Origin of the sequence: Acinetobacter sp. EKM10A (genome assembly GCF_011075215.1) — a bacterium.
In the GTDB taxonomy this organism is placed as follows: domain Bacteria; phylum Pseudomonadota; class Gammaproteobacteria; order Pseudomonadales; family Moraxellaceae; genus Acinetobacter; species Acinetobacter baumannii.
Genome location: NZ_JAALLK010000002.1, coordinates 57,672 through 173,014, shown reverse-complemented (window position 1 = coordinate 173,014; position 115,343 = coordinate 57,672). Strand labels below are relative to the sequence as shown.

At 37.6% G+C, this 115,343-nt stretch carries 114 protein-coding genes and 3 pseudogenes (2 of these 117 cut by a window edge); 50 read left to right on the top strand and 67 right to left on the bottom strand.

Annotation, left to right across the window (positions count from 1 at the left end; translation table 11 throughout):
• Positions 1-1,110: the 3' portion of an acyl-CoA dehydrogenase family protein gene (locus G9371_RS03675; protein WP_029424358.1), read on the top strand. 96 nt of this gene lie to the left of the window's left edge; only the last 1,110 of its 1,206 coding nucleotides appear in the window; its start codon lies off the left edge, out of view; the stop codon is at positions 1,108-1,110.
• A 119-nt stretch (positions 1,111-1,229) separates the two neighbouring features.
• On the opposite strand, the gene G9371_RS03670 is transcribed toward G9371_RS03675, so the two are convergent.
• Positions 1,230-2,453 carry an alkane 1-monooxygenase gene (locus G9371_RS03670; protein WP_029424359.1) on the bottom strand — a complete coding sequence of 408 codons (1,224 nt, stop codon included), beginning with the start codon at positions 2,451-2,453 and terminating at the stop codon, positions 1,230-1,232.
• Positions 2,454-2,642: 189 nt separating this feature from the next.
• Between G9371_RS03670 and G9371_RS03665 the strand changes: the two genes are divergently transcribed.
• The gene (locus G9371_RS03665) at positions 2,643-3,590 is read left to right on the top strand and encodes an AraC family transcriptional regulator (protein ID WP_000339569.1); all 948 of its coding nucleotides are present in this window, start codon (positions 2,643-2,645) and stop codon (positions 3,588-3,590) included.
• Between the two features lie 39 nt (positions 3,591-3,629).
• Here the strand turns inward: G9371_RS03665 and G9371_RS03660 are convergent, their stop codons facing one another.
• The 3 genes from G9371_RS03660 to G9371_RS03650 all read right to left on the bottom strand — a co-directional run bounded on the left by G9371_RS03660 (position 3,630) and on the right by G9371_RS03650 (position 6,524).
• The gene (locus tag G9371_RS03660; protein ID WP_000443421.1) at positions 3,630-5,495 is read right to left on the bottom strand and encodes a SurA N-terminal domain-containing protein; all 1,866 of its coding nucleotides are present in this window, start codon (positions 5,493-5,495) and stop codon (positions 3,630-3,632) included.
• A 131-nt stretch (positions 5,496-5,626) separates the two neighbouring features.
• The gene (locus tag G9371_RS03655; RefSeq protein WP_001043034.1) at positions 5,627-5,899 is read right to left on the bottom strand and encodes an HU family DNA-binding protein; all 273 of its coding nucleotides are present in this window, start codon (positions 5,897-5,899) and stop codon (positions 5,627-5,629) included.
• A gap of 169 nt (positions 5,900-6,068) precedes the next feature.
• Positions 6,069-6,524, bottom strand: a complete 456-nt coding sequence (locus G9371_RS03650) for a phasin family protein (RefSeq protein WP_000368000.1) — start codon at positions 6,522-6,524, stop codon at positions 6,069-6,071.
• A gap of 210 nt (positions 6,525-6,734) precedes the next feature.
• Here G9371_RS03650 and G9371_RS03645 point away from each other — a divergent pair, with 210 nt between their 5' ends.
• From G9371_RS03645 to fdx, 8 genes are all read left to right on the top strand, one after another.
• Entirely contained in the window at positions 6,735-7,382 is a 648-nt protein-coding gene (locus G9371_RS03645; RefSeq protein ID WP_029424360.1) for a hypothetical protein, read from the top strand.
• A 110-nt stretch (positions 7,383-7,492) separates the two neighbouring features.
• A complete protein-coding gene (locus tag G9371_RS03640; RefSeq protein ID WP_001241480.1) occupies positions 7,493-7,966 on the top strand; it encodes an Rrf2 family transcriptional regulator in 474 nt (157 codons plus the stop codon).
• 1 nt (position 7,967) lies between these two features.
• Positions 7,968-9,185 carry an IscS subfamily cysteine desulfurase gene (locus tag G9371_RS03635; protein ID WP_000828390.1) on the top strand — a complete coding sequence of 406 codons (1,218 nt, stop codon included), beginning with the start codon at positions 7,968-7,970 and terminating at the stop codon, positions 9,183-9,185.
• Positions 9,186-9,251: 66 nt separating this feature from the next.
• Complete coding sequence (iscU, locus tag G9371_RS03630) at positions 9,252-9,638, top strand: Fe-S cluster assembly scaffold IscU (RefSeq protein WP_000331712.1); 387 nt, start codon at positions 9,252-9,254, stop codon at positions 9,636-9,638.
• Between the two features lie 30 nt (positions 9,639-9,668).
• Positions 9,669-9,989 carry an iron-sulfur cluster assembly protein IscA gene (gene iscA / locus G9371_RS03625; RefSeq protein ID WP_000581597.1) on the top strand — a complete coding sequence of 107 codons (321 nt, stop codon included), beginning with the start codon at positions 9,669-9,671 and terminating at the stop codon, positions 9,987-9,989.
• 84 nt (positions 9,990-10,073) lie between these two features.
• A complete protein-coding gene (gene hscB, locus G9371_RS03620) occupies positions 10,074-10,592 on the top strand; it encodes a Fe-S protein assembly co-chaperone HscB (RefSeq protein WP_001015254.1) in 519 nt (172 codons plus the stop codon).
• Between the two features lie 38 nt (positions 10,593-10,630).
• A complete protein-coding gene (gene hscA / locus G9371_RS03615; protein WP_029424361.1) occupies positions 10,631-12,490 on the top strand; it encodes a Fe-S protein assembly chaperone HscA in 1,860 nt (619 codons plus the stop codon).
• An 18-nt stretch (positions 12,491-12,508) separates the two neighbouring features.
• Positions 12,509-12,847, top strand: coding sequence for an ISC system 2Fe-2S type ferredoxin (fdx, locus tag G9371_RS03610; RefSeq protein WP_001137383.1), 339 nt, complete (start codon positions 12,509-12,511; stop codon positions 12,845-12,847).
• A 46-nt stretch (positions 12,848-12,893) separates the two neighbouring features.
• Here fdx and G9371_RS03605 read toward each other — a convergent pair whose 3' ends face one another.
• The 8 genes from G9371_RS03605 to G9371_RS03570 all read right to left on the bottom strand — a co-directional run bounded on the left by G9371_RS03605 (position 12,894) and on the right by G9371_RS03570 (position 22,164).
• Positions 12,894-14,363: an adenylate/guanylate cyclase domain-containing protein gene (locus G9371_RS03605; RefSeq protein WP_001175670.1), complete on the bottom strand. Its 1,470-nt coding sequence runs from the start codon at positions 14,361-14,363 to the stop codon at positions 12,894-12,896.
• A gap of 52 nt (positions 14,364-14,415) precedes the next feature.
• Positions 14,416-14,850, bottom strand: a complete 435-nt coding sequence (locus G9371_RS03600; RefSeq protein WP_000492048.1) for an HIT domain-containing protein — start codon at positions 14,848-14,850, stop codon at positions 14,416-14,418.
• Positions 14,851-15,050: 200 nt separating this feature from the next.
• Positions 15,051-18,512: a transcription-repair coupling factor gene (gene mfd / locus G9371_RS03595; protein ID WP_029424363.1), complete on the bottom strand. Its 3,462-nt coding sequence runs from the start codon at positions 18,510-18,512 to the stop codon at positions 15,051-15,053.
• A gap of 134 nt (positions 18,513-18,646) precedes the next feature.
• The gene (locus tag G9371_RS03590; RefSeq protein ID WP_029424364.1) at positions 18,647-19,003 is read right to left on the bottom strand and encodes a hypothetical protein; all 357 of its coding nucleotides are present in this window, start codon (positions 19,001-19,003) and stop codon (positions 18,647-18,649) included.
• Positions 19,004-19,082: 79 nt separating this feature from the next.
• Positions 19,083-20,015 carry a Dyp-type peroxidase gene (locus G9371_RS03585; RefSeq protein ID WP_001222570.1) on the bottom strand — a complete coding sequence of 311 codons (933 nt, stop codon included), beginning with the start codon at positions 20,013-20,015 and terminating at the stop codon, positions 19,083-19,085.
• A 161-nt stretch (positions 20,016-20,176) separates the two neighbouring features.
• A complete protein-coding gene (locus G9371_RS03580) occupies positions 20,177-20,959 on the bottom strand; it encodes a glutathione S-transferase N-terminal domain-containing protein (protein WP_085916949.1) in 783 nt (260 codons plus the stop codon).
• A gap of 20 nt (positions 20,960-20,979) precedes the next feature.
• Positions 20,980-21,486, bottom strand: a complete 507-nt coding sequence (gene rraA, locus G9371_RS03575; protein ID WP_000108826.1) for a ribonuclease E activity regulator RraA — start codon at positions 21,484-21,486, stop codon at positions 20,980-20,982.
• Positions 21,487-21,498: 12 nt separating this feature from the next.
• Positions 21,499-22,164, bottom strand: a complete 666-nt coding sequence (locus G9371_RS03570) for an NAD(P)H-binding protein (RefSeq protein ID WP_029424365.1) — start codon at positions 22,162-22,164, stop codon at positions 21,499-21,501.
• 212 nt (positions 22,165-22,376) lie between these two features.
• Here G9371_RS03570 and rpsT point away from each other — a divergent pair, with 212 nt between their 5' ends.
• Complete coding sequence (gene rpsT / locus G9371_RS03565) at positions 22,377-22,643, top strand: 30S ribosomal protein S20 (RefSeq protein WP_000013652.1); 267 nt, start codon at positions 22,377-22,379, stop codon at positions 22,641-22,643.
• A gap of 56 nt (positions 22,644-22,699) precedes the next feature.
• Here rpsT and G9371_RS03560 read toward each other — a convergent pair whose 3' ends face one another.
• Both G9371_RS03560 and G9371_RS03555 read right to left on the bottom strand, forming a co-directional pair.
• Positions 22,700-23,434, bottom strand: coding sequence for a histidine phosphatase family protein (locus G9371_RS03560; RefSeq protein WP_029424366.1), 735 nt, complete (start codon positions 23,432-23,434; stop codon positions 22,700-22,702).
• Between the two features lie 57 nt (positions 23,435-23,491).
• The gene (locus G9371_RS03555) at positions 23,492-24,349 is read right to left on the bottom strand and encodes a 3'(2'),5'-bisphosphate nucleotidase CysQ (protein ID WP_000471057.1); all 858 of its coding nucleotides are present in this window, start codon (positions 24,347-24,349) and stop codon (positions 23,492-23,494) included.
• A gap of 309 nt (positions 24,350-24,658) precedes the next feature.
• Here G9371_RS03555 and G9371_RS03550 point away from each other — a divergent pair, with 309 nt between their 5' ends.
• Positions 24,659-25,027: a hypothetical protein gene (locus G9371_RS03550; RefSeq protein ID WP_000979740.1), complete on the top strand. Its 369-nt coding sequence runs from the start codon at positions 24,659-24,661 to the stop codon at positions 25,025-25,027.
• Between the two features lie 53 nt (positions 25,028-25,080).
• On the opposite strand, the gene G9371_RS03545 is transcribed toward G9371_RS03550, so the two are convergent.
• From G9371_RS03545 to G9371_RS03515, 7 genes are all read right to left on the bottom strand, one after another.
• Positions 25,081-25,740, bottom strand: coding sequence for an SOS response-associated peptidase family protein (locus G9371_RS03545; RefSeq protein ID WP_032009292.1), 660 nt, complete (start codon positions 25,738-25,740; stop codon positions 25,081-25,083).
• A 107-nt stretch (positions 25,741-25,847) separates the two neighbouring features.
• Positions 25,848-27,578: an ABC transporter ATP-binding protein gene (locus G9371_RS03540; protein WP_029424368.1), complete on the bottom strand. Its 1,731-nt coding sequence runs from the start codon at positions 27,576-27,578 to the stop codon at positions 25,848-25,850.
• A 12-nt stretch (positions 27,579-27,590) separates the two neighbouring features.
• The gene (locus tag G9371_RS03535; protein WP_000953840.1) at positions 27,591-28,733 is read right to left on the bottom strand and encodes an ABC transporter permease; all 1,143 of its coding nucleotides are present in this window, start codon (positions 28,731-28,733) and stop codon (positions 27,591-27,593) included.
• A gap of 7 nt (positions 28,734-28,740) precedes the next feature.
• Positions 28,741-29,679 (bottom strand): ABC transporter permease, encoded by a 939-nt coding sequence (locus tag G9371_RS03530; protein WP_000881926.1) that lies wholly within the window; start codon positions 29,677-29,679, stop codon positions 28,741-28,743.
• Between the two features lie 12 nt (positions 29,680-29,691).
• The gene (locus G9371_RS03525; protein WP_086221530.1) at positions 29,692-31,725 is read right to left on the bottom strand and encodes a M3 family metallopeptidase; all 2,034 of its coding nucleotides are present in this window, start codon (positions 31,723-31,725) and stop codon (positions 29,692-29,694) included.
• Positions 31,726-33,549: an ABC transporter substrate-binding protein gene (locus tag G9371_RS03520; protein WP_086221531.1), complete on the bottom strand. Its 1,824-nt coding sequence runs from the start codon at positions 33,547-33,549 to the stop codon at positions 31,726-31,728. It abuts the gene before it with no gap.
• A 15-nt stretch (positions 33,550-33,564) separates the two neighbouring features.
• Positions 33,565-35,355: an ABC transporter substrate-binding protein gene (locus tag G9371_RS03515; protein ID WP_086221532.1), complete on the bottom strand. Its 1,791-nt coding sequence runs from the start codon at positions 35,353-35,355 to the stop codon at positions 33,565-33,567.
• Between the two features lie 163 nt (positions 35,356-35,518).
• Here G9371_RS03515 and G9371_RS19415 point away from each other — a divergent pair.
• The 6 genes and pseudogenes from G9371_RS19415 to G9371_RS03490 all read left to right on the top strand — a co-directional run.
• A pseudogene (locus G9371_RS19415) lies at positions 35,519-35,611 on the top strand (hypothetical protein); the annotation flags it as partial.
• Between the two features lie 520 nt (positions 35,612-36,131).
• Positions 36,132-38,846, top strand: coding sequence for a TonB-dependent receptor (locus G9371_RS03510; RefSeq protein WP_029424371.1), 2,715 nt, complete (start codon positions 36,132-36,134; stop codon positions 38,844-38,846).
• A 109-nt stretch (positions 38,847-38,955) separates the two neighbouring features.
• Complete coding sequence (locus G9371_RS03505; protein WP_000525879.1) at positions 38,956-39,672, top strand: energy transducer TonB; 717 nt, start codon at positions 38,956-38,958, stop codon at positions 39,670-39,672.
• A gap of 40 nt (positions 39,673-39,712) precedes the next feature.
• Positions 39,713-40,594: a MotA/TolQ/ExbB proton channel family protein gene (locus G9371_RS03500; RefSeq protein ID WP_077932481.1), complete on the top strand. Its 882-nt coding sequence runs from the start codon at positions 39,713-39,715 to the stop codon at positions 40,592-40,594.
• 15 nt (positions 40,595-40,609) lie between these two features.
• Positions 40,610-41,032 carry an ExbD/TolR family protein gene (locus G9371_RS03495; RefSeq protein WP_000525864.1) on the top strand — a complete coding sequence of 141 codons (423 nt, stop codon included), beginning with the start codon at positions 40,610-40,612 and terminating at the stop codon, positions 41,030-41,032.
• Positions 41,033-41,051: 19 nt separating this feature from the next.
• Positions 41,052-41,465 carry an ExbD/TolR family protein gene (locus G9371_RS03490; protein WP_000525670.1) on the top strand — a complete coding sequence of 138 codons (414 nt, stop codon included), beginning with the start codon at positions 41,052-41,054 and terminating at the stop codon, positions 41,463-41,465.
• Between the two features lie 69 nt (positions 41,466-41,534).
• On the opposite strand, the pseudogene G9371_RS03485 reads toward G9371_RS03490, so the two are convergent.
• The 4 genes and pseudogenes from G9371_RS03485 to G9371_RS03470 form a co-directional block, all read right to left on the bottom strand.
• Positions 41,535-41,666, bottom strand: a pseudogene (locus G9371_RS03485) (GNAT family N-acetyltransferase); the annotation flags it as partial.
• Positions 41,667-41,768: 102 nt separating this feature from the next.
• On the bottom strand, positions 41,769-43,934 hold the full coding sequence (locus tag G9371_RS03480) for a malate synthase G (protein WP_029424373.1): 2,166 nt from the start codon (positions 43,932-43,934) through the stop codon (positions 41,769-41,771).
• Between the two features lie 369 nt (positions 43,935-44,303).
• The gene (zapE, locus tag G9371_RS03475) at positions 44,304-45,446 is read right to left on the bottom strand and encodes a cell division protein ZapE (RefSeq protein ID WP_000933387.1); all 1,143 of its coding nucleotides are present in this window, start codon (positions 45,444-45,446) and stop codon (positions 44,304-44,306) included.
• Positions 45,447-45,529: 83 nt separating this feature from the next.
• On the bottom strand, positions 45,530-46,549 hold the full coding sequence (locus tag G9371_RS03470; RefSeq protein WP_000830352.1) for a helix-turn-helix domain-containing protein: 1,020 nt from the start codon (positions 46,547-46,549) through the stop codon (positions 45,530-45,532).
• A gap of 121 nt (positions 46,550-46,670) precedes the next feature.
• On the opposite strand from G9371_RS03470, the gene G9371_RS03465 reads away from it, so the two are divergent.
• Positions 46,671-48,218, top strand: coding sequence for a flavin-containing monooxygenase (locus G9371_RS03465; RefSeq protein ID WP_086221533.1), 1,548 nt, complete (start codon positions 46,671-46,673; stop codon positions 48,216-48,218).
• A 49-nt stretch (positions 48,219-48,267) separates the two neighbouring features.
• Positions 48,268-49,179: a lysine exporter LysO family protein gene (locus G9371_RS03460; protein ID WP_001190745.1), complete on the top strand. Its 912-nt coding sequence runs from the start codon at positions 48,268-48,270 to the stop codon at positions 49,177-49,179.
• On the opposite strand, the gene pyrF is transcribed toward G9371_RS03460, so the two are convergent.
• The 28 genes and pseudogenes from pyrF to G9371_RS03320 all read right to left on the bottom strand — a co-directional run bounded on the left by pyrF (position 49,176) and on the right by G9371_RS03320 (position 71,220).
• On the bottom strand, positions 49,176-49,874 hold the full coding sequence (gene pyrF, locus G9371_RS03455) for an orotidine-5'-phosphate decarboxylase (RefSeq protein WP_029424375.1): 699 nt from the start codon (positions 49,872-49,874) through the stop codon (positions 49,176-49,178). The genes G9371_RS03460 and pyrF overlap by 4 nt on opposite strands.
• A 165-nt stretch (positions 49,875-50,039) precedes the next feature.
• Positions 50,040-50,405 carry a lipopolysaccharide assembly protein LapA domain-containing protein gene (locus G9371_RS03450; RefSeq protein ID WP_001269278.1) on the bottom strand — a complete coding sequence of 122 codons (366 nt, stop codon included), beginning with the start codon at positions 50,403-50,405 and terminating at the stop codon, positions 50,040-50,042.
• 24 nt (positions 50,406-50,429) lie between these two features.
• Positions 50,430-50,732, bottom strand: coding sequence for an integration host factor subunit beta (locus tag G9371_RS03445; RefSeq protein ID WP_000205997.1), 303 nt, complete (start codon positions 50,730-50,732; stop codon positions 50,430-50,432).
• Positions 50,733-50,888: 156 nt separating this feature from the next.
• Complete coding sequence (rpsA, locus tag G9371_RS03440; RefSeq protein WP_000140309.1) at positions 50,889-52,562, bottom strand: 30S ribosomal protein S1; 1,674 nt, start codon at positions 52,560-52,562, stop codon at positions 50,889-50,891.
• A 104-nt stretch (positions 52,563-52,666) separates the two neighbouring features.
• On the bottom strand, positions 52,667-53,353 hold the full coding sequence (gene cmk, locus G9371_RS03435) for a (d)CMP kinase (RefSeq protein ID WP_000218018.1): 687 nt from the start codon (positions 53,351-53,353) through the stop codon (positions 52,667-52,669).
• A 7-nt stretch (positions 53,354-53,360) separates the two neighbouring features.
• Complete coding sequence (locus G9371_RS03430; RefSeq protein ID WP_001246675.1) at positions 53,361-53,804, bottom strand: SRPBCC family protein; 444 nt, start codon at positions 53,802-53,804, stop codon at positions 53,361-53,363.
• 69 nt (positions 53,805-53,873) lie between these two features.
• A pseudogene (gene tadA / locus G9371_RS03425) lies at positions 53,874-54,378 on the bottom strand (tRNA adenosine(34) deaminase TadA).
• 6 nt (positions 54,379-54,384) lie between these two features.
• Positions 54,385-55,509, bottom strand: a complete 1,125-nt coding sequence (locus tag G9371_RS03420) for an enoyl-CoA hydratase/isomerase family protein (RefSeq protein WP_001983908.1) — start codon at positions 55,507-55,509, stop codon at positions 54,385-54,387.
• Entirely contained in the window at positions 55,506-56,219 is a 714-nt protein-coding gene (gene ung, locus G9371_RS03415) for a uracil-DNA glycosylase (protein ID WP_029424376.1), read from the bottom strand. Before ung ends, G9371_RS03420 begins: the two co-directional genes overlap by 4 nt.
• A 50-nt stretch (positions 56,220-56,269) precedes the next feature.
• On the bottom strand, positions 56,270-56,866 hold the full coding sequence (locus tag G9371_RS03410) for a 6-pyruvoyl trahydropterin synthase family protein (protein ID WP_000908453.1): 597 nt from the start codon (positions 56,864-56,866) through the stop codon (positions 56,270-56,272).
• 230 nt (positions 56,867-57,096) lie between these two features.
• Positions 57,097-58,056 (bottom strand): type II secretion system minor pseudopilin GspK, encoded by a 960-nt coding sequence (gene gspK, locus G9371_RS03405; RefSeq protein WP_029424377.1) that lies wholly within the window; start codon positions 58,054-58,056, stop codon positions 57,097-57,099.
• Positions 58,056-58,757, bottom strand: a complete 702-nt coding sequence (gene gspJ / locus G9371_RS03400) for a type II secretion system minor pseudopilin GspJ (RefSeq protein WP_000594589.1) — start codon at positions 58,755-58,757, stop codon at positions 58,056-58,058. The genes gspK and gspJ overlap by 1 nt, the downstream gene beginning before the upstream one ends.
• Complete coding sequence (gene gspI / locus G9371_RS03395) at positions 58,757-59,137, bottom strand: type II secretion system minor pseudopilin GspI (protein WP_000836911.1); 381 nt, start codon at positions 59,135-59,137, stop codon at positions 58,757-58,759. Before gspI ends, gspJ begins: the two co-directional genes overlap by 1 nt.
• The gene (locus G9371_RS03390; protein WP_005128793.1) at positions 59,127-59,681 is read right to left on the bottom strand and encodes a type II secretion system protein; all 555 of its coding nucleotides are present in this window, start codon (positions 59,679-59,681) and stop codon (positions 59,127-59,129) included. Before G9371_RS03390 ends, gspI begins: the two co-directional genes overlap by 11 nt.
• Before the next feature lie 9 nt (positions 59,682-59,690).
• Complete coding sequence (locus G9371_RS03385) at positions 59,691-60,299, bottom strand: TetR/AcrR family transcriptional regulator (protein ID WP_000375838.1); 609 nt, start codon at positions 60,297-60,299, stop codon at positions 59,691-59,693.
• 37 nt (positions 60,300-60,336) lie between these two features.
• Positions 60,337-61,110 (bottom strand): TatD family hydrolase, encoded by a 774-nt coding sequence (locus G9371_RS03380; RefSeq protein WP_000497295.1) that lies wholly within the window; start codon positions 61,108-61,110, stop codon positions 60,337-60,339.
• Between the two features lie 17 nt (positions 61,111-61,127).
• Positions 61,128-61,469, bottom strand: a complete 342-nt coding sequence (locus tag G9371_RS03375; RefSeq protein ID WP_001183024.1) for a PilZ domain-containing protein — start codon at positions 61,467-61,469, stop codon at positions 61,128-61,130.
• Between the two features lie 11 nt (positions 61,470-61,480).
• Positions 61,481-62,461 (bottom strand): DNA polymerase III subunit delta', encoded by a 981-nt coding sequence (locus G9371_RS03370; protein ID WP_001075409.1) that lies wholly within the window; start codon positions 62,459-62,461, stop codon positions 61,481-61,483.
• Between the two features lie 11 nt (positions 62,462-62,472).
• Complete coding sequence (kdsB, locus tag G9371_RS03365) at positions 62,473-63,234, bottom strand: 3-deoxy-manno-octulosonate cytidylyltransferase (RefSeq protein ID WP_000680696.1); 762 nt, start codon at positions 63,232-63,234, stop codon at positions 62,473-62,475.
• A 9-nt stretch (positions 63,235-63,243) separates the two neighbouring features.
• Entirely contained in the window at positions 63,244-64,254 is a 1,011-nt protein-coding gene (gene lpxK, locus G9371_RS03360; protein ID WP_000050463.1) for a tetraacyldisaccharide 4'-kinase, read from the bottom strand.
• A gap of 2 nt (positions 64,255-64,256) precedes the next feature.
• Complete coding sequence (gene msbA, locus G9371_RS03355) at positions 64,257-65,984, bottom strand: lipid A export permease/ATP-binding protein MsbA (protein WP_001070729.1); 1,728 nt, start codon at positions 65,982-65,984, stop codon at positions 64,257-64,259.
• Positions 65,981-66,409, bottom strand: coding sequence for an ExbD/TolR family protein (locus G9371_RS03350; RefSeq protein WP_000669683.1), 429 nt, complete (start codon positions 66,407-66,409; stop codon positions 65,981-65,983). The genes msbA and G9371_RS03350 overlap by 4 nt, the downstream gene beginning before the upstream one ends.
• Positions 66,410-66,424: 15 nt before the next feature.
• Entirely contained in the window at positions 66,425-67,060 is a 636-nt protein-coding gene (locus G9371_RS03345; RefSeq protein ID WP_029424378.1) for a MotA/TolQ/ExbB proton channel family protein, read from the bottom strand.
• Between the two features lie 49 nt (positions 67,061-67,109).
• Positions 67,110-67,997 (bottom strand): ParB/RepB/Spo0J family partition protein, encoded by an 888-nt coding sequence (locus G9371_RS03340; protein ID WP_000023429.1) that lies wholly within the window; start codon positions 67,995-67,997, stop codon positions 67,110-67,112.
• Complete coding sequence (locus tag G9371_RS03335; protein ID WP_000057212.1) at positions 67,994-68,776, bottom strand: ParA family protein; 783 nt, start codon at positions 68,774-68,776, stop codon at positions 67,994-67,996. Before G9371_RS03335 ends, G9371_RS03340 begins: the two co-directional genes overlap by 4 nt.
• 21 nt (positions 68,777-68,797) lie before the next feature.
• Positions 68,798-69,430: a 16S rRNA (guanine(527)-N(7))-methyltransferase RsmG gene (gene rsmG / locus G9371_RS03330; protein WP_000553193.1), complete on the bottom strand. Its 633-nt coding sequence runs from the start codon at positions 69,428-69,430 to the stop codon at positions 68,798-68,800.
• 87 nt (positions 69,431-69,517) lie between these two features.
• The gene (gene murU, locus G9371_RS03325; protein ID WP_000646457.1) at positions 69,518-70,207 is read right to left on the bottom strand and encodes an N-acetylmuramate alpha-1-phosphate uridylyltransferase MurU; all 690 of its coding nucleotides are present in this window, start codon (positions 70,205-70,207) and stop codon (positions 69,518-69,520) included.
• Positions 70,207-71,220 (bottom strand): aminoglycoside phosphotransferase family protein, encoded by a 1,014-nt coding sequence (locus tag G9371_RS03320; protein WP_001096101.1) that lies wholly within the window; start codon positions 71,218-71,220, stop codon positions 70,207-70,209. Before G9371_RS03320 ends, murU begins: the two co-directional genes overlap by 1 nt.
• 120 nt (positions 71,221-71,340) lie before the next feature.
• Here G9371_RS03320 and G9371_RS03315 point away from each other — a divergent pair, with 120 nt between their 5' ends.
• Entirely contained in the window at positions 71,341-73,794 is a 2,454-nt protein-coding gene (locus G9371_RS03315; RefSeq protein ID WP_029424379.1) for an LPS-assembly protein LptD, read from the top strand.
• Positions 73,794-75,104, top strand: a complete 1,311-nt coding sequence (locus G9371_RS03310) for a peptidylprolyl isomerase (RefSeq protein ID WP_000850091.1) — start codon at positions 73,794-73,796, stop codon at positions 75,102-75,104. The genes G9371_RS03315 and G9371_RS03310 overlap by 1 nt, the downstream gene beginning before the upstream one ends.
• Positions 75,105-75,222: 118 nt before the next feature.
• Here the strand turns inward: G9371_RS03310 and fba are convergent, their stop codons facing one another.
• From fba to G9371_RS03295, 3 genes are all read right to left on the bottom strand, one after another.
• A complete protein-coding gene (gene fba / locus G9371_RS03305; RefSeq protein ID WP_029424380.1) occupies positions 75,223-76,260 on the bottom strand; it encodes a class II fructose-bisphosphate aldolase in 1,038 nt (345 codons plus the stop codon).
• Between the two features lie 121 nt (positions 76,261-76,381).
• Positions 76,382-76,624: a hypothetical protein gene (locus G9371_RS03300; protein ID WP_001049824.1), complete on the bottom strand. Its 243-nt coding sequence runs from the start codon at positions 76,622-76,624 to the stop codon at positions 76,382-76,384.
• A gap of 124 nt (positions 76,625-76,748) precedes the next feature.
• Complete coding sequence (locus G9371_RS03295) at positions 76,749-77,936, bottom strand: phosphoglycerate kinase (RefSeq protein WP_001011093.1); 1,188 nt, start codon at positions 77,934-77,936, stop codon at positions 76,749-76,751.
• A gap of 138 nt (positions 77,937-78,074) precedes the next feature.
• On the opposite strand from G9371_RS03295, the gene G9371_RS03290 reads away from it, so the two are divergent.
• From G9371_RS03290 to putP, 14 genes are all read left to right on the top strand, one after another.
• Complete coding sequence (locus tag G9371_RS03290; protein WP_000022187.1) at positions 78,075-78,458, top strand: DUF2237 family protein; 384 nt, start codon at positions 78,075-78,077, stop codon at positions 78,456-78,458.
• Positions 78,458-79,051 carry a Maf family protein gene (locus G9371_RS03285; protein WP_029424381.1) on the top strand — a complete coding sequence of 198 codons (594 nt, stop codon included), beginning with the start codon at positions 78,458-78,460 and terminating at the stop codon, positions 79,049-79,051. Before G9371_RS03290 ends, G9371_RS03285 begins: the two co-directional genes overlap by 1 nt.
• Before the next feature lie 30 nt (positions 79,052-79,081).
• Positions 79,082-80,245, top strand: coding sequence for a cupin domain-containing protein (locus G9371_RS03280; RefSeq protein WP_029424382.1), 1,164 nt, complete (start codon positions 79,082-79,084; stop codon positions 80,243-80,245).
• A 342-nt stretch (positions 80,246-80,587) separates the two neighbouring features.
• Positions 80,588-81,154: a TetR/AcrR family transcriptional regulator gene (locus G9371_RS03275; protein WP_000037059.1), complete on the top strand. Its 567-nt coding sequence runs from the start codon at positions 80,588-80,590 to the stop codon at positions 81,152-81,154.
• A gap of 474 nt (positions 81,155-81,628) precedes the next feature.
• Positions 81,629-81,937 carry an ArsR/SmtB family transcription factor gene (locus tag G9371_RS03270; RefSeq protein ID WP_000651464.1) on the top strand — a complete coding sequence of 103 codons (309 nt, stop codon included), beginning with the start codon at positions 81,629-81,631 and terminating at the stop codon, positions 81,935-81,937.
• A gap of 422 nt (positions 81,938-82,359) precedes the next feature.
• The gene (sstT, locus tag G9371_RS03265) at positions 82,360-83,562 is read left to right on the top strand and encodes a serine/threonine transporter SstT (RefSeq protein ID WP_000889008.1); all 1,203 of its coding nucleotides are present in this window, start codon (positions 82,360-82,362) and stop codon (positions 83,560-83,562) included.
• A 5-nt stretch (positions 83,563-83,567) separates the two neighbouring features.
• Positions 83,568-84,248, top strand: coding sequence for a YoaK family protein (locus tag G9371_RS03260; RefSeq protein WP_001116532.1), 681 nt, complete (start codon positions 83,568-83,570; stop codon positions 84,246-84,248).
• A gap of 3 nt (positions 84,249-84,251) precedes the next feature.
• Positions 84,252-84,788 carry a DUF2058 domain-containing protein gene (locus tag G9371_RS03255; RefSeq protein WP_029424383.1) on the top strand — a complete coding sequence of 179 codons (537 nt, stop codon included), beginning with the start codon at positions 84,252-84,254 and terminating at the stop codon, positions 84,786-84,788.
• 374 nt (positions 84,789-85,162) lie between these two features.
• Positions 85,163-87,010 (top strand): ABC transporter ATP-binding protein, encoded by a 1,848-nt coding sequence (locus G9371_RS03250; RefSeq protein WP_000922245.1) that lies wholly within the window; start codon positions 85,163-85,165, stop codon positions 87,008-87,010.
• Positions 87,010-87,450, top strand: a complete 441-nt coding sequence (locus tag G9371_RS03245) for a MaoC family dehydratase (protein WP_000966086.1) — start codon at positions 87,010-87,012, stop codon at positions 87,448-87,450. The genes G9371_RS03250 and G9371_RS03245 overlap by 1 nt, the downstream gene beginning before the upstream one ends.
• 108 nt (positions 87,451-87,558) lie before the next feature.
• Positions 87,559-88,584 (top strand): AraC family transcriptional regulator, encoded by a 1,026-nt coding sequence (locus tag G9371_RS03240; protein WP_000705524.1) that lies wholly within the window; start codon positions 87,559-87,561, stop codon positions 88,582-88,584.
• Positions 88,585-88,622: 38 nt separating this feature from the next.
• Positions 88,623-88,997: a glycine cleavage system protein GcvH gene (gcvH, locus tag G9371_RS03235; RefSeq protein ID WP_001016343.1), complete on the top strand. Its 375-nt coding sequence runs from the start codon at positions 88,623-88,625 to the stop codon at positions 88,995-88,997.
• Between the two features lie 93 nt (positions 88,998-89,090).
• Entirely contained in the window at positions 89,091-89,798 is a 708-nt protein-coding gene (locus G9371_RS03230) for an SIR2 family NAD-dependent protein deacylase (RefSeq protein WP_086221536.1), read from the top strand.
• Between the two features lie 406 nt (positions 89,799-90,204).
• Complete coding sequence (gene putP, locus G9371_RS03225) at positions 90,205-91,695, top strand: sodium/proline symporter PutP (protein WP_000119795.1); 1,491 nt, start codon at positions 90,205-90,207, stop codon at positions 91,693-91,695.
• Between the two features lie 32 nt (positions 91,696-91,727).
• On the opposite strand, the gene G9371_RS03220 is transcribed toward putP, so the two are convergent.
• The gene (locus G9371_RS03220) at positions 91,728-92,216 is read right to left on the bottom strand and encodes an Lrp/AsnC ligand binding domain-containing protein (RefSeq protein ID WP_001014233.1); all 489 of its coding nucleotides are present in this window, start codon (positions 92,214-92,216) and stop codon (positions 91,728-91,730) included.
• A 124-nt stretch (positions 92,217-92,340) separates the two neighbouring features.
• Here G9371_RS03220 and putA point away from each other — a divergent pair, with 124 nt between their 5' ends.
• From putA to G9371_RS03200, 4 genes are all read left to right on the top strand, one after another.
• Positions 92,341-96,093: a trifunctional transcriptional regulator/proline dehydrogenase/L-glutamate gamma-semialdehyde dehydrogenase gene (gene putA / locus G9371_RS03215; RefSeq protein ID WP_029424385.1), complete on the top strand. Its 3,753-nt coding sequence runs from the start codon at positions 92,341-92,343 to the stop codon at positions 96,091-96,093.
• Positions 96,094-96,198: 105 nt separating this feature from the next.
• Complete coding sequence (locus tag G9371_RS03210; protein WP_029424386.1) at positions 96,199-96,672, top strand: GrpB family protein; 474 nt, start codon at positions 96,199-96,201, stop codon at positions 96,670-96,672.
• A gap of 103 nt (positions 96,673-96,775) precedes the next feature.
• The gene (gene trmA, locus G9371_RS03205) at positions 96,776-97,861 is read left to right on the top strand and encodes a tRNA (uridine(54)-C5)-methyltransferase TrmA (protein ID WP_000204681.1); all 1,086 of its coding nucleotides are present in this window, start codon (positions 96,776-96,778) and stop codon (positions 97,859-97,861) included.
• Between the two features lie 248 nt (positions 97,862-98,109).
• On the top strand, positions 98,110-98,340 hold the full coding sequence (locus G9371_RS03200) for a hypothetical protein (RefSeq protein ID WP_000011679.1): 231 nt from the start codon (positions 98,110-98,112) through the stop codon (positions 98,338-98,340).
• 35 nt (positions 98,341-98,375) lie between these two features.
• Here the strand turns inward: G9371_RS03200 and G9371_RS03195 are convergent, their stop codons facing one another.
• Positions 98,376-99,122 carry a phosphodiester glycosidase family protein gene (locus G9371_RS03195; protein ID WP_002056122.1) on the bottom strand — a complete coding sequence of 249 codons (747 nt, stop codon included), beginning with the start codon at positions 99,120-99,122 and terminating at the stop codon, positions 98,376-98,378.
• Positions 99,123-99,309: 187 nt separating this feature from the next.
• On the opposite strand from G9371_RS03195, the gene G9371_RS03190 reads away from it, so the two are divergent.
• Positions 99,310-99,900, top strand: a complete 591-nt coding sequence (locus tag G9371_RS03190; protein WP_029424387.1) for a lecithin retinol acyltransferase family protein — start codon at positions 99,310-99,312, stop codon at positions 99,898-99,900.
• Between the two features lie 44 nt (positions 99,901-99,944).
• Here the strand turns inward: G9371_RS03190 and G9371_RS03185 are convergent, their stop codons facing one another.
• Positions 99,945-100,535 carry a YceI family protein gene (locus tag G9371_RS03185; protein WP_000550331.1) on the bottom strand — a complete coding sequence of 197 codons (591 nt, stop codon included), beginning with the start codon at positions 100,533-100,535 and terminating at the stop codon, positions 99,945-99,947.
• A gap of 214 nt (positions 100,536-100,749) precedes the next feature.
• Here G9371_RS03185 and G9371_RS03180 point away from each other — a divergent pair, with 214 nt between their 5' ends.
• Positions 100,750-101,157: an OsmC family protein gene (locus G9371_RS03180; RefSeq protein ID WP_000248284.1), complete on the top strand. Its 408-nt coding sequence runs from the start codon at positions 100,750-100,752 to the stop codon at positions 101,155-101,157.
• Positions 101,158-101,211: 54 nt separating this feature from the next.
• On the opposite strand, the gene tkt is transcribed toward G9371_RS03180, so the two are convergent.
• Positions 101,212-103,200 (bottom strand): transketolase, encoded by a 1,989-nt coding sequence (gene tkt, locus G9371_RS03175; RefSeq protein ID WP_029424388.1) that lies wholly within the window; start codon positions 103,198-103,200, stop codon positions 101,212-101,214.
• Positions 103,201-103,724: 524 nt separating this feature from the next.
• Between tkt and metK the strand changes: the two genes are divergently transcribed.
• Entirely contained in the window at positions 103,725-104,891 is a 1,167-nt protein-coding gene (metK, locus tag G9371_RS03170; RefSeq protein WP_001209544.1) for a methionine adenosyltransferase, read from the top strand.
• Between the two features lie 123 nt (positions 104,892-105,014).
• Here metK and G9371_RS19090 read toward each other — a convergent pair whose 3' ends face one another.
• Positions 105,015-105,263 carry a hypothetical protein gene (locus G9371_RS19090; protein WP_000966850.1) on the bottom strand — a complete coding sequence of 83 codons (249 nt, stop codon included), beginning with the start codon at positions 105,261-105,263 and terminating at the stop codon, positions 105,015-105,017.
• A gap of 258 nt (positions 105,264-105,521) precedes the next feature.
• Here G9371_RS19090 and G9371_RS03160 point away from each other — a divergent pair, with 258 nt between their 5' ends.
• A complete protein-coding gene (locus G9371_RS03160; RefSeq protein ID WP_000192619.1) occupies positions 105,522-105,707 on the top strand; it encodes a hypothetical protein in 186 nt (61 codons plus the stop codon).
• A gap of 63 nt (positions 105,708-105,770) precedes the next feature.
• Here the strand turns inward: G9371_RS03160 and G9371_RS03155 are convergent, their stop codons facing one another.
• Entirely contained in the window at positions 105,771-106,331 is a 561-nt protein-coding gene (locus G9371_RS03155; protein ID WP_001050729.1) for an FxsA family protein, read from the bottom strand.
• A gap of 398 nt (positions 106,332-106,729) precedes the next feature.
• Between G9371_RS03155 and G9371_RS03150 the strand changes: the two genes are divergently transcribed.
• Positions 106,730-107,554, top strand: coding sequence for an OXA-51 family carbapenem-hydrolyzing class D beta-lactamase OXA-94 (locus tag G9371_RS03150; protein ID WP_029424390.1), 825 nt, complete (start codon positions 106,730-106,732; stop codon positions 107,552-107,554).
• A gap of 69 nt (positions 107,555-107,623) precedes the next feature.
• Here G9371_RS03150 and G9371_RS03145 read toward each other — a convergent pair whose 3' ends face one another.
• Positions 107,624-108,169 carry a GNAT family N-acetyltransferase gene (locus G9371_RS03145; RefSeq protein ID WP_029424391.1) on the bottom strand — a complete coding sequence of 182 codons (546 nt, stop codon included), beginning with the start codon at positions 108,167-108,169 and terminating at the stop codon, positions 107,624-107,626.
• Positions 108,166-108,759 carry a helix-turn-helix domain-containing protein gene (locus G9371_RS03140; protein ID WP_000340963.1) on the bottom strand — a complete coding sequence of 198 codons (594 nt, stop codon included), beginning with the start codon at positions 108,757-108,759 and terminating at the stop codon, positions 108,166-108,168. The genes G9371_RS03145 and G9371_RS03140 overlap by 4 nt, the downstream gene beginning before the upstream one ends.
• A 229-nt stretch (positions 108,760-108,988) precedes the next feature.
• On the opposite strand from G9371_RS03140, the gene ruvC reads away from it, so the two are divergent.
• On the top strand, positions 108,989-109,534 hold the full coding sequence (ruvC, locus tag G9371_RS03135; protein ID WP_001128330.1) for a crossover junction endodeoxyribonuclease RuvC: 546 nt from the start codon (positions 108,989-108,991) through the stop codon (positions 109,532-109,534).
• An 11-nt stretch (positions 109,535-109,545) separates the two neighbouring features.
• Here the strand turns inward: ruvC and G9371_RS03130 are convergent, their stop codons facing one another.
• Positions 109,546-111,006, bottom strand: coding sequence for a bifunctional ADP-dependent NAD(P)H-hydrate dehydratase/NAD(P)H-hydrate epimerase (locus tag G9371_RS03130; protein ID WP_029424392.1), 1,461 nt, complete (start codon positions 111,004-111,006; stop codon positions 109,546-109,548).
• Between the two features lie 28 nt (positions 111,007-111,034).
• Here G9371_RS03130 and queG point away from each other — a divergent pair, with 28 nt between their 5' ends.
• Positions 111,035-112,123, top strand: a complete 1,089-nt coding sequence (queG, locus tag G9371_RS03125; protein ID WP_000204462.1) for a tRNA epoxyqueuosine(34) reductase QueG — start codon at positions 111,035-111,037, stop codon at positions 112,121-112,123.
• A gap of 99 nt (positions 112,124-112,222) precedes the next feature.
• Positions 112,223-113,212, top strand: a complete 990-nt coding sequence (gene bioB, locus G9371_RS03120; RefSeq protein ID WP_000175360.1) for a biotin synthase BioB — start codon at positions 112,223-112,225, stop codon at positions 113,210-113,212.
• Positions 113,213-113,257: 45 nt separating this feature from the next.
• On the opposite strand, the gene G9371_RS03115 is transcribed toward bioB, so the two are convergent.
• Together G9371_RS03115 and G9371_RS03110 are read right to left on the bottom strand one after the other, a co-directional pair.
• Positions 113,258-113,470 carry a hypothetical protein gene (locus G9371_RS03115; protein ID WP_000030990.1) on the bottom strand — a complete coding sequence of 71 codons (213 nt, stop codon included), beginning with the start codon at positions 113,468-113,470 and terminating at the stop codon, positions 113,258-113,260.
• Positions 113,471-113,533: 63 nt separating this feature from the next.
• A complete protein-coding gene (locus G9371_RS03110) occupies positions 113,534-113,884 on the bottom strand; it encodes a hypothetical protein (RefSeq protein WP_001061891.1) in 351 nt (116 codons plus the stop codon).
• A gap of 446 nt (positions 113,885-114,330) precedes the next feature.
• On the opposite strand from G9371_RS03110, the gene G9371_RS03105 reads away from it, so the two are divergent.
• Positions 114,331-114,867, top strand: a complete 537-nt coding sequence (locus G9371_RS03105; protein WP_000713428.1) for a fimbrial protein — start codon at positions 114,331-114,333, stop codon at positions 114,865-114,867.
• Between the two features lie 70 nt (positions 114,868-114,937).
• Positions 114,938-115,343, top strand: the 5' portion of a protein-coding gene (locus G9371_RS03100; protein ID WP_000898891.1) for a molecular chaperone. Its footprint extends 335 nt past the window's final position; 406 of the gene's 741 nt are visible here — the first part of the coding sequence; it begins with the start codon at positions 114,938-114,940; the stop codon falls past the right edge of the window.

Genomic DNA, 115,343 nt, shown 5'->3' with positions numbered 1-115,343 from the left:
AAAGCAGAACATGCTTATCCGAAAGAGCTGGATATGCTTGCTTCACTCATTGATGGCATGAATGAAGGTGGTGAAGGAATTAATGCAGGGGCTGCCGGTGCAGGAAAACGTGGTGAAACTGATAATGAAGGAATCCGTAATGGAACCAACATGTCAACAGCGTTAGGCATCATTGAAATGTGTTATGGCGATACTGGGCTATTACTCAGCATGCCACGTCAAGGTTTAGGAAACTCTGCAATTGCCGCGGTCGCAAATGATGAGCAACTAGAACGTTTTAAAGGTACTTGGGCGGCTATGGCCATTACCGAGCCGGGTTGTGGTTCTGATTCTGCTGCGATCCGTACTACGGCAACTAAAGATGGCAATGACTATATTTTAAATGGTGAAAAGATTTTCGTAACCTCTGGTGAACGTGCGGACTCGGTGGTTGTGTGGGCTACACTTGACCGAAAACTTGGACGCGCAGCAATCAAATCATTTGTGGTGCCTAAGGGTACACCCGGAATGAAGGTTGAACGACTTGAACATAAGTTAGGAATTAAAGCCTCTGACACAGCCGTTATTAGTTTTACTGACTGTCGTGTTCCGGCTGAAAATTTGCTCGGTAATCCTGAAATTGATGTTGCAAAAGGTTTTGCCGGTGTAATGGAAACTTTTGATAATACACGTCCATTAGTCGCAGCAATGGCAATTGGCTGTGCCAAAGCCTCTTTAGAGCGTATTAAAGAAATTTTTAAAGAGCAGTTAGACCCCAATTACTCGACTCCATATTTGCAAACTTCCAACCTTGCTGCACAAATTTACCGAATGGAAGCCGAATGGGAAGCTGCACGGTTACTTATGCTGAAAGCCACCTGGATGGCCGACAACAAAAAACCAAACTCAAAAGAAGCTTCCATCGCTAAAGCAAAAGCAGGTCGTATAGGCAATGAAATCACTTTGAAGTGTGTCGAGTTAGCAGCAAGTGTTGGCTATAACGAAGATGAACTACTTGAGAAGTGGGCACGTGATTCAAAAATTCTTGATATTTTTGAAGGTACTCAACAAATCCAGCAACTTATTATTGCTCGACGTGAGCTTGGAAAATCTTCAAGTGAACTAAAATAGAAATATTGCAAGGGAGTTTTTTAACTTCCTTGCTTTTTAGCACTATGATTTATCGGCAAAAATAAAACCCTCTAATCACATGATTAGAGGGTTCGGTATTTCAGGAATATATTTTTTAATTATTCAGCCTGTGTAGCTTCTAAGGACTTATCGACTACACCAAATTTTTTGAAGATTTTTGCACGACGTTTTGGTGAAATATTTGCTTTATTTAAATCCCCTTTGTAGTGATCAAATACACGCTTATCCATCATTTTAAACCACCATGAAGGAATCATGGCTGGTAGCAGCATACTTGCATAGCCACTTGGCAACTCTGGTGCTTCATCAAAATGACGTAACGCTTGGAATGGACGAGTTGGATAAGCATGATGATCTGAGTGACGCTGTAACTGATATAAGAATAAGTTGGTCACTACATTGTTATTATTCCAGCTATGCTCTGGCATTGTACGTTCATATTGGCCATTTTCTTTTTTCTGACGCAATAAGCCATAATGTTCAATATAGTTAATAATTTCGAATAGACTAATCCCGTAAAATGCTTGTGTTGCCAAATAAGGCATCGTACCTTTACCAAAAATTCCTACCATAGAAGCATGGAAAGCAGCACTCATACCCCAGCCTTGCAGCAATTCGTTATCGAGTGACCAAAACTCTTTACCTTTACGTTTTAAACGATTTTTCTCAATTTCAATTGCTGATTTAAAAGAACCGATAACAGTACGTGGCCAAAATTCATAGAATGTTTCACCCATACGTGAAGATGCCGGATCTTCAGGAGTCGCTGCACGTTTATGATGGCCATATGGATGCTCAATACGGAAATGGTTGTAACCTGTAGGCACCAAAGCAAGATGAGATAAAATATGGTCTATACGATCATGTTTATGGCTTAATTCATGGGCTGTATTAATTGCAATACCATTAATGGCACCCATCGAAATACCAAGCAAAATTTTGTCAATAAATGAAGTATCTTTACGGCTTGTTAAATAACATGCATAAATATTTGCCGCATACTGCAATGGAATAAAACTTTTTACCAAACGCGAATAATATGGATCTTTCTCAAGAAGTTTAATTTCTTCATCGGTTGGATTACGTGCATCTTTACCAATAATTGTATCAATTGCAGGAATCACAACGTGTAATAAAAGTGGGCCACCTAAAGCAAATACTTTCTTTAATGGGCGTGGACCAAAATGGTATCCAGCTAAAATACCTAAACCAATTACAGGTAGAGCCGGACTAATCATCCATAAATAGCGCTTACGATCTATCTCACGCATAGACGCTGGCACTGGCATAAGTTCTTGCTGAACATTTACTGGTGCATTCATAGTCATATTTCCTTTTTCTATATATCTATATAGTTAAAGAAATACTATTTTCTTAACAGTTGTAACCGTCCAAAAAACCTATTTCAAAGTCTTTGGCATTTTCTTCCACTTTTTTGTCCTAAAAACACATGTTGATCTATTCTTATAGCTCACTATAATTTTATTAAAATAATGATTGATCACGTAAACATGGATGCACTAAGTAAATTTTTTGATGATATCCACTTAAATAAGTCTGAATATATTTATATAAAAGCACAAGGTGAATGGGCTTTTAAAACACAAGATCAATCTGCTTTACTGGCTTATATTGTTTTAACGGGTTCTGTATATATCCAATTAAATGTGTCAGAGAAAATAACAGCAAGAGCTGGAGATATTATTTTAATTCCTTCTGGAAAAGCGCATCATGCTACAGACTCAAAAGCTACTGCAAGTAAACTTGTAGATCCAGTCGATATTACTCCATTATTTAATGGACATCGCCACGATCCAATTGAGTTAGGCTCATCAACATCTGAAAATACCCTATTACTCTGCTTGCGCTGTCAAGTCGATACTTATATGGCAGGGCCACTTATTAATGCATTACCCTCTATTATGCATATTCAACATGAGAACCAGGCCACTCCTCCTGAATGGTTGCAAATAGGTCTCTACTTTTTAGCGGTCGAAACACAAAAAATCCAACCAGGTCATGACAAAATTATTGATCACTTAGTCAGTATTCTTTTAATAGAATGTATTCGTGATCATATTCAACAAATGTCAGATCAACAAAATTGGTTAGGTGCCCTCACACATCCTGAATTAAGTAATGCTTTATCCGCAATTCATAGTCAACCTGAAATAAGCTGGACTGTTGAATCATTAGCTGAGCAATGCTGCATGTCACGATCTAAGTTTGCCAATCTTTTTAATAGTATTATTGGTGAACCACCTCTTACTTATTTGCAGCATTATCGCTTCCGCTTAGCTAGCCAATATCTACGCACAAGTAATTTATCAATACAACAAATTTCAAATAAAGTGGGCTATTCTTCCGAAACCGCATTTAGTCAGGCATTTAAAAGAGTATTTGATTTATCACCTAAACAATATAGACAAAATTATATTGGTACTAATCTCGATGAATAATAAAAAAAGCGCCGAAGCGCTTTTTTTATTACATAGATTTTATTTGATTTTAGCGTGTGACTTTAAGTATTCGCTGTAATCTTCAAGTATCTGTTGACCACGAGATTGGCGGTAAAGCTGTTTTAATTGTTGCAACTGATCAGCAGGCATAGCGTTAACAGCAGCTGAATTTACATTAGAAACAGCCACAACCACTAACTCATTTGGTAAGTTCGCGGTAGTTACAGACCACATACCTGGTTTTGGCGCAGGAACACTAAATGCTGCACGCTCAATTGCACGTTTTAAACCTTGTGAACGAGTAAATACACCCGCTGATTCAAAAGCAACTTTATTTTTCGCGACAACTTGTTCAGCTGGCTGAGTTTTGAATTCTGTCAGCATTGTAGCGATTTTCGCTTGAGCTGCTTTACGTGCTTTCTCATCAATTACTTTAGCTTTTACTTCATTCATTGCTTGGGCAAGTGGTTTAACACCAGCCGCATGATAGTCACGTACTTTAACCCAAACAGTATCTCCGTTCGCTAATTGAATATTAGATGAAGCATTACGATCGCCATTTTTCACATCATCATTAAACAATTTAATTTTTACGTTAGGATCACTTAAATATGGATTTTGAGTAGCTAAAGTTACACCATTTAATGATTCGATTTTTGTACCTTTAACCTGCTGTACAACAGCATCTAAAGAATCATTACCAACAATCGTTTCGTTCAAACTATTTACGGTATCTGAATAAACAGAAGCAACTTTATTCTTTTCAACTTCTGCAATTAAACGTGGTTTCTCAGCTTCAAATGAAGGAATTTGGTTCGCCTGAGTCTCCGCTTCAATAATATGATAGCCATATTGTGTTTTTACTGGCTGAGAAATTTGACCATTTTTCAAGCTTAGAACAGTTTTATCAAATGCATCAGAGAAAACACCAGGTGCATATGCTTCAACTAATCCACCTTTCGTTTTAGAAGTTGGATCTTCAGAGAACTGAGCTGCTGCTTGAGCAAATGAAAGTCCACCCTGAATTTTTGCATATACATCTTTAGCAAGTTTTTGAGCTGCGGCATCATCACGAGCGTCTGTCGTAATAAGGATATGTTTCACTATGCGTTTAGCATCTTTTTGCTGAGTTTCTACAAACTTTGCATAAGCTTGTTTAAGCTCGGCATCTGTTGCTGGAGCTGGCTTAGCCATTAAAGACGGAGATAAAACAACATAATCTACATCAACAGAAGCAGGCTGTTTAAACTCATTCTGATGTTTGTTGTAGTAATCAGTAGCCTCTTGGTTCGATGCAGTTAAACCAGCTTTATAAGGGTCTAACTTAATACTAGCCAAATGCAATGTACGCTGTTCAGTTTGCAAATTCGCAATTTGCATTAAATCAACTTTACTCACTAAAGAATAATCTGCAAAAGTTGAAGTCAACATTTTTAAAGCGTGATCTTGACGTAAGCTAGCAATTAAGCCTTCGCTTGTCATACCAATCGAACGCAAATAATTTTCATATAATTTTTGTGAAAACTGGCCATTTTCTTGCAAACTTGGCTGCTGAGCTAACATTTGCTCGATTTGAGCATCGCTTAAAGAAATACCTAATTTTTCAGCTTGTTGAATGAGCAAATTACGGGATACCAATATATCAAGAGCTTTGGCTTGAATTACCGGTAAATTAAGTAAACTTTCATCACCCTTTACAGCAGCTAAATATTGTTCTTTATACCTTTGCGTTAAAGTTTCAAGGTCTTTTTTTGATATGTCCTGTCCATTTACAGTTTTTGCGACATCTGCCTTGTTTCCCCTATTAAAATATCCTTCAATACCTACAAGCGCTAAAGGGGTCAAAAACAAAACTAAAAGGACTTTGCCGAGCCAACCCTTAATGACTGTACGAAACGATTCCATAAGTATTCCAATATTTTATTTCGAGGAGAATTTTAACTGAAAAACCACAATGAATGAATGAGCAATATTGGTCAATTCAGATTTTTAATAAAAAACGCGCCTATATTGGCGCGTTTAATCATCTTAAAAGATTAAGCAACTGAATCTTTAAGACCTTTACCAGCTTTAAAGCTAGGTACTTTTGTTGCTTTAATTTGAAGCTCTTCACCAGTTTTAGGGTTACGACCAGTACGTGCAGCACGTTCTTTAACACTGAAAGTACCAAAACCAACTAAAGTTACTGTGTCACCTTTTTTAAGTGCTTCAGTAATTGACGCAATTGTCGCATCGAGTGCCTTGCCTGCATCAGTCTTAGATACTCCCCCTTTTTCAGCAATTGCATCGATTAATTCTGATTTATTCATGAATAAAACATCCTCTTAATATCGTTTGTTTAAGGTCCAAGGCTATAGTTTAAAAGGCCATGACGCCTTTATAGCAATGCTTTGGGGGAAAACGCAATACTAGAGCAGAGCTTTTAGCAAAAATAAATGCTAAAAAACTGTTATATATTTGCTAAATCCCTACATTTTTTTACTTTTCATTCAATTTTGCCTTCAATTTCTGATTTTCTTCAATTAAAGCATCTACCTTTATATGCAGTTGAACTAGGAGTTGTTCAATGTGCTGTAAATCCTTCGGAGTGACCAAGCCAATTCTATTTAAAGAGTGGTTTACACTCGTATCTAAAATTTTCTCGACCTTGTCTTTTGTATCAGAAACCGACTCTTTTGCTTTTTCGGTTACTTTACCAACAGTTGTATCTGCTAAATCACCTGTTTTGGATTCTAACTCTTCCCCTACTTTGACTAATGAGTCAAATAGTTTGTTCCCTTCTTCTTCGGCACGTGAAAAAGCACCCAAACCTGCCAACCAGATTTGTTTAGTATACTTTCTAAAATCTAATGCAGATTTTCTAGAACTTTTTGATTTTGATTTATTTTTTTCTCCTTGCTCTTCTGCTTGTGTTTCTATGTTTGCATTATCCATTGATCTAAGCTCCTGATCGGATGAGAGAGACGAAGTGTTATTTAACCACAAAATATTCTTATAATAACAAAGTCAAGACTTGATACATTTATGAAACTGTTCTACAAAACAATCATGTCATGTAAATATATTTAACAGGACATTGTGTTAAGTTTGAGATAGGATGTCTCATTCTCTCAATTAATCTCTAATATTTAAGGATAAACTTTTATGAGTGAAACGCAACAAAGACAAAAACATCCACGTCTGTTGCTGAATATTGTTCTAATTATTTTAGAAACTTTTTTCTCATTTATTCTCACCCACGATGGTGTTCTTCGCTTGCAAGCGAAAAAGTTTATCGCCAATAAAATAACAATCCGTATTAATAGCTATTTGCCATTTTTCGACTTCTATGTGCAGTTTACGGAAAAAGGATTGCTATTTGATATTCACTCATATGACCGTCGGATTGATTTAGAAATTAATAGTACTCTCGTTGACCTTATCAAAATTTTTGTTTTTTCAAATCAACGTAGCCTGAATAACATGCGAATTGATGGGGATGCAGAGACTAAAAAAGAACTCATCGATTTAATTTCGCATCTCACTTTACCTAAGCTTCTAGCAGACTGGAAGCAGTGGTTCAACGCACCAGATGATGAAGCCGAAGCACTAGCCTCTCGCAAAAAAATTGCTCCATTACTTGAAAAAATCGACCAACAACGCTCAGAAATAAATTCGTTGCATGTCGAAATTAAACAGTATCAAAACCGAATTGCACGTTTACAACAGCGCCAACGGAACATTAACTTCTGCTTTGGTATAATTAGCCTAATATTTATTGTTTATTTCATATATAATTTGTGGGTAGCTTAACTTATTTTTTCTAATTTGATCCTGCACTTGAATTAAAAATAAAAAAACTTGACTATTTTAGTCGGGATTCATAAAATCCTATTATCTAGTCTTAACATGTGTATCGAATCATGCGCCTTACAACTCGCGGTCGCTACGCAGTGACTGCTCTACTTGATTTAGCTTTGCAGCCAACTGAACAAACGATCACGCTCGCCGAAATTGCCGCACGTCAATCTATTTCAGTTGCTTATTTAGAGCAGTTGTTCGCAAAACTTAAGCGTCATGGGTTAGTTTCTAGTGTTCGCGGTGCAAATGGTGGTTACCATTTGGCTCGAAACGCTGATGAAATTACTGTGTTAGAAATCATTGAAGCCGTAAATGAAACCGTTGATGCAACGCGTTGTGACCATAAAGGCAACTGCCAAAATGGTGCAATGTGTCTTACTCACGATTTATGGCAAGAACTCTCTCATCATATTGCCGACTATTTAGCTAAAATCACTCTTGCCAACCTCATTAGCCGAGACAACGTTCAAACTGTTGCATTACGCCAAAATGTAACTGGCACAGATTCAGCTCTTTTATCGGGTACAGGTATTTGATATGAAACGTCCAATTTATCTTGATTACGCAGCAACCACTCCAGTAGATCCGCAAGTTGCAGAACGTATGATGGAGTGTTTAACTTTCGACGGTACCTTTGGTAATGCTGCATCTCGTTCCCACGCTTATGGCTGGCAGGCAGAAGAAAAAGTTGAATATGCACGTGAGCAAGTCGCAAACTTAATTAAAGCTGACCCACGTGAAATCGTTTGGACTTCTGGTGCAACTGAATCAGACAACCTTGCTCTTAAAGGTGTTGCTCAATTCTATGCATCTAAAGGCAAACATATCATTACAAGTAAAATTGAACATAAAGCTGTTCTAGATCCTTGCCGTGAATTGGAAGAACAAGGTTTTGAAATCACTTATTTAGAGCCAGAACCACAAACAGGTTTAATTACTCCTGAGATGGTTAAGGCTGCCCTTCGCCCAGATACTATTCTTGTTTCACTTATGATGGTAAACAATGAAATTGGTACAGTTACAGATGTAGCAGCGATCGGTGAATTAACACGTGCAAATAAAACGTTTTTCCATGTAGATGCAGCACAAGCAGCTGGTAAAGTCGATATCGACTTATCTACTATGAAAATTGACCTAATGAGTTTCTCTGCTCATAAAATTTATGGTCCAAAAGGTATCGGCGCATTATATGTACGTCGTAGCCCACGTGTTCGTCTAAAAGCACAGATTCATGGCGGTGGACATGAACGTGGTATGCGTTCTGGTACTTTAGCGACTCACCAAATTGTTGGTATGGGTGAAGCTTTTGAACTTGCAGGCAAAACAATGCATGCAGAACAAGAACGTATTCGTAAACTTCGTGACAAACTTTGGAACGGTTTACAAGACCTTGAACAAGTATTCTTAAATGGCCACCCAACTCAAAACGTTGCTAACTATTTAAACGTCAGCTTCAACTTTGTTGAAGGTGAATCTTTAATGATGTCGCTTAAAGACGCTGCTGTATCAAGTGGTTCTGCTTGTACTTCTGCTACTTTAGAGCCTTCATATGTTCTTCGCGCATTAGGTTTATCTGATGAGCTAGCACACAGCTCAATTCGCTTTAGTTTTGGTAAATACACAACTGAAGAAGATATTGACCACGTGCTTACAATTACCAAAGCCGCTGTTGAGAAATTACGTGAACTTTCTCCGCTTTGGGATATGTACAAAGAAGGTATCGATCTTTCTACAGTTGAATGGGCAGAACACTAATTATTGAAATTAGTGTTTTAACCCTCATATTAATATTAGGCTGACCCCGAGGTTTGGAGAAGCGAAATGGCTTATAGCGAAAAGGTAATTGATCATTACGAAAACCCACGTAATGTTGGTGTTTTAGACAAAAACTCTGAGAATGTTGGTACAGGTATGGTGGGTGCACCTGCATGTGGCGACGTAATGCGTTTACAGATTCAAGTAAATGACAACGGTGTAATCGAAGAAGCACGTTTCAAGACTTATGGTTGCGGTTCTGCAATTGCATCAAGTTCACTTGTAACAGAATGGTTAAAAGGTAAGACTCTTGATGAAGCTCAAGCAATCAAAAACATTGATATTGCAACTGAGCTAGCTCTTCCACCAGTAAAAGTTCACTGTTCTGTATTAGCTGAAGATGCAATTAAAGCTGCGATTGAAGATTATCGTAGTAAAAAATCAAAAGCTTAATTTGTTACCATTATAAACGTTGGAGTTTTCATGATTCATTTAACTGAAAATGCTGCGACTCATATTAGCAATTACCTTAAAAACCGAGGTAAGGGTGAAGGCATTCGCGTTGGTGTGAAAACTTCTGGTTGTTCTGGGTTGGCTTATGTTCTCGAATTTGTAGATGATATCGATGAACATGATCAAATTTTCGAACAATTCGGCGTTAAGGTTTTTGTAGATCCTAAAAGCTTAGTTTACTTAGACGGCTTAGAAATGGACTATGTTAAAAATGGCCTTAATGAAGGGTTCGAATTTAACAATCCTAATAAAAAGGGTGAATGTGGTTGTGGTGAGTCATTCACTGTTTAATCCTCTCCTTTCCTTTTCTCATTAAAACAGTGCCTTTTAACAGCACTGTTTTAATGTATTTAATTAATGTGGACCTCATTTCTAATGAATCATTTTGAGTTGTTCAATTTACCTGTGGCACTCGATATCGATTTAGCAAGCTTGAAATCAAATTTCTTAAGTTTGCAACAACAATATCATCCAGATAAAGCCGCAGATAAAGATCAAGCATTGATCAAATCAAGTGAAATCAATCAAGCTTTTAAAACGCTTTCTCAAGTTGATAGCCGCGCTGCTTATCTTTTAGCTCTTAAAAAGCAAGATCATCATCTTGATCAATCTATTAGTGATTTCGAATTTCTACAATCCGCTTTAGAACTTCGTGAACAACTTGATGAAGCGACATCATCTGAACATTTACGTACTTTAAGATTAGAAGTACAACAATGGATTGATGGTTTGGTCCGTGAATTCAAAATTGATTACAGTGAAGAAGATTGGGCAGAAGCACGCGATACCGTACGTAAGTTACGTTTCTTTCAACGTGTTTTAAACGATATTGATAAAGCAGAAGATCAACTGTTAGATGATGAAGACAGTTTTGATTTAGACGACGATTTTTAATTTTGCTTTCTCTACTTTATTTTCAAGGGATTTAACTCATGGCACTTTTGCAAATTGCTGAACCGGGTCAATCCAGTACCCCACACCAACATCGCATTGCGATTGGTATTGACCTAGGAACAACACACTCATTAGTTGCGACAGTGTTATCAGGCAAACCTAAAGTACTCAATGATGTTCAAAATAGAAGATTACTTCCTTCTATCGTTCATTATGGGGACAATACAACTCATTATGGTGAAGAAGCTAAACCGTTTATCATTGCAGATCCAAAAAATACAATTGTTTCTGTTAAACGATTTATGGGCCGTTCAAAGGCAGATATTAAATTTCAACACCCTTATGAGTTAGTAGGCTCAGAAAATGAAATGCCTGCTTTTGAAACCCGTGCTGGACGCAAAACACCAGTAGAAATCTCAGCTGAAATTTTAAAACAATTAAAAGATCGCGCTGAAGACAGCTTACAAAATCCTGTTAATGGAGCAGTAATTACCGTTCCTGCATATTTCGATGAAGCTCAGCGTCAAGCAACTCGCGATGCAGCTCAACTTGCAGGTTTAAATGTATTACGTTTATTAAATGAGCCTACAGCTGCCGCTGTAGCTTATGGATTAGATCAAGAAAGTAATTTAGCGACCGACCGTAATTATGTAATTTATGACTTGGGTGGCGGTACTTTTGACGTATCTATCTTACGTTTTTCACAAGGCGTATTTGAAGTTTTAGCGACTGGTGGTCACACTGCTTTAGGTGGTGATGACTTAGACCGTCTAATCGTAAAATGGGCTAAAAAACAGCTTAATATTGATGTATTAAGCGATGAAGATTATGCCGTATTTATTGTGGCAGCACGTCAAGCTAAAGAACAATTATCAACTCAAGATTCAGTTGAATTAAAGTTACTCGAAGCAACTCTCACACTAGATCGCCCTACATTTGAAAGCATTATTCAAGTAGCATTAGATAAAACGATTAGTGTTTGTAAGCGTGTACTGCGTGATGCAAAACTTGAGTTAACCGATATTCAAAATGTTGTTTTGGTAGGTGGTTCTACTCGCTCTTATGCTGTTCAAAAAGCAGTACAGGAAGTTTTTGCCCAAGAACCTCTTTGCACGATCAACCCGGATGAAGTGGTGGCAATTGGCGCTTCTATTACAGCCAACCAGTTAATCGGTAATAGCCAAGATGGCTCTCTTCTTTTAGATGTAACCCCTCTTTCTCTTGGTCTAGAGACTATGGGAGGACTCGTTGAGCGTCTGATATCTCGTAATACAGCGATTCCTGTTGCACGTCGTCAAGAGTTCACCACCTATCAAGATGGCCAAACTGCTATGTTAATTCATGTAGTTCAGGGCGAACGTGATTTAGTTGAACATTGCCGTTCATTAGGTAGATTTGTACTTCATGGCATTCCACCAATGACTGCAGGCCAAGCTCGTATTGAAGTCACTTTCCAAGTTGATGCAGATGGCTTACTCACCGTTTCTGCTCGTGAAGCAACTTCTGGCGTGCAAGCTCATATCGATATCAAACCATCTTATGGTTTATCTGAGGCAGATACGGAACGCTTATTAATTGAAGGTTTCCAACATGCCGAAGAGGACAAAAATCTTCGTCATTTAAAAGAAACTAAAGTTGAAGCAGAACGTGAGCTTGAGGCTCTTGAGCAAGCATTAAAAGTAGATGCAGATTTACTTGATGAAAAGCAGCTTGAAGCACTCAACTCTGCTAAGGAATCATTAAAAGCTCAGCTTGAAGGCAGTGATATTCAAGCAATTGAGCAAGCAGTTCAACAACTTAAAGTACATAGTGATGCTTTTGCAGCACTACGGATGAATCGACATATTGACCATGCCTTAAAAGGCACGAAGCTCGATGATTGGTCAAAATCAAATTAAAAGGTATAGGTGATCAATATGCCACGTATTAAAGTACTTCCTCACGCTCAATTTTGCCCAGAAGGAGCAGAATTTGAGGTTGAACAAAATGCAAATCTTTGCCAAAGTTTGCTCAACAAAGGAATCAAAATTGAACATGCTTGTGATATGTCTTGCGCATGCACAACTTGTCATGTGATCGTTCGTAAAGGCTTTGATAGCTTAGAAGAAATGAATGATGTTGAAGCCGATCTTCTAGACCGTGCTTGGGGGTTGGAGCCTGACTCACGTCTTTCATGTCAGGTTAAAGTTGTAGATGAAGATCTTGAAATTGAGATTCCGAAATACACAATTAACCACGCTTCGGAAAATCATTAATAAATAATAAAAAAGCTGCTTAGGCAGCTTTTTTTATTTATATAATTTATACCTGATCTTGTTCTTCATCGATATTTATAGGCTTAACTTCATCCTCAAGTCTAAGCTGAGCAACACCTTGAGTATTAACCAAAGTTTGTTGAACTTTAATGCGCTGAATCATTTTTTCAAGCACCTCAACCAACTCAGGGTATTCGTAGTTTTGTACTTCTTCTAAATTTAAAACTAAATGGAAACCTTTATATTCATAATCAAACCATTGTTGATGGTCTGATTTATTTCCTGTGTATTTTTCCATGACTTGCCATGTTTTTACTGCCCCTTGAATACCCTTTAAATAAATTGGGGTCTTAGGCGCACATAGAAAATCACTTTTGATCAATTGATAAGTATCATCAGAAATGAGTATTTCATCAATTTCAGCAGCATACTGTAAACGTGCCGCTAAATTTACGTCGCGACCTACAATCGTATAAGCCATACGATGGGTTGCACCATAATTCCCTACGTGGCAATAACCTGTACTAATACCCATACGGATATGTAAGGCCGAATATCCCATTTTCTTCCATCGTTCGCGCAGCAGCTTCATTTGCTGACGCATAGCAATTGCCATTTCTACACACGATTTGGCATCTTGCTCAACTCCTTGTGAATTCGGATCTCCAAAAAATATGAGAATCGCATCTCCCATAAATTTGTCGACTGTCGCTTCATATTGCTTTGCAATTTCAGTCATATGACTTAAATAATCGTTAAGCAAGAAAGCTAAGTCATCAGGAATTAAAGTTTCTGATAGTTCAGTGAACCCCTGAATATCAGAAAAGAATACGGTCATTTTTTTACGTTTATATTCGATTTTTGCTTCAGCTTCCCCACGCATAATCGACTGCCATAATTGTAATGGAGCATAGCGGCTTAACTGATTAGCAAAAGCAATATAACGTGTCATCTGGTCATAATAATGCTGACGTTGCTGACTAATTTTTTTAACCCAGCGGTGTTGGTAATAATTTCCGATAGTGATAAACATTACCAAACCAAGTAAGGTAATTACTGTTAATTCTTGGCTTGTGGCTTCGAAATATGGATGAAAACCAAATAAGAAAAATGTACTTAAATAAAAAATAATCGCCCCAAGCAGACTCGTTAAACAAATAACTGCAAAGGAAATACGACTATTAATTGCTGAGTAAAATAATGCAAAAAGTGCAATAAATGTTGGAACGAGATTAAGGTGCACTCCTGCCAGAGTAACAGCCACTACAATCGCATCTATTGCAAAAAAAACACTTTTTTGAGTTTTCTTATCAAACTGGTACTGCAACCAGTGTTCTAGTTTAGAACTGACAAAAAGTAAAAAAAGGAAAAAAGGAGGAATATAGATTTGATAATTAGTATTCGGTGAGGTAAAGGCATAGATCACTAAAATTAATGACAGAATTGAATATCCCATCAAACGATGAAAATATGCAAACTGCTTAGGTTCCCGATCTATAAACCTCTCTAATTGCACCCTATCCTCCACATTTCAATGTTGCCACATTGATATGTGGCATTACATTGATTTAATCCATGCGCCAATCAAAAGGCATATCACCTTGGCCACGTAGAGCAAGCATAAGAGTCTGACGCATATGAGCTAAAACATCACTTGTATATGGCACCGCTGGTGTACCCCATACAGGTTTCGGCCAAGCTACATCATTTTGATAGCGGACAACATGATGGAAATGCAATTGAGGCACCATATTACCTAAAGCTGCTACATTCATTTTATCAGCACGGAAAACACGAGATAACTGGCTAGATAACCAGCTTGATTCACGTAAAAACTGTTCTTGGTCAGCTTGACTCAATTCATATAGTTCCGTGATTCCTGGTACGCGTGGTACTAAAATCAACCAAGGAAATTGCATATCATTCATTAAACGACATGTTGAAAGCGGGAAATCGCCTACAAAAAAAGTATCTTGAGCAAGTTGTGGATGCAAACTAAACATATCTTTTATAAATGACAATAAACAATAATGGCTAATACTATCACATCAGTTTTGATGTGAATATTATTAGTAGCCCGTTTGCTTACAAATAACAATGATTTTATGCACTTATTCATATCTCAAGGTATAAATAGTGCATAAAATCCGATTACATCAAAACAAATGTCCTAATTAGCTAGCGCTGGTTAGAAAAACAGGTCTCAGGCATGTAGTTCACTCATCAATTTTTGCAATAAATCATTGATAAATTGAATTCGTTTTTCATACTCTTCAAGCTGCACCATCACCTTCAAACGTTGTCCGCCTTCCATACGGTAATAAGTCGGATTTTTTTGCATTAACTGAATAATACTAATGGCCTGAACTGGCGTATCTGGTGAAAACTCAATATTTCCACCTTGAGTATTAATATCAATTTTCGTAATACCTAAATGTTCTGCTTTCAAACGGATTTGATGCACGCTAAATAAGTGCTTAACCGACTGCGGTGGAATACCGAAACGGTCAATAAGCTCCATACGGATGTTATCTAGTTTTTCCTGTGTATCGGTATTACTAATACGTTTATAGAATAATAGACGCTGATGAACATCACCTAGGTAATCATCTGGAATAAGTGCAGGAATATGTAAGTTAATTTCGGCAGTTAACGACAATGGAGCATCAAAATTCGGGGTTTTACCTTGTTGAATTGCTTTAGTCGCTTTCTCAAGCATTTCCATATACAAGCTATATCCTATCGCCTGCATTGAGCCACTTTGTTGCTCGCCTAACAATTCGCCTGCCCCACGAATTTCCAAATCTTCCGTAGCGAGCATAAAGCCTGCACCTAATGTCGAAGCACGTTGAATCGCATCAAGGCGTTTTTCGGCATCACCTTTTAAGTGTTTAATCGAAGGTACTAATAAATACGCGTATGCTTGGTGATGCGAACGACCTACACGGCCACGTAACTGGTGTAATTGCGCTAAACCAAGTTTATCCGCACGTTCAATCAAAATTGTATTGGCATTTGGAACATCGATACCTGTCTCAATAATGGTTGAGCACACCAGCACATTATATTCTTTGTGATAGAACTGCTGCATAACTTGCTCAAGTTCGCGTTCACGCATTTGTCCATGTGCTACCGCTACACGTGCTTCGGGTACAAGCACACGAATATTTTCGGCAGCTCGCTCAATGCTCTCTACTTCATTATGTAAGAAATAAACTTGTCCACCACGAAGTAACTCACGCAAAATCGCTTCCTTGATTGAAGCATCTGTATGCTCTTGCACAAAGGTTTTTACTGCTAATCGACGGGCTGGCGGAGTCGCAATAATCGACAAATCACGCATACCCGAAAAAGCCATATTAAGCGTACGAGGAATTGGCGTTGCTGTAAGTGTCAACATATCAACATCGGCACGTAAAGCTTTGATACGCTCCTTATCACGCACACCAAAGCGATGCTCCTCGTCTACAACCATTAAGCCTAAATCTTTAAACTGAACATTCTCTTGTAGAAGCTTATGTGTACCTACCACAATGTCGACTTTACCATTTGCCAAGTCTTCAATATTTTTCAAATGTGTTTTGTTTGAACCAAAACGTGAGAGCACTTCAATACGTACTGGCCAATCAGCAAAACGGTCTTTAAAAGACTCATAATGTTGTTGAGCTAGTAAAGTTGTAGGAACTAAAACAGCAACCTGTTTCCCATTTTGTACCGCTACAAATGCTGCACGCATGGCCACTTCGGTTTTACCAAAACCTACGTCACCACACACCAACCTATCCATTGGTTTTGCTTGCTGCATATCATAGAGCGTGGCTTCAATTGCATTAGCCTGATCAAGGGTTTCTTCATACGCAAAACCGCTTGCAAATTGCATATAGAGCGACTGATCCAGTTCAAAAGCAAAGCCAGGTTTTGACTGACGACGTGCCTGAATATGTAAAAGCTCAGCTGCAACGTCATGAATTTGTTCTAATGCTTTACGCTTAGCTTTACTCCAAGCATCAGTTCCGATTTTATGTAACGGTGCTAAATCCGGGTCGCCACCACTATAACGGCTAATTAGATGCAAGTTCGTTACTGGAACATAGACTTTTGCATCTTCAGCATAATCTAGTTGTAAGAACTCATAGTCTTGTCCTTCAATCGCGAGTGTAATTAAGCCAGCATAACGCCCCACACCATGATCGATATGTACAACAGGAGCACCAATGCTGAGCTCAGTTAAGCTTCGAATCAGAAACTCTTCGGAAACTTCCTGTTGACGCTTGCGACGACGCTGTACAACTCGGTGCTCGTAAAGCTGATTTTCTGAAATAACCGTTAATTGATCAGTTAAAAGTAAGCCACGATCTAGAGGCGCATTAGTAATAGCAATTGCAAACTGACTAATTTGGAATTGCTCAAAATTCTCTACATTCGGAATCTCACCTAAACTTGAACGCAACGCATCTTTTAAACTTTCGCGACGTCCTGCGCTTTCCGCAACCAATAGAACAGGATGATTTGCTACATCAATATATTTTTTTACGGCACTAAATGGTTTTTCTTTTTTCGGATCGACTGGCAACTTGGGTGGTTGTTCAGTTTTAAGATTAAGTGCACCAGCTTTTTCTTCAATAGTTTCTGCGCTTACAAGCATTCGTGGAAACTGGTTTAAAGCACTTAGCAGATGATTTGGAGAAATAAATAGCTCTTCTGGAGCAAGAATAGGTTGATCCATATTATGGCGTCGGTCTTCATAACGACGCATAACTTCTTTCCAGAAGTTCGTTAAATCAGTGTCAATATCATTAGTTGTAATTACAATGCAATTCTTTGGTAAGTATGTTGTAAACATACTTTGTGTCTGCATTTGTTCTTTATCAAAAAATAGCGGTAAATAAAATTCAATACCAGGCGATGCTATACCATCTAAAACGTCCTGATAAATTGGATTTTTCTTAGGATTGGCAGTAGGAAAAAACTCAGAATAACGGTCTCTAAAAACTGAACGTCCTTCTTTTAAAGGGAATTCTTTCGCGGGTAAAACCGTAAAACTTTTTAGCGTGGTTGTTGTTCTTTGAGTTTCTGGGTCAAAGAATTTTAAAGAATCAATTTCATCGTCAAATAAATCTATGCGGATTGGAGATTCTTGCCCAGATGCAAAAATATCCATAATACTGCCGCGTACAGCAAACTCACCATGGTCATAAACTGTATCTACTAAGTGGTAGCCCGCCTGAACTAACCTTAATTTTTGTTGTTCTAAATCAAATTTTTGACCCACTTTTATATCAAAGTGTTCTCCCAATACCCATGAGTAAGGTGCAACCCGTTGAGCCAAGGTACTTGCTGAAATCAGTAATACGCCTTGCTGAGGCATATTAGATAAAATAGCAAGACGTTCTGACACAATATCTTGATGGGGAGATAAACGGTCATAAGGCAAAATTTCCCAATCCGGAAAAATTGTCGGCTTAACTCCATAAAACTCAAGTTCACTTTCTAATTGAGCAACATGTTGGTTGTTTCTAGCAACTAATACCAATAAAGAAGAATGCTGAGTGGCAATTTCTTTAAGCAATAAAGCTGCTGATGAACCTAATAATGACCCCACCCAACGCTTTTCACCGGCCTTGAGCTGTTGCAAATTCAATTGAGAGATTTCTTGTTGAAACATGTATATGGCTTTTATGAGCTAAAAAGATATGAGGTTAATAGTAGCATGATGTTTTTAGTGAATTGAGTTATTTTTCTGCAATCAAGCTACTACTTTGTGATACTTTTTTATAGTTCTTAAACAATCATTTGAAGTTATTTGTCTCGTAAAAACATCACATAATATTGGTTTAATACCTGTATGATTGCTTTAAGCTCAAGTAACTTTTCTTGTGTATTACCTAAACTTTCCACATATCGTTGTGTTGCAATCTCTAAATCAATCTTTTCATTAATTTGTGGTGTAATTTGAAATAGCTTAGGTAAGTTATCAAAATTCTGTAATTTACGATTTGAAAAATACTCAAGGTGCTCTGACCACTTTTCATTAATCACGACATCTTTAATAACCGGACCACGCTCTGAATCAAAACTGAGCTGATTCTCTTGTAAATAAATTTGTTCTGGTGTCTCTTTCGAACCTTGAAAAAGTTGGGTTAATTTTTTAAACATCTCATCACATCATATTAATTTCAATTTATATAGTAGAGGTAATCTACTCACCTCTACCATCTAAGTTTATTTTTAATGCCTACTCGTCACCCAAGCCATCTAGAAAATCTACTGTCGGTACGAAAAATAGAGTACCTGTTTGGGCAGTACTAAAGTCAAGTAATCGGTCAAGATTACCTTGCTCATTTCCTAAGAACATATTTTCAAGCATTTGACGTGTCGTACTAAATTTACGTGAGTAACCAATAAAAAAAGTACCATATTCATTTTTGGATGGATTCGAAAAAGGCATATTTGCACGCATAATTTTTAGTTCATTGCCTTCTGCATCATGCGCTTTACTTACTACATTATGTGCTGTTAAAGGCTTCTCGTCATCATCAAGCTCAATATCGTTGAACTTTTTACGCCCGATAACTTTTTCTTGTTCCTCATCGCTTAATGCACGCCATTTTTCCATATCATGGGTATATTTTTGGATAAATGCATAACTTCCCCCAGTAAAGTCAGGATCTTCGTTACCCACTAATGCCCATTGTGCAGCAATTACAGGTTCAGGATTTTCTGTTCCATCTACAAAGCCAATAATCGCACGCCCATCGAAATAACGAAAACCATGCACTTCATCAATTGGGTAAGTTACTTTACCTAACTGTTCATTGATGATACTTCCTAACTCATAACATAAAGCTTGTCGATCAGCACGAATATGAAAGAATAAATCCCCGGGTGTTGAAACGGCTGTGTATTTTGGGCCTTTGATTTCTTGAAATGTTTCTAATTCTTGAGGCTTTGCTTGCTGTGGAAATAAAATATCCCACGCGTTTGAGCTAAAACCTAATATGGCATTAAATTTAGTTTCAGGATAACGGTTAGACAAACTTCTGGTTAACGCAGAGAATTTACCAGCAAAATCTTTTACTTTTTCTACAACAGAATCACCTTGAGCTAATCCTAATACAATAAATAAAGCATTTTCTCCAGGATGACTCGTTACAGGCTGAATTCTCATACATTCCATAAAACAGGCCTTATTTTGGTAATTTAAGGTAGTAATTTAGCATATTCATGTTTTTATCGTATGATTTCTTATTGTTGTCGCTTCTTAAAAGAGACTGAGTTATCTCAATCTCTAGCGCTCTAGCGCTCTAGCGTGTTTTTCTCATTTATATTTTAACTGCCATATTGTTTTTTTAGGTACTTTACAATTTCCGCAGATTCAAACATTTTAACACCTGTATTTGGGTCCACTAAATAAGGCACTTGCATTTTACCTTGCATGACCGGCAACAATTTTTCTCGCTTTCCCTCTTTTAAAGGTTCATATTTGCCCGGTTTTAACCGAAGAATCGCAGGCCCCATATCTTGCCATCTTTCTTTGGCAACACTATGTAAAATGTAAGGTAGCTCAAGCTCACTTAATACACTTCTTACTACTCTTGAATACGGACTTGCTTCAAAGCTCCATAGTTCAAGTTTATGCTCAGGCGCAGCTCTATTTACTATTTTTTTATTAATCCAGACCCCACGAGCACCATTTAATAATGTTCCGGCAAACGCCAGATATGGCATTTTTGGATAATTTGAAAACTTATCAGGAGTTTGGCCTGTCTTACCATAGTATTTAAATAAATGATGAATAATATCTTGTGATTCGTATAATTTGTCACCTGTATTTTCATCAATAAAAAAAGGAAACTGTAATTTACCGCCAATTTCTTTAACTATGGAGCGATATTTTAATCCACCTTTCGGGCATGGATAAATTTCGACATCCAAATTTAAAAGTGTAATCACTTCACGAACGCGGCGACAAAATGGTGAACCCTCAAATTCATAAAGCTTAAGAGCTCTAACAGGCTGTTTAGGAAATGCTGTACCTGTAACCCCTCTACCACCTTCAGCAATTGCAGACGCTAATGCTTGCAGTACTTTAATTTGATGATTCACCATTATGCATTCCTTTAATTGTGGAGCTAGACTAGTTTTTCTTTAGCAATCACAATTCCATTATTATCTGCATAGATAAAATCACCAGATTGAATTGTGACTCCACCAAAATACAAAGGAATATCTACTTCACCAATGCCCTTACGGTTACTTTTTTGCGGAATTGCAGCCAATGCATGTACACCTAAATCTAAGGTTGCAAGTGCATCAACATCGCGTACACAGCCATAAATAACCACACCATTCCAGTTATTTTTAACTGCTGATTCCGCAATCATATCTCCCATAAGTGCACAGCGCATTGAAGCACCACCATCCACAACCAATACCTTCCCTGTACCATCTGTAGCCAATAACTCTTTTACACGCGAGTTATCTTCAAAACACTTTACAGTCACAACTTGTCCGCCAAAAGTTTGACGTGCGCCATAGCTTTTAAAGAACTTACCGTCCATTGATGGCGTGACCACTTGCAAATCTTTTTCCGGATTGTCATCTAATAAATCACATGTCACAAATGGTACTGTCGACACTTTTATTCTCCCTTATCGAGTTTGTTGTATGCTGAGATTATCATATCGTTTAAAAGCTTCAATTTGCGTTAGTGCCGCTACGACCATGGTATGAGCCAATTGCTCTGCTGTAACTGGTTTATATTTGAAAGGCCTAGTCCATTTATTTTCAATAAGTTTAAATAGACTTTGTCCTAAATCTTCAATAAAACGCACATCGCTACGCTTACCAATCAATAGAGAAGGTCTAAAAATAGATAATTTTTCGATTCCTAAACTTTGAATATAATCTTCTAATTCGCCTTTTACTTTATTGTAGAAAATTGGCGAATTAGCATTTGCCCCAAGTGCACTAACAATTAAAAAATGAATATGCTTATCTTGGATTAAGTCTGCAAAGTGAGCATTTATCTCATAATCAACTGCATAAAAGCCTTGTTTTGAGCCCGCTATTTTTAAAGTTGTACCTAAGCAACTAAATGCATGAGTATGACCATTCACATCTTCATCATTGAGCAATAAAAAATCGTCTATAACGAGCTGAGTAACTTTCTTATATGTATTAAGTAGTTGTGATTCTTTTCTTACTACAACGGTAATGGCCTCAAATTCTGGTGTTTGCTCAAGTTGTTCAACAAGCGCTAAACCAACAAGTCCTGTAGCACCTACTACAATTGCTTTTTTCGTACTTATAGTCATTTTTTATCCAACCCTCTTTAAGTTTGTATCAAATTTAACCTTTTCTTACGGTTTTAGCAGCCCCTAAAACCGCTTAAAATGCTCTCAAGGCTTGACTTCACGGTATTGATTCATCACAATATGGCACTTGTTTACGGGCTGGTGATGGTTACACCAGTTTACTGGATTGACCACAGCCCGCCCAGACCAACTTATTTTCAAGGAGTGCAAGAGTGGCAAACTCTGCTCAAGCTAAAAAACGTGCGCGCCAAAACGTTAAAGCGCGTAAACACAACGCAAGCTTGCGTTCTATGGTTCGTACTTACATCAAACGTACTTTAAGTGCAATCGCTGGTGGTGATTATGCTGTTGCTACAGAAGCTTACAAAAAAGCTGTTCCTGTAATCGACCGCATGGCTGATAAAGGCATCATCCACAAAAATAAAGCTGCTCGTCATAAGAGCCGTTTAAATGCTCAAGTTAAAGCTTTAGCTAACTAATTGAAGCATGTAAAAAAAGCCCAACAGGGCTTTTTTTATTGTCTATGTTTTTGTGTTTACTGTACTTTATGGAACTCAGAAACATCTAACTCGTAAGTTTTGCCTCTCCAAATCCACTTTAATTTACAATTTGGAAATTCATCACCTTCAAACCATACAAACAGCCCTTCCATCATGGCAGGCCAATCTGCTTTTTGTATTTGGTTATTGCCTGAAATTACCGCAACAATCGCTGCAATAATTGTGTCGTGACTTACAGCTAAACTTAGACCACTTTTTGTTTTAGGATGAGTTTGATAGATCAGCTCTAATACATCTAATACGCCAGTAATTGGATGTTTCATACCCGGTAAGGCATTGTTCACAAAGCTATTAATAAAACCAAGTGCCCCTTGTTTACGGAAATAAGGCGCCGCCTGCTGAATATCCAGTACAAAGCTACCAGGTTCAACCAACAAACCATGTTCAACTATTTCAATTGTATGCGTATTCGGTTCAGGGCTCACTCCATCTGCTCCTTCAATCATAAGTGCAGCAGTATCTACACAACGTTGAATTGGACTAGAAATACAGTGTTGAATTACACGATCCGTGTTTTTAATTAAATAGCTACCCCATTCCTGAGCAAGCTCACGTCCTTGCGGTGTAAGCTGGAGGTCGTATCCTGCCAAGCCTTGCCCATCTACCAGCTCTCTTAAGGAGTGACGTGTAAAAAGGGTTACAGGGGTCGAAGCATCAGGCAATAAATCAATTGCTTCAAACATGCTTTTAGGCAATAAATCGAGTGCCATTTTTATCTTGTCATCTTTTCTCAATATTTTGCCACTATAGCATGTCTACAATAACTCTCAATCCAAAACACCTGATTGAGCTAAAGCTTCAAATGCTATTTTTTTGCTTTCCTGATCACGAAATGCGATAAAGCCCCCATTTAATACGGTATCACGTTGGTTATATTCAAAGGGCTTACCTGTTAGAGTGAGTAAACCTCCACCTATACTTTCTAATAATCCTTGACCTGAGCTGGTATCCCATTCTGATGTCGGATGAAATCTAGGATAAATATCGATCTCGCCTTCTAACATCATACAAAACTTATAAGCGCTACCCGCTTCACGACGAATTACGGTACGAATCTTTTCAATAGGTTCAATGAATTTCTGATATTTCGGATTTTTACTACTATGACTTAAACCAATTTGTACAGGAGCTTGTTTTGAATAAGGTGTTTTTTGATATTGATACCATTGTTGTTGGCTAAAGCTATATTTAAAGGGTAAATCCTTTAAATAACCTAAATAAACGACCTGTTCACATGGCACAACAATCACCGAAAAAATCGTTTCACGCCCTTCAATCAAACTCAAGTTTATCGTGAACTCATCTCGCTCATGTATAAACTCTTTCGTACCATCAAGTGGATCTAGCATCCAGCAAGAAGACCAAGCATGGCGAGCACTATAGTCACTTTCTTCTGACAAAACCGGTAACTCAGGTGTAATTTCTGCAAGATGCTTTAATAAAAAACGATTTACCTTTAAATCTGCTTGCGTTACAGGTGAATCGTCATGTTTTTCTTGAATCGTAAATTCATATCCAGCCGAATAGTTCTGATATTCTTGTAATAAGATTTGGCTAGCTTCTTCCAAGATTGGTAGTAGCTGTTCAATTAAAGCATCATTGGGGCGAGTTGTTGTTATAAACATAAATAAGCTCTATTTACTTTCCTTTTCATTATAAGTGAATTATGACAAATTCAATATTCACCAACAGTCTAGTATCCTTACAAAAAGACTTAACTTTTTATTAAGAACACTATTATTCCTTCAACAGCTGAATCTTTATATTTTAACTTGATCAGACGTTTATTACTCAAGAGAAAGCTAAGTTAATTTTTGTATAGAAAATATGCTATAACTTATGAAAAATAAACAACTTAAAGTAAATTCAACCATTTCTTTTTCACGCATTTCTTGCTATGTTCAATAGCACAATAACAAAATGGAAGACTAAATATGATGCTATATGGATATCACTTCTCAACAATTGAAAATAACTGGGAAGACTTAACCCCATTAAATGAGTTTTTACAAACATTTGCAGATGATGATGGTGATGTCTCCCAAAGAGATAAAGAATCGCTTAAAGAAATTATTGCTAAATCCGATACAGCTTTGGCCTTAGCTAAAGAAATGGGTTGGGATGGTAGCTATACAGGCTGTCCTTATTTATTTTGGTTACCAAGTAAAAATACGCAATCTTTTGAATATGGATTTGTTTTTAAACAAACCTCAGATAACTCAACTTTTGTAATCTCACCAATTGAATTGGCTTATCTGGCGCAAGATGAGCAGGTACAAACTTTAAGTAAGAATATTGATTAAATATCAAAGGTTATTGACTTAAAAATTAAGCCAATAACCTAACTCCAATGCAGTTATTCAAACATACTTAATTGAGGTGTAGGTTTTATAATCTTCTCTTTAGGAACATGTAAACATTCAAATTCCTCAACAGGAAAACCTTCAATAAAGCTTGAAATATCTGGTGTTTCTAAACTTAACCATTCATCTAAGCGGTCATGTGGAATCACAATGACTGATCTTTTAACATCACCCGGTTCATGGAAGTCTTTCATCATGGGATGATCAATCGCATCCATAGTTAACATACTCGCAGAACGGACAATCGTTTCATTCATTTTGCAAATTTCATAGATTGCTGCGATAAAAAAAGCCTGCCCATCTTTACGGCGTACGCCCCACCGCTCAGGTTTATCATTTATATATTTACTCTCATAAAACTCCGTGACGGGTATTACACCGAACTTACATTTAAGGGCAGCTTCTTGAAAACTCGGTTTTTGGAAAATCGTTTCATGACGGGCGTTATAAGTATGTTTTGCTATGTTCGTATCTTCTGCCCATTTAGGAACCAAACCGAACTTGACTTCACGCCACTCAAAACCTTGCGGTGATTTGAATAATAATGGCATTGTCCCACCCGGATAAACCTCATCGGCATAGCTAAAGCCGACCACAGGCAACTGAAGTTGCTGCAATTGGGCAAGAGTTAAAGGCTTAAAGTTGGCACACATAGCAGGAATAAAATACTGTACTTTTACATCTCTTATTTTATAAGTATTTATTCTATAAACCAAATAAAAAGGCACTTGAAAGTGCCTTTAACGACATAACTTTACGCTTACGAAACGTGCTGAATTCCTTGTGGAATAGCCTGCAATAGTCGTTTGGTGTAGTCATGTTGCGGATGTGCATAGAGCTCATCCGAGTTGGCGATTTCAACAACTTCACCATGATTCATGACCATAACCTGATCAGAGATATATTTCACAACCGACAAGTCATGTGAAATAAAAATATAACTCAGCCCAAACTCATCTTGTAAGTCTTGTAATAAATTAAGTACTTGTGCCTGAACTGAAACATCTAACGCCGAAACAGATTCATCACAAATTAGAATTTCAGGCTTTAGCGTTAAGCAGCGCGCAATCGCAATACGTTGGCGTTGACCGCCCGAGAACTCATGCGGATATCGATAATAAGCTTGTTCAGGCAGATTCACTCTCTCAAGTAAACCAAGCGCAATTTGCTTACGTTCCGCATCATCTTTACCAATTCCATGAATTTGCATAGGTTCCAATAAGATCTGCCCAATCGTAAAGCGTGGATTTAGTGAAGCATATGGATTTTGAAAGATGATTTGAATCTTCCTTTGATATTTGGCAAACTCTTTTTCAGTTAAAGAAAGAATATCTTTACCTTCAATTAAAGCCTGCCCCCCAGAGGCTTGATGTAAGCGCATGAGTAATAACCCGACAGTCGTTTTACCAGAGCCCGACTCTCCTACCAAACCAAGCGTTTTCCCTTTAGCCAATTTAAAAGAAACGCCTTTTACCGCCTGAAATTCTTCTTTGCCAAACAATCCTTTACGACTATAAAAACTTTTTTTCAGATCTTTTACTTCTAAAATAATTTGCTCATCGCCATTTAAACCACGTTTACGCTCAGGAATTTCTGAAACATCAAAGCTTTGCTCTACCAATATATTGTTTTCTTGTCGCATAAAATCGCTTGTTATAGGCAAACGATAAGGTCGTTGTGACATTTGAGGACGACAGTAAAGTAAGGCTCGGGTATATACATCTTTAGGCTGTTCCAAAACTTGTTCAGCCGTACCTTGCTCTCTAATTTCACCATGACGCATCACAATCACTTGATCTGCAATTTCACCAACCAAAGCCAAATCGTGAGTAATAAAAAGCATCGACATTTGACGGCGCTGACGCAATGATTCAAGTAAATCAATAATCTGTTTTTGAATAGTGACATCAAGTGCCGTAGTCGGTTCATCGGCAATCAGTAGCTTAGGTTCACAAGCAATTGCCATTGCAATCATGACACGTTGTTGCTGACCACCCGAAAGCTGGTTAGGATAAGCATCAATTTTCGTTTCTGGTGAAGGTATACCGACCTCTTTAAGCAACTCTAAAACACGTTGCCGCGCCTGTTTTCGGCTCATATCCATATGTAAACACAAAACTTCTGCAATTTGATTGCCAACCGTAAAAACCGGATTTAATGATGACATCGGTTCCTGAAAAATCATGGCAATATCTTTACCACAGATTTTTCGCATCTCTGTACGCGATAAGCCAAGCAAGTCTTTACCTTCAAAAATAATCTTACTTTTCTCATCAATCTTGCTTTGGCCCACAGGTAATAAACCCATAGTTGCTAAAGAAGTAACAGACTTACCACTACCTGATTCACCAACCAAAGCTACAGTCGTATTGGTCGGAATATCAAAGGAAATTCCTTTCACAGTTTCGATATATTGTTTATCTTCACCTTTAAAGCTTACACGTAAGTTTTCAATGTGAAGTAATGGGGTCTTTTTTTCTTGTTCTGACATTTGGATTTCCTCTTATTTTAGTTTCGGGTCTAATGCATCGCGTAGCGCATCAGTAAACATTGAAAATGCCGTAACCAAAACAGCCATTGCGACAGAGGCTGCGACAAGCTGCCACCACTTACCTAAAAGAAGTTCACTTTGTGCTTCATTTAACATACTGCCCCAAGACACTACACCTACTGGCACACCGAACCCTAAGAAACTCAAAATCACTTCCGATTTAATAAAAGAAACCACCAAAATAGACATTTGGACCAATGCAATATGGCTGACGTTAGGAAAAATATGAATAAACATGCGGCGAAAATGCCCGACACCAATGGCTTTAGCTGCAAGTACATATTCGCGTGCCGTATGTTTCATATATTCAGCACGAATTAACCGATAGACACCTGTCCAGCCCGTTAAGCCTAAAATTAGAACAATAGATAAAATGCCCTTTTGTTGTAGTACAGCAGCAATCGCAAGAACTAATAATAAATATGGAATGGAAGTAAAAATATTATAAAACCAGTTGAGAATATCATCGACCCAACCACCAAAATAACCTGAAATTGCCCCTAAAAGCGTTCCTAATGTGACTGCCAATAAGGCAGAGACAAGCCCTACGATAATTGAAGTTTCAGCGCCTTTAATGGTTTTTTTAAGGACATCTTGTCCCCATTTATCAGCACCAAAAATTAGGGTACTTTTTAGTTCACTTTGCTGATCAAGTAAATGTCCACCGAGTTGCTGATCAATTGCTTTCATATCATCAGCTAATGGATCAACTACACCATAATAATCAATTGCACTTCCAGAGCTCTTTTCTTGTTTGATTTCAGCCTTGAGTTGGTGAATTACATCTTTTAAAGGATCGACTGGGTTTTCCGGTAATTCCTCATCTACAGCGGCTGTACTTTTCAAAGCTTCAGTTGTCTTATCTGCACCTATAAATGTAGGAGGCGCATAACTGACAGCAACTTCTTTATTCCAATCAGATGCAATCACACCCGTTAGAGATAGTATTAATACGATCAAATAGAACAACACAACAATGAGCGATGCCATTGCAATTTTATCGGCCCGAAGGCGACGCATGGCAAGTCGCCATAGCCCCGCTGAAGCAGGAGCTGTCTGGGTTTCTAACTTTCTTTTTGATAAAACACTCAGCATAACCCACCTACTTCAACTGTACACGTGGATCAACCACTTTGTAGACCAAGTCCGCAATCAAATTAAAAATCATAGTTGCAGCTGCAATATATACAGTAATGGCTTTGATGACAGGAAAATCACTACGCTCTACAGCAATAATCACTTCACGACCAATACCGGGAATACCAAAAAAGCGTTCAATTAAAAATGCACCTATCAATAATGCCGGTAAATTTGACATCACATCAGTAATAATCGGAATTGAGGCATTACGTAGAACATGCACACTTAAAATTCGGCTTTCCCCTACACCTTTAGCACGTGCGGTTCTCACATAATCCTGATTTACTTCATCAAGCACAAAGCTACGATATAAACGTAAAGTAGGTGCAATACTCACCACAAGCATGATTAGAATTGGTAGTAAGGAAAACTTAAATAAATTTTCGGTAAAACTATCGCTCCATCCCTGTACTGGAAACCAGCTCAGTTGATAAGCCAGAACATATTGAAAAACAATAATGTAAACCAAAATACTAATCGACATCCCGATGGTACATAACATCATGACCATACGATCAGTTAGAGAGCCACGTACCGCCGCTACAGCCAATGCTAAAATAATTGAAATAACTGTTTGTAAAATGGTGAGTGGAATTAAAAGTGTGAGCGACGGTCCTAATCGGGTTAAGATAATTTGTGAAACGGATTCACCTGTGCTCCAACTTGCGCCATAGTCAAAAGTAAGAATTTGCTTAATAAAAATCCAAAGTTGAACATAATAAGGTTGATCAACACCTAACTGTTTACGGATATTTTCAATCTGCTCAGGGTTAGACATCTTACCTGCCAAAATATAGGCAGGATCTCCACCGACCCAATTAAATAAGATAAAAATAAGCAGCACTACTCCCAACATGGTCGGAATCATCTGCCATAAACGCCGAATAACATATGCCAGCATAGTGATAATTCCTTATTTAACCCGTTGTCCGGTAATTTCGTTAAAGAATGCTTTATTGTCAGGATCACGACCAAGGAAATCTTTAACCAATTCAGCTGCCGGTTTTTGGCTACCCTGCGATAAAATCGTCTGGCGATAACGTTGTCCCACTTGTGGGTTGTTCAGGTTGTCACCATAAGCAGAAAGCATGTCTAGCGCTAAAACCTCAGACCACATATAACCGTAATAACCTGCCTGATAACCACCCATTAAATGCCCGAATTGCCCGGGGAATTCAGTTGTTGGCACATATCCTAAGGCTGTAGCAGCTTCCATTTTTTGCCAAGTTTCTAAAGGTTTTACTTTTAAGGCATCTGCCGTATGAAGTGCCATGTCATATTGTGCATAAAGCGTCTGACGGGCATAACGCAAGCCACGGCCATAATTATGTACTGCTTTTAAACGGGCAATTAATTCATCGTCAACACGTGGACAAGCTGGATCACAATAATCGGCCACTTTAGATAAGGTTTCTTTACGGCGTGCCCACTCTTCATACATTTGAGAAGGTGCTTCTACAAAATCACGCTCTACAGAAGTTCCGGACTGACTGGTATAGCGGGTATTTGATAAGATGCCATGTAAAGCATGACCGAACTCATGTACAAAAGTTTCAAGCTCATCACTATTTAAACCTTTACGGTTAAAGTTGGTCACCAATACTGAAATCGGTAATCGGTTGGTTAAAGTGCTGCCACCATATACTCCCCAAACTGCTGCATGGCCGTATTTCCCTTCACGGGGGAATTTATCCATATATAAGCCACCAAGGAGTTTTCCTGTCTTTTTATCAACTACATCATAATATTCAACTTCATCCTGCCATGCTTTAACTTTGACAGGTTTAAAATCAATACCGTAAAGATCAGATGAAATAGCAAATAACCATTTTTGTGCGGCTAAAGTCGGAAAATAATCACGAAGCTTTTCCTGATCAATTTGATATTTACTCTTACGAAGTTTTTCGCTCCAGTAAGCTTCACTCCAACGCGTTATCTCGGTTTTGTCTAACGGCATCTTTAAGGTTTGTGCTTTAAATGCACGAAGCTCTTCTACTTCTTTACGTTCAAGTGGTGCTACAGTTTTTTGTACTTCTGCCAAGAACTTGTTTACAGCCTCTGGTGTTTTTGCCATTCGGTCTTTTAAAGCCCAATCTGCATAACTCGCTTTTCCAAATAACTGTGCAAGTTCATAACGTAAATCTATTGCCTGTTTGAGTAGTTTTAAATTTTGTTCAGTCCCACGTCGCGTAAAAGCGATTTGATATCTTTTTCGGGCATCATCATTATCCGCTAGCTCCATGAAGGGGCGATACTCCGGATACTCAAAACCTAATAGATAATTTCCTTTCGTATTTTTCTTTAACCCCGAAATATAACTTTCTGGCAGCCCTTTCATTTCTTCAGGAGTAAATTCAAGTTTTTCCGGGTTATCACGAATATTACGGTTATATTCTTGTTCAAGTTTAGTCAACTCATCCAGAATAGCCTTCATTCTTGCGCGTTTTGCTGGTTCTAGCTGAACCCCTGTGTCTTCAAATTGATCCAGAATATCTTGACGGTATTTCTGGTCAATCGGATCAGTCGCTTTTGTATTTTTAATTACGTTATACAGTTTGGAGTTTTGGAATATATCCGTATGAAACTGATTAATTTTGATTTCGCAGTCTTCTGCTGCCTTACGTAATTTCGCATCTGGGTCTACATTACTATATAGACCTATGGGTCCCGAAAAATCTTCAAGATGAGCAAAAATTTTATCCCACTTGGCTAATATCGGAGCAGCGGCAGCATCGTTTTTAACAGGCGTTTTTTCAAAACTAGAAATCTCTTGCTGAATTTTTTTTAAATTAGAATCACACCATGCTGGGAGTTGCTCTGCTTTGAGTAATGGTAATGTCGCACGCGTCGCTTCAGCCGATGCAAATTGACTTATACCTATGGTCAACATACATAATGTAGTCATTTTCAGTGTATTATTTTTCATCGTATCTCCAATTTTTTTCATTTAATGATTAGATTTCGTATTTGTATCAATATCGAAGTACATCCATTCAGCATGTAAAATCGGATGCTTCTTATATCCAATAATTCGTGGTTGGGCCAACATATTGCGATAGCGTGCATAAGACATTTGCACAGGCATATAAACCTCTAATAAACGCGTCATTTTTCGATATAACGCATCTCTTTCTGGGCCTGGCTTCACTTGTTGAGACTGGCGATACAACTCATCAAACTCTGGTATCGAACCACAAGACCAATTCGTCATATGGGTATTTGGGCCATAAAAATTCTGCATAAAATTATCCCCATCCGGATAATCAGCTATCCATGCAGAAGAACCAAACATTCCCTCACATTGTTTTTGTGATCGAAGTAAGTCTGAAAAAAGCATTGGCTTATACACCATGCGAATATGTAGGCTATCGAAGTTTTTCTTCCAAAGTTCAGCACTTTGTTGGCCAATACTGTCATTGCGCGCTTTATATTCGACCACGAGCGGCTTGCCGTTTGGTTGTGTACGCCAACCAGAAGCATCTTTTTTGTAGTGATATCGATCCAACAGCAGATTGGCTGCTTTTACTGAATATGGTGTACTGCTTCTATACTGTTGGTCATATCCCACTACACCAGGTGGAACTGGGAAATGAAGACGTTCTGCATCACTATTCCTTACCAATTTAATCTCTTGATCTATTGAACGGGACATCGCAATAGCACGGCGTAAGGCAATTTTTTCTTTACTCATTCCTCCAACAACGGGATCTTTGAGATTCCAATAGATATAACTAATTTCTGGATCAACAATACGAGATAATTGCACGCCTTCTTTTGCAAGCTCGGGTCTTAATTTACCGTCTTTAATCGCTTTTGAAACTAATTGTCCTTCAAGCTGAATGATATCTACCTCACCACGCTGGAATGCTAACCATCGTGACTGGTTTTCTTCCATGACCTGAATATCAATTGTGCCGATTTGAGGCATTTGTTTACCTTTAAGGCGCTTTACAATTGCTTCATCCCCGGGGCTACTGGCATTAAAGTTCCAGGTAAAACCTCGATATTCAGGATTTGCTTTTAAAACAATACGTGAGGCAGGTATCCACTTACTGAGCATATAAGGTCCGGTTCCTACCGGATGCCCCATAACAAAACCAGCTTTATCTTTATATTTCTCGATGACTTCGCGTGCCACCGCACCTGTCGGATCATGGGCCAGTAATAAAGGAAAGTTATAGTCTGGTTTTACTAACCGAATCACCAAAGTGTACTTATCAGGTGTTTGTAAACCACTTACATTTTGATCGTAATTAAATTTTCCGGATTTATTGGCTGCTTTGACTAAAGCATTCATACCTTCAATTTTATCTTCCAATAACCAACTATTGGGTGAGCGTAAATTCGGGTCTAATAACCGCTTAAAAGAATATGCATAATCGTAAGCTGTTAACTCTCTAGGTTTACCTTTAAACGCTGGGTCGGCTGTAAAGTAAATACCCTTCTTAATATGAATGGTATAAGTCAGACCATCTGCACTCACTTCTGGCATAGCCGTAGCCACGTGTGGGATTAATTTTGCTGGTCTTGCCAAATAGTCATAGGTATATAAAGTTTCAAATATAGATGTGAGTACATGCGCTGAATATAAGTCATGTACATAAGCTGGGTCGAAGCCTGTTTCAGCTGTTGGGAATACATAACGCAAAACTTTATTTGGATCGGCTGGGCTTTTCGCAAAAATAGATATAGAACCCGTTAAAGCCATTCCGGCAAAGAATAGGCCGACACTACAGTGCTTAAGCTTTTGTTTTAAATTTTCGGTCATGATGATCTTTATCTAAAATTATTTTTTAATAGGAGTAATATCAAGATATTGCCAGTTTGTATTCATCATTGGGTGAGCTTTAAACCCCTGAACTTGAGGCTGTATCAACCAATTACGAATTCGTGTTACATGAATAATCCAAGGGTTATCAGCTTCTATCTGACGGTTAAGTTTTTCGTAATATGGGAGCCGTTGTTGAGGTGGTAAATGAATGGCCTGAGTATAAAGAGCATCATAGGTTTTAGACTGATAACAAGCATGGTTTCCCTGCCCAGCATTTGGTCCATATAGTAATTGTGCAAAATTATCTCCTTCAGGATAGTCAGCAATCCATGCACCGCTCCAGATCATATATTTACATTGAGTAGCGGCTTTTAAGTTATCTGCAAAGTTACTTACCTTAAAGTCAGCTCGAATGCCAATCGCATCTAGATTTTTTTTCCAGAGTTCTGAATGAATAACCGATGCTGAGCTATTTTCTGTATTGATTTTTAAAATTAAAGGTTTGCCATTTGGTAAGGTCCGATAGCCATCAGCCGCTTTTTTATAACCATAATAATCAAGTAGTTTATTTGCTAACAGCGGATTATATCCTACGCTACTTTTATATTTAGGGTTATATCCGTTTACACCTTCAGGTATAAACATTTGTGATCTAACAGCCTGACTTTTATAAGCTTGTTGTATGCTTTCTTTTTGATTGTATGACAGAGTAATTGCTCTACGAAGCGCTATTTTTTCTGGGCTAAAACCACCGATCACTGGATCCCGCATATTCATCATAGTATAGGTAATCTCAGGATCCTTATTTGGATAGTGCTTAATCCCTCTCTTCTTAAAAGAAGCTTTAAGCTGATTTCCATCTAAAGCTTGAGGAACAGCATTCGCTGTGAGTTTATCAAAGTCTAGTTGTCCAGACTGAAAAGCTAACCATCGTGACTGCTCTTCTTCAATAATACTGACCACCACCTTGCCAACTTGTGGCATTTTCTTTCCAGACATTTCCTTAACAAGTTGGTTATCCCAAGGTGTTCCTGTTGACTTAAAATTCCAGACAAAACCACGATAATCAGGATTAGCAACTAACTCGACCTTACTTCTCGGTACATATTTACTTAACATATAAGGACCAGTACCTACGGGATGCATACCAATACGGTCACCGTAATAGTCAACAACCTCTTTAGCAACAGCACCAAAAGTAATATAGGCAAGAATATAAGGAAAATTAAAGTCTTGGCGAGTCAAAGTAAATTGTAGAGTATATCGATCAAGAGCTTTAACTCCAGCAATCGGAGCAGCATAATCAAATTTTCCAGTTTTCTTTGCTTGAGCTACAACCGTATCGGCACCTTGTAACTTACCATCAATAAAAGAAACAGAAGGCGCTCTATTTTTAGGGTCTAAAATACGTTTAATTGTATAGACGTAGTCTTCAGCTACCAACTCACGGCGTTTACCTTTAAAAGCTGGATCATTGGTAAAATAGATACCCGGCTTAATCTTAAATATATAAACTTTACCGTCTTGTTCCACTTTGGGCAGGCTTTCTACAGTATTGGGAACTAACTGTAGTGGACGCGCTAGATAGTCATATTTGAGTAAAGGCTCAAAAATTGCCTCAGCAATACTAGCACTATAGAAATTGGTGGTTTTGACCATATCGAAACCATCATCTGGGGCCTCATAGGCAACATGCAAAATTTTGTTTGGTTGCGCTGGCGTAATTGCGTAAGCACAAGGAACTGATGTAATAGCCAGACTTAAAATGGCGAGCTTAAAAAATTTTAATTTCAAGTTCATACCCACGTAATTAGTTTTTTTAAAAGATATTATCCTTTTGAGTAACATCTAAATCTGCATAAGAAAAGTTCTTTTTCAACAGATAGGCCTATTTAGGATTTAAAATTTACTTTCCTTTATCCTCTTTCGATTTGATCAAATGGAAAAAATAAACTCAAATACTTAGTGTTTTGTAACCATTGAATATAAAGCGAATTTCATGCCATTTATTAATATCCATCTTAAAATATTTAAAAACATTAAAAATTCATATTTTTATTAGATACTTAAAAACGTTTGAACTATATAAATAAAAGTAACTTTTTGCCAAATATTATATTCATATAAGTTAATCATCTAATACCTTAAATGCACAAATAAAATACATTAAAAATTAATTATGATCCACATTAGATCAAGCCTAAATTACAGATATTTTTAAAACAATATATTGATTAATAATAAAAATATAATTTAACCATGTAGGGATAAATATTATAACATTACATATTAAAAGGCTCTAAAACGATACATTTTTATTTAATAAGCATGTGAAGAGTCCAGTAATGTATATTTTTTATACAAATAATTTTGAAACTTTTCGCCAACAACAAAAAATTTTCCAAACGGAAAATTTATTTTTATATCAAAAAAGCTAAAGCATCATACTCAAGCATAATAAAATCAATATTTATCAATATTTTGCATAAACTAAAAAAAGAAAAATATATAGTTGGCACTTGCTTTGCTTAAAAACTTTCCAGCAATATCGCTAACGACAACAAAAAGGGATCAAGTCCACGATGAAAAAAAAATACAATGTTCGATCTCAGGCAACCCCCAAGATTGGCAAAACAATTCTTAAATTAAGCACCCTTAGTTTAAGCATGATGTGTCTTACCATGGCACAAGCAGCAGAAACCGAACAATCAAGTACTGATGAAAAACCAACAAAAGTCGTAAAAGTTGCCGTTACAGGTTCTTCAATTAAAGGGGTTGCGGCACAAAGTGCTTCTCCCATTACTGTGGTGAAAGTTGATGAAATTTTAAAACAAGGGGTGACAACAACCGAAGAAGCCTTAGCAAAAATCAGTGCAAATCAATCAAGTTTTGTTACTGCGCAAAATGTAGGCGCTAGCGGAACTGTAGGTTCAGCAGCAGATCTCCGAGGAATTGGTGCCAATAAAACCTTAATCTTACTTAATGGTCGTCGTTTAGCTGCTAATGCTTATGATAGTGGTGTCACTAATTTAAATATTATTCCACTCGCCATGTTAGATCGCATTGAGGTCTTACGAGATGGAGCATCAGCAATTTATGGTACAGATGCGATTGGTGGTGTAATCAACTTCATTACTAAAAAACAATTTACTGGTTTAAACATCAGTGGCGGTTTGACACAACCAGAGCAAAATGGGGGGGATACACAAGATGTAAGTGTATTTGGTGGTTATGGTGATCTTGATGAAAATGGCTTCAATATCTTTGGTGTCGTTGATTATCGACATGGCAACGATGTTATGGCTAAAGATCGTAAAGTTAGTAAACGCGGAGGATTATTACCAGAGTTAGGTATTACAAAAGGTAGCAGTGGTAGTTTTCCTGCTAACTTTTATGACACAAAAACTGGAACCGAAGGAAACCCATATGCAGCAACTGGATGCGGGAATAACCCGCTTGTGTACGCTCAAGGTGGATTCTGCCGTTATAACAGTCAAGCAGTGATTGGAATTGTTCCAAAAACTGAAGATATCTCAGCATTGGGGCGTGCTACTTTTAAGCTAAATGACAATTTAAATGCTGTAGCAGAATATGTTTACGCACGTAATGAAATTACTACTTCTGTCGCTCCAGACGTTTTCTTCGATTTAACATTGAATCCAGATAGTAAATATTATCCAGGTAATGGAATTACACCTGCTATGAATAAAGTTAGTGGCCCACTTGAACTTTATATTCGTTCTCAAGCTGGTAATCGTGTTAGTTCTAGTATTAATGAGTCACATCGAATATTCGGTGGTTTAGAAGGCGAAGCTTATGGTTGGGATATCAATACCGGTATTACTTATGCTCATAGCGAAGCAGAAGACCGGCTAAACAGTGGATATCTTAACTACAAAAAAACTCAAGAAGCTTTAAATAATGGGATTTTAAACCCTTTTGGTCCACAAGCACCAGAAGATGCGGGTTTATGGGATACACTGGGCGTAACTGGTACTTATTTAAAAGCAGATGTTGATTCAACTACTGTTGATTTCACTGCTAGTCGACCTATATTTACATTACCAGCAGGTGACGTTGGTTTTGCAATAGGAGCTAGCTATCGCCATGATGAATGGACCTCAAACGTGGTGTCTGAAGTGGCTAGTCAAGCACCAAGTACAGGGGTCGATCCTGATGAACCTACCAATAAAGGAAAAAGAGATATTAAAGCAGTCTTTACTGAACTGCATATTCCATTACATAAAACATTAGAAGCTCAACTTGCAGCCCGTTACGATGATTATAGTGATTTCGGAGATACGTTTAATCCTAAATTCGCACTTCGCTGGGAACCAATTAAACAATTAATGTTTCGTACCTCTTATAGCACAGGATTTAGAGCACCAACTTTATGGGAAGTAAATGCTCCTAACTCTATAACAAATACTTCAGCTTACTATAATGATCCTGTACTTTGTCCGAATGGCCCTCCTAAAAATCCAGGAGATACTCTTCCATCTGGTGGTGTTGCCAGCCGTGATTGCGAAACCCAATTTGACCGCAAAAATGGAGGAAATAAAGATCTTGATCCTGAGGAATCAAAATCGTTTACAGCTGGTTTGGTTCTAGAACCAATTAAGAATTTAGTTCTAACTCTGGACTACTTTAATATTGAAGTTGAAAACCAAATAGCAGCGTTACCTGAAGGTGATATTTTTAACAATCCAACAAAATATGCTGATAAGTTCGTACGTAATCCAGATGGAACACTTAATCATATCATTACAACTCAAGACAATATGGGTGACTTAAAAACTTCAGGAGTTGATGTAAGTTTAAACTATATAACGCCAATGACAGCAACAGGTCGATTTGGTTTTGGAATTGATGGAACTTATGTCATTAAATATAAATATCAAAATGAAAAAGATGGAGAATGGATTAGTAGTTTAGGAGCATATGTTGGAGATGCTCCAATTATTCGTTGGAAACATACTGCTAATTTATATTGGAATTACCAAAACTGGGGTGTAAATTTCCAACAACAATTCACTCGTGGTTACGATGACCAAAATTCAAGTTCTTCTGTTGCGGAAGGTTATCGTGATCATAAAGTAAGCGACTATACAATTTATAATATTTCAGGCACATACAAAGGCTTTAAAAATCTAGAAGTTACAGCAGGTATTAAGAATATCTTTGATGAAGATCCTCCTGCTTCAAATGTTGGTGACAACTTCCAAATGGGGTATGACCCACGTTACGCAGATCCTTTAGGACGTACTTACTTTGTACGAGGTACATATAAGTTCTAAATGGTAGTTCTGCAAATGTAGCTCACAACAGTTAGTTTGCAGAACAAATACTCATTCTTAGCCAAACAGTCATTTTAAAAATTGTTTGTCTACAGTTTCAGGAGTAACTATGGGCATGACTTTTACAGACATAGAAAATAAATCTGCCAAACGCCTAATTGGTATTGCTGCAGTCATTTTTCTGCATCTTCTTGTTGCCTATATTCTGATGTCAGGTTTAGCAAACAATATTCAAAAACCAGCAGAAAAACCTGTGGAATTACAAATTATTCAGGATATTAAGCCACCTCCTCCACCAAAACCGGAAGAGCCGAAACCAAAGGAAAAACCACCTGAGCCACCAAAAATGGTGGAAAAAGTTGCCAAGGTTCCTGAGCCACCAAAAGAAGTAGAGAAAGTAGCAACACCAGTACAAAAAACGACGCCAGTAGCTCAACCGACTAAAGTCGCTACTCCGGCTCCTGCTGCACCTAGTACTCCTTCTCCGAGCCCTGTTGCTGCACCAGCTCCAGTGGCAGCTGCTGCACCAGCACCTAAACCCGCTGGTGTAACTCGTGGTGTTTCAGAAGGCTCTGCAGGCTGTGAAAAACCAGAATATCCACGCGAAGCACTCATGAACGAAGAGCAAGGAACGGTGCGTATACGTGTTTTGGTTGATACATCCGGCAAAGTCATTGATGCCAAAGTAAAAAAATCGAGTGGCAGCAAAATTTTAGATAAAGCAGCAACTAAAGCCTACAGCTTATGTACGTTCAAACCAGCAATGAAAGATGGCGTGCCTCAGCAAGACTGGTATGAAATTGAATATCCATTCGTAATTGAATAAACAATTGAATTAGCAAGAAATTAAAAAATATTGGAGATATATGATGAAAAAATCAACTCAACCACTAGTACATTTCGCTTCTGCAAGTTTAATTGCAGCTTGCTCGTTACTTCCATTAAGCTCAGTTTTCGCAGAAGAAACGAACAATGCTCCTGTGGCAACAGCAACTACTGAAGCTACTTCAAATACAACTACTCCAACTCCACCACCAAAGCCTGCAACAAGTGAAAATGTTAAAAATCCATATGGTCTAGAAGCCCTTTGGCGTGAAGGTGACTTAGTCGCTAAGTCTACCTTATTTATTTTAGTACTCATGTCGATTGGTACTTGGTACATCATCATCTCTAAATTATTACAACAAGGTAAAGTCAAACGCCAAGGTAAAGAAGCTGAAAAACATTTCTGGGAGGCAACTTCGCTTGATAATGCTGCAGAAGGTTTAGAACAAAGTAGCGCGTACCGTTTTATTGCAGAAAAAGGCATTAACTCGACTAAATCACACGGCGGCTCTCTACTTGAACGCATTGACTTTAATACTTGGGTGAGCATTTCAATACAACGTGCCATCGAAAAAGTACAAAACCATTTAGGTGGCGGTCTCGCTTTTTTAGCAACAGTTGGCTCTACAGCACCTTTCGTAGGTCTTTTCGGAACAGTATGGGGAATTTATCACGCTTTAACTGCAATCGGGATTTCAGGTCAGGCATCTATTGATAAAGTTGCAGGCCCAGTTGGTGAAGCTCTCATTATGACAGCTATTGGTCTTGCAGTCGCAGTACCGGCTGTATTGGGTTACAACTGGTTGACTCGTCGTAATAAAGCAGTGATGGAAAATGTTCGTTCATTTGGTTCAGATCTACATGCAGTTTTATTAAGCGGAGAAATTAATACCAACAATTCAATTAATCGCAGCATTAAATAATCAGGAGCAGACATTATGGGTATGAGTGTTGGTTCTGAAGATGATGAAGAAATGATTGGAACGATTAACACGACACCTCTCGTAGATGTCATGTTGGTTTTACTTATTATTTTTCTTATTACTATTCCGGTAGTTACACATACGGTTCCGGTGAAACTACCAGAAGAAAAAAATACTCCGTACGCGACCACGCCTGAAAATATTCAACTTTCAGTTAATAAGAAAGGCGATATTTTCTGGAACGAGAGTTATGTACCGAATAAAGAAATATTGTTAGCAAAATTACAGGCTGTGGCACAAAAAAGACCGCAGCCGGAGGTACATATTCGAGGAGATCAGCTTACTCATTTTGAAGCGATAGATCAGGTCATTAGTACGACCAAACAAGCTGGTATTGGCAAAATTGCCTTTGTTACTACCCCTCCAGCTTCCCCGTAATGATTTTAAGGAGAATTTTATGGGTATGAATGTTGGCTCAAATAATGATGACGATGTAATGCTAGAGGTGAACATGACACCGCTTATTGATGTCATGCTGGTACTCATTATTATGTTTATTATTACTATACCTGCACCAAACAATGCGATTAATATTAATTTGCCAAATGGCACACCGCCACCAACAAATGAAAAGCCACCTGAAGTCATTGATGTAAGAATTGATGCAGCAGGCAAAGTATTTTGGAATAACCAACAGGTTTCTGACCGCAAGGCACTAGAGACTTTATTTCAAGGTGTTGTCGCCAAAAAAGATCAAGACCAAATCAAACTTAAACCAGACCAAATGGCTGAATATAAAAATGTAGCGATGGTCATGGCTACGGCGCAGCGTTTAGGTGTAACTAAAATTGGGATTGTGAGTAGCAATTAATATCGCTTTTAACTTTAGTTAATTCCATTTCCTTCAACGCTAACTTGAATTCTCAGTTAGCGTTTTTTTAAAGTATTCCTCAACATTAGACTCAGCAATAGAGTATACATTTGGTGCGACATAGTCCTTTTGAGAATTATCTAATGATAATTTTGCGCATAGAAGCCAATTCTCACGATCGAGATTGTTTAAGTTAATCAAATTTGAAATCCTTTATTTATAAATTCACGTCTTATCTATAAGCACAAAATATACCTAAAATAAAAAAGCCTCCGAAGAGGCTTTTTTTATAACAGGTTAAAATTAGTCACCTGTATAACCTTTTAATTTTAAACGAGCCGCATGTAGTAATGGCTCAGTATAACCAGAAGGCTGTTCACAACCTTTAAAGATAAGATCTGAAGCCGCTTGGAAAGCAATACTAGTTTCAAAGTTAGCTGCCATTGGTTTATACAATGGATCATTCGCATTTTGTTCATCAACAATTTTTGCCATGCGTTTAAGCACTTCTTCAACTTGTTCACGAGTCACGATACCGTGACGTAACCAGTTGGCAACATGTTGAGAAGAAATACGTAATGTTGCACGGTCTTCCATTAAGCCCACATTGTTAATATCAGGAACTTTTGAACAACCTACACCTAAGTCAACCCAACGAACAACGTAACCTAAAATACCTTGGCAGTTATTTTCAAGTTCGTTATTAATTTCTTCTGCTGACCAGTTTGTATCAGTTGCAAATGGAGGAGTTAACAAGTCATCTAATGACAACATTTCTTCAGCTTTTAACTGATCTTGACGTGCTTTTACATTTACTTGATGGTAATGCATCGCATGAAGTACAGCACCTGTTGGTGATGGAACCCAAGCACATGAAGCACCAGCATTTGGATGAGCAGCTTTAGTTGCCAACATATCTTTCATGCTATCTGGTTTTGGCCACATGCCTTTACCAATTTGAGCTTTACCTTGTAAACCACATTTCAAACCAATTGCAACGTTACGGTTTTCGTAAGCAGCAATCCATTTTTGTGTTTTAACCGCTTCTTTACGAACAACTGGAGCAGCTTCCATAGAAGTATGAATTTCATCACCAGTACGGTCCATGAACCCAGTGTTAATAAAGATTGTGCGATCTTTAGCAGCAGCAATACAGTTTTTCAAGTTTACAGATGTACGGCGTTCTTCATCCATAATACCGATTTTTAAAGACTTCGCTGGTAATCCTAAGGCTTGCTCAGCACGCTCAAATAACTCAACAGCAAAAGCAACTTCTTCAGGACCATGCATTTTTGGTTTAACAATATACATAGACCCTTTACGAGAGTTTTTATTTTCGTTTTCACTACGGATGTCAGCAATTGATAACAATGGCGTTACCAACGCATCCATAATACCTTCGAAAATTTCTTCACCATCAACTAAAATCGCTGGATTCGTCATTAAATGACCTACGTTACGAAGTAACATAAGTGAACGACCATGAAGTTTTGTTGTGCCACCGATCAAATTTTTAATTTCACGGTCTTTATTCAAAGCGCGAACAATTGTTTTACCATTTTTTTCGATAGATTCTTGAAGAGTACCCTTCATCAAACCTAACCAGTTACGATAACCTTCAACTTTTTCTTCTGCATCAACAGCTGCTACAGAGTCTTCAAGATCCTGAATTGTTGTAACCGCAGCTTCAAGTGTTAGATCTTTAACACCCGCTAAATCAGTTTGGCCAATTGGGCTATTCGCATCAATTTCAATAATGACATGTAGGCCATTACTCAAAAGAACAACTTCTGAAGGGTTCGCTTCTTCACCATTGAAACCCACAAACTGAGCTTCATGAGCTAAGCCAGTTTTAGTACCATCTTTTAAAGTCACAACCAGTTTATTCTGCTCGATTGCATATTTAGTTGCATCAGCATGTGAGCCTTGCGCAAGCGGGAAAATTTCATTTAAGAAGTTTTTAGCAAACTCAATAACTTTCGCACCACGTACAGGGTTATATCCTTTTCCTTTTTCTGCACCGCCTTCTTCTGAAATTACATCAAAACCGTAAAGTGCATCATATAAAGAACCCCAACGCGCATTTGCTGCATTTAAACAATAACGTGCATTACGTACAGGCACTACTAATTGTGGCCCTGCTAACAATGCAATTTCTTCATCTACGTTTTCAGTAGTAATTTGGAAGTCTTCAACTTCTGGTAATAAATAACCAATTTCAGTTAAAAATGCTTTGTAAGCACCTAATTCAAATTTATTGTTGCGGTGCCATTCATCAATTTTTGCTTGTAATTCATCACGCTTAGCCAATAATGCTTTATTCTTTGGACTAAGGTCGACAACAACTTGCTCAAAGTTCTTCCAGTAAGTTTCACTATCTAAACCAGAACCTGGTAAAGCTTCATTTTCGATAAAATCGTAAAGTTCTTTAGCAATCGCTAACTTGCCTTTTTGAATACGTGCAGTCATTGTCTTTCCTGAAGTTGCTACTTTTTATACCAAGAGAATCCTAGTATACCGATTTAAATTAAGCTGAATACTAATATCACATTCCTAAATAGTAAGCATTTTCCCTTGCATGCCTATTGACAAAGATAAATTTTTCTATATAGGAAAATATTAAAATTCTAACTAGGATTCCCAACAATTTATTCAATATTTAAAGATACTGAAACTAGACTTTTTGTTAACAGACAAAAAATTTCACTATCTTTTTTTTTCTAAAGCGTATTTAGTTATATCAAACTTTGCACAATGAAAAAGTACTATTTCGCTAAATTTATCTTTTTTTGTTGTAAAAAAAGCGCTCAATTTAGAGCGCTCTTCATATCTGATTTCTTAAGAAGTTTTAGTCGCATCAATATGTCGATGTTCAGAATGCAAATACTCATCTGACTGCATTTCTAATAAACGTGAACGAGTACGCTCAATTTCAAAAGCCAATTTCTCGCCTTGATAGATATCAATAATACTATCTTGAGAGGTTAAAAGTAGTTTCACTCCACGATCATAAAATTCATCGACTAGATAAATAAAACGACGTGTGCCTTCAGACAGGAAGTCTGTTAAGTGAGGAACATTACTGACTAAAACCGTATTATAAATATTGGCAATTTCAATAAAGTCTGCTGGACTACGCGGCTTTAAGCAAAGTTCAGAAAACTCACACCATAAAACATCTTCCGTATGCCCTAGTGTTTCAACAACACGGTTATTGATCACAATCGGTTCATGAGAATTGGTTTGAGTATGAGTTAAAGCAGTATAACGCTCTGATATCCAGCTTTGAGCTTCATTACCTAATGGTGATTTAAACAATTGAGCCTGTTTTAAAACACGTAAACGGTAATCCACCCCTGCATCTACATTTAAAACGACACAGTTCTTTTTAACCATTTCAATTGTAGGAATAAAACGATCACGGTGAATCCCGTTTTTATATAAACCGTCTGGTGCAATGTTTGAAGTTGCAATGAGTGTTACACCACGAACAAATAACTTTTGGAATAAGTCACTCAAAATCATTGCATCAGTTACGTTCGAGACAAAAAACTCATCGAAACAAATAACGACAGCATCTTTATAAATTTGATCAGCTACGATATCGAGTGGATTACGTTGACCCGAAAGTTTATTTAACTCTTTATGAACATGTTGCATAAAGTGATGAAAATGCATACGTGTTTTACGGCGAAATGGTACAGACTCATAAAATTGGTCCATAAGCCAAGTTTTGCCACGTCCTACACCGCCCCACATATATACACCTTTTGGAGAAGTTTGGCGGCGGAAACGACGGAAAGCTTTTTTAGAAGCCTTATAACGATTTAAAAGTTCTTTCCATACACGATCTAATTCTTGCACTGCCTGTGCTTGTGCCTCATCTGCCATAAACTGGCCTGAAGCCAATGCCTCAGCATAGCGCTCTGCTGGGGAAGACGGAGTAAATGCAGTACTATGAGAAGATTTTAAATTTAACATATCATTTTATTTCAATTTTAACTGAAGAGAGTATAGCGAACATTTTGTCCGACCACATTAGCTTTTAGCATCAAGAGTTACACTCAGTAAAACTCTTTTCCATATTGCCGAGGACTCTGTCCAAACCATCTTTTAAATGCATGATTAAAAGCGGCAGGTTCAGAATAACCAAGTGCTTCTGCAATAACTTCTATTGAATACTCTTTATATTCCATAAGTTTAAGCGCCTTATTCTTAATAATCTGTTCACGAATTTGTTTATAACTCGTATTAAGCTGCTGCAATTGATGCCTTAATGTCCTTTCAGGCATTTTCAAAGCAAAAGCGGTTTCCGCCATGCTCGGGATAATTCCTTGTTGTAGCTCTAAATAATCTTGCACATATTGAATAATAGGCGGTATTTGATGATCTTGTTCATTTAATCTTTCTATTTCTTTAATACATTTAGCCTCATAGATACGATGAGTAATAATATCTGCTGAAGGAATTTTTATTTCCAGTACATTCTTACTTAGGCTAAATGCTGCATGTGTAGAATTAAAATGTAGATCATCTCCATAATATGCGTAATATTGAGCAACGGTATCTGGATCAGAGGGTTCCGGAAATGGTAAATCTATACGCATATCAGGCATTTTTAAGCCCATCATGGTATAAATATCCTGAATAAACTTATAAGTGCCCGAAATTTCGCATTGGGCACGGAGTAAACCGATTTCTGTTTTTAAATCGACCGGTAAATAGTTCAAAATGATGTGATTTTCAGTTTCTTGTAAGCTCAAAGTACCAAATAAATGCGTAAGCTTTTGATATTGTATACCTTTTTCTAAGGCTGTTTGTATATCATGGCTGGTCACAAGTAACATGAGTAAAGGGCCATAACCTGCCAATGCGTAATGTTGTCCAATAAATAATCCTTTCTCTGGGTCAACATTCTCACTAATAATTTGCTGTATATCCCATTCCAAACTGTCATGAATTGTTGAGCTTGGGTCCAAGGAATCTACTTTAATACCTATATCTGCCAAACGTGAGTCGACATCAATGCCCGCATTGCGCATTCCTTGAATTAAATAGATTAAACCAAGTGCCGATCGTTTCATTCTTTTATCAATTTCCCTAGACTGAAATGTTTTACTATAAAGAAGTGATAAAATTAATTGCCGAATCTATCAATTTTCACGTCGATACAATCATGTTTAAACTGTTTAAAAAACGTTAGTCTTGCCTGCAATCCTCTTTACCGCATATGCAGGGTTTCCAATGCTAAACGCAAAACAACATGCTATTCAAAAAACTAAAATCGCAATTATTGGTGCTGGATTCGGTGGCCTTGCCATGGCTATTCGTCTGTTACAAAGCCAACAATCAGATTTTTTTATTTTAGAAAAATCTAATGATGTTGGTGGAACTTGGCGTGAAAACCGCTATCCAGGAGCTGCGTGTGATGTTCAATCACATATGTACTCTTTGTCTTTTGCACCTAAAACTGACTGGTCAAAACGTTATGCAGAAGCTCCTGAAATTTTCGATTATATCCAAGATATAACCAATCAATATCAAATTAAAAACTACTGTAAGTTTAACCATGAGGTTACTCATGTACAGTATGATGAAATGCGCCATGTATGGTCACTAGATTTTGCAAACCAACCTTCTCTCGAAGCACAATTTGTAGTTTTTGCATCAGGTCCGCTACATATTCCACAAATCCCTCATATTCAAGGTATTGAAAAGTTCAAGGGTAAAGTTTTTCACTCTTCCCAATGGGAACATGACTACAGTCTAAAAGGTAAATCAGTTGCTTCCATTGGTACTGGTGGTAGTGCAATTCAATATATTCCAGAAATCGCAAAAGACGTTAAGCAATTATATGTATTCCAACGTACAGCAGCTTGGGTTATCCCACGAGATGAGCGTAAATACTCTAATTTGAGCAAAGCTCTATTTAAAAAATCAAACTTATATCGACAAATTCATCGCAGCCGCCTTTATTGGAGTAATGAATCTCGCGTTGTTCCTATAGTTCAGCCGCAAATCATGAAATATGGGCAAAAATTAGCTGAGGCATTTATACGTTTCCAAGTTAAAGATAAAGATTTAGCCAAGAAACTTACACCAGACTTTGTGATGGGCTGTAAACGCATTCTTATTTCAAATAAATACTTCCCTACTTTTAACCGTAAAAATGTTGAATTAGTGACTGAGGGTATTCAAGAAATTAAAGAGAACAGTATTATTACAAAGGATGGAAAAGAAAGACCAATTGACTGTTTAATCTATGGAACTGGTTTTGTTACCGATCCACGTATTTATTTAAAACATTTTACATGTATTGGTCGCAATCAAATTGAATTGAAACAGGCCTGGAAAAATGGTGCAGAAAGTTATTATGGAATTATGACCAAGAATTTTCCTAACCTATTTCAACTGGTCGGGCCAAATACCGTTTTAGGTCATAACTCGATTATATTTATGATTGAGTCACAAGTTAATTATATTTTACAGCTTATTGATCTAGTTAAAAAATCTGGACAGCACGCTATAGAAGTTAAACCGGAAATCCAGGATTCCTTCAATGAAAGAATACAAACACAACTTCAAGGTACTGTATGGCAAGCTGGCGGGTGTAGCAGCTGGTATCAAGCTGCTGATGGAAAAAACTTTTCTTTATGGCCAACTTATACATGGAAATATTGGCTAGACACTCGTAAAGTTAATCCTAAAGATTATTTGTTATTAAATAAATGCTCACAGAGCTATGCAGCATAATATGTTCAATACATAATAGATAGGTTGATAACAATCTATCTATTATTATATGCAGTCCATTAGTCTCATTATTCAAATTTTTCTTGTATTAGCATTTGGTTATTTTCTAGGTCCTAAACTCTCACTAAATATTCGGCATTTTATTTTTAAAATCCTACCTTATTTTTCTTATATTTTACTAACCAGTGTAGCTTTAGAACTAACACTCGCCCTTGATCAAATTGATAATCCTTCTACTATACTTCCACCTGCTCTATTAATTGCATTAACCACTTCTCTTGGTTCTTTTTTTACTTGCTTATTCGCCTATACAATTTTTGATAAAGAAAGTGTTAAAGGGAAAATTTCACTTCAACTTTTTATGAATGCATTAAAAAATATTGCCAAGGCATTTTTAGCTTTAACAATAGGCGTGATTTTAGGAATTCTTCTTACCCAATTACATACCCATATTCCCTTTAATAGTTGGTATTTACTATTACTTTTTATTTTTTTAATCGGAATCGAACTTGCTTTTACTCATTTTAATCGCACATGGTTAAGCTGGAAAATTCTTATTGTACCTTTGGCCGCCTTTATAGGCTCGTGCTTAGCTGGGTTTCTCAACTATTCCTTACTTGGTCATGAGTTTACACTTAATGAAATATTAGCTTTGGGCCAAGGCTATGGTTGGTATTCAATGTCAGGTATTTTATTTACACAGCTACATTCAGCTGAGTTAGGTGGGATTGCCTTGCTCACAGATCTATTTAGAGAGATAGTTGCAATTTTACTCATGTATACCATGGGTTGGCGGTTTCCACGTCCAGCAATTTCAAGTGCTGGCGCTACCTCAATGGATGTAACATTAGCAATGGTAAAACAGTCATGTGGTACACATTATGTACCACATGCCATGATGAGCGGCTTACTCTTAAGTCTACTCGCTCCACTTTTAATTACTGTGTTTTTAAACTTTTAAGCAATTGAAGCAAGAATTGACTTCAACATTTCAGTTGGATTTTCTGCTTTAGTAATCGGACGACCAATAACTAAATGTGTAGACCCATCAAGCATTGCCTGTTTCGGAGTTACAATACGTTTTTGGTCATCTGCATTACTACCTTCAGGACGTATTCCCGGAGTAACTAAAAAGAAATCTTGTCCGATTAACTCACGAAGAATTTTAGCTTCTTGAGCAGAACAAACTACACCATCTAAACCACTTTCTTTAGTAAGTTTCGCCAATCTTTTAACTTGTTCTACAGGTTCAATATCTAACCCGATATCTTTTAAATCTTCACGGCCCATTGAAGTTAAAACTGTTACCGCAATTAATTGTGTTTGATAATTACCTGCTTTTAAACGCTCTACACAGGTTTCCATCATTTTACGGCCACCTGATGCATGTACGTTAACCATCCATACACCTAAGTCTGCGGCAGCACATACAGCTTGAGCCGTCGTATTTGGAATATCATGGAATTTTAAATCTAGGAAAACTTCGAAATTTTCTTCTTGAAGTTTTTTTACAACAGATGGGCCTTCATGAGTAAAAAGCTCTTTACCTACTTTTACGCGACATAAAGTAGGATCAAGTTGTTCAACAATTTTTAAAGCGTCATATTGGCTTTTAGCGTCCAACGCAACAATGATACTCAAGAGACTTTCTTCCATCACATAAAATCAGCGCTATTATAATAGACAAGTCAGCCAGTAATAAAGAAATCTATTGAACCAAGTTCTTAAATGAGGAAATAGTGATTTTAAACTAGAAGGATAATGAGGAATATAGAAGGGAAAATACTACTCTTTATGACTAGATAAAGAGTAGTACCAAAATTATAAAGGAGTAGAATTTTTATCTTGCGGATAAATATCTACAACAGTTTTTTCGTGTCTTACATTTGCAGCTGCTTCTGCTGCAGCCAATTGAGCACTTTGAATTTGTTCTTTTCTCAAATGATCAATATCTTTGCGAAGACGTTTGATTTCCCAGCTTTTTTGGAAAACTCGGAAAACTTGTACACCTAATAAAAGCCCAACTACAATTCCAAGCGCTAAGGTAAGCAACAATAATAAACCTAAACGCATTGCAGGAACTTGAGTAAATAATAAATCAACAGGAAGTTCTGTTGGGTTCTGCAAAACAAGTGCTAAAGAATAGCCAAATACAATAATGAGTAATGCAATTAGAATATAACGCATAGGCACCCCACTTATGAGTTTTATTTATTTTCCAGATTCATTCACTGCATCACGGAGTGCTTTACCTGGTTTAAAATGTGGAACAGCCTTCGCTGCAACATCTACTGACTTACCTGTTTTAGGGTTACGACCAACTCTAGGTTCACGGTGGTGTAATGCAAAGCTACCAAAACCACGGATTTCAATACGATTGTCAGACGAAAGAGCTTCGATCATTTGGTCAATCATAATCTTAACCGCTTCTTCCACTAATGGTTCAGCCAAGTGTGGATTTTTTAGCGCAATGCGTTCAATCAAATCAGACTTATTAAGAGCTTCAGTAGTCATCTACGACCTCGTTATTTATTACTACTCTAAGTCGTTTGATAATAACCTGTTTAAATACAAAACGGTAGCGCAGTATGTTGAATACTACGCTACCGTTTACAGTAATTTGTATAAAAAGTACAATTTCGTTACATGAAACTGTACTTTGTTAACTTATTACTTCATTTGTGCCTTGATCAAGTCACCAATAGTCTTAGGACCATTGTCTTGAGAAGCTGATGCTGTACGCAAGTTAGCAACTGCTTCTTTCTCTTCAGCTTCGTCTTTCGCTTTGATAGACAAGTTGATAGAGCGAGATTTACGGTCAACGTTGATGATTTTCGCTTCAACTTCTTGACCAACTTCCAAGAATTTAGTTGCGTCTTCAACGCGGTCACGGTTGATTTCAGAAGCTTTAAGAGTAGCTTCTACTTCGTCAGCTAACTTAACAGTTGCGCCACGAGCATCAACTGCAGTTACAGTACCTTTAACTAAAGCACCACGTTCGTTAGCAGCTAAGAAATCATTGAACGGATCGCTGTTCAATTGCTTGATACCAAGGCTGATACGGTTACCTTCAGCGTCTACAGACAAGATAACTGCTTCAACAGTGTCACCTTTCTTGTAACGACGGATAGCTTCTTCGCCTTGTTCGTTCCAAGAAATATCAGACAAGTGAACTAGACCGTCGATACCGCCATTTAAACCAATGAAGATACCAAAATCAGTGATAGACTTGATTGTACCTGAAACTTTTTCGCCTTTCTCATGAGACTTAGCAAACTCTTCCCATGGGTTAGCACGAGTTTGTTTGATACCAAGGCTGATACGACGACGTTCTTCGTCAACTTCAAGAACCATAACGTCAACTTCGTCACCGATCTGAACAACTTTAGATGGGTGGATGTTTTTGTTAGTGTGGTCCATTTCAGAAACGTGTACTAAACCTTCAACGCCTTCAGCGATTTCAGCGAAACAACCGTAGTCAGTTAAGTTAGTAACACGTGCTTTAACGATAGAACCTTTAGGGTAACGGCTCATGATCGCTAACCATGGATCTTCGCCTAATTGTTTAAGGCCTAAAGATACGCGGTTACGTTCACGGTCAAACTTAAGTACTTTAACAGTAACTTCTTGACCAACTTCAACAACTTCTGAAGGGTGCTTGATACGCTTCCAAGCCATATCTGTGATATGAAGAAGACCATCAATACCGCCAAGATCAACGAATGCACCGTAATCAGTAAGGTTTTTGATAGTACCTGTAACTGTTTGACCTTCTTCAAGTTGAGCAAGTAATGCTTCACGGTCAGCAGAAGATTCAGCTTCCATAACAGCACGACGAGATACAACAACGTTGTTACGTTTAGCATCAAGCTTGATTACTTTAAACTCTAACTCTTTACCTTCAAGGTGAGTTGTGTCACGGATAGGACGAGTGTCAACTAATGAGCCTGGTAAGAACGCACGAACAGGACCGATGTCAACAGTGAAACCGCCTTTAACTTTACCAGAGATAACACCAGTAACGATTTCGCCATCTTCAAAGATTTTTTCAAGTTTAGTCCAAGTTTCAGCACGTTTAGCTTTTTCACGTGATAAAACTGTTTGACCCATACCGTTGTCAAGAGCTTCAACAACTACGTCAACAGTATCGCCAACCTGAACTTCAAGTTCACGTTGTTCATTTAAAAATTCAGCACGGTCAACAATGCCTTCAGATTTAAGGCCAGTGTCAACAGTAACCCAGTCACTATCGATGTTTACAACAACACCTTGGATGACTGCACCCTTTTCAACGTTGAGGTTTAATTCACTTTCTTCAAAGAGGGCTGCAAAAGATTCGGTCATGATATACCTGATAAAGTCAGCGGTCTTGGATCAGACAAGGCCGGTTTAGTTAAGTATCAACATAGTCTTTATAGACTGATCAAGCTATGCGTCAACTGATAATCTTAGTTGCTAACAGTACGGCTATTGACGTAATCAACCATCAACTTAAATACTTGATCGATCGTTAATTCCGAACTATCAATAATATAAGCATCTGCGGCTGGCTTGAGAGGAGCTACTTCTCGCTCCATGTCTCTTTTGTCACGCGCTTGTATATTAGCTAAAATGTCGTTTATTTTAGCATCTAGCCCCATACCCTGCAACTGTTTTACTCTTCGCTCAGCACGCGACTCAGCTGAAGCAGTCAAATAAATTTTAGCATTAGCTTCCGGGAAAATTGATGTTGCCATATCTCGGCCATCTGCAACTAATCCCGGAGTTTGTGCAAATGCTCTTTGGCGCTCAAAAAGTGCTTGTCTGAGCTCTGGTATTGCTGCAACTTTAGATGCATATTCTCCAACTCGCTCTGTACGGATAGTTTGGGTTACATCTTCCCCATCGAGGAAAACTAATGTTCCCTCTGCCGAGGTTTCAAACTTAATATTAAGCTGACGAGCATAGTTAACACACTCATCTAAATGGCTATCTAATTTTTCCAATAAATCATGTTTATGTAATGACAACCCTAACAAACGATATAAGGCACCCGAATCAAGTAAATGAAATTGATAATACGCAGCAAGTTTCGCCGCTAATGTTCCTTTACCCGAACCACTCGGACCATCAATAGTAATAATTTGAACTGTCATTGAACTCTCACGAAGAAGCAAATGCTTTAGCTAATCTCGAAAAGCCTAGTGTAATCGCTAGTTTTAGCTGTGCAAGAATTAATTTACTTACAACAGGAGCTTTTGCGGTTAATTCGATACGATACGTAACCAAAGTAATATAAGGAGTAATTTCTGAGAACTCGATTCGACCTAAATGGTGTTTCACTAGAGGATTATCAATCAGTTTATATTCAATACGTTTGTTTTCTTCGAGATGCGTGATTTCTTCTTTAAGTGGTTTAATCACGCCAAACCCCATACGACGAACAGAACCCACTCCATCAGGTCTTTCAGGATCTGCCGAATCTTTAACACGCACAACTTGTAGTGGAGCAAATGCAGTGTTGTAAGCTGCATGTTTAGAAAGCAGGTTAAAGACATCACTAAGAGGAGCATTAAATTCTTTTTGTATAGTAATTACATTACGCATGAAAGTTCCTTATTTAAATAAATCATGTCAATGAAACGGCGTTAGTGTGCCATAACCTCATGACATTTTTTAATCATTTAAGGACGTTTTTTTGTTGTTTCTCTTGTTTCTTTTGTTCACGTCTTTGCTTAAAAAAAAGACTTAACTGTTGAGCACATTTTTCATGTAAACATCCATGCTCAAAAGTAAATTTATGGTTGTAATAACCATTTTCTAATAATTGACGTGCACTCACGAGTGAGCCAGCTTTAGGTTCTGTTGTTCCAAATACGACATGTTTAATTCTTGCATGTACTAATGCTCCCACACACATTGTGCACGGCTCAAGCGTAACGTACAAAGTCGCATCTTCAGGTAAACGATAATTTTTCAATGACTCACAAGCCGCACGAATAGCTTGAATTTCTGCATGAGCCGTAGGATCAGATAAACCAATTGGAGCATTAAAACCAGCTCCAATTAACTTGTTTTGACTCACGATTACAGCTCCTACAGGAATTTCCCCCTGCTTGGCTGCTAATTCAGCTTGCTCGTAAGCAAGCTGCATCCAATACTCATCACTAAATTTAGACATTATTGATTATGACACTACACCATATTGTCTAAGTAATGCATTCCAGCTATCAATCGTCGTGATCGGTGGATCATCGGCCAAAATACCTCGTAATGTAAGGTCTTCACATGCTTTCCATTCTGGCGATAAATCTTTATCGACTAAACGAGCACGTACGCCTTCCACAAAGTCAGGATGGCGAATTTTCCATTCAGAGATTTGCGCTTCTAAATCAAAAACTTCATCCCAAGAATGAACTTGTTTACCCCATTGCCATAACAACCAAGTAATTGCTGCTGTACTAGGCGAACCCTTTTGTAAGTTTTCACTCGCTTGACGCAACCAGTCACTGCTTGCATCTCGCAAGCTGACGATCGCTTGATAGTCTTGTTCAAAGCTTGAACCACGGCAAACACTATGTATAACGTCTAACGAATTTTGTAATGGCCCTGCTGCAACCGGTCGATGCAAACTATTTAAAGTATCATCGATCGCACGGAAATCACCTGCCGGATAGTGAGCCCAATTAATATTGAGTACTTTCTGTAGAACATTATCACGTTGTGCTTCACAAATATGCGTCGCCCAACCAATACTATATGCCCCAGCAGCCGTCATAATAGAACCTGTCAAACCAGTAAATAATCCAATTTGTCCACGGTCAGCAAGGAAACGGCTTGCTCCAACATCAGGGTATAAACCAATATTAATTTCAGGCATAGCCAAACGTGAATATGGTGTGACCAAACGGAAAGGTGCCGCCATAAACAAGCCTAAACCACCACCCATTACATAGCCTTCGCCCCAAACAACAACCGGTTTAGCATAGTTATGTAACAATAAATCCAAAGCATATTCTTGCTGGAAAAATTTATTTGCGGTTTCTACTTCCTGATTAATTACCAACTGACGTAATTTGCGTACATCTCCACCCGCACAAAATGCTTTTGGTGTAGTCGAGTCCAACCAAATTGCTTTTACTTGCTCATCATCACGGAAGTCTTCAAATACTCGTAATAGAGCCGTTACGATTGATTCATCTAAAGCGTGTAATGATTTAGGTCGATTCAAACGTACGATACGCCAACCATTTTTCGCTTCTTCAACTACCAAATCCGGATGATAGCTATTTACATTGGGAGAGTTCATCATGCGTCCAATTGCCAGTCTATGGGCTCAATGCCATGTTGTTTCAAATATTGATTTGTTTTGGAAAACACTTTACATCCAAAGAAACCACCACGATTAGCCGCAAGTGGCGATGGATGTGCAGCAGTTAAAACCAAGTGTTTTTCTCTATTTATACGTTGTCCTTTACGTTGTGCATAAGCACCCCATAAAATAAAAACAATGTGTTCACGTTGTTCATTTAAAACATCAATTACTGCGTCAGTAAACTCTTCCCAACCTTGTTTTTGATGTGATGTGGGTTGCCCTGCTTCTACAGTAAGTACACTGTTTAATAAAAGTACGCCTTGCTCAGCCCATTTGGTTAAATCACCATGACGAGAAACCGGCACACCTAAATCTGTATGTAGTTCATGAAAAATATTACGTAAAGATGGTGGTAATGCAACCCCTCTTTGAACCGAGAAACTTAAGCCATTTGCCTGATTTGGACCATGATATGGATCTTGCCCTAATATAACGACTTTCACATGATTTAATGGCGTAATATTTAAAGCATTAAATATTTGTTTACTTGGTGGATATATGGTTTTTTGAGCCTGTTTTTGTTGAAACAAAAAGTCTCTTAAACTATCCATATAAGGACTCAGTAAAAATGGAGTTAATGATCTTTTCCAGCTTTCTTCTAATTGAACTTTACTGAGTTTGTCTTGCTGTTGCTCAGTTAATTGCATTAATGTCATCCTAGATCAATTTTCATTTCTACAAACAAAAGGAAGTTAACTTACACTTCTACTTGTAAGTTAACATGCGGATTATGAAACTTAATCCCTTGTTTTAAATTTTCATACATATTTGGATCAGCCCATTCGGATTGGACTTGTTCTGAAAAAATAATTCCCTCAAGGTTTAACAGCCCCATTTGTTCATTTTGAATATCTTCAAGAAAACTTTGGGCATAACCTGTATCGGTTTCATGAACAATCACTGAATAGACTTCAACATCACCTTCCCCATTTTGGGTAACAGTAGATTGTAATACTTGCTGAGCTAAATAGAAAAAGATTCGAGAAAATTGCTCAGCAGATGGCGAAACTGGTAAAGAGATCCAACGCGCGCTAAAAGTCTTACAAGCATCAATATATTGAGGATCATCTTTTTCCCAGAAACAAATCGCATGATCAAAGCTATCGAAAAGGTCCTTAATTACGCCTTTTAACAGCCCAAAATCATATACCATTTGTCCATGATCTAATTTCGAAGCTTTAAGTAATAACTCGACTTTATAACTATGCCCATGAATGGATCGCTTACAACGATCCGATGTACAGTTACGTACAACGTGTGCATTTTCAAACTTAAATAACTTACGAATTAACATGTGCCAAATCGATCATTCCTTCTAAGAACATTATTATAAAGCAAAAGATAAAAACTTCGCACCACTTTTCAAATAGAAACAATTAGCAAAAAGTATGATAAGAGATGTGAAGAAATTTTGAAGATATTGATTTTTTACTTTAAATACTGTCTATACAGAAGTATGACCTCATCCCTTTTATTAATAAGTTTCAAGTATTACAGACTCAGAAAAAATATCAATAAATTTATTTAGTTAAATGGAGCCATGCTTCTTGAATAAACATATACTTGCTTATCTTTTCTCATTAAAGCACTAGTAAACTGTCGCTTCCTATTATTTAGAACAACTTCAATCTGAGCTTGAAAGAAGCTGGATTTAACATCAATAAGGCTATTTACTTGATTTTTCTTTTGACTATCAACCGCTGAAAAAGCATTCAATTGCCATAATTCATCTACATTTTGGAAGAACTTTAAATTTTGTTGGCGTGTTTGCAATTCTTTTTCGATAGCCCCTATATCTAATTTTTCATCCATACTTGCTAAAACCAATGGCGAAGCAGTATTAATATTTAACTTCGAATTTTCTGGTAAAGCAGAAATATATGGAGCAATTAGATCAAATTTTTTTCCATCAAAGCCTCTCACTAACTTTAACTCTTCAATACGGTGGAATTTAGTATTCGCAGCCATGTAACCTGGATCCAAACCTTCATAATAACTACTTTCTGCCCCCATTGGCCCAGTTGGCTCATCATTTGGATCTTGCCAATCAATCACAGCTTGGCTTAATTCGGCTGGCAATCCCACACGTACCAATAAACGTTCAAACCAACTTTTAGCATCTTCATTTACAATGCCTTCCCCGTTAGTTAGATTATTTAAATTAAATTTACCAGACTCATCAAGCAAACGTCCGGATACCAAACCATCTTCAATAGGAAACGGAGGCATAGGTTGTGCCCATGTCTCTTTTAAATGATCTACTCCACCTGCATTATTTGCATCTTGAATTAATAATTCTGAAAAAAAGGCTTCTGCACTTTTTGCATAAAGCAAAGATTGATTTTGGCGCATTAAGTAGGCTGTATTTTCCATAGTATTATTTTGATGCTTGGCAATAGAAGCCGCTAAAATTGTAGCCAAGGCAACCATAATAAGTATTGTCAGTAAAGCGACACCCTGTTGGTGTTTGTAACTAAGGGCCATTATGAATTACCTTCCTGCGAAAGCGATAAGTCACCCTGATTTAAGCTATAAATCCACTCATAATTTACACCAGCGACTGTAAGTTGGATTTTTATCCCTTTCGGTAATTTTTTTAACTCATTAGGTTTCGTTGGATCAATATTAACCTCGGGCCATTTTGTGACTTCTTGCGGAGTCAAAACCATAATCTGATATTGGTCGACTTGACTTAACAAAGTACTCGATAAAGGTTGCTCTCTGTTCGAAGTATTCAAATTTGTATATTTAAGACGATATAATTTTTTTTGGTCTGCATCATAACGATATTCAATTCGTTCAAATGGTGATAAGCCTTGTTTTAAAGGATCTGTTACGCCTGCTTTGCTAAAACGTAAAATTTGATTATCGATTTCTAAAGCTGGATGAAGTTGACCACCTTGGTTTGCGGATAAAGGGATAATCTGCAAAGTATCACGAAGAATTTGTTGATAAGCATCTTGTAATTCAAATAAATGCACTTCATGTTCGGCATTACGATCACGAACTTTGAGCAAGTAATCGAAAATTTTCCACCCCAATAAAGATAAAACCGCAAAGATAGCGATCGCGACTAACAATTCAACCAAAGTAAATCCTGAGGCGCGAGTTAATCGAGCACTGCTCGATCGTGCTGCAAGGCGAGAATCAATGCTTCGGATGTGAATATATTTATTTTTTATCATTATTTTGCTTTCACTGGATAATTAAAAAAGACCATATGAGTAATGCCATTTTGTACTTTTCCCTTATCCGGATCATACAAACTCACTTGTAAATCAATTTTTTGAACATTCGGGCTAATAGTAGATTGAGCTGACTTATCAATTTGCCAAGTTTCACCTTGGGAAGTTACTTGCTTACTTTGAGTTCCTTGCAACCATTCTTGATTAATCTCCATCATAGCAACTTCATTCATTGCTACAAACTGAGCTTTAGTTCGCAAAATTGCATTTGAAGTGGACTGAGTGTACTGCATTGCCACTTTAGTTAAAGCGACAGCTGCGACAGCAAAGATTGCCAAAGCAACCATAACTTCTAAAAGGGTAAAGCCTTTAGATTTCATTTATTTTACCCAAGTGATCTATTTGTATTTCTGAACCAATCGGTTTTTGTTCTAAATAAAATTGTATTTTAACGGTTTTAGCTTCTCCATTGCCAAACCAGATGAGTTGAGGCGTTTGTCCTCCAATCAAATCTGTATTTTTAGCTTTAGAATAATTCTGATCATCCAAGGGTTGTACTGAAAAAGACACATGGGCAGGAAGTTGCCGTGTTTTAAACTCAGTATATTTCTGCCAACGGTTTTTTATATCTTGTACTTGTAAAGTGCTTTGATCGTGATATTCATAAAGTTCATAAGAAAATGGTGAGACATCTGTCTCACCATGAGTTTCTAAAGCCAATACACGTGATTGATCGATCGATTCTTTATTAATTTTCTGCAAATCGAGTAAAAATAACTCTCTCGCCTGCATTGCTTTTTTTTGGTCGACGCCACCTATATTTAATACAACCAGAGAAGTCATAATTGTCATAATCACAATGACTACCATCACTTCTATGAGGGTAAAGCCTTTTTGTGATTGAAATGGTAGATTCGATTTCATATCGACCTATTAAGCGTACTGCTCAACTGCTTGTTTGGGTAAGGCTAATGCCTGGTCAATATAGGCTACTCGTAAAGTATCTCTTGAACCCAAATAACGTTGATAAAAGCTTGAATTCAGAATTGCAGCAGCTCCATGAGTGAGTGACCAAATTGAAGCCAAGTAATCTCGTGTAGTCATATGACTCTGGATTGACTCTAAATAGTGATCAGTCATACGAATAATAATACGTAAGCGTTGCTTTCTCACTTGGTAGAGTTCATTAAAAAGATGGTGCACACCTTGGGCAGTAATTGAAAGCTTTTCTTCAATTTGGTGAAACAGTACTGTTCTTTCCGGATGGTGCAGATGATGCAACATAAAGAAAGCTAAATGTTCTGGAAAAGCCTTTTCAGTATCTTGAACCATTTCCAGTAACATGCGCTCATTACGAATAATTAATAGCATGTACAATTCATCTTTACTTTGAAAATGCTTGTACAAAGTACCTTTTGCCAAATCAAGCTCAGCAGCCAGCACATCAAGTGTCATTCCGGCTTCGCCATTTTCTAACAACAACTGTTCCGCAACTTGAAATATTAATGCTTCTCTTGCTCGGAACTGAGCTTGACGGTCCATCTTCACGCAATTACTCTCTTTATATAGTTTCTATAAGTTAAATCGCTTTAAGTAAATTTTCAAAATTCTGCGAGGTGATTCTTGCAATTTCCTCAACTGGCTTATCATATACCTCACTTAGTGCTTTCGCTACATAAGGTACATATTTTGGTTCATTCGTTTTACCACGATATGGTACGGGAGCCAAATAAGGGCTATCTGTCTCAATCAAAAGCCGATCTAAAGGAACTTGCTTGGCTACATCTCGTAGATCTTGAGCATTTTTAAATGAAACAATTCCTGAAAAGGAAATATAGTAACCACAGTCCAATACAGCTTTTGCTGTCTCCCAGTCCTCAGTAAAACAGTGCAAAATACCATGTGTAGATTGTTCAGCTCGAATAATATCCACCGTATCATGTTTTGCTGAACGTGTATGAACAACTACTGGTTTTTTAACATTTTTAGAGGCTTGAATATGACGAGCAAAACAATCTTTTTGCTCGTTAATAAAGTCAGTGCTGTGGTAATAGTCTAAACCTGTTTCACCTAAAGCCCACACCTTTTCTGATTGAGCCAATTCAGTCAAATACTCAGTCGTTGCTCGAGCCATAGTATCAACATCCTCACACGGATGTACGCCTACCGTATACCCCACATCTTCATGACGCTTTGCGATTTCAGCTAAAGCAATATAATCATCAAGGTCAACTGAAATTGCCATAAACTTAGAAACACCATCTGCTCGCGCAGCAGCAAGTGCGAGATCTAAATCACCGTTATAAGGCGTTAAATCTAACATTGTTAAATGGCAATGGGTATCAACAAACACTGTTCTTTCCTATCTGCTTACATGGTATAACTTGGGCGATCTAAAGACATACTACCAGCTAAAATCCGCTCAGCTTCAGCTTTATAGTAAATTCCTTTATCACCACTCAATTGAATTGCGAAACCTTGCGGTTTAAATCCACTTTGCTTATGTGAAATCCAAACTACTTTACCAGTTAAAGGAATTTTTTGTGATTGTTCTGGTAACGTAGCTAAAATAAAAATTTCCTGACCCATCTTCACTTTTTGCTTCGATGGTACAAACAAGCCCCCGCCTTGTACATATCCCATATAACTTGCTTGCAATGTTGCTCTATCTGGAATATTGACCTGAATAATTCCACCCATTTGCGGTTGCATTAGTGTTCCCCTTAAACGTTCATTAATTTTATAAAAAGTTGATCTATGATGAGTTGTGTTTGTACATTCTGTTCAACCAATCTTTTAGATTGCTGCAATTCCTCATAAAGACTGAATAAGCTTTCTAAATTATAGTTTTGCGCCAGTTGATCGAACTGTAAATCTATATTTTTCTGTGGTTGATTGAGCTTGACACAAATTAAATCCCCTAACAAGTATTCAAGAAGCATCATAAAATCACTAAAGTTGAGTTCTTTTTGCCATTTAGCCGAATAAAATAAAGGCATATTTTTTTGATTTACAACTTTAGTCCAGTCTTCTAAAAAAGACTGTCTTTTAGCAAACCAATCACTAGTCGCAATTTCAACTGCTTGCAAAGGCATATCATTAGAAAGGCCTAGCAATAATTCAGGTGGTACAGATGCTATTTCAGCTAAATGTTCATTTAGATAAGATGTGGCTTCTGTATATGAAATACGGTCTAAAGCAAAATGCTGTAAGCGACTTCGAATGGTTGCCGGTAATTTCAAATAATGATCGGCCAACAAGATTAAAACGACGCGTTCACCTGGCTCTTCTAAGGTTTTTAGCAGCGCATTTGATGACGCAAGATTTAAAGCTTCAGCTGGCTCAATAACAACGACACGCCATCCCTCACCAGTTTGTTGTACAAATGGCAATAAATCTCGAATTTTTTCTATTTTAATTTTTGCATTCTGTTTTTTATTTTCTTCATCTGTCGTGATATGAACATAGTTTGGATGCGTATCTGATTTTAACCATTGACAGCTACTACATTCACCACAAGCACCTTGAGGTTGTTTATTTAAACAAAGTACCCACGCTAAGAAATGCTTAGCAAAAGCATGTTTACCACAACCTTGTTTACCATAAAATAATAAGCCATGCCCAATATTAGGAAAACGTGTTGTTAACGTTTCCCACATTGTCTGTTGCCACGGATAAACCTTAGAAGTCACATTCTGATTCATTAAATTAACGCTTACTCAAAAGACTCAACAGGCATATTATTTAAACGATCAAGATCTGCTTGAGTGTCAACACCTGGTGGTAAATTCGCTTCTGCTACAGCAATAGCAATACGGTGTCCATTTTCTAAAACACGCAATTGCTCAAGACTCTCGAGCTTTTCAAGTTTACCCATTTCCCATGTAACATATTCTTGTAATAAGCTCACACGATAAGCATATAAACCTAAATGACGAAATGCTTGAGTATGTAAAGTTGGTTCGTCTCGCTTAGCGCCATCTCGATCATAAGGGATCGTTGCACGGCTAAAATATAATGCTTCATTTTGTTTAGACATGACTACTTTTACGATACTATCACGCTGAAATTCATCCAACGCATGAATAGGCTCACATAATGTAGACATTGAACAGTTTGGCTTATCAACCAAAAGCTTTGCAACTTGCTGAACAAGCTGGGCTGGCAGTAATGGCTCATCGCCTTGTACGTTTACAATAATGTCATCAGCATCCCATCCTTTAATACGAGCAACTTCACTTAAACGATCTGTTCCCGATGGATGGTCTGCACTTGTTAAAACAACATCAACGCCCTCTGCACGACATATTTCAGCAATACGTTCATCGTCCGTTGCTACACATAGGTCATCGAAACCTTCAACTTTTTTGGCTTGATCTACTACTCGTAAAATCATAGGACGATCATGAATAAGTAACAATGGCTTACCTGGCAAACGCGAACTTGAGAAGCGTGCTGGAATGACGATATGTTTCATTTTTTCTTCCTAAGATATTTGAATATCAAGCTTTTGCAATTGTTGATTTAAAATCTGATAGCACTCTGTAGACAAAACAGCTTTAACAGGTACAACCCAGATAGAACGTTTAAAGTCTGGATGTTTTTCAAATAATGGCAAAAATTTAACCGCATCTTTTTCAGTCGTAATGATAGGTTGATCATCATTAAAAATGAGATCATCAATACTGTAATTATGATGATCACGAAAAGCATGCTCTTGAAATTGTTTCACCCCTAAACCTTTAAGTGTTTGGTAAAAGCGCTGAGGAAAACCAATACCGACTACTGCATGGTAATTATTTTGAATATTGAATGATAATTCAGTTCCCGAAGAAGGATTCAACAAGTAAGGCTGCCCTGCATCAAGATGCATATGCAATGTAGTTGTTGGTGTGAAAGTATGCTCGATTACCGTACCAGTTTTTAAACGTTCCGCAGGTTCACGTAAATATCCTTCAGGTAATAACTTTCTATTTCCAAGGCCACGATTTTGATCAAGTACGATCCATTCTATTTGACGGCCTAATGCCCAATGTTGCAACCCATCATCACTAATAATTAAATCTAGTTTAGTCGATGCTAATAATAACTCGATTGCCACTTGTCTATTGGGTCCTACTGCCATAGGTACGCCAGTTGACTGTACAATCAAAGCAGGTTCATCTCCTGCTTCAGCTGCTTGACTGGCCGATGTCACCAACATAGGAAAAGGGCCAGCTCCACCATAGCCTCTACTAATTACCCCTACCTTTACATTATGCTGCTTTAGATAATTGACGAGCTCTATTAATAATGGCGTTTTTCCACTTCCTCCCACCGTAATATTGCCAATTACCATGACCGGCACAGGTGCGGTATAAACTTTTTTAAAGCCTGAACTATAAAGATAACGATTTAGTAAAAACCCAGCACGATACAAGCAAGACAAAGGACGTAAAACAATCAACCAACTTGATTGCTTATTCCATGCATTTTGGATCAGCTGGGCTAACGACATACTTAATGGTCCTCAAAATTACGCTGATGTAATTGATAATAAGCACCGTGCTTAGCAAGTAATTCTTGATGAGTACCTTGTTCAACAATTTGTCCGCGGTCCATCACAACAATACGATCCGCATTTTCAATGGTTGATAGACGGTGAGCAATCACAATCGTTGTACGATCTTGCATAGCTTCATCAAATGCTTGTTGAATAAAGTGTTCAGATTCATTATCAAGCGCACTTGTCGCCTCATCCAAAATGAGAATTGGGGCATTTTTCAAAATTGCACGAGCAATTGCAATACGTTGACGTTGACCACCCGATAAATTTAGACCTTGAGCACCCAAAACAGTATCGTAGCCATTTGGTAAGTTCATAATAAAGTCGTGGGCATAAGCAGCCTTTGCTGCAGCTATTACGTCTTCATCACTTGCATTATGTAACTGACCATAAGCAATGTTTTCACGTACAGTTCGGTTAAACAAAACAACTTGCTGATTTACCATTGCAATTTGTGTACGCAAACTTGAAAGCTCAATATCACGTATTGGCAAATCATCTAAATAAATTTGACCACTTGAGACTTCTTGGAAACGTACCAACATGTTCACTAAAGAAGTTTTACCAGCACCAGAGCGCCCTACCAATGCAACAGTTTCGCCTGGACGAATATCTAAAGAAAAGTCTTTAATCGCTTGCGTACCGTCAGCATAGTTAAGTACAACATGGTCAAAACGAATTGCACCTTGCAACTGCGGTTTAAGTTCACCACTATTTTGCTCTTCAGGTAAATCTAATAATTCAAAAACTGAGTGTGCTGCAGCCAAACCACGTTGTAACTTTTCATTCACATCTGTCAAGTTTTTAACAGGCTTTGAAAGTAATCCTGCTGCCGTAATATATGCAACAAACTCACCAGCAGTTGTATTCCCTAAAATTTGTGGTCTTAATGCTAACCATACAATTAGAGCCATTGCACAAGCCATTACCACTTGAACAACAGGACTATTTAGGTTTTGCACAATCACCATTTTTAAACCACGTTTTAAGTTTTCTTCCGATGACTTATAGAAACGCTCTTGTTCTGACTCTTCACCAGCGAAACTTTTAACAACTGCATTACCATTAATACTTTCTTGCACTACATGGTTAACATCACCCATAGTGTCCTGAACTTGCATCGAGAGTTTGCGCATTCTTTTTGAAGCTTTACGCACCAAAATCCCAATTACAGGTAAGAACACCATAATACAAATTGTTAAACGCCAATTGGTATAGAACAAATAACCTAACAACCCCAACGTAATCATGCCATCTCGAACAATGGTTTTTAATGATTCAGATGAAGCAGCTGTAAGTTGCTCGACGTTATACATAATTTTGGCAGTAATATGACCCGAAGAGTTATCGAGATAATATTGAGCCGGCAGTCTTAGAAGTTTTGCATAAACTTCTTGGCGAATACTAAAAACCAAACTACGCGAGATCACAGCCGTATAGTACCCCCCCATAAATAGGCCAAGGCCACGGAAGAATACCAATAAAATGATTAATAAAGGGAACCAATCCAGATCCGCTCTACTCGCATTTTGAATTGCATCAATAATAAATTTAATGAGCTTAGCAACAGAAACCTCCGTTGCTGAGTTCATACCGAACCCGATAAGAACTAATAAGGCCACGCCCCAATAAGGTTTTAAATAGGATATGAGACGCAAATAAACCTTAAAATCTTGATTCACTCAGAAAAACCTCTAGAAGGAACTTTGGTACTAATATTGATGTTAACAAAACCGAGTTGTCCTGCTACATCCATAACACGAATAACATCCTGATGGGATGCTTTTGCATCAGCAGCAATGATAAACATAAAGTCACGTCGCTCTTGAGCAATTTGCTTAATTGCAGTGCTCAAATCAGCCATATCTTTGGTAGATAGCGCCTGACCATTCACGGCGTAATGTCCGCTAGAGTCTACCACGACTTCAATTTTATGATCGTACTGTTTTGGTGGAACACCTTGTGCATCTGGTAAAGTTAAATTGATGCGACTTGGCTGATTAAAAGTGGTAGATAACAATAAAAACACTAGAATGAACAATAAACAGTCAATCATAGGTGTTAAATTGATATGAATGTCTTCAACTTGAGAACGTTTAAACTTCATATTGCGATCTATCCATCAACCAACGCGGCGATGTTCTTGCATGACTGAAGAACGTTTGTAAAACAATGAGGCATGAAATAGCGTAGATTGTTGCTCTAACTCAGCAATATAATCTTGCACTACTCTTTGAAAATATCGATAGGAAATAAGTGCAGGAATTGCAATGAGCATACCAACTGCTGTTGTGATCAAAGCCTTGGAAATACCGGGAATCATTAAACTAGGACTACCTGCCGAACCAAAATCAATAACCAAAAAAGACTCAATAATTCCCACAACTGTTCCAAGCAGCCCTAGTAGAGGCGCTATAGCACTTAAAGTCCCTAAGAAGTTAATATTTTTTTCTAAATAAGAAATTTCTTGAGAAGCCATAGCTTCCATTTGTGCTCGAGCAAATTGTTCGCCATGTTCCTGATGCTCAAAACCAGCTTTTAGAATATTGCCCAATGCCGTGCTTTGCGCATTATTATCCTGTTTCAAATTTGTTATGACAACAGAAATATCTGCACTGCCATCATTCATTAGTACTTTAGGTAAAACTTGTGAACGTCTTAAACGTACAAAACGCTCAATACTAATTGCGACGGTTAAAATTGAACACAAAATTAAAGGCAGCATTAACCAGCCGCCCGCTTTCACAAGTTCCCACATATTTTCTTCCCCAAGAATATAAATTAGAAATATATGACCTAACTTAGAATTAATCTGGTAAACAAATATTCAAAATACCATCTAACTCATCGAGTGAATGATAGTGAATAACAAGCTTACCTTTACCTTTCTGGTTATGATCAATTTTAACATTGGCACCAAAACGTTCTGATAATTTCTGAGTTAGTTGCTCAATGTCTGGTGCAACAGGAGCTTTTTCCTTTTCCTGTTTAGGCTCGTTCCAATCGCGTACTAACTGCTCAGTCTGACGAACAGATAATCCTTTTTCAATTACAATTTTTGCAACTTCAAGTTGTTCTTTGCCCTTTAAAGTTAAGATGGCACGAGCATGCCCCATATCAAGCTGGCCTTGCTGCATAAATTCTTTAATGTCATCAGCCAAGCTCAACAGACGTAATAGATTACTTACCGTTGTTCTTGCTTTACCGACTGTATCAGCAATTTCTTGATGGCTTAAACCGAATTCATCATGGAATCGTTGTAGCGCCAATGCTTGATCAATCGGGTTTAAATCTTGACGTTGAATATTTTCAATAAGTGCTAAAGCAATAGCAACCTGATCATTTAAATCACGAACAATTGCAGGGATTTCCGTTAAGCCAGCAATTTGAGCTGCGCGCCAACGACGCTCACCTGCAATAATTTCGTAAGGATGAGCTTCATCATCTACAGGACGAATAACAATTGGTTGCATTACCCCATGTTTTTCAATAGAGGATGCCAACTCTTGCAAATCATGCTCATGGATAAAACGACGTGGTTGATATTCACCTCGTTTCAACAACTTCACATCAATTTGCTTTAACTGACCATGATCAAGCGCTTGAGCTTCTAGTTGTAATTTTTCTTTTTGAATTGAACCAAGTAATGCATCTAAACCACGACCTTTCGCCAATCCGCGTTTTTTGATGCTCATACTTTACTTCCTTTCTTCACTTTACTTTTCTTTAACATCTCAGCCGCAAGATTTAAGTATGCAACTGCACCTTTCGAACTTTTTTCAAAATAAATTACTGGCAAACCATGTGCTGGAGCTTCAGCCAAACGAACATTACGTGGAATCACAGTGTCGTAGAGTTTCTTACCAAAATATTGTTCCAACTCAGCAGATACATCGCGAGTTAAGGCATTACGCGCATCATACATGGTGCGTAAAACACCAATAATTTCCAAATCTGGATTTAACGCTTTTTGAATACGATCGATCGTTTGAGTTAAATCCGCCAAACCTTCTAATGCATAGTACTCGCATTGCATTGGAATGATTACACCATCTACTGCAGCTAAAGCATTCACGGTAATTAAACTTAAGCTAGGCGCGCAATCAACAATAATGTAATCGAATGAGTCCCGGATTTCATTCAAAGCATTCTTTAAAATGAACTCACGACCTTCTTGCTCTGCAATGGCAAGCTCGACACCAGAAAGTTCACGGTTTGAACCCAAAACTTTATATCCAACCTCAGCTTTTTGAATTGCCGTTTCGATTGGCACTTCACCCAATAACACATCCGTAATTGAGTAAAGTAGATCATTCTTTTGAATACCAGACCCCATCGTAGCATTACCTTGCGAATCTATATCGACAAGTAGCACACGTTTTTTCAATACAGCTAGTGACGCTGCAAGATTTACTGCAGTCGTTGTTTTACCAACACCACCCTTTTGGTTTGCAATCGCAATAATTTGAGCCATGGTAACCCTAATACTTTTTATTTAAATTCGTTGAAGTAAAAGTAAATGACGTTGTTCATCAAGTCTCGGTACATGCAGTTCAATCACTTTACATGAAAATTCCTGCTTAAGCTCTTCCATTTCTTCAACTGGAATCAGTCCTTTCATCGCGGCAATTATACTCTGCTCATGTAAATATGGACGCGCAGCCTCAACAAAATCTGTTAATGATGCAAATGCACGACTTGTTATTACATCAAATTGGCCAAGTTCATCAATTGTATCTTGATTTTCAACACGCGTTTGCACAGCTATTACGTTTTTAAGCTTAAGGTCAGCAATAAACTGTTTCAAAAAACGAATTTTCTTACCATTTGAATCAAGCAATACACAAGAGCGTTCTGGCTGACATAAAGCAATGATCATGCCCGGCATGCCACCACCTGTACCTACATCGAGCAAACGACCTGCTGGCAAATCTTTCAAAATACTTAGGCTATCCAACAAATGCTTCACTAACATTTCTTTCGGATCACGAATCGCTGTTAGATTATAAGCTTTGTTCCAAAGTACCAAAGCATCTTGATACTTCAACAATAATGTCAAAGCTTCATCGCTAAGCGATAAACCTAATTTTTGACTACCCTGTTGTAACTCTTGAAAAAACGGATGCATAAACAGATAACATCTAAGTAAAATTTAAAACAAAGTATACCCATTTATGCATCGTGGAACACTAGTTAACGATTAGCGATTACGCAGTTAATCGTAGAAGCCTTCACGAATTTGCAAATCTAGCTCCATTAAACGCTCAGGCGTTCCCACATCCACCCATGCACCTTTAAGCTTTTCACCAGATATTTTTTGATTGTGCATGGCTTGCTTCAACAGTGGGGCTAAAGGACGTTTACCAGCTTCCAATCCATCAAAAAGCTTAGGATGGATAACAGATACACCACTAAACGTGAGGTTCTCGCCCTTCACATCTTGATCAAACGCAAAAGCGCGTCCATTTAATAATGTAAAGTCGCCTTCGGGATGCTGTTTAGGATTATCAACTAATACAAGATGTGCCAAATCATCATTTAACTTAATATGGCGTAGAGCTTCAAAATCCATTGTAGTCCATACATCTCCATTCACCAGAATGAAAGGATCTGTTCCAAGCAGTGGCAAAGCATTAATAATTCCGCCAGCTGTTTCCAGCCCTTCTTCTTCTCGTGTCCAACGGATATCCACACCAAATTGAGAGCCATCTCCCAAGCTACTGATGAGTTTGTCGGCTAACCACGCAGAATTGATGACTATTTCGGTCACACCGATTTTCTTAAGTTTTTCAATATGCCACACAATAAGTGGCTTACCCCCTACCTCAAGCAGAGGCTTTGGTGTATATAGCGTGAGTGGACGCATACGATTGCCCAAGCCAGCAGCTAAAATCATTGCTTTCATTATGCTGCAACCTCATAAGGGCCATATTTTTCAATAAATTTAGGCATTACTGAACTGTGAATAAATGCCATGAAGTCATCAAGCTCATGATAGCCACGGCTCTCTTCAAGTAAATACCACATGACTCGTGGTAAATCCTTCAAATAACCAGACTTACCATCTCGCTCGAACAAACGGACAAAGATACCTAAAATTTTGATATGGCGTTGAATTGCCATTAAATCAGCATCACGTTTAAATTGGTCAAAGCTTCGGTTTTGTCTAGCAGATGCTGGTAAAAGCTCATAGAACACTTTAAACCATTGATAAACACGCTCAGCATTCCACTGCACGTATGCATCACGTGTAATCGAGATTAAATCATACGTATCAGCACCAATAACCGCGTCTTGGAAGTCAATTACTCCCAACTCTTCTTCATTAGCAATTTTCATTAAATTACGGCTATGAAAATCACGATGTACAATAACTTGCGGTTGAGCTAATGCTGCCTGAGCCAAGAAATCAAATGCATCATCAATAGTTTTCTTTTGCTCAGCTGTTGGATGGATATCGAGTGACGGTAACAACCAATCTGTTAACAACTGCATTTCCGATAAGAGCTTTTCATAAGAATAAACCGGGAAGTGTTCAGCGCCATTAATCGATTGCAAATGAATAAGCTGTTTAAAGCTCTGCTCATAATATTGATCAACTGTGTCATCGTTTAACAATGTAGACAGCAGCACATCACCAAAGTCTTCTAACAATAAAAAACCTTGATTTAAATCTTTTGCAACGATCTGAGGTACCCGAACCCCATGCCCTGCAAAAAACTCGTCAATGGTCACAAACGGAACACAGTCTTCTTTTTCAGGAGGCGCATCCATAAGCATATACGTTTTATTTTGTAACTGGATGCGAGCATAACGTCGAAAGCTTGCATCCCCTGCTAAATAAGCGATCTGAAATTGATCATTTTCAAGAACAGATGTAAGCCATGTATGTATCAATTGTTCACGTTGTGTATTCATTTGCAATAAAATCTAAAACAAGCTGAGATTTTTGAAGGGTTAAGTGTAGCCACTTATAAACTTTTTCTCTATGATGCGACAATAATTAATTGTGAATTAGCATACTTGGTTAATGAGACAATGAAGCATCAGTTTAAATTTAATCCTTTAGCGACCGCTATTTTTACGCTCTTATGTAGTGGCTCCATACAATCAAGTTATGCTGAGTCAGCTGGTGTTGTCTCCAACATAGACAATAATCAACTTAAGGCGAGTATTAAGGAATACTATCCAGGGCAGGAATTCTTTCAACAATATTATGTTGATAAATCTGCTCCTGAGGCGCAATTGCGCAATAATAAATATTTGAGTTCAGCATTCTGCCAAGGAACTTGGATTACACCAATTAATCCTGAAACTAAAGCGTTAGATGCAGATAAGGCTACTTCAGTTGTAACAGCTGATTATGGGCACTACAACCCTGCTGGCGACTCTGTGTTGGAAGGAAACGTGGTGATAGATCAGGAAGGCCGTACAGTTCGTGCCGATAAAGTCACCATCGATAAAACTCAAACATTTGCACATGCACAAGGCCGAGTACAGTTAGCTCAAGGCGGCTTACTCTCTCAAAGTGATGAAATTAATTACAATTTAAAGACTCAAACCGGTGATTTAAATAATAGTTTTTATATTTCTGAACAACAACATGCCCATGGCCAAGCTGGAAAAATCGAGAGAACCTCTCCGAATGTAATGGTTCTCAATGATGCGACTTATACCACTTGTCCTCCGGGACAAAAACCTGCTTGGAAAATTCAAGCCAACAAAATTGAGTTGAATCAAGAAACTGGGCGCGGTGTTACGCGCGGAACAAAACTATATGTAAAAGATGTTCCAGTTCTAGCAGTTCCCTACTTTAACTTCCCAATTGATGACCGCCGTACTACAGGTATTCTCAACCCTCAGTTTGGTTTCTCTGGTTTTTCAAACAACGGTGGCGGTGGCGAACTATCCGTTCCAATTTATTTAAACCTTGCGCCTAATTATGATGCGACGATTACACCACGTTACTTAGCTGAACGTGGTCCTATGCTTAAAGGTGAATTTCGCTATCTAACAGATGGTTTCGGGGCTGGAGAAATTTGGGGCGGCATTTTGCCATCTGATAAAGAATATGATGACAAAGACCGTAAAGATTTCAATTTCCTCCATAATTGGAATATAAACGATCAATGGTCTACCAACCTTGAATATCACTATGCATCTGATAAAGACTATTACGCAGATTTAGATAGTAGTCCTAACTCTAAAACAGACCTTAACTTGCGTAGAGCTTGGGAACTTAACTACCAGCATGGTATACCAGGTTTAAAAGCTCAGCTTAAAGTCGAAGACTTCCAGACTCTTGACCCAGATGTAAAAGATGTCAACAAACCATACGCCCGCTTACCTCAATTTTTATTAAATTATGTCACTGGTAATCCACTAGGACTACAATACGAATTTAATAACGATACTGCTTACTTTAAGAAATCAATTAATGACGGTTCTGCACAAGAAAGCAGCGGTACGCGTATTTATAACCAGTTTGCAACACGTTATAACTATCGAACACCAGCAGCCTTTGTAATCCCTGAGCTTTCCGTACGTTCTATTCAGACCTTCTATGACAAGGACAGTATCGCCTCTCAAGGTTTAGATGGCGGTTCTGAAAACAAATCAGTCATTGTTCCACAATTTACGTTAGACACTGGTTTGAATTTTGAACGTGAAGGTAAATATTTACAAACACTGACACCACGTGCCTTCTATGCCTATGCACCATACAAAAACCAAGAAGGCTACCCTAACTTTGACTCAACCACTGCGTCAATTAGTTACGATCAGTTATTTAACCCTTACCGCTTCTATGGACATGACCGCCTTGAAGACAATAACTTTTTATCGTTAGGCGTAAGTTATAGCCTGTTTGACACAGTAGGCTTAGAGCGTTTACGTGCAAGTGTAGGTCAAAGTTATTATTTTGAAGATCGCCGTGTCACCTTGAAACAACAAGATGAAATTGATACTGAACGTAATACGGGTCCTATTGTTAGCTTATCTAGCCAACTTAATCAAAATTTCACCATTGCTGCAAACTCGGCATGGATGTCAAATGGCGATAATGCACAGCGTGATTTTCAACTTTACTATACTGGCGATAAAGGAAATCTCTATAACTTAGGCTATTTCTACCGTAAAGATATCCCTGGCCGTCAAGATACATACGATCAAGTTGTTGCATCGTTTATACAACCAATTAAAGACAACTGGCGTATTATGGGTCTTGTTCAATATGACATGGACAATGATGTGGCTCGTGAGCTGTTATTAGGTGTTAACTATGAATCATGCTGCTGGGGTATCTCAGTCTATGGCCGTTCTTATTATAACGATCTAGATGATCCAAAATCTCCTAATGTGAACGAGAAACGCGCGATTATGGCTGAAATTACGCTCAAAGGTTTAGGTAGTTTAAATAACAAACTCGCGTCTATACTTGAAAATCGCGTTTTAGGTTTTAACAAAATTAATCAATCTTGGACACAACGTTAATGAAGACAAAACATCTTAAACAGTTTTTTAAAGCGACGACCCTTGCTGTATTAATATCTTCATCAATGCATAGTTTTGCCCAACCTACTGATGAAGTTGTGGCAATTGTGGACAATAGCGTAATTTTAAAAAGTGACCTTGAACAAGGAATGGCTGAAGCAGCTCACGAATTGCAAGCACAAAAAAAAGAAGTTCCACCTCAACAATACTTACAATTTCAAGTATTAGACCAACTCATCTTACGTCAAGCACAACTTGAACAAGTTAAAAAATATGGCATCAAACCTGATGAGAAAAGTCTAAATGAGGCTGTACTTAAAGTTGCAAGTCAATCGGGTAGCAAAAGCCTAGAAGCCTTTCAACAAAAATTAGATGCGATTGCACCTGGAACTTATGAAAACTTACGTAGCCGTATTGCTGAAGATTTAGCAATTAATCGTCTGCGTCAACAGCAAGTTATGTCTCGCATTAAAATCAGTGATCAAGATGTAGATAACTTCTTGAAGTCACCACAAGGGCAAGCTGCTTTAGGTAATCAAGCTCATGTGATTCATATGCGAATTTCTGGAGACAACCCTCAAGAAGTTCAAAATGTAGCAAAAGAAGTTCGTTCACAACTTGCTCAAAGCAATGATTTAAACGCTCTTAAAAAGCTTTCAACTGCGACTGTAAAAGTTGAAGGTGCAGATATGGGATTCCGCCCTCTTTCTGACATACCGGCTGAACTTGCTGCTCGTATTACTCCACTGCAAGATGGTCAAACAACTGACTTAATCTCTGTACGCGATGGCGTACATGTTCTAAAACTTTTAGAACGTAAGCAAAATGAACAGAAAGCATTAGTACCGCAATATCAAACACGCCATATTCTTATTCAACCTTCCGAAGTGGTAAGTCCTGAAAATGCGAAACAAATTATTGATAGCATTTACAAGCGATTAAAAGCGGGTGAAGATTTCGCTACTCTTGCTGCAACTTATTCAAATGATACAGGTTCAGCACGTGATGGCGGCAGCCTAGGTTGGGTTACGCCTGGCATGATGGTTCCTGAGTTTGATAAAAAAATGCAGGAAATTCCTGTAGGTGAAATTAGTGAACCTTTCCAAACTCAATTCGGCTGGCACATCTTACAAGTGACAGACAAACGCGAAAAAGATATGACGCATGAATATCAAGAGCGTATGGCACGTCAAATTTTAGGTGAGCGTCAATTTAACACTGAAATTGATAGCTGGTTACGTGAAGTCCGTGCAAATGCTTATGTAGAAATTAAAGATCCAAGCCTCGACAAAAAGAACTTACAAAAATAAGTTAATCTTTTGTCGTTAAAACCTGTGTTGATCACAGGTTTTTTTGTAAACAAAACCCAGCCATTAAAAAACCGGTTATATGAATAACCGGTTTCTATAAATCAGACCCTAAAGGGAATTATTTATAACGATCAACCATTTTCTCTAAAGAAATTGGACGAATCTTGTCAGCATTACCAGCTGTACCGAAAGCTTCATAACGATCGATACAAATTTGTTTCATTGAATCGACAGTTTTAGCGAAATACTTACGTGGGTCAAATTCAGCTGGGTTTTCCGCCATGAAACGACGAATTGCACCTGTTGAAGCTAAACGCAAGTCAGTATCGATATTGATTTTACGTACACCATGTTTAATCGCTTCTACAAGCTGCTCAACTGGTACACCATAAGTCTCACCAATATTACCACCAAACTCGTTAATTACTTTTAACCATTCTTGTGGTACAGAGCTTGAACCGTGCATTACAAGGTGAGTATTTGGCAATGCCGCATGAATTTCTTTAATACGGTCAATTGCTAAAATATCCCCTGTAGGTGGACGTGTAAATTTATAAGCACCGTGTGAAGTACCTACAGCAATTGCTAAAGCATCAACATTTGTATCAGCAACGAATTGTTTTGCTTCTTCAACAGAGGTTAAAAGCTGAGAATGGTCAAGTACACCTTCTGCACCCACACCGTCTTCTTCTCCAGCCATACCTGTTTCAAGGCTACCTAAGCAACCGATCTCACCTTCAACAGATACACCACAAGCATGAGCCATTGATACCACTTGACGAGTTACATCTACGTTGTAATCGTAAGTTGTAGGAGTTTTACCATCAGCGCCTAATGAACCGTCCATCATCACTGAGCTAAAACCAAGTTGAATAGAACGTTGGCATACATCAGGGCTTGTACCATGGTCTTGGTGCATTACCACTGGAATGTGTGGCCATTCTTCAATTGCAGCCAAAATAAGATGGCGTAAGAATGGAGCGCCTGCATATTTGCGAGCTCCAGCAGATGCCTGAACAATTACAGGTGAATTGGTAGCATCTGCGGCAAGCATAATTGCACGCATTTGTTCTAAGTTATTTACGTTAAATGCTGGTACGCCGTAGTTATGTTCCGCAGCGTGATCCAAGAGCTGGCGCATTGAAATGAGTGCCATAATATCCTCCCAGGTAGTGCGGCTTATTCTACCTTGTCATTTATTTCAATTCAGCAACAAATCACAGTATTTCAAAAAAAATCCCTGCATTTGCAGGGAATTTTTAACAAAAAACAACAAATTAATGCGTTTCTGAAGCAGCCGTCTCGCTAGATGCACTACCTTCAACTACATCTGTATTCTTTTCATCTAAAACTGGCTTATCAAGCGCATCGATTGCAGCTTGTTGTTCAGGAGTTACTTTGTCAGCAACAGCTGTAGATGCCGCATCTTGGCCTGCTTGAGTCGCCTCTTCTTTTTTCGCACAAGCAGTCAACATCATTGGGACAATTAACAAAGCAGCAAAGGTAAGTTTTAAATTCATCACTATTTTCCACAATTGGTGATTTAGTACTCATTATATTATTTCAGGAATATGACAATTTAATGACTTATCAATGAAAAAGGGATTGATAACTCAATCCCTTCTTATTTCAATATAACAGTTTTTAAGCACGTTCAAGTAAAACGGCAACTGCTGGCAATGTTTTTCCTTCAACAAATTCAAGGAATGCACCACCACCTGTTGAAATATAACCAATTTGATCAGCTACATTATATTTATCGATCGCAGCTAAAGTATCACCACCACCAGCAATTGAGAATGCATCAGATTGTGCAACTGCAAGAGAAAGTGCTTTAGTACCCTCACCAAATTGATCAACTTCAAATACACCAACAGGACCATTCCAAAGAATCGTTTTTGAAGTTGTTAAAATATTTGCAAATGCTTTAGCTGTTTCAGGGCCAACATCCAAAATCATATCATTTGCTGTTACATCTTCAACTTTCTTAATTACTGCTTGCGCTGCTGCCAAAGAACCTAAGAAATCTTCGAAGTTAATTTGTGAAGCATCAGCTACAACTACATCTGTAGGAAGTGGAACACTTACTTTAGCAGCAATTTGTTTTGCAGTTTCAACCAAGTCAGCTTCATATAAAGATTTACCAACATTGTAACCAGCAGCGGCCAAGAAAGTATTTGCAATACCACCGCCCACAATCAGTTGGTCACAAATACCAGATAATGAATTTAACACATCAAGTTTTGTTGAAACTTTAGAACCAGCGACAATTGCCACCATTGGTTTTTCAGGTGTTTGCATTGCACGGCCAAGTGCATCTAATTCAGCAGCCAATAATGGGCCTGCCGCTGCAACAGGTGCAAAACGTGCTACACCTTCTGTAGAAGCTTCTGCACGGTGAGCAGTACCAAAAGCATCCATTACAAACACATCACATAGAGCTGCATATTTTTGTGCAAGTTCAGGATTATTTTTCTTTTCACCCGGATTAAAACGAACATTTTCAAGCAAAACAACTTGTCCTGCTTCAACTTCAACACCATCTAAATAATCAGTAAATAATTTAACTTCTTGACCTAATGCTTCAGTTAAATATGCAGCCACTGGTGCAAGTGATTGTTCAGGCTTTGGCTCACCTTCCACAGGACGACCTAAATGTGAAAATACCATTACAGCAGCGCCTTTTTCTAAAGCAGCTTTTATTGTTGGAAGTGCGGCACGTAAACGAGCATCGCTGGTAATCACACCATTCTTAACAGGAACGTTTAAATCTTCACGAATAAGGACACGTTTACCTGCTAAATTAAGGTCAGTCATGCGCTGAAAATTCATGTAAAGCTCTCTTTATGATTTTAAAAACGCGCCAATTTTAAATGATTACATCAAAAAAGGTTAGTTTTTTTGCATAAAAGCTGTAGAAAGCCAAAGTTTTGATTATGATAGAGGTAGTCATCTAATATTTCATCCATTATGTCTATTCATCCAGATCCACAAATTAATCGTTTAAATGTTTTAGGTGAACCCTTAGCAAGCTGTTGTTTTGACCCTATTACTGGCTACTTCCGGAATGGTTTTTGCCATACAGCCGTAACAGATCTTGGTCAACATACGGTGTGCGCCCAAATGACTTCTGAGTTTTTAAATTTTTCACAAAAAGTCGGAAACGATCTGATCACTCCTCTACCAGAAGCAGGCTTCCCTGGCCTACAGCCGGGAGACTTCTGGTGCATTTGTGTAACTCGTTGGGTAGAAGCTTATCAAGCTGGTCAAGCACCCCCTGTTAAACTTCATGCTTGTCATCAAGCTGTATTGAGCTATGTTCCATTAGATGTATTAATGGAATTTGCAGTGTAATGAAACAACCCAAAATTATTTTGGCAACAAGCAGTCAGACACGTAAAGATTTAATGAATCGTTTAGGAATCGAATATATCTGCATTAGTCCAGATATTGACGAGAGTCCTTGTGGTGAAACGCATGCCGATGATTTAGCAAAAAGACTGGCATTTACTAAAGCACAAGTAATTGCACAAAAAAATCGTGAAGCAATTGTAATTGGATCAGATCAGGTTGCATGGCGAGAGCATGCTCCTCATGATTTTATTGGCAAACCCTTAACAATTGAAAATGCCAAAGCTCAATTAGCAGCAAACTCTGGCCGAACAGTCTTTTTTAGTACTGCTTTAAGTGTGCAGTGCCTTGAAAAAAGTTTTGAACATACGCTTGTTGAGCATTATCAAGTTAAGTTTCGCAATTTAAGCGCGCCTGAAATCGAAAGATACGTCGACTTAGATCTGCCCTTACAATGCGCAGGAAGTTTTAAGTGTGAAAGTCTCGGCATTAGTTTATTTGAAAAAATGATAGGCCAAGACCAAACCACGCTGATGGGTTTACCCATGATTCATCTTTGTCAGATTTTAAGACAACTCAATCTCCAAATTCCTTAATATTTATTAGCTTATTTATAGGTTATTTCCATGACAGAAGCTTTAACCGTTTTAGGCGGTATTACTGCTGAACAGTTTTTAACAGAGTATTGGCAGAAAAAACCATTACTTGTACGTAATGCTATGCCTGAAATTGTGGGTATGTTAGAGCCGAATGATGTAAAAGAACTCGCTTTAGAAGACCATGTAACTGCTCGTCTTATCCGTCAAAAAGATAAAAATCCAAATGAATGGCATGTAAAATCGTCTCCCTTAACTAAAGGTGATTTTCAAAAACTACCAAAGTTATGGACACTTTTGGTTCAAGCAGTAGACCATTATTCATTTGATATAGCTGAATTGTGGAAGAAATTTCCTTTTATTCCGCAATGGCGCCGTGATGACATTATGGTGTCTTATGCCCCCAAAGGTGGTTCAGTAGGAAAACATTTTGACTTTTATGATGTTTTTCTTGTTCAAGGATATGGTCATCGTCGCTGGCAACTCGGCCAAATGTGTGATGCAAACACTGAATTTGTACCTAATCAACCTTTAAAGTTGCTACCAGAAATAGATGTTCATTTTGATGAAGTATTAGCTCCTGGCGACTTATTATATGTTCCACCTGGATTATCACATTATGGCGTTGCCGAAGATGATTGTTTAACTTTCTCCTTTGGTTTCCGTATGCCTAATATTTCAGGCATGATCGATAGAATTAGCGATCAATTTGCTACTGATGAATTACTTCAAAATCCTGTTGTCGATATTACCCGTAAGAATCCTCCTCAAATTGGGGAAATAAACACGGAAGAGTTGGCTTATTTAAGAGATTTAGTGCTAGCTCAATTGAAAAATTCAACAGTACTTGATGCTGCCCTCATGTCGTACATGAGCGAACCTAAATATCCAGACAATATTCCAGAACCAGATGAAATAGAGGTTGAAGACCTAAATGCTATTTTGTCAGAAGGCTATGAGCTGCTACTCGAACCTGCTTCGCGTCTACTTTATACAGAACAAAATAGCGTTTTAAAGTTTTGGGGTAATGGGGAAGAATTACCGATTGTGGAATCTTTTGCCACCCAACTCAAATCGATTGCCGATGGGAAAAGCATTCCTTTCAATAGTGAGCTTAACAATACAGATATTTTAGAAAACATTGTTCAATTATTGAATAATTCAATTCTTATGTTGTTACCTCCTGCAGAGTAATACTAACTAAACTAAATATATAAAAAGGAGAAATTATAAAATTTCTCCTTTTTTCTTTTATAAATACATGTTTAAATATACCAATCTTTAAATCAAAGTTATAAAGGCCCACTTATAGTAAAAACCACCTTGCCAAATCAAAAAATTAACTACTAAACATAGCTATTCAATTATAAAAAAATTAATGCTTAGCATTGAGTTTTGTTCTTTTATTATTTTTAAAAAACCTATTTTTTTCTATCAATAAAAGTCAATACAATGTAAAATTTCGCGTTCGTGCTTTTTATTTGTACACTCGACCTTTAGGCTAATAGCAAAATATTTGTGTGAGGCTACTAAAATATGTCAAAAAAAGATGACATTATTACCACTGCTTTAAGACTTTTTAATTCATATAGTTATAATTCTATAGGGGTAGATCGTATCATCAGTGAATCTGGTGTAGCGAAAATGACATTTTATAAATACTTTCCTTCAAAAGAGAAACTTATTGAAGAGTGTTTATTATTAAGAAACTCACTTTTACAAAATTCTCTTACTGCGGCAATCTCTAAAGAAGACGAAACCAATCCACTAGCTCGTATTAAGGCCATCTTTTTATGGTATTCAGATTGGTTTAATAGTGAAGACTTTAATGGTTGCATGTTCCAAAAAGCCTTAGAAGAAGTATTAAAACAATACCCTTCAACACATCAACCAGCAACTTTATACAAAATCTGGTTAACACAATTAATGCAAGATCTTCTTATTCAATATGAAATTGAAGAGTCTCGACCTTTGGCATTGCTTTTAGTCAATATTTTAGAGGGTATGACCATTCAAGCTCAAGTTGAGCATGGCTCAGTAAAAATTGATGACTATTGGAAGCGTGTAGAGAAACTCATTGAATTTGAAAAAATTGCACATTAAAAAATAAAGCGTGATATTATTCTTCTTATCTTGTTGAATCTTCTTCTTATTCATCACGCTGCGTCTGAAAGTCATTCTAGCTTAGAGTTTGACATTTTTTTAAATTATCATCCCAAACTAGAATATACAGACCTGTCTGTACATGATCGATTATAACTTTAGAAAATAAAAACACAATCTTTTTTTCTTGCCCTTTTATATATAAATCAGATTTAACTATTGATAGAGAGAAAAATAGAATTTATTTTCTTTGACTTTGTTTCATTTATACTTAACAATTACGCTTCTCACACAAAGCAACACTTTTGACACAAAACAAATACAAATTCTTGTTTTACCTTAATAATGTTATATATTTATCAATTACACTTATAAACCTTTTCAACAAAAACAATTGGATTGATTAGTTTTGCTACATTCATTTTCTTAAGATCAATCTATACTATGCCGGCCATATTGATATAGGTATAAAGTATGAAAGATGGACTCCAAATTGAAGAAATGAAAAATGCGGCGGATTCAGTCGTAGGAACATTAAAATCTTTAGCTAACACTGACCGTTTATTAATTTTATGTCACTTAGCCCATGAGGAGTTAAATGTCTCTCAAATTGAAGAGAAAACACAAATCACCCAACCCACCCTTTCACAACAATTGATGATGCTACGTAAAAGTGATGTCGTTTCAACACGTCGTGATGGCAAGCAAATCTTCTATTCGATCAAGGATGATAAGATGCATTCAATTTTAAATATGCTTTACCAGTTATACTGCATAGAATAACTGCTCTAAACTTATAAAATTATAATAATATTAATGTATTCCTGAAATATGCGATTTTTCAACTTGGTAGCTGGTAATTATCCGAGCAAAGAGGATTGAAAATTCGCGTAGTTTTTCTAGCATTCCAATCTATTAAAAAACAAAAATAACCTCTCCTATTTCTTTTTATATCTTTTCTCCCTCTTCACTAATTTTTATGGCAAATAATAAGAACTTAAGCGTTACTGGCTGTAATATAAGCAAAACATCAGATACCAAACTTTAACCAATCAATTTTCTTTATTTAAAAACAAATATTTAATATTACCAAACCTTATAAAACTGATGACTTGATATAAAAAAGCTTAAGATTCACATCACTTACGTATAAAATACTCAGCTTGTTCAACCTTTAGCCATGAATAGGTTAATAAGGCCTTTATATGCTTGAATTCTTTTCTCGATTAAGCTTAGTCACTAAAATTATTATCGCCATTATTTTAGGGATAGGCGTCGCACTATTATTTCCAACCGTTACGCCGTACTTAAGCTTGTTTGGTGAACTATTTATTAAAGCATTAAAATCGGTTGCTCCTATTTTAGTCTTTGTACTGGTTCTCTCATCTATTGCCAACTTCCAAGTCGGTCATAGTGCAAATTTACGCCCAGTATTACTACTCTATGTAGTAGGTATGTTATTAGCTGCTTTTAGTGCTGTGATCGCTAGCTTATCTTTTCCTAGTACGCTTTATCTCAACACTGTTTCTCATAATAATTTGCAAGCGCCTGGTAGTCTCGCTGATATATTAAAAAATCTGCTTTTAAGTTTTATTGCAAACCCTGTTCAAGCAATCAGTGAAGCGAACTTTATTGGTATTCTTGCGTGGGCAATTGGTCTTGGCTTAGCAATGCGTCATAGCTCGGATACAACCAAACAAGTAATGCAGGATGTTTCACATGCTGTAAGCGCTATTATTCATAAAGTTATTGCGTTTGCACCTGTTGGTATTTTCGGTCTAGTTGCAGTAACTTTTGCAGATGCTGGACTAGCAACACTTGAAAGTTATGCACAATTACTTGCTGTTCTATTAGGAACAATGCTGTTTGTTGCTCTAGTGATTAACCCAATTCTGGTAGGTTTAACAATTCGCGGTAATCCCTACCCATTAGTATTTAAATGCTTAAAAGAAAGTGGTATCACAGCGTTCTTTACACGCAGCTCAGCAGCTAATATTCCTGTAAACCTTGATTTAGCTGAACGTTTAGGCGTAAATCCTTCAACTGCGAGCGTTTCAATTCCTTTAGGTGCTACTGTTAACATGGCTGGTGCAGCAGTTACGATTACTGTACTTACTTTAGCAACTGTGCATACGTTAGGAATTCATGTTGATTTGGCAACAATGATTATTTTATCTGTAGTTGCGACTGTTTCAGCATGTGGTGCATCTGGTGTTGCAGGTGGTTCCCTACTTCTAATTCCAGTCGCATGTAGCTTATTTGGTATTTCATCAGAAATTGCAATGCAAGTTGTTGCAGTGGGTATGATTATTAGTGTATTACAAGATTCAACAGAAACGGCGCTTAACTCATCTACTGATGTTTTATTTACAGCCGCAGTTGATATTCGCTCAAGACAAAACTCATAGAGAACATGCCATTTCAAAGTTTACCAAACTGGTTCCAACTTGGCGCCTTTTTACTGGCAATAAATGCCGGAATGATTAATGTATTAGGGCTTATCACCCTTTTACATCAATCGGTGTCGCATATGACTGGTAATGTCAGTATGCTAGCCATGAGTTTGGTAAACTGGCAGTTTGAACACATCATATATTTAGTACTAGTTATATTATGTTATGTATGTGGATCATTTTACAGTGGTTTTATTCTAGGCAATAGCCATTTCAAATTAGGCCGCCGGTATGGCCTTCCTTTAAGTCTAGTTTCACTATTTATTTTTCTCTGTTGGTTACTGCTGCCTTATTTTCCAAAATATGGACTATTATGGGCTTGTGTCGCCATGGGGCTACAAAATGCAATGGTAAGTCACTATAAAGGAACCATTATTAGGACTACTCACTTATCGGGTGTCTTAACAGATCTTGGGCTTGCACTTGGTTATATAGCACGAGGTTTAAAAGTAGAGAATCGCCGCATTATTTTGCATCTACTTATTTTTATAGGTTTTCTATCTGGCGGTATAATTGCTGCTTTAGTTCACCCTTATTTAAAATTGCAATCATTTTTGCTTCCAGCAATTTTAAGCTTAACTCTCAGTATTTCGTATTGGGCAGTTTACTTTCATAGTTCTTCCTCTTCAAATTCGGATTAAGTCATGGTTAAAAATGCCTTACAAGCTCAGTTACTCAAAGCTGGTTTAGTTGACAATAAAAAAGCGAAAAAACTTACCAAACAAGCTCAGCATGAGCAGCGTACTGGTCAAAGCAATGAAGCAGAAATTAAAGCTAATATTGAAAAAGCTCAAAAAGAGAAACAAGCAAAAGATCAAGCTTTGAATCTAGAAAAGCAGCAGCAACTCGAAGAAAAAGCATTAAAGGCTTCAATCATTCAAATGATCAAGCAACACAAAATTGTAGATTTTGCCGGAGATGTGGCTTATCAATTTATTGACGAGAATAAGATTAAAAAGGTTTACCTATCTCAGCAAGTTTATAATGCACTTGTTACAGGCAGTTTAGTGATTGCTAAAGATCAAGATCAATATGCTTACCTTCCTAAAGCCTTAGCTGAAAAAATTAATCAAAAAATGAAAGGATTTATTTTAATCAATAATGCTGAGAAAAATGAACAAACTACTGATGAAGAAGATCCATATGCAGCATACGTGATTCCGGATGACTTAATGTGGTAACGGTTATGAGCCTTTATCAATACTCGGATAAAGGCTCATACTGCTTAAAATAAATATTAATATTTTATCATTTATTAAAAAAATTTATAAAAATTACATTCAAGCCAAATTCATTCACCACTTCATCTATTATTATCGATATAATGAATAAAACATTTTTTGTCTTTACGATGCCTTTTAGGCTTCTTCCCGATTCCAAATTTATGTCTTGACTAAATCATGTCAGTTTTAGCCAAAGATATACAACATAAACTTTGACGTGTATCCACACACCCAACAGATCAATACCTTAATTAAGTTTGATCTAACTGACTTTATTGCAAATTAAATTGCGAAATTTTACTAAAGTAGCTGATGTATAAAGGTAGTCATTCATGCTGAAGTGGTTTGAAAAACTTGTAGATCCTTATCCAACCAAAGGTTTGGATGAGCCCTTACCAACACGCTTTTTCCCATTTGTTTGGCAAGCTACTGAAGGTGTACGTCCATATTTATTGCTACTTATTATATGTACAGCTGGTGCAGCTAGCTTTGAAGCCCTGCTCTTTTCAAAAATTGGGCAACTTGTAGATTGGCTTAGTAATAGTCAACCTGAAAGTTTCTTAAGCCAACATGCGTCAAACATTCTTATTCTCATTAGCGTGTTATTTGCCAATATTTTATTTGTTAATATTCAATCTATTATAAAACATCAAATTTTATATAGTACTTTTCCAATGCGCTTGCGTTGGCGCTTCCATAACCTTTTATTGAAACAAAGCCTAGACTTTTTCCATAATGATTTTGCTGGTCGACTTTCTGCAAAGGTCATGCAAACAGCTTTAGCAGTCCGTGAATTCTGGATTATTTTAGGCGACATGTTGGCTTACGTCAGCATTTACTTTATTACTGTAAGTATTGTTCTTGGTGCAATCTCACCCACATTACTTATTCCACTTATGGTTTGGTTAGGGTTATTTTTATTAAGCGCATGGTTCTTTATTCCACGTTTAAGCAAAGTATCACAACAACAAGCCGATGCACGCGCTGTAATGACTGGTCGTGTAACTGACGCCTACACTAATATTCAAACTGTAAAACTCTTTGCGCATGCTGGGCGTGAAAGCCAATATGCAAAAGCGTCAATGAAAGAGTTTATGACCACAGTCTATGCGCAAATGCGTCTAGGTACTCTTTTTGAAGTTAGCATTAATTTACTGTCTGCTGTTTTATTTGTTGGGGTAATTGGTACCGCAGTTTGGTTATGGACTCAAGGTTTAGCAGCGTTAGGCGTAATTGCAGCCACTACTGCCATGATTTTAAAACTTAATAGCATGGCTGAGTTTATGATGTGGCATATGTCAGCATTATTTGAAAATGTTGGTACCATTCAAGATGGCATGCAAACACTTGGTAAGAAAATCAATATTCAAGACAAGCCAGATGCAAAACCACTTACAGTCACACAAGGTGAAATTGTATTTAAAGATGTGACCTTTGCTTATAACAATAAAAATGTCATCGATCACTTTAATCTACACATTAAAGCAGGTGAAAAGATTGGTATCGTTGGCCGTTCAGGTGCGGGTAAATCTACCCTCATCCAATTACTTCTACACTTTTACCATCTTAAAGAAGGTGCAATTTTAATTGATGGGCAGAATATTGAAGATGTTACACAAGATAGTTTGAGAGCAAATATTGCTTTAGTTACTCAAGACACTTCTCTACTCCATCGTTCAGTTGCCGAAAATATTAAATATGGCCGTCCAGATGCAACTGATCAAGATATGCAAAGTGCCGTGCATAAAGCAAAAGCAGCTGAATTTATTCCTCAACTTGTCGACTTAAAAGGACGTTCAGGTTATGAAGCACAAGTGGGTGAACGTGGTGTCAAACTGTCAGGTGGTCAAAGACAACGTATCGCTATTGCGCGTGTTTTCTTAAAAGATGCACCAATTTTAATCTTAGATGAAGCAACTAGCGCTTTAGACTCAGAAGTTGAAGCAGCTATTCAGTCTAGTTTAAATGACCTGATGGTAGATAAAACAGTTATTGCAATTGCTCACCGTTTGTCTACCATTGCTCAAATGGACCGTTTAATTGTTCTTGATGAAGGTAAAATTGCAGAGCAAGGTACTCATGAAGAATTAATTGCTAAAAATGGTATATATGCACAATTATGGAAACGTCAAACGGGCGGTTTTCTTATTGAGCAAAAAGTAGTACAGGGTCAAGATTAATGCTTTATTTAGAAGATTTAAAAATTGGTGATCGTTTTATCAGTCGTGAGTATGAAATTACACTTGATGAAATTAAACAATTTGCAAGCCACTATGACCCTCAACCTTTCCATACAGATGAAGAGTTAGCCAAAGAAGATCCAATCTTTAAAGGTATTGCCGCTAGCGGGTGGCATACCTCGGCAATTACTATGCGCTTATGGACTGAATGCATGCCGATTCATGGTGGACTAGTAGGCTCAGAATCTAGTCTACGTTGGCCACGCCCTACTCGGCCTGGTGACCGTATTCATGTTGAAGCTGAAATTTCCGCCATTACGCCATCCAAAACAAAATTGGATCGTGGTATTGTAAGCTACGTTACGCAAGCCTTAAATCAGCATGGGGATGTTTTACTTATTTCAACGACAAAAATCGTTGTCTTTAAAAAGAATGTTTAATGAATCGTTGATATGATTGTCTAACAGTTTTTATAAACTCAAATTATATTTCATGACAAGATGTGTAAGAAATGCACGTAGAAAATTGATGAGAGCAACGGAACGCATATGAAAATTACCTCAGCTCGTCAAGATCAAGGTATTCCAGGAGTCTATGGCTTATTGCTATTAGATGTAGTTTCACGTTGGGGATACAACGATGAAACATTATTTGCTCCTTTTCATCTTACTAGTGAGCAATTGGCCGATCCTGAATATCGTATTTCAACACCCGTAGCAAATGAGCTGGTCAAACATGCCTTAAATCTTACCGGTGAAAGTACACTGGGTTACCACATTGGCACTCAAATGCGTATTTCCATTCACGGATTTATTGGCTACGCGATAATGACAGCCAAAGATATTACAGAAGCGATTGCTCTCGCTGCCCGCTTTATCCAATTACGCTTACCTTTTTTACAATTATATTTTTCTACTTTCGGACCAAAAGCCACATTACAATTGCAATGTGATATTGAGTTAGAGCCTCTTCGTACTGAGATCGTTTTAGGTTTAACTATTGGTATTATGACCATGGCTAAAGCGATTACGGGTATTGAAGATTTAGCAGGCGATGTTGATTTAGACTTTCCAGAACCAGAAGGTTTTGATAAGTATAGAAGCAAGCTAAGCAGCACCATCCGCTTTAACCAGCCTCATCTAATCTCTAGTTTTGATAAAAAATATTTAGGTTTTAAGTTAGTTAATGCCGATCCAATCGCAAGTCAAATCGCTATTAACCAATGTGAAGCGGAACTATCTGCTTTAGGCGAACGCCGCCGTCTAGCCATGCGTGTACGTGATATTTTAAGTAATTCTGAACAACATTACTTAAGCATAGAAAATGTAGCAGAATATTTACATATGTCAGATCGTACCTTAAAGCGACAATTGGCAGCCGAAGGTACTTCATTTTCTACTTTAGTAGATGAAGTTCGATATCGTCATGCGACCTCTCTGCTTTCGCGTACAGATTATAGTCTTGAACAAATTGCAGATGAACTTGGTTACTCGGATGTCGCAAATTTCAGTCGCGCTTTTAAACGCTGGAGCGGTCGCAGTCCGAGCAACTGGCGCAAAGACCCCTATTTATAATGTTATTAAAATATTGGACACAAGCTTAAGGAGTTGTCATGAACCATCCTTCAGAATTGAAGTATGCACGTACACATGAGTGGGTAAAAATTGAAGGAGACCTTGTTATTACAGGGATTACCGACCATGCACAAGATGAGCTTGGAGATTTGGTCTATGTTGAAACTCCTGAAGTGGGTAGCCAAGTAACAGCTGGCGAACAAGCCGGAGTTGTTGAATCAGTTAAAACTGCTTCTGATATTCATGCCCCTGTCTCTGGTACAGTAGTAGAAGTTAATACTGATCTTGAAGATGATCCGGATTTTGTAAATGAAGATCCATATGGCAAAGGCTGGATTTATAAAATCAAACCAGACAATATTGCAGATGTTGAAAAACTTTTAACAAATGCAGAGTATGAAGCTGGTCTATAATATAGATATAGTTTTAATAAAAAAACCAGTTTAGATTTAACTGGTTTTTTTATATATGTATAGATCAGATTTAAAAACCAAATTCATGAATGGATCATTCATATGACAAAACTTGTGGTATTTTCCGGCGCCGGTATGAGTGCAGAAAGTGGAATTAGTACTTTCCGCGATAGTAATGGCCTCTGGGAAAATTATGATATACAACAAGTTGCCACTCCCGAAGCGTGGGAAAGAAATCCAGCTTTAGTTCAACGCTTTTACAACGAACGTCGTAAAAATATTTTAGAAGCCCAGCCGAACGAAGCTCATCAATATATTGCTAAACTACAAGACCATTATGATGTACAAGTCATTACACAAAATATTGATGATCTACATGAGCGTGCTGGAAGCCAAAATGTCTTACATTTACATGGCAATATTCGACTAGCGAAAAGTTCTGGGCCAGATGCACAATATACAACTCAATTTTATGAAGTTAATGGTTGGAAGCTCGATTTAGAACAGGACTTTTGTCCAAATGGTTACCCGCTTCGCCCTCATGTCGTTTGGTTTGGTGAAGCTGTACCTGCTTATGAAGAAGCAATTCGTTTAGTACAAAGTGCTGATATTTTTATTGTAATCGGTTCGACATTAAGCGTATATCCAGTTGCCGCCTTGGTCCATGAGATTCCTCATTATACCAAAGCGTATTATATAGATCTCCAAGCAGATCATTCTCGTGTTCCACCTCAATATAAATTATTAAATATGACGGCTACAGAAGGTATGCACGAGTTATTTCATCAATTGACCAGTTAATATTTCCTCTTTTGATATTCTTTTTTCTTATTAAAACCATTTTTTCGCGTAAAATTGATGAGAAATTATTCATCTAAATAATAACTTTTCTTAGAAGGCACCCTGTCATTACTATTTTTGTAACTAAAAAACTGAATTTAGCTCTTAGTTTTTTATATTATTAGTTTTTTAATAAGTTTTGATATTATCTTTAAACTGATAATCAATTGATTTTATTAAACTAAATTTAAAATGTAATCAAAGTTACACTTGTTTACACAAAGATACATAAAATACATCACAAAGATAACAGAGCAAAAAAATTCTTTTATGGTTGAATCTCAACCTCTTGAAATGCCGTACAAGAAAACAGCGACCTGGATTAGGTTACAATCACGGATTATGGATATAAGGACACACATCCATTATGAGTTATTTTGATCCCACCCTCATCATGTTTATGGTGTACATCGTAGCAATGGTACTTATCGGCTTATTTGCCTACCGTGCTACAAGCGACTTCTCTGATTATATTCTTGGTGGTCGTAGTTTAGGCAGTTTCGTTACTGCATTATCCGCAGGCGCATCGGACATGAGTGGTTGGTTACTCATGGGCTTACCAGGAGCGATTTATCTTTCTGGTTTATCTGAAGCGTGGATTGCAATTGGTCTAATTATCGGTGCTTGGCTTAACTGGTTACTGGTTGCTGGTCGATTACGCGTTCATACTGAAATCCAAAATAATGCACTCACTCTGCCAGACTATTTTACAAGTCGATTTGATGACCAGAAAAAGATACTTCGTATTTTCTCTGCCGTTATTATCTTGGTTTTCTTCGCTATTTACTGTGCTTCAGGCATGGTAGCTGGTGCCCGTTTATTTGAAAATTTATTCGGTATGTCATATACCACCGCCATCTGGTTAAGTGCTATTGCAACAATCAGTTATGTTTGTATTGGTGGTTTCTTAGCAATTAGCTGGACTGATACTTTCCAAGCGGGCTTAATGATTTTTGCCCTCTTGCTCACTCCAATCGTGACTTACCTCGCAATTGGTGACACAACTCAGTTTGTGACGCTTATTGAAACTGCTCGTCCACATGCATTTAACATCATTTCTGATTTAAGTGTGGTGGCCGTTTTATCATCCATGGCTTGGGGCTTAGGCTATTTTGGCCAACCGCATATCCTTGTACGTTTCATGGCTGCTGACTCTGTAAAATCAATTCCTGCTGCTCGCCGTATCGGTATGACCTGGATGATTTTATGTTTAGTCGGTGCTGTCGGTGCTGGTTTCTTTGGTATTGCTTACTTCCAGCAACACCCTGAACTTGCAGGTGTGGTAAGTAAAAACCCTGAAACTGTATTTATGGAATTGACTAAAATTTTATTCAATCCATGGATTGTCGGTATCATTCTAGCTGCTATTTTAGCTGCGGTTATGAGTACATTAAGCTGTCAGCTTTTAGTATGTTCAAGTGCACTAACTGAAGATTTGTACAAAGGCTTCATTCGTAAAAATGCATCTCAAAAAGAGCTTGTATGGGTTGGGCGTATCATGGTTCTTGCAATTGCCGTTCTAGCAATTGTGCTTGCGGGTAACCCTGACAGTAAAGTTCTTGGCCTTGTTGCTTATGCTTGGGCTGGTTTTGGTGCTGCATTTGGACCACTCATCATCTTGTCATTGTTCTGGAAACGTATGACTTTAGAAGGTGCTTTAGCAGGTATGATCGTAGGTGCTGTTGTTGTGATCGGTTGGAAAAACCTTTTCGCAAGCACTGGTGTTTACGAAATTATTCCAGGCTTTATCTGCGCATTTATCAGCATCATCGTAGTAAGCTTGATCAGCAAAGCGCCAAACTCTGATGTGACTGGTCGCTTTGAGCAAGCAGATAAACTCTATAAAGAAAGTACATAACTCATTGAAATAAATAAAGGGGCTTCGGCCCCTTATTTATTTTTAGTTTTGATTTTAATTTTTGAACTATCTTTCACAACTTGCATCACGGGATAACTACGAGTCTCTTTTACACCGGGTAATTGCCATAGCACTTGCCCTGCGATACGTCGAAACTCCTCCATACTTCCACTGCGTAATTTAATTAAAAAATCAAATCCCCCACTGACCATATGGCATTCAACGATTTCTGGATAATGCACGACTGCGTCAATAAACTCATCTAAAACATTAGGTGTGGTTTTATCTAGTAAGACTTCAACAAAAACCAAAAAATTTGCATTTAACTTAACCGGATTTAATTTAGCTTCATAACCTAAGATGAATTCATCTTTGGTGAGCTTCTGCACTCGTGCCATAACTGCTGTTGGAGACAAATTGACGAGTTCAGCTAATTTGCTGTTGGAAATACGCCCATCTGTTTGAAGAATATCCAAAATTTTTAAATCGGTGCGATCAAGGCTTAATAATGGGCCATTCATCTGAATTTTCCTCTAAAAAATGGGCAAAATATAGTGAGTTATTCGGTGTTTCTTCTGTAATGATAAATTATCTAAACCTCTCTACTCAAGATGAGTTTACGAGAGCTGGTTGGCGGAAATAGATATGAACACAATGGATACTTTTCATCAAATGGATAAATCTCACCAAGGCTATATCACCGAATTCAACGATAAAAGTGAGTTTGAACAACGCATTAATACAGCTTGGCGACGTGCCGAACCTGAAGCTGTAGAAGAGCTATTACAAGCTGCTGCGGTATCTGATGATTTAGATCATAAAATTTATGACCTTGCATTTAACCTTGCCCATAATTTACGTGAACGTAAGACCTCTTCAGGTAAAGCAGGTATTGTTCAAGGGTTATTACAAGAATTCTCTCTTTCTTCACAAGAAGGCGTGGCTTTAATGTGTCTTGCTGAAGCTTTGCTTCGTATTCCAGACACAGCAACACGTGATTTGCTCATTCGCGATAAAATCAATCAAGGTAACTGGAAAGAACATGTTGGTCAAAGCAGCTTAATGTTTGTGAATGCTGCTGCATGGGGTCTCATGTTAACTGGTAAGCTTATGGAAACACCAAAGCAAACCAGTCTTTCAAGTGTACTTACTGGCCTTTTAGCACGTAGTGGCCGTGGCATTATCCGTAAAGCAGTTGACGTTGCAATGCGTATGATGGGTGAACAGTTTGTGACTGGTGAAACCATCGAAGAAGCTGTCGACCACGCAAAAGTACTTGAGGATAAAGGTTTCCGCTATTCTTATGACATGTTAGGTGAAGCTGCCTTAACCGACCATGACGCTGAACGCTACTTTAATGATTACACACAAGCTATTCATGCAATTGGTAAAGCGTCTAATGGTAAAGGCGTATATGATGGCCCAGGTATCTCAATTAAGCTTTCTGCTTTGCATCCACGTTACCAACGTGCGCAAATTGAACGTGTTCACAAAGAACTCTACGGCAAAGTATTTGAGCTCGCTCGTTTAGCTAAACAGTACAATATTGGTTTAAATATCGATGCAGAAGAATCAGAGCGTTTAGAAATTTCTCTTGAGTTACTTGAGCGTCTCTGTTTTGAGCCAGAACTTGCGAACTGGAAAGGCATTGGTTTCGTAATTCAAGCTTACCAAAAACGCTGCTTCTTTGTGGTTGATTATATTATTGACCTTGCTAAGCGTAGCCAAAAGCGTCTGATGATCCGTCTTGTAAAAGGCGCATATTGGGATAGCGAAATTAAGAAAGCACAAATCGAAGGTATGGATGACTACCCTGTCTTTACACGTAAAGTTCATACTGATTTGTCTTATATCGCTTGTGCTAAAAAATTACTTGCAGCACCAGAATTTATTTATCCGCAATTTGCGACGCATAATGCTCAAACTTTAGCAACGATCTATCATTTAGCAGATCCAAGCAAATATTACGCTGGTCAATATGAGTTCCAATGCTTACATGGTATGGGCGAGCCGCTTTATGAACAAGTTGTTGGTCCACGTGAGCAAAATAAATTAGGCGTGCCATGCCGTATTTATGCTCCGGTTGGTAACCACGAAACATTGTTAGCTTATTTAGTCCGTCGTTTACTTGAAAATGGCGCGAATACTTCATTTGTTAACCGTATTGCCGATAAAACACTTAAAGTTGAAGATCTTATCCAGTCTCCAATTTATGATATTCGTAATGCAGCTAAGCTTGAAGGTTCAGTTGGTTTAAAACATCCATCAATTCCACTACCTTTAGATATGTACGGAACGCTTCGTAAAAACTCTAAAGGTTATGACTTGGCAAATGACACCCCACTTGCAGCTTTAGATAGCACAGCTCAAGAATTACGTAATCGTATTTGGCAAAGCCATCCGTTGTTGGCTAATACTGATTCTTTAGAACAAGGTCATTCTGTTGCAATTACAAACCCAGCACAAAATGATGAAATTGTTGGTTATGTACAAGAAGCTGATCTTAAGCATGTCGAAATCGCTCTTACTGCAGCTGAACAAACCCAATCAGAATGGTCAAATACGCCTAAGGATCAACGCGCTCAATACTTAAAACGCGCAGCTGACCTCATGGAAAGCCGTATTCAAGAGTTGATGGTATTACTTTGCCGTGAAAGTGGTAAAACGTATGCTAATGCGATTGCAGAAGTTCGTGAGGCTGTAGATTTCCTACGTTACTATGCAACCCAAGTTGAGAATCTTCCTGCAAATACAGTTATTCAGCCTTTAGGTACTGTACTTTGTATTAGCCCATGGAACTTCCCTCTTGCAATTTTCTCAGGTCAAATTGCTGCGGCATTAGTCAGTGGTAACTGTGTTATTGCTAAACCAGCTGAACAAACTCCATTGATCGCAGCCCAAGCTGTTCAGATTCTATGGGAAGCTGGTATTCCAAATGGTGCTGTACAGCTACTTCCTGGCCGCGGTGAAACAGTAGGTGCTCAGCTCAGCCAAGATAGCCGTATCGATGGCATCATGTTTACTGGCTCGACTGAAGTTGCAAAAATTTTACAGAAGACCGTTGCAAAACGTTTATCTGAAAATGGTCAATCTATTCCGCTCATTGCAGAGACTGGCGGTCAAAATGCAATGATTGTTGACTCATCTGCTTTAACTGAACAAGTTGTATTAGATGTTGTAAGTTCTGCTTTTGATAGCGCAGGTCAACGCTGCTCTGCTTTACGTATTTTATGTGTACAAGAAGACAGTGCTGCAACCGTTATTAAAATGCTTAAAGGTGCAATGCAACAGTTGATCGTAGGTAACCCTGCAATTTTAAAAACTGACATTGGTCCTGTTATTGATGATGAAGCAAAACAGACGATTGACCAGCACATCCAGAAAATGAAATCGAAGGGTTATCCGGTACATCAATTGATGTTTGGTGCAACAAGCCAAACAGAATTAGATAAAGGAACTTTTGTTGTGCCAACAGCAATTGAGCTTCCTAATCTTGATGACTTACAACGTGAAGTTTTTGGTCCGGTTTTACACATCATTACCTATAAGTATGGTGAACTTGAGCAACTCATATCAAGAATCAACGCTAAAGGTTATGGTTTAACTATGGGTCTTCATACCCGTATTGATGAAACCATCCAAACCGTAATTCAACATGCTGAAGTGGGTAACCTTTATATCAACCGTAATATTGTTGGTGCTGTTGTTGGCGTACAACCATTCGGTGGTGAAGGTTTATCTGGTACAGGCCCTAAAGCGGGTGGCCCTCTTTATATGTATCGCTTAATGCAGCATTGTTCTAACAAAGTATTAGCAACTCCATTTGCGGTAAAAAATGAGCAAACCATTTTTGAAGGCTTTAACCGTGAGGTTTATCAAAGCTTACAAAACTGGGCGAAACAACATTTACCACAAGCAAACCGTGAAATTGAACCTTTTGGTGTTGGTAAGTTTTATGAGTTACAAGGCCCTACTGGGGAAAGTAACCAATATATTATTTTGCCGCGTCATCGTGTTCTTTCAATTGCTGATACAGAACAAGATCAATTGCATCAGTTACTTGCAATCTTTGCAGTTGGCAGCCAAGCTGCTGTAATGCCAAATAGTCCATTATTGGCAAAACATAAACAAACGTTGCCAAAAGATGTACTTGATGCGATTACTACCATTAAAAACATCACTACAGATGATTTTGATGCAGTTTTACATCACGGCAACCGTGAAGAGATCTTCTCATTACAGCAAGAAATTGCTAGCCGTTCTGGCGCAATTGTTGGTATTACTCATGTTGAACCAAATGAGTCGATTCCACTTGAGCGTTTGGTAATTGAACGTGCAATTAGCGTAAATACAGCTGCGGCTGGCGGTAATGCAAGCTTAATGACAATGTCTGAATAATTAAGTAATTTTCTAAAAAGCCCAAATTACGATATTTGGGCTTTTTTGTTTAATAAAATAATCTATTCTTAAATATATAAATTTTATCAATTTGAGTTTTTAATAATGATTTTTTTTGAACCAGAACAATACCAACAAAGATGCACTCAGCTTTTTAACTTATACCGAAAACAAATTTCCGCTCTGCTACCATCTGCCCAAATTGAGCATATAGGTTCATCTGCAATACCTAATGCATTCTCAAAAGGTGATTTAGACATTTATATTGAGGTTCTACCCGATCAATTTGAGTGTGCAATAGAACAGTTAAAAACGCTTAATTTTATAGAAAAGCAAAATACATTAAGAACAAATGAGCTTTGCATGCTCGAGTCACTCAACAACGATGATGTTGCCTTTCAAGTTGTAGTAACCGGTTCAATATTCACATTTTTCTTAACCTTTAGAGATAAGCTTATAGCTTCTCCAACATTAGTTAATGAATATAATCAATTAAAGTTACAGTCCACCCACTTAGATCATGACCAATATAGAGCAGTAAAATCTAATTTTATTGAACGCGTTTTAAGTCACTCCTAGTGTAAGTATTTTTTCTTTATGAATAACTAACTAAAATTGGCTCCTTTAAGCTCAATTTTTTGGTACCATTCACCATTTGATTCTGTCTAAATTTTCTTTGTCTATGACTTCTTCTTATCGTCAACAACTTCAAGCTAAAATTGATCGCATTACTACTCAATTTTCTGAATTTACACCGCCTACATTAGAAGTGTTTGAATCGCCTGAACAACATTTCCGTATGCGTGCTGAATTTCGTATCTGGCATACAGAAAATGATATGTTTTATGCCATGTTTGAACGTAATGACGATGGCAAGCAAAAAACCGTTGTACGCATAGATGAGTTTCCTATTGCAGATAAAAGCATTAATGACTTAATGCCACTTCTTTTAGCAGAACTTAAGGCCAACTCTTTACTTTCTCAGCGTTTATTTGAAGTTGACTTTCTCGCAACTTTAAGCGGAGAAATGTTAGTTACCTTGATTTATCACCGTAAGCTTAATCAGGAATGGGAACAAGCAGCTAAAGCACTTGCTGAAAAATTAAATATTAAAATTATGGGCCGTAGCCGCGGCCAGAAAATTGTTATTGGCGATGACTTTGTTGTAGAAGAATTTGAACTTTTAAACCGTTCATTTAAATACAAACAAATCGAAAGTAGCTTTACGCAGCCTAATGCACAAGTTTGCAAAAAAATGCTGCAATGGGCATGTGATGCAGCTGAAGGATCAAAAAAACACCTATTAGAACTTTATTGTGGTAATGGTAATTTCACGCTTCCACTCTCTTTAAAATTTGAAAGAGTACTTGCGACTGAACTTGCAAAATCATCAGTTTATGCGGCGCAGTGGAATATCGAACAGAACCAGATTGATAATATTCAAGTAGCTCGCCTATCGGCTGAAGAGTTCACTCAAGCCTATCAAGGTGAACGTGAATTCCGCCGTCTACAAGAAGCAGATATTGATATTCAAAGCTACGACTTCGATACGGTATTCGTTGATCCTCCACGCGCAGGAATTGACGATGAAACTTTAAAACTATTGCAGAGCTTTGAACGTATTATCTACATTTCATGCAACCCCGACACTTTATATGAAAATTTAAAAACGCTCACTCAAACTCATCGCGTTACTAAGTTTGCTTTATTTGATCAGTTCCCTTATACGCATCATGTAGAGTCTGGTGTCTTACTTGAGAAGATTTAAACAAAATTTTTCAATGTAACCCTATTTTATAAGGAGATTAAATATCTCCTTATTTTTCAAGGTTTTTTAATTAAGTTTTTAAATTTAAAAAAAATATCAAGTCATCTATTCGTCATAATTTCGTTTAACTCGACCATTACTATCGAAAATTCTCTAGTTCAACTGGTGGATTTATCACATATAGAGTCTTGTATTTTAATTTATATTGGCTATATTTCGAGCTATGTTAGGTTGTATATGAAGGCTCTATGAGTTTTTGGCAAAAGCTGTTCTTGGCAGATCAACAGCATAACGAGCATAAAAACCAAACTGCTTGTGTTGAAAATGACTGCTCATGTAAAACTAATGAACAACTTCTAAGTGCGCTTGCGCAAGCGACTGATGAAGATGTCATTAAGGGAATCAAGAAAGTTCTTATTTCCCGTGGTTATAGCCGAAAAGAGTTAAATGAACTCACTCAAAAACCATCTATTCATTAATTAAAAAGCCAGTCTTGTACTGGCTTTTTTATATTTTACTTGGGTCTACAATCTGCCTGATCCACCCATCCAATAATAGGCCCCATATTAAATCTTTTATCATTTCGATTATTCTTGTGCAAATATAAACTAGAGATAGAACCGTCAAGGTATAGAGCTTGCTCGACTTCAAGATTTTTTTGGAAGAACTGAGCAAAACTATAGAAATTCACTCTATTTTTAGATATCACAAAATACAATTTATTATTTTTTATACCTACCCCATTACGTATTTTCTTTGAATCACTATTTGCTAGGAATAAGGGATTTATTTTGCCATTAATCACTAACATAGGGCCGGACTGCGTAGCATAATCGGGTTGAAAAACTTTTGCTTTATATTGTTCAGTTGTCAATATAACGGCTTGTTTGTCATTCCATGCTAAAACTCCATTAGGCTGCAAAAAGAAGTTCCCCCAGCCTTTATCTTCATTTAAACGTTGGCTCTCTCGTCCGTTTTCAATATATAGTCCTACTGGAGAAAAACCGGAATGGAACATGCCTCCATTCATCGCAAAAGTAAGCTGTTCACATGCTTTAAGTTGATATTGAATATTGTCGAAACTTTTATAATATTGATCAGTTTGCGGATTTTTCAGAAATAAGCGTAATTGTTCTAAATTAGAAATTTCAATTACTTCAAACTGATCATCAGTAGTATTTCTAATCTGTCGATACTCTAGTGCTAAAGCGGATTGTGTAAAGATTATGAAGTTCACGATACACAGTACTAGTATTTTCATTAATGCCAAACCTTAGATGTCATTTTCTTTTCATAAACACACTTTATTAAATAAAAAATATTATGAGGTGATCTATACCCGAAAGTCGCTTATTCCACCTAATCAATACACTAGAACACAACTATATTCGTTATAATAGTCACAGCTTTGTATAAAAGTGATTAAACTTTATTGGATCAGCGTGAATATGCAACAAACAAATAAACGCTACCCTTTAGGGGCTCATCTTATTGTAAAACATCTCGGCTATAGCCATCATGGTATCTATGCTGGGAGAGGTCGAGTTATTCATTATTCGGGCCTCGCACATTTCATCAAAAAAAGGCCCATTGAAATCACTTCCCTAGATGCCTTTTCTCATGGCAAGAAAATTCATGTACGTTCTTACGATGCACCACGCTACAGAGGAAAAGTTGTTGTACGACGTATGCGTTCACGTATGCATGAAAACCATTATCATTTGATTATTAATAATTGTGAGCATTTATGCAGTTGGGCGATTACTGGTATCGAAAGTAGTACTCAAGTTGAGCGTATGATGCATCGTTTAACCACCATTGGTTACGTGAGTTCAATCATGAGCTATATGAATGGCATGATGCTGACCGTAGCAACCACCTGCTTTGCTCTTGTTCTTTATATTAAAAAGAAATTACGTGATCAGGCAAAAATGAATATTCCGGCTTATCAATTTCTAAGAGAAAAAGCCGAAAAAAGAAATATAGACCCAACCTCACCTTTAGTCTTTATAGAACCAGATAAAAAAGAAACTATCTAATAAAAAAGTCCTCAAGTTGAGGACTTTTTTAGAAAACTTGCAACTTATTTTTTAGCTGCACTAGCCGCAGTTGCTTCAGTTGTAATGTTTACAGTAATCTTATCACCTACATTTGGTACATAGTTACCTAAACCAAAGTCAGAGCGATTGAACGAAGTTGTCGCGTTAAAACCAATCGCTGGAACTTTTGCCATTGGGTGCTCGCCTTGCTTATTTAAGACAGCATCAAGTACAACTGGCTTAGTGATACCTTTAACAGTCAAATCACCAGTAATTTTAAAATGTTTTTTATCTTTAGTTTCTACTTTCGTACTTTTGAAAGTAATGTTTGGGTATTTAGCCGCATTAAACCAAGCTTCTTCTTGGAACTCTTTATCTAAAGCAGGTACATTGGTATTCACACTGCTTAAAGGAATGGTCACATTTACAGATGAGTTTGCTGGTTTAGCATTGTCAACTTTAATTACACCTTGGATGTCCGAGAAGTTAGCACTTGGGGTTGAAAAACCGAAGTGATTCCACGAGAAAACAGTAGCTGTGTGTGTTGGATCAATTTTATAGTCCACTGGTGCAGCTAATGTAACTGTACTTGCCAATGCTACTGCTAAACCGAAGCTTAATGTTTTAAGATGCATTTTTCGTATCCTTTATTGATATAGTCGTTAGTGTATACATCAAGTAATTTAATTCACTATTCTTTATAAAACGATATGTTTCATCCATGCAACAATAAAAGCGTTACAGTTGTTATTCAAAAACCATATTATAAAGTATAGATATTCTTCTATTCGAAGCTTTCAGATTTATTAATTTTTACTACGATTTTATTGATAAATAACAAGGTAAAACATGGTTAACACTGCCCAAGCACAAAGTACTTCTACTCCTTATCGAGTAACGCTTACCGATCCTTCAGGCCATCAATGGTTTGCAGATGAACCCACCGATAAAGGTGGACAAGATACAGCTCCAAATCCGGTTCAGCTTTTATTATCGGCTTTAGGAGCTTGCACTACAATTACACTAGAAATGTATGCAAATCACAAAGGCATCAAAATTGAGCATGTACAAGTTGATTTAGCATTAAATCCAAATGGTGATCCAGAAGCAGGTCAAAATAATATTGAGCGTAAAATTACTCTAAAAGGTGAATTTACTGAGGATCAGCATAAAAGATTATTAAAAGTTGCTGAAAACTGCCCTATTCATAAGCTTTTAACGTCTAATATTACGATCCAAACTGAACTTAACATTTAAATAGCTCATAAAAAAAGCGCCCCAATCGGGACGCTTTTTATTCTGCTCAAAAGATTAAGCAGTTAACTCTTTTACCGCAGCAACTACAGCCTCAGTTGTAATACCGAAGAATTGGAACAAGTCTTTTGCTGGTGCTGACTCACCATAAGTTGTCATACCAATTACTTTGCCATCAAGACCAACAAACTTCCACCAGTAGTCAACGTGAGCAGCTTCTACAGCAACACGTGCACGAATGTGAGCTGGTAATACTGCTTCACGATATGCAGCATCTTGTTTCATGAACTCTTCTGCACATGGCATAGAAACAACACGAACACCTTCAAGTTGAGCATAAGCTTCCATTGCTAAAGAAACTTCTGAACCAGTAGCAATAATAATTGCTTTCAACTCACCTTTCTCTTGAGCAAGAACATAACCACCTTTTGCCGCATTCTGGATTTGCTCTTCAGTACGCGTTTGGAATGGTAAGTTTTGACGAGAGAAAATAAGTGCTGTAGGTCCATCTTTACGCTCTAAAGCAGATTTCCACGCAATCGCTGTTTCTACAGTATCAGCAGGACGCCAAGTATTTAAGTTTGGTGTACCACGTAAAGAAGCAATTTGTTCAATTGGTTGGTGTGTTGGACCATCTTCACCTAAACCGATTGAGTCATGTGTATACACATGAATCACGCGCTGTTTCATTAATGCAGACATACGTACCGCATTACGTGCATATTCCATAAACATTAAGAACGTTGCAACGTAAGGAATGAAGCCGCCATGCAATGCAACACCGTTAGCGATTGCAGTCATACCGAACTCACGTACACCATAATACACGTAGTTACCAGCCGGGTTTTCTTGAACGCCTTGGCAACCTTTCCAAAGTGTCAAGTTAGAACCTGCCAAGTCCGCAGAACCACCTAATAATTCAGGTAATAAAGGACCAAATGCTTGTAATGTGTTTTGGCTCGCTTTACGAGTTGCTACAGTTTCAGCTTTAGCATTTGTTTCACGAATAAATGCATCTGCTTGAGCTGAAAATTCTGCTGGTAAGTCACCGCTAATACGACGAAGTAACTCAGCTGCTTCCGTTGGATATTTTGCTTGGTATTGAGCAAACACTTCATTCCAAGCTGCTTCAGCTTCATTACCTTTTGCTTTAGCATCCCATGCAGCATATACATCAGCAGGAATAACAAATGCTTCTTCAGTCCAACCTAAAGCTTCACGAGTTAAGGTAATTTCATCTTTACCCAGCGGTGCACCGTGACAGTCTTCTTTACCTTGCTTGTTTGGAGAACCTAAGCCAATAATTGTTTTACAAATAATAATCGTTGGTTTTTGAGTTTCTGCTTTAGCTTCAACTGTTGCTTGGCGAATCGCATCAGCATCGTGGCCATCTACACGAAGAACTTGCCAACCATAAGACTTGAAACGCTCTTCAGTGTCATCACTGAACCAGCCTTCTACTTCACCATCAATCGAAATGCCGTTGTCATCATAATAAGCAATCAATTTACCAAGCTGTAAAGTACCTGCTAAAGAACATACTTCATGAGAAATACCTTCCATTAAACAGCCATCGCCTAAGAAACAATAGGTGAAGTGATCAACTACTTTTAAGTCATCTTTATTGAACTGAGCAGCTAAAGTTTTTTCTGCTAATGCAAAACCAACAGCGTTTGCAATACCTTGACCCAGAGGACCTGTCGTTGTTTCAATTCCTGGAGCATAACCATATTCAGGGTGACCAGGAGTTTTTGAGTGCAATTGACGGAATTGTTTTAAATCTTCAATTGAAAGATCATAACCTGTTAAATGAAGCAAAGCATATTGCAACATTGAACCATGGCCATTTGATAAAACAAAACGGTCACGGTTTGCCCATTGTGGATTAGTTGGGTTGTGATTTAAAAACTCGCGCCAGACGACATCAGCAATATCTGCCATCCCCATTGGAGCACCCGGATGCCCTGAGTTTGCCTGTTGCACAGCATCCATTGCCAATACACGAATTGCGTTTGCAATACGACGTTCGTTTAAAGGGGTCGTCATAGATCAGAATCCAATTTTAATAGATTGATGAAAAGAAGAAGATGAATAACCATTCAATGCCGCTATATTGTCTTAAAAAAACGCCTAGGGGTAAACCCCAACACTGTATATTTCTTTATTTTTAACTATTTCTTGGTTACTCAAAAAACATTTAGATTCTTAAGCTGTGTAAAACAATAGTATTTATACTTATTTCCATGCTCAACGATTGTAAGCTTCTTCCTCTTAATCAACATATAGAGTTGTATTTATTTTCTTTATTTATAGCTTTTCACTTCATAGTCTAAATCTTCTTGATTAATATTTAACAAAATCAAATGTTTAAAATTTAAACATTTTATTAAAACTCTAATATAAAAATGATTAATTTTCATCTATCTATATCAATTTCCCTGATACACATATCAATTAAAACATAGTAGAAATGAAAGAAATTCATGCTTTTTAGTCAGTATGAACTGGTCCTCAAGCTCAAGTCGATGTAACATATTATGTCTTTTTGAAATAACCAAGATAGGACTTTCATGCGCGAGTACGCTGTTTTTACCTCGGAATCTGTAAGCGAAGGTCATCCCGATAAAATGGCCGACCAAATTAGCGACGCTATTTTGGATGCAATCTTAAAAGAAGACCCATACGCACGTGTTGCTTGTGAAACACTGGTAAAAACAGGCGCTGTTGTACTTGCAGGTGAAATCACAACAACTGCGAATATTGATGTAGAAGCTGTTGTTCGCCAAACTGTTAACGGTATCGGCTATCACCATTCAGATTTAGGCTTTGATGGTTCAACTTGTGCTGTAATCAACATGATTGGTAAACAATCACCAGAGATTGCACAAGGTGTAGACCGCCAAAAACCTGAAGACCAAGGTGCTGGAGACCAAGGTTTAATGTTTGGTTATGCAAGCCGTGAAACCGACGTGCTTATGCCAGCCCCTATTTCTTATGCTCACCGTTTAATGGAACGCCAAGCTGAACTTCGTCGTTCTGGTGCATTACCATGGTTACGTCCAGATGCAAAAAGTCAGGTAACTTTTGCTTATGAAAATGGCAAACCTGTACGTTTAGACGCAGTAGTACTTTCTACACAGCATGATCCTGAAATTACTCAAACTCAGCTTAAAGAAGCTGTAATTGAAGAAATTATTAAACCGATCATTCCTGCTGAAATGTTCCATGCAGCAACTAAATTCCACATTAACCCGACTGGTATGTTTGTTATCGGTGGACCTGTGGGTGACTGTGGTTTAACTGGCCGTAAAATCATCGTTGATACTTATGGCGGTATGGCTCGTCACGGCGGTGGTGCATTCTCTGGTAAAGATCCATCTAAAGTAGACCGTTCAGCTGCGTATGCTGGTCGTTATGTAGCTAAAAATATTGTTGCTGCTGGTCTTGCGGACAAATGTGAAATTCAGGTGAGTTATGCAATTGGTGTTGCAGAGCCAACTTCTATTTCAATCAATACTTTTGGTACTGCAAAAGTTTCTGATGAGTTAATTATCCAGTTAGTACGTGAACATTTCGATTTACGTCCGTTTGGTATTACTCGCATGCTTAACTTAATTCAACCTATGTATAAACAAACAGCTGCTTACGGCCACTTTGGTCGTGAAGGTTCAGATACTGCATTTACATGGGAAAAAACCGATAAAGTTGAAGCACTTAAAGATGCCGCAGGCCTTTAAGCTGATTATATTAAAAGCCCGCTCTTCAGCGGGCTTTTTTATTATTTTTGTATTTGATTAAAATTAAACAACAGCCCCTTCAACATACATTATTTAAAGGCATGTAGTGAGTATTAAGCAATATTATTGTTTTGTGCTCTTATCACCTTCATTTAATACATCTAACAGAGTCGATTGCACAGGTGTATCTTGATGATTCTGGATATAAAGATGAACAACTTTGAATACGACAACAACTGCTAGACAAGCCATCACACAAAACATCCATAGGCCATATGGACTACGAATATGGTGTGAACCGCAATATGGACATGATTTATCAGTTGATGCCACAACTTTGTCGCAACAAGCACAATGATATTGATATAGCATAGGTAACCCTCCTTCCCTCACTTCAACCGTTGTTGTTTTAATAGGTTTGCTACATTTTTAAATTTATACATCCTTTATATTTATCCTATTTGAAATGAAAAGATAATTCAATCTGAATGAACAATCCGTTCAAATTTCAAATATTTAATTTATACAAAGAGATAGACTAAATATTATTTTTTTAGCACTATTTTTCTTATTTTGATATTTTGTTGAATTTGTTAAAATAGGAATATATTTTATTTTCTAGGCGAATTTATGACACAGCTCATTAATAAAGGTGGCTTTCGTGAAAGAGCCAATAGAAGCCGAAAATATCAACAATCTGAAAACAAGCAAGTAGCTCTGCCTTCAAACAAGTATCAACCTCAAACTAAGCTCCAAGATAATCAAAACGAGATGATTCAAGCAAAAGCAGATATTTCTGAAACTTCAGATGATTAATTGTTATAAATTAAAAAGGGCCTAAATCTTTTAGATTTAGACCCTTTTTGTATAATAGATTAATTAATCTTTATTTTTATGCTCAATTTTCTTGTGGTCTGGAGTAACTTCTCTCGCTTCGCCATCAATAATACTAGAATCATGATATTGGCTACCACCACCTTGTTGATTCTGCATATCCTGCATTTGACGCATTAAATCTGCAAATGGGTTTTGACCAGCACCTGCACCACCCATGCCGCCCATCATTTTGTTCATCATGGCTTGCTGACGTTTTGCGAGTGTTCTCATTGCAATATTACGAAACGCAGTTTGCACGCCCGGAATAAGAATTAAGAGCGCTAATACATCCGATACCAAACCTGGCAACATTAATAAAAAACCAGCAAAAGCATAAGCTAATTTTTTAGTCACAGTCGGATCATTACCCAATTGTCCAGTCATCTGCATTTGTTGTAGTTGCGGCATAATACCAGCCGTACTATTACGAATAAGCGTTAGACCAATAAAGAAAGCAATAATGAACCAGAAAAACACATACCATCCACTGATGAACTGTGCTACGCCAATCCATACGGCAATTTCAACAATCGCGCCCAGAACCACAATAAGAAGTAAATTCATGTAAAACTTTATCTATCTCAAAAAGAAAATTCATTGCAGTTGTTACTACTTAACTAAACTTATCCATTTTTCATTTGAAATCATGGATTAAATTTAGTTGCGAAGCTTAGACAATGTTTTTGTTGTAACCTAAAATCATAGCTAAACTAAGGTTCTGCAATACTATAAATAAGACTGATTCTAACTTAATAAAACAGTCATACTCTATTATTAATGAGTGCTATATCAACTTTATCAAGTGTTTTTTCTACAAGATTGCAATTTTTTCATGAATTGGCCGATGCTTTTATCTATTAGCAGCTTTTCTATAAAATTTAACTTACATTTTTGATATCTAATAATTGATCTACTCAAGTTACATTAATTAGCTAAACTTCAAATTCAATCTTATAAGTCTTATGAACATTCAAGCACTCTTACTTATAACAAGCGCTATTTTTATTTCAGCCTGCTCACCTTATATAGTGTCTGCTAATCCAAATCACAGTGCTTCAAAATCTGATGAAAAAGCAGAGAAAATTAAAAATTTATTTAACGAAGCACACACTACGGGTGTTTTAGTTATCCAACAAGGCCAAACTCAACAAAGCTATGGTAATGATCTTGCTCGTGCTTCGACCGAGTATGTACCTGCTTCGACCTTCAAAATGCTTAATGCTTTGATCGGCCTTGAGCACCATAAGGCAACCACCACAGAAGTATTTAAGTGGGATGGTAAAAAAAGGTTATTCCCAGAATGGGAAAAGGACATGACCCTAGGCGATGCCATGAAAGCTTCCGCTATTCCGGTTTATCAAGATTTAGCTCGTCGTATTGGACTTGAGCTCATGTCTAAGGAAGTGAAGCGTGTTGGTTATGGCAATGCAGATATCGGTACCCAAGTCGATAATTTTTGGCTGGTGGGTCCTTTAAAAATTACTCCTCAGCAAGAGGCACAGTTTGCTTACAAGCTAGCTAATAAAACGCTTCCATTTAGCCAAAAAGTCCAAGATGAAGTGCAATCCATGCTATTCATAGAAGAAAAGAATGGAAATAAAATATACGCAAAAAGTGGTTGGGGATGGGATGTAAACCCACAAGTAGGCTGGTTAACTGGATGGGTTGTTCAGCCTCATGGGAATATTGTAGCGTTCTCCCTTAACTTAGAAATGAAAAAAGGAATACCTAGCTCTGTTCGAAAAGAGATTACTTATAAAAGTTTAGAACAATTAGGTATTTTATAGAGTTAGTTTATAGCCCGGTTCACTTTTTACCATTATGATCTGGGCCATTGCTATTTTAAAACTGCTAATCTATCCATCCACTGGTTCAAATGGAGTATTCAAAATTAATTGGTAAAAAGCAGCGTCAAGCCATTGCCCAAATTTAAAGCCCACTTGTTTAAAAGTACCAGCGTGGGTAAAGCCCATTTTCTCATGAAGGCCTATACTGGCTTGATTTGTCGCATCAATACAACCAATGAGCACATGAAATTGAGCGTGTTGAGCGCGTTGAATTAACGCTTGCATTAAAACTTTACTTAGACCACAGCCACGATGTTCATGATGAATATAGATACTATGCTCAACCGTATATTTATAAGCTGGAAAAGCTCTAAATGTTCCCCAACTGGCAAATCCTAATAACTTACCTGACTCATCTACTACCCCAATGACAGGAAAACCATTTTCTCTTTTTACCGAAAACCATGTTTTCATTGAATCAAGTGAACGGGGAACATAGTCATACAATGCGGTAGAGTTAACAATCGCATCATTTAGAATTTCTAATATTGCTACCGCATGCTCTGCTTCATTACAATCAATTAAACGGAAATTAGAATCGAGGGAATAGTTCATAAAGATTCCTTAAGAGCGGGCACCAGTTGATTAGAAACGACTAAAATATAACGAGCAACTTGAGCTGAATGATTACTGTATATGACAGGTTGATCTAATTGCATTGCCAAGCAATCCCCTTGACCTAATGCATAAGAAGTTTCACCTAATTGAATTTCAATTTTCCCTTCAACGACCCAAAGCTGCTGCTGTACCACTCTAGAGCTTTCATTAGTTTCATAAGTAATTCGAGAATGAGGCGGAAATTCAATTTCAACAATCTGGAAGGGTAATTTTAAGTTCGGAGGTGAAACTGTACGGCGTATATAGCCAGTTTCCGGATCTCGCCACTCAGCTTGTTCATTCCGACGAATAAGCGGTTGAGATGATGAATTCCCTGCTTCATTCGTAAAAATTTGAGTTAAAGGTACTTCAAGACCATTTGCTAGTTTTTCAAGAACAACTGCCGTAGGACTCGTTTCTCCTCTTTCAATTAAAGAAATAGCTGAACGGCTAACTTGGCAACGGGCAGCTAACACATCTAAAGTATATCCACGTGCTAAACGCAGCTCTCGTATTCGATGTGCAATCCTTATATTGATATCATCCATTAAAGAAGCTCAATTCCATCATTATAGATAAGTATTCCATTAAAATAGAATTACATCAAATGATTTCAAACTCTTCCTTGTGAATATATGGAAAATTGGGTGGACAATATAAATCTTTAGGATTAAAAACCGAAAAATAACCATTCATAGCAGCATTCTTTAAATTACTCATGCAGAACCGATTTGGCTATGTAACAATACCCTCTAAACTATTTAAGTAAGTCTTCACATGCCATTGATTATTGGAATTGATCCAGGTTCACGCTTAACAGGTTACGGAATCATTGAAAAAGATGGTAGTAAACTACGTTTTGTTGATGCCGGTACAATCCGAACGGAAACTCAAGAGATGCCAGAGCGCTTGAAGCGTATTTTTGCTGGTGTTGAGCGAATTGTGAAATTTCATGGTCCTACTGAAGCTGCGGTTGAGCAAGTCTTTATGGCACAGAACCCCGACTCTGCCTTAAAACTTGGTCAAGCCCGTGGAGCTGCTATAGCCGCTTTAGTGAATTTAGATTTACAAGTTGCAGAATACACTGCACGCCAGATTAAACAATCTGTAGTGGGATATGGTGCTGCCGATAAAGAACAAGTACAAATGATGGTAATGCGTTTACTTAACCTGACCATTAAACCTCAAGCCGATGCAGCCGATGCTCTTGCTGCTGCAATTTGTCATGCCCATGCTTCAGGAAGTATGAGCAAACTAACTGTCTTGAATGCCTTAGGTGGTATGGCTCGTGGACGAAGTCGCTCTAGTAGCCGTAGACGCTAAAGTTTTATTGTTTATTGATTTACTACTTGAGTAATTGCTTGATTCATCTCATAAGCTTGTAAACCGCGCATGCCTTGTTTGGCAAGTTGGTCACCTGCCTGAGCATGGAGAGTTACGATCTCATGTAGGGTAACTGCTTTGTGGAACTGGGCTTTTAAGCTTGCAATCATGCCCGCCAACACATCTCCCATTCCACCAGTTCCCATACCTGCATTACCTTGCGTACAAATATACAAGTTATCTTCTAAAATTAAGCTGCCTGCTCCTTTAAGCACCCACTGGCCTGCATATTTTTGCTGCAACGCATAAATCGCAGCAATTCTGTCATTTTCAATTTGCCAAGTAGAACAACCAAGTAATGTAGCGGCCTCCCCCGGATGAGGTGTTGCATAAATATGTAAACTCAATTTTTCAGGCTGCTTTGCGAGAAACCATAGGGCATCTGCATCTAATACAACTTCTAAATGTGAAGTCTGATTTAAATAATTAAACCACTGTTGATAGATTTGGTGTGCCCAGTCATCACGACCTAACCCCATTCCAAAACATACTGCATCAACCTGAGATAAAATTTCTTTAATACCGTTTTCATCGAAATCATTAATATCACGCAGCATAATATTAGGAGCTCGCGACAAAATAGCCTGATGATGGTTGCGATGACAAACTACCGTAACCTTGCCTGCCCCTGCATGAAAAGCAGCTTCAGCAGCCATAATGACGGCCCCACCCATTTGCTCATGTCCACCTATCACCAAAACATGCCCATAACTTCCTTTATGTCCAAAAGCCAAACGTTTAGGAAGTTTGATATGTGTTGGCGTCAAGTAAGCAAGAGGTTTCAGCTCTTGGTCTATTGGTATTAAATTAATTAAATGAATTTGTCCTGTATATTCTTTGCCTTGGCCTGTAAATAATCCTGCTTTAAGCCCTAAAACAGTAAATGTATGATCAGCCCGTATTGCACAAGGTAAGGTAGAGCCAGTATTTGCTTTTAAACCACTTGGTATATCAATCGAAATTTTTAGCCCTGCTTGCCCATTAAATTGTTGAATAGCGTGTTGCCAATAACCGTTTAATTCACGGTTTAAACCAATCCCAAACAACGCATCAATATGACAATCAAATGTTCTGTTGACCTCAAAACCTTGGTGTATTTGAACATGATTTGCTTTAGCAAAATGGACAGCATGGTGTAAATCGGCTGACTCGCCCAAGTCAGCCGCAAATATTTCAACATAAAACCCAGCTTGTTTGAGATAGCTTGCTATAAAATAGCCATCACCAGCGTTATTGCCCTGTCCGCACCAAACAGCAATATTCTTAAAATTTTGTTTTTGAAAAAGTACAATGAGTTGTTGAGTGATTGACCAAGCTGCTTGTTGCATTAAACCTAATGATGAGTTTTGCGCAGCAAACCAACGTTGCTCCCATGCCTGGATATCTTGGCTATGGTAAACTACCGCCTGCATATTCTTATCCTCTTGCATTTTTCGGTTTATGACATCTTCCAACACATCACGCATTGCAGTGCAACAAATTGATCCACATGAATTAAAAGCATGGATCAAAGCTCAAGCATTAGACTTGGGTTTTGCTGATTGTGTCATTGCCAAACCAGATGCTCAAGAGCAAATGCCACGTTTTTTAGAATACCTTGAACGTGGTTATCATGCAGATATGACCTATTTAGAAGAAAATCTGGAAAAGCGAGCAGATCCAACTTTATTGGTGCCAGGAACAAAAAGTATTATTTGCGTACGTATGAATTATTTGGTGGAATCGCCAAAACCACGATATGTACCTTTTGAACCAAACTCTGCGATTATTGCCCGTTATGCTCGTGGTCGTGATTACCATAAGGTGATGCGTGGCAGATTAAAAACGTTAGCCACACGTATCCGTGAAAAAGTGGGAGATTTTGAATCCCGCCCTTTTGCAGACTCGGCACCTATTTTTGAGAAATCATTAGCTGAAAGTGCTGGAATGGGCTGGACAGGTAAGCATACTTTGCTCATCCATAAAAAGTCGGGTTCATTCTTTGTCTTAGGTGAACTATTTACATCACTCGACTTACCTTTTGATGAACCTGCTACTTCTCACTGCGGTTCTTGTAGTGCGTGTATTGATATTTGCCCGACACAAGCGATTGTCGAACCTTATATGCTAGATGCCAGACGCTGCATTGCTTATTTAACTATCGAATATAAAGGAATCATTGCAGAAGAATTACGTGCAGGCATTGGTAACCGGATATTTGGTTGTGATGACTGCCAATTAATTTGCCCGTGGAATAGCTTTGCTAAAACAGCGTCTATTCCCGATTTCAATCCTAGACATGGTTTAGATAATATTAGTCTGCTTGATATTTGGCAGTGGGACGAAGCTACTTTTTTAGCCAATACAGAAGGCAGCCCAATACGACGTACAGGTTATCAATCCTTCAAACGTAATATTGCTATCGGTTTAGGCAACGCACCGTACTCAAAAGAAATTGTAGATCAGCTAAACAAAGGCAAAAGTTTACATGACGAAATCGTCAATGTGCATATTGATTGGGCAATTGAACAGCAACTTAATCAACTTTAGCTATCAAATTAAAAAAATGATGTTTTTTGCCCTATAGCTTTAATACGAATTCTGTATGATTATGTACAGTGAATTAATGCCATCATCATGGATATGACAATGACTCTACGTAATGATTGGACTCGTGAAGAAATCCAAGCTCTATATGAACAACCTTTTTTGGATTTAGTTTTTAAGGCTCAACAAGTACACCGTGAGCACTTCACTGCCAATACAATTCAGGTCAGCACCCTTTTATCTATTAAAACGGGTAAATGTCCTGAAGATTGCAAATATTGCTCTCAATCTGCACATTACGATTCAAAATTAGAAGCAGAAAAACGTATTGCTGTTGAAAAAGTAATTAGCGAAGCAAAAGCTGCAAAAGATTCAGGTTCATCTCGCTTTTGTATGGGTGCTGCTTGGCGTAACCCTCATGAGCGCGATATGCCTTATGTTTTAGAAATGGTACGTGAAGTTAAAGCACTAGGTATGGAAACCTGTATGACTTTAGGTATGCTTAATCAATCACAAGCAGAACGCCTAAAAGATGCTGGTTTAGACTATTACAACCATAACCTTGATACATCTCGCGAGTATTATTCCCACATCATCAGCACACGTACTTTTGATGATCGTTTGAATACTTTAGATTATGTCCGTCAAGCTGGTATGAAAGTATGTAGTGGCGGTATTGTTGGTTTAGGTGAAAGCCGTGAAGATCGCATTGGTTTGTTACATGAATTAGCAACCTTGCCTATTCATCCAGAATCTGTACCAATTAACATGCTTGTTCCAATTGAAGGTACACCATTAGCTGATGTTGAAAAACTAGATGTTATTGAATGGATTCGTACTATTGCGGTAGCACGTATCATTATGCCGCATAGTTATATTCGTTTATCTGCTGGTCGTGAATCTTTAAGTGACTCAGATCAAGCTTTAGCATTTATGGCGGGTGCAAATTCTCTGTTCTCTGGTGATAAATTACTTACGACGCCAAATGCAGGTGAAGGTAAAGACCAAGCGTTATTTAATAAATTAGGGTTAACAGCTGAAAAGCCAAAACCAACTGTTTCTGATTTATCAGTAGATGCGATGAGTGCTTAACCTCATCAAAATTGAAAAGCCCTGATCATTCAGGGCTTTTTTCATTTATACAGAAGTTACCAATATGCCATAAGTAGCATTCAGAAAGGTTCCAACTCGAATAATATCCTTACCTGCCGCATGGGTAACCGATAATTCTTGGCTCAATACATCAAAGTGAAAAGATTCAAAAACATCTTGATGGTGTAAGAGCCAAGTCACTGTATCTGCTATATTATCATCTGCAATATAAGTTAAGGCTTTAAAGTCTTTACTCATAAATAACTCTTAAAAATAAATTTTATGAATTCTATATGAGTTCATTCTACCTTAAAAGAAAATCTAAGCAGCCTTCGGATTCACTAATGAACGCCCCGACAATAAGCTTGTTAACGCTTTAGGTGAAAACTCTAAAGAAAGTACATGATTCTTTAAATTGATTGAGTGGCTACTAATCAATGGCAAAAGGCCCTCTTCTGTTTCTAAAACATACTCATCCGCAATGTTTAGAATACCTTCTAGGTTCGTTGTGCTAGAGGCTAGATCATGGCTAAAGACATCATAAATTGTTTGTAAATTAAACGTCGTGTTCTGTTCAGTAGGATGTTTGAGTAAATAGTCTTTTAAAAACAAGACTAATTTATGAGCAAAGAAAAAATAATTCGGTTTATACGTGTATTTCATGTTGTTCATGGAACCAAACTCCAGATGATCTTTTATTGAATTACAACTAAAACACTAGGAATTAAACCTTAAAATTTTCTTAAAAAAATAAATATATTTACACGATATATAAAAATTAATTATAATAATAAAAATCAACCAGTTAATTTATCAAAAAATATATAATTTATATAAAATTACAATAAAAGAATCAATTCTTAAAAATTAAAAAACTTAAATGAAAATTATTATCAAATTAATTTAAATAAAATAATTTCATAATATTTTACCATATGGTATAAATTAAAATAAAAACCGTATTTATCAATAAAAAAACAACCAATCAAAATACATAAAAATATAATGTTATTCTTGTTTTTTACTCGAAAAGTGCTATATTTCCACCGCATTACTTGATCAGAATAAAAGCACTGAAGAGTAATAAAGCGATATTTATTGAATATTCTGGGGATTTTATGAAAAAATTTATTTTTATTGCGGCTAGTTCTCTTTTTAATATTACAGCAGCACAAGCAGCTGATGGTACGATCACTATTAATGGTTTAGTAACTGATAATACGTGTACGATTGATACTGGTGATAAAAATCTCACTGTAAATTTACCAACAGTATCATCTCAATCTTTGAAAAATGCGGGCGATGTTGCTGGTCGTACACCTTTTCAAATCAATTTAACGAATTGTGCTTCAGTTGGTAAAGTCGCGACTTATTTTGAACCAGGCGCAACAGTTGATTTTAATACTGGTCGACTATTGAACCAAGCTACCTCTGGTGCAGCTGCCAATGTCAACATCCAATTATTGGGTAGCAACAATGCAGTAATTCCTGTAATTGCGAAAGGTGCTTCTGGTGCACAAGATAACTCACAATGGGTAAATGTTTCTGCTGGGGGGAATGCCGATCTTAATTATTATGCTGAATATTATGCAACTGGAGCATCTACAGCAGGTACTGTAACATCACAAGTGAAATACACAATTATTTATCAATAAATTAAAACCAGCTTCTATTTTTAAATAGAAGCTATATCTCATCTATTATTTATTATTGAGAATATGACTCATGCTTTTTCGTGGTCGTAAATTTTTTTGGGGAATGGCTTGTCTTCAAGCATTAATTGCTACTACAGGGCATGCCGAAATAGTACTTCATGGTACACGTGTAATCTATCCATCAGATGCTCGAGAAGTAAACTTACAACTCAGCAATAACGGTACAGCACCTTCCTTGGTTCAAGCTTGGATTGATGATGGAAACGCTAAATCAACTCCCGATGAAGCGAATGTCCCTTTTATCATTACACCACCTATTTCAAGAGTAGAACCCTCTAAAGGGCAAACTTTACGAATTACTGCACTACCTAATGCTTCTCAATTAAACCAAAATAAAGAAAGTGTATTTTGGCTTAATGTATTAGATATACCACCAAGGCCGGAAGGTAAAAAACAAGAAAATAATGAAGTATTAA

Bases quoted from the DNA above. Each gene is read 5' to 3' on its own strand.
- G9371_RS03150 (WP_029424390.1), top strand. From the start codon at position 106,730: ATGAACATTCAAGCACTCTTACTTATAACAAGCGCTATTTTTATTTCA.
- G9371_RS03290 (WP_000022187.1), top strand. From the start codon at position 78,075: ATGTCTATTCATCCAGATCCACAAATTAATCGTTTAAATGTTTTAGGT.
- iscA (WP_000581597.1), top strand. From the start codon at position 9,669: ATGATTCATTTAACTGAAAATGCTGCGACTCATATTAGCAATTACCTT.
- ruvC (WP_001128330.1), top strand. From the start codon at position 108,989: ATGCCATTGATTATTGGAATTGATCCAGGTTCACGCTTAACAGGTTAC.
- G9371_RS03535 (WP_000953840.1), bottom strand. From the start codon at position 28,733: ATGCTGAGTGTTTTATCAAAAAGAAAGTTAGAAACCCAGACAGCTCCT.
- G9371_RS03250 (WP_000922245.1), top strand. From the start codon at position 85,163: ATGCTGAAGTGGTTTGAAAAACTTGTAGATCCTTATCCAACCAAAGGT.
- murU (WP_000646457.1), bottom strand. From the start codon at position 70,207: ATGAAAGCAATGATTTTAGCTGCTGGCTTGGGCAATCGTATGCGTCCA.
- G9371_RS03600 (WP_000492048.1), bottom strand. From the start codon at position 14,850: ATGTTTAGTTTGCATCCACAACTTGCTCAAGATACTTTTTTTGTAGGC.
- G9371_RS03110 (WP_001061891.1), bottom strand. From the start codon at position 113,884: ATGAACAACATGAAATACACGTATAAACCGAATTATTTTTTCTTTGCT.
- G9371_RS03260 (WP_001116532.1), top strand. From the start codon at position 83,568: ATGCCATTTCAAAGTTTACCAAACTGGTTCCAACTTGGCGCCTTTTTA.
- G9371_RS03470 (WP_000830352.1), bottom strand. From the start codon at position 46,549: ATGAAACGATCGGCACTTGGTTTAATCTATTTAATTCAAGGAATGCGC.
- bioB (WP_000175360.1), top strand. From the start codon at position 112,223: ATGACTCTACGTAATGATTGGACTCGTGAAGAAATCCAAGCTCTATAT.
- gcvH (WP_001016343.1), top strand. From the start codon at position 88,623: ATGAACCATCCTTCAGAATTGAAGTATGCACGTACACATGAGTGGGTA.
- G9371_RS03335 (WP_000057212.1), bottom strand. From the start codon at position 68,776: ATGGCTCAAATTATTGCGATTGCAAACCAAAAGGGTGGTGTTGGTAAA.
- G9371_RS03480 (WP_029424373.1), bottom strand. From the start codon at position 43,934: ATGACTGCACGTATTCAAAAAGGCAAGTTAGCGATTGCTAAAGAACTT.
- G9371_RS03160 (WP_000192619.1), top strand. From the start codon at position 105,522: ATGACACAGCTCATTAATAAAGGTGGCTTTCGTGAAAGAGCCAATAGA.
- pyrF (WP_029424375.1), bottom strand. From the start codon at position 49,874: ATGGAAGAAAGTCTCTTGAGTATCATTGTTGCGTTGGACGCTAAAAGC.
- G9371_RS03390 (WP_005128793.1), bottom strand. From the start codon at position 59,681: ATGAAATCGAATCTACCATTTCAATCACAAAAAGGCTTTACCCTCATA.
- G9371_RS03195 (WP_002056122.1), bottom strand. From the start codon at position 99,122: ATGAAAATACTAGTACTGTGTATCGTGAACTTCATAATCTTTACACAA.
- G9371_RS03210 (WP_029424386.1), top strand. From the start codon at position 96,199: ATGATTTTTTTTGAACCAGAACAATACCAACAAAGATGCACTCAGCTT.
- G9371_RS03315 (WP_029424379.1), top strand. From the start codon at position 71,341: ATGAAGCATCAGTTTAAATTTAATCCTTTAGCGACCGCTATTTTTACG.
- G9371_RS03255 (WP_029424383.1), top strand. From the start codon at position 84,252: ATGGTTAAAAATGCCTTACAAGCTCAGTTACTCAAAGCTGGTTTAGTT.
- G9371_RS03585 (WP_001222570.1), bottom strand. From the start codon at position 20,015: ATGAGAATTCAGCCTGTAACGAGTCATCCTGGAGAAAATGCTTTATTT.
- gspJ (WP_000594589.1), bottom strand. From the start codon at position 58,757: ATGATAAAAAATAAATATATTCACATCCGAAGCATTGATTCTCGCCTT.
- G9371_RS03340 (WP_000023429.1), bottom strand. From the start codon at position 67,997: ATGAGCATCAAAAAACGCGGATTGGCGAAAGGTCGTGGTTTAGATGCA.
- G9371_RS03640 (WP_001241480.1), top strand. From the start codon at position 7,493: ATGCGCCTTACAACTCGCGGTCGCTACGCAGTGACTGCTCTACTTGAT.
- G9371_RS03245 (WP_000966086.1), top strand. From the start codon at position 87,010: ATGCTTTATTTAGAAGATTTAAAAATTGGTGATCGTTTTATCAGTCGT.
- putA (WP_029424385.1), top strand. From the start codon at position 92,341: ATGAACACAATGGATACTTTTCATCAAATGGATAAATCTCACCAAGGC.
- rsmG (WP_000553193.1), bottom strand. From the start codon at position 69,430: ATGCATCCGTTTTTTCAAGAGTTACAACAGGGTAGTCAAAAATTAGGT.
- G9371_RS03590 (WP_029424364.1), bottom strand. From the start codon at position 19,003: ATGTTTAAAAAATTAACCCAACTTTTTCAAGGTTCGAAAGAGACACCA.
- G9371_RS03460 (WP_001190745.1), top strand. From the start codon at position 48,268: ATGCAGTCCATTAGTCTCATTATTCAAATTTTTCTTGTATTAGCATTT.
- ung (WP_029424376.1), bottom strand. From the start codon at position 56,219: ATGCAATTAACTGAGCAACAGCAAGACAAACTCAGTAAAGTTCAATTA.
- G9371_RS03525 (WP_086221530.1), bottom strand. From the start codon at position 31,725: ATGAAAAAAATTGGAGATACGATGAAAAATAATACACTGAAAATGACT.
- kdsB (WP_000680696.1), bottom strand. From the start codon at position 63,234: ATGAAACATATCGTCATTCCAGCACGCTTCTCAAGTTCGCGTTTGCCA.
- gspI (WP_000836911.1), bottom strand. From the start codon at position 59,137: ATGAAATCTAAAGGCTTTACCCTTTTAGAAGTTATGGTTGCTTTGGCA.
- G9371_RS03490 (WP_000525670.1), top strand. From the start codon at position 41,052: ATGGGTATGAATGTTGGCTCAAATAATGATGACGATGTAATGCTAGAG.
- G9371_RS03645 (WP_029424360.1), top strand. From the start codon at position 6,735: ATGAGTGAAACGCAACAAAGACAAAAACATCCACGTCTGTTGCTGAAT.
- G9371_RS03445 (WP_000205997.1), bottom strand. From the start codon at position 50,732: ATGACTACTGAAGCTCTTAATAAGTCTGATTTGATTGAACGCATTGCG.
- G9371_RS03310 (WP_000850091.1), top strand. From the start codon at position 73,794: ATGAAGACAAAACATCTTAAACAGTTTTTTAAAGCGACGACCCTTGCT.
- G9371_RS03295 (WP_001011093.1), bottom strand. From the start codon at position 77,936: ATGAATTTTCAGCGCATGACTGACCTTAATTTAGCAGGTAAACGTGTC.
- G9371_RS03665 (WP_000339569.1), top strand. From the start codon at position 2,643: ATGGATGCACTAAGTAAATTTTTTGATGATATCCACTTAAATAAGTCT.
- cmk (WP_000218018.1), bottom strand. From the start codon at position 53,353: ATGACAGTTCAAATTATTACTATTGATGGTCCGAGTGGTTCGGGTAAA.
- G9371_RS03635 (WP_000828390.1), top strand. From the start codon at position 7,968: ATGAAACGTCCAATTTATCTTGATTACGCAGCAACCACTCCAGTAGAT.
- G9371_RS03505 (WP_000525879.1), top strand. From the start codon at position 38,956: ATGGGCATGACTTTTACAGACATAGAAAATAAATCTGCCAAACGCCTA.
- G9371_RS03560 (WP_029424366.1), bottom strand. From the start codon at position 23,434: ATGGCACTCGATTTATTGCCTAAAAGCATGTTTGAAGCAATTGATTTA.
- G9371_RS03350 (WP_000669683.1), bottom strand. From the start codon at position 66,409: ATGAAGTTTAAACGTTCTCAAGTTGAAGACATTCATATCAATTTAACA.
- G9371_RS03180 (WP_000248284.1), top strand. From the start codon at position 100,750: ATGGTTAACACTGCCCAAGCACAAAGTACTTCTACTCCTTATCGAGTA.
- G9371_RS03410 (WP_000908453.1), bottom strand. From the start codon at position 56,866: ATGTTAATTCGTAAGTTATTTAAGTTTGAAAATGCACACGTTGTACGT.
- G9371_RS03430 (WP_001246675.1), bottom strand. From the start codon at position 53,804: ATGCGTAATGTAATTACTATACAAAAAGAATTTAATGCTCCTCTTAGT.
- sstT (WP_000889008.1), top strand. From the start codon at position 82,360: ATGCTTGAATTCTTTTCTCGATTAAGCTTAGTCACTAAAATTATTATC.
- G9371_RS03220 (WP_001014233.1), bottom strand. From the start codon at position 92,216: ATGAATGGCCCATTATTAAGCCTTGATCGCACCGATTTAAAAATTTTG.
- G9371_RS03650 (WP_000368000.1), bottom strand. From the start codon at position 6,524: ATGGATAATGCAAACATAGAAACACAAGCAGAAGAGCAAGGAGAAAAA.
- G9371_RS03540 (WP_029424368.1), bottom strand. From the start codon at position 27,578: ATGTCAGAACAAGAAAAAAAGACCCCATTACTTCACATTGAAAACTTA.
- G9371_RS03345 (WP_029424378.1), bottom strand. From the start codon at position 67,060: ATGTGGGAACTTGTGAAAGCGGGCGGCTGGTTAATGCTGCCTTTAATT.
- G9371_RS03240 (WP_000705524.1), top strand. From the start codon at position 87,559: ATGAAAATTACCTCAGCTCGTCAAGATCAAGGTATTCCAGGAGTCTAT.
- G9371_RS03545 (WP_032009292.1), bottom strand. From the start codon at position 25,740: ATGTGTGCCAACTTTAAGCCTTTAACTCTTGCCCAATTGCAGCAACTT.
- iscU (WP_000331712.1), top strand. From the start codon at position 9,252: ATGGCTTATAGCGAAAAGGTAATTGATCATTACGAAAACCCACGTAAT.
- G9371_RS03570 (WP_029424365.1), bottom strand. From the start codon at position 22,164: ATGACTATAAGTACGAAAAAAGCAATTGTAGTAGGTGCTACAGGACTT.
- G9371_RS03670 (WP_029424359.1), bottom strand. From the start codon at position 2,453: ATGAATGCACCAGTAAATGTTCAGCAAGAACTTATGCCAGTGCCAGCG.
- G9371_RS03385 (WP_000375838.1), bottom strand. From the start codon at position 60,299: ATGGACCGTCAAGCTCAGTTCCGAGCAAGAGAAGCATTAATATTTCAA.
- G9371_RS03655 (WP_001043034.1), bottom strand. From the start codon at position 5,899: ATGAATAAATCAGAATTAATCGATGCAATTGCTGAAAAAGGGGGAGTA.
- G9371_RS03375 (WP_001183024.1), bottom strand. From the start codon at position 61,469: ATGCAACCGCAAATGGGTGGAATTATTCAGGTCAATATTCCAGATAGA.
- G9371_RS03450 (WP_001269278.1), bottom strand. From the start codon at position 50,405: ATGCGTTATATTCTAATTGCATTACTCATTATTGTATTTGGCTATTCT.
- zapE (WP_000933387.1), bottom strand. From the start codon at position 45,446: ATGTTAAATTTAAAATCTTCTCATAGTACTGCATTTACTCCGTCTTCC.
- G9371_RS03495 (WP_000525864.1), top strand. From the start codon at position 40,610: ATGGGTATGAGTGTTGGTTCTGAAGATGATGAAGAAATGATTGGAACG.
- G9371_RS03275 (WP_000037059.1), top strand. From the start codon at position 80,588: ATGTCAAAAAAAGATGACATTATTACCACTGCTTTAAGACTTTTTAAT.
- G9371_RS03300 (WP_001049824.1), bottom strand. From the start codon at position 76,624: ATGAATTTAAAACTTACCTTTGCTGCTTTGTTAATTGTCCCAATGATG.
- hscB (WP_001015254.1), top strand. From the start codon at position 10,074: ATGAATCATTTTGAGTTGTTCAATTTACCTGTGGCACTCGATATCGAT.
- tkt (WP_029424388.1), bottom strand. From the start codon at position 103,200: ATGACGACCCCTTTAAACGAACGTCGTATTGCAAACGCAATTCGTGTA.
- G9371_RS03420 (WP_001983908.1), bottom strand. From the start codon at position 55,509: ATGATGAACTCTCCCAATGTAAATAGCTATCATCCGGATTTGGTAGTT.
- G9371_RS03280 (WP_029424382.1), top strand. From the start codon at position 79,082: ATGACAGAAGCTTTAACCGTTTTAGGCGGTATTACTGCTGAACAGTTT.
- rpsA (WP_000140309.1), bottom strand. From the start codon at position 52,562: ATGACCGAATCTTTTGCAGCCCTCTTTGAAGAAAGTGAATTAAACCTC.
- mfd (WP_029424363.1), bottom strand. From the start codon at position 18,512: ATGTTTCAACAAGAAATCTCTCAATTGAATTTGCAACAGCTCAAGGCC.
- G9371_RS03285 (WP_029424381.1), top strand. From the start codon at position 78,458: ATGAAACAACCCAAAATTATTTTGGCAACAAGCAGTCAGACACGTAAA.
- metK (WP_001209544.1), top strand. From the start codon at position 103,725: ATGCGCGAGTACGCTGTTTTTACCTCGGAATCTGTAAGCGAAGGTCAT.
- G9371_RS03530 (WP_000881926.1), bottom strand. From the start codon at position 29,679: ATGCTGGCATATGTTATTCGGCGTTTATGGCAGATGATTCCGACCATG.
- G9371_RS03200 (WP_000011679.1), top strand. From the start codon at position 98,110: ATGAGTTTTTGGCAAAAGCTGTTCTTGGCAGATCAACAGCATAACGAG.
- G9371_RS03190 (WP_029424387.1), top strand. From the start codon at position 99,310: ATGCAACAAACAAATAAACGCTACCCTTTAGGGGCTCATCTTATTGTA.
- G9371_RS03660 (WP_000443421.1), bottom strand. From the start codon at position 5,495: ATGGAATCGTTTCGTACAGTCATTAAGGGTTGGCTCGGCAAAGTCCTT.
- G9371_RS03270 (WP_000651464.1), top strand. From the start codon at position 81,629: ATGAAAGATGGACTCCAAATTGAAGAAATGAAAAATGCGGCGGATTCA.
- G9371_RS19090 (WP_000966850.1), bottom strand. From the start codon at position 105,263: ATGCTATATCAATATCATTGTGCTTGTTGCGACAAAGTTGTGGCATCA.
- hscA (WP_029424361.1), top strand. From the start codon at position 10,631: ATGGCACTTTTGCAAATTGCTGAACCGGGTCAATCCAGTACCCCACAC.
- fba (WP_029424380.1), bottom strand. From the start codon at position 76,260: ATGGCACTCATTTCAATGCGCCAGCTCTTGGATCACGCTGCGGAACAT.
- G9371_RS03115 (WP_000030990.1), bottom strand. From the start codon at position 113,470: ATGAGTAAAGACTTTAAAGCCTTAACTTATATTGCAGATGATAATATA.
- G9371_RS03185 (WP_000550331.1), bottom strand. From the start codon at position 100,535: ATGCATCTTAAAACATTAAGCTTCGGTTTAGCAGTAGCATTGGCAAGT.
- G9371_RS03130 (WP_029424392.1), bottom strand. From the start codon at position 111,006: ATGCAGGCGGTAGTTTACCATAGCCAAGATATCCAGGCATGGGAGCAA.
- G9371_RS03500 (WP_077932481.1), top strand. From the start codon at position 39,713: ATGATGAAAAAATCAACTCAACCACTAGTACATTTCGCTTCTGCAAGT.
- G9371_RS03555 (WP_000471057.1), bottom strand. From the start codon at position 24,349: ATGTTTATAACAACAACTCGCCCCAATGATGCTTTAATTGAACAGCTA.
- G9371_RS03145 (WP_029424391.1), bottom strand. From the start codon at position 108,169: ATGAACTATTCCCTCGATTCTAATTTCCGTTTAATTGATTGTAATGAA.
- G9371_RS03550 (WP_000979740.1), top strand. From the start codon at position 24,659: ATGATGCTATATGGATATCACTTCTCAACAATTGAAAATAACTGGGAA.
- putP (WP_000119795.1), top strand. From the start codon at position 90,205: ATGAGTTATTTTGATCCCACCCTCATCATGTTTATGGTGTACATCGTA.
- G9371_RS03510 (WP_029424371.1), top strand. From the start codon at position 36,132: ATGAAAAAAAAATACAATGTTCGATCTCAGGCAACCCCCAAGATTGGC.
- G9371_RS03320 (WP_001096101.1), bottom strand. From the start codon at position 71,220: ATGAATACACAACGTGAACAATTGATACATACATGGCTTACATCTGTT.
- G9371_RS03105 (WP_000713428.1), top strand. From the start codon at position 114,331: ATGAAAAAATTTATTTTTATTGCGGCTAGTTCTCTTTTTAATATTACA.
- gspK (WP_029424377.1), bottom strand. From the start codon at position 58,056: ATGGCCCTTAGTTACAAACACCAACAGGGTGTCGCTTTACTGACAATA.
- trmA (WP_000204681.1), top strand. From the start codon at position 96,776: ATGACTTCTTCTTATCGTCAACAACTTCAAGCTAAAATTGATCGCATT.
- fdx (WP_001137383.1), top strand. From the start codon at position 12,509: ATGCCACGTATTAAAGTACTTCCTCACGCTCAATTTTGCCCAGAAGGA.
- G9371_RS03140 (WP_000340963.1), bottom strand. From the start codon at position 108,759: ATGGATGATATCAATATAAGGATTGCACATCGAATACGAGAGCTGCGT.
- G9371_RS03370 (WP_001075409.1), bottom strand. From the start codon at position 62,461: ATGAATCAGAATGTGACTTCTAAGGTTTATCCGTGGCAACAGACAATG.
- lpxK (WP_000050463.1), bottom strand. From the start codon at position 64,254: ATGTCGTTAGCCCAGCTGATCCAAAATGCATGGAATAAGCAATCAAGT.
- queG (WP_000204462.1), top strand. From the start codon at position 111,035: ATGACATCTTCCAACACATCACGCATTGCAGTGCAACAAATTGATCCA.
- G9371_RS03155 (WP_001050729.1), bottom strand. From the start codon at position 106,331: ATGAATTTACTTCTTATTGTGGTTCTGGGCGCGATTGTTGAAATTGCC.